The organism is Arthrobacter cavernae, assembly GCF_017368795.1.
Lineage (GTDB): Bacteria > Actinomycetota > Actinomycetes > Actinomycetales > Micrococcaceae > Arthrobacter > Arthrobacter cavernae.
This window is the reverse complement of sequence record NZ_JAFNLL010000025.1, coordinates 1-110,773: the sequence shown is the minus strand read 5'-3', so window position 1 is coordinate 110,773 and position 110,773 is coordinate 1. Positions and strand designations below refer to the sequence as shown.

General features: G+C 66.1%; 94 protein-coding genes and 1 tRNA gene. 69 read left to right on the top strand and 26 right to left on the bottom strand.

Features of this window, described 5'->3' with window-relative positions; all coding sequences use genetic code 11:
• Positions 1 to 316: 316 nt before the first annotated feature.
• The gene (locus J1902_RS19345; protein WP_242701899.1) at positions 317 to 2,089 is read right to left on the bottom strand and encodes a hypothetical protein; all 1,773 of its coding nucleotides are present in this window, start codon (positions 2,087 to 2,089) and stop codon (positions 317 to 319) included.
• Here J1902_RS19345 and J1902_RS19340 point away from each other — a divergent pair.
• The 8 genes from J1902_RS19340 to J1902_RS11310 all read left to right on the top strand — a co-directional run bounded on the left by J1902_RS19340 (position 2,084) and on the right by J1902_RS11310 (position 10,375).
• A complete protein-coding gene (locus J1902_RS19340; RefSeq protein WP_307794432.1) occupies positions 2,084 to 2,998 on the top strand; it encodes a hypothetical protein in 915 nt (304 codons plus the stop codon). The two genes, J1902_RS19345 and J1902_RS19340, sit on opposite strands and share 6 nt — an antisense overlap.
• Position 2,999: 1 nt before the next feature.
• Positions 3,000 to 3,986 carry an HAD-IIA family hydrolase gene (locus J1902_RS11340; RefSeq protein WP_207616364.1) on the top strand — a complete coding sequence of 329 codons (987 nt, stop codon included), beginning with the start codon at positions 3,000 to 3,002 and terminating at the stop codon, positions 3,984 to 3,986.
• A gap of 9 nt (positions 3,987 to 3,995) precedes the next feature.
• Positions 3,996 to 4,232 (top strand): protein-tyrosine phosphatase family protein, encoded by a 237-nt coding sequence (locus J1902_RS11335; protein ID WP_207616363.1) that lies wholly within the window; start codon positions 3,996 to 3,998, stop codon positions 4,230 to 4,232.
• Between the two features lie 2 nt (positions 4,233 to 4,234).
• A complete protein-coding gene (locus J1902_RS11330) occupies positions 4,235 to 5,047 on the top strand; it encodes a TlyA family RNA methyltransferase (RefSeq protein WP_207616362.1) in 813 nt (270 codons plus the stop codon).
• Between the two features lie 13 nt (positions 5,048 to 5,060).
• The gene (locus tag J1902_RS11325) at positions 5,061 to 6,083 is read left to right on the top strand and encodes an NAD kinase (RefSeq protein WP_207616361.1); all 1,023 of its coding nucleotides are present in this window, start codon (positions 5,061 to 5,063) and stop codon (positions 6,081 to 6,083) included.
• A 3-nt stretch (positions 6,084 to 6,086) separates the two neighbouring features.
• Complete coding sequence (gene recN / locus J1902_RS11320; protein WP_207616360.1) at positions 6,087 to 7,823, top strand: DNA repair protein RecN; 1,737 nt, start codon at positions 6,087 to 6,089, stop codon at positions 7,821 to 7,823.
• A gap of 116 nt (positions 7,824 to 7,939) precedes the next feature.
• Positions 7,940 to 9,685 (top strand): CTP synthase, encoded by a 1,746-nt coding sequence (pyrG, locus tag J1902_RS11315; protein ID WP_207616359.1) that lies wholly within the window; start codon positions 7,940 to 7,942, stop codon positions 9,683 to 9,685.
• 27 nt (positions 9,686 to 9,712) lie between these two features.
• Positions 9,713 to 10,375: an NUDIX domain-containing protein gene (locus tag J1902_RS11310; RefSeq protein WP_207616358.1), complete on the top strand. Its 663-nt coding sequence runs from the start codon at positions 9,713 to 9,715 to the stop codon at positions 10,373 to 10,375.
• Positions 10,376 to 10,414: 39 nt separating this feature from the next.
• Here J1902_RS11310 and J1902_RS11305 read toward each other — a convergent pair whose 3' ends face one another.
• A complete protein-coding gene (locus J1902_RS11305) occupies positions 10,415 to 11,158 on the bottom strand; it encodes a hypothetical protein (RefSeq protein ID WP_242701898.1) in 744 nt (247 codons plus the stop codon).
• Between the two features lie 90 nt (positions 11,159 to 11,248).
• Here J1902_RS11305 and J1902_RS11300 point away from each other — a divergent pair, with 90 nt between their 5' ends.
• The 4 genes from J1902_RS11300 to J1902_RS11285 all read left to right on the top strand — a co-directional run bounded on the left by J1902_RS11300 (position 11,249) and on the right by J1902_RS11285 (position 21,026).
• Entirely contained in the window at positions 11,249 to 11,764 is a 516-nt protein-coding gene (locus J1902_RS11300) for an 8-oxo-dGTP diphosphatase (protein WP_207616357.1), read from the top strand.
• 382 nt (positions 11,765 to 12,146) lie between these two features.
• Positions 12,147 to 18,953, top strand: coding sequence for a DUF11 domain-containing protein (locus tag J1902_RS11295; RefSeq protein WP_207616356.1), 6,807 nt, complete (start codon positions 12,147 to 12,149; stop codon positions 18,951 to 18,953).
• 199 nt (positions 18,954 to 19,152) lie between these two features.
• Positions 19,153 to 19,656, top strand: coding sequence for an RNA polymerase sigma factor (locus J1902_RS11290; RefSeq protein WP_207616355.1), 504 nt, complete (start codon positions 19,153 to 19,155; stop codon positions 19,654 to 19,656).
• Positions 19,657 to 19,658: 2 nt separating this feature from the next.
• Positions 19,659 to 21,026, top strand: a complete 1,368-nt coding sequence (locus J1902_RS11285) for a hypothetical protein (RefSeq protein WP_207616354.1) — start codon at positions 19,659 to 19,661, stop codon at positions 21,024 to 21,026.
• A 128-nt stretch (positions 21,027 to 21,154) separates the two neighbouring features.
• On the opposite strand, the gene J1902_RS11280 is transcribed toward J1902_RS11285, so the two are convergent.
• Genes J1902_RS11280 through J1902_RS11265 form a run of 4 tightly spaced genes read right to left on the bottom strand, consistent with a single transcriptional unit; the run spans position 21,155 to position 25,441 of the window.
• Positions 21,155 to 22,294, bottom strand: a complete 1,140-nt coding sequence (locus J1902_RS11280) for a bifunctional 2-methylcitrate synthase/citrate synthase (protein WP_207616353.1) — start codon at positions 22,292 to 22,294, stop codon at positions 21,155 to 21,157.
• A gap of 35 nt (positions 22,295 to 22,329) precedes the next feature.
• The gene (gene prpB / locus J1902_RS11275; protein ID WP_207616352.1) at positions 22,330 to 23,235 is read right to left on the bottom strand and encodes a methylisocitrate lyase; all 906 of its coding nucleotides are present in this window, start codon (positions 23,233 to 23,235) and stop codon (positions 22,330 to 22,332) included.
• Between the two features lie 32 nt (positions 23,236 to 23,267).
• Positions 23,268 to 24,788, bottom strand: a complete 1,521-nt coding sequence (locus tag J1902_RS11270; protein ID WP_207616351.1) for an MmgE/PrpD family protein — start codon at positions 24,786 to 24,788, stop codon at positions 23,268 to 23,270.
• Positions 24,789 to 24,799: 11 nt separating this feature from the next.
• Positions 24,800 to 25,441, bottom strand: a complete 642-nt coding sequence (locus J1902_RS11265) for a GntR family transcriptional regulator (RefSeq protein ID WP_207616350.1) — start codon at positions 25,439 to 25,441, stop codon at positions 24,800 to 24,802.
• Between the two features lie 172 nt (positions 25,442 to 25,613).
• Here J1902_RS11265 and J1902_RS11260 point away from each other — a divergent pair, with 172 nt between their 5' ends.
• Positions 25,614 to 27,509, top strand: coding sequence for an acetate--CoA ligase (locus J1902_RS11260; RefSeq protein WP_207616349.1), 1,896 nt, complete (start codon positions 25,614 to 25,616; stop codon positions 27,507 to 27,509).
• A gap of 2 nt (positions 27,510 to 27,511) precedes the next feature.
• Here the strand turns inward: J1902_RS11260 and J1902_RS11255 are convergent, their stop codons facing one another.
• Together J1902_RS11255 and J1902_RS11250 are read right to left on the bottom strand one after the other, a co-directional pair.
• On the bottom strand, positions 27,512 to 28,225 hold the full coding sequence (locus tag J1902_RS11255; RefSeq protein ID WP_207616348.1) for a response regulator: 714 nt from the start codon (positions 28,223 to 28,225) through the stop codon (positions 27,512 to 27,514).
• Complete coding sequence (locus J1902_RS11250) at positions 28,222 to 29,865, bottom strand: sensor histidine kinase (RefSeq protein WP_207616347.1); 1,644 nt, start codon at positions 29,863 to 29,865, stop codon at positions 28,222 to 28,224. The genes J1902_RS11255 and J1902_RS11250 overlap by 4 nt, the downstream gene beginning before the upstream one ends.
• Before the next feature lie 137 nt (positions 29,866 to 30,002).
• Between J1902_RS11250 and J1902_RS11245 the strand changes: the two genes are divergently transcribed.
• From J1902_RS11245 to J1902_RS11200, 10 genes are all read left to right on the top strand, one after another.
• A complete protein-coding gene (locus J1902_RS11245) occupies positions 30,003 to 31,358 on the top strand; it encodes a cation:dicarboxylate symporter family transporter (RefSeq protein WP_207616346.1) in 1,356 nt (451 codons plus the stop codon).
• 302 nt (positions 31,359 to 31,660) lie between these two features.
• Positions 31,661 to 32,560, top strand: coding sequence for a ParA family protein (locus J1902_RS11240; protein ID WP_207616369.1), 900 nt, complete (start codon positions 31,661 to 31,663; stop codon positions 32,558 to 32,560).
• Positions 32,561 to 32,568: 8 nt separating this feature from the next.
• Positions 32,569 to 33,420, top strand: coding sequence for a segregation and condensation protein A (locus tag J1902_RS11235; protein WP_207616345.1), 852 nt, complete (start codon positions 32,569 to 32,571; stop codon positions 33,418 to 33,420).
• The gene (scpB, locus tag J1902_RS11230) at positions 33,417 to 34,073 is read left to right on the top strand and encodes an SMC-Scp complex subunit ScpB (protein WP_207616344.1); all 657 of its coding nucleotides are present in this window, start codon (positions 33,417 to 33,419) and stop codon (positions 34,071 to 34,073) included. The genes J1902_RS11235 and scpB overlap by 4 nt, the downstream gene beginning before the upstream one ends.
• Positions 34,074 to 34,229: 156 nt before the next feature.
• Entirely contained in the window at positions 34,230 to 35,453 is a 1,224-nt protein-coding gene (locus J1902_RS11225; protein WP_207616343.1) for a pseudouridine synthase, read from the top strand.
• A 3-nt stretch (positions 35,454 to 35,456) separates the two neighbouring features.
• A complete protein-coding gene (locus J1902_RS11220) occupies positions 35,457 to 36,563 on the top strand; it encodes a prephenate dehydrogenase (RefSeq protein ID WP_207616342.1) in 1,107 nt (368 codons plus the stop codon).
• The gene (cmk, locus tag J1902_RS11215) at positions 36,563 to 37,276 is read left to right on the top strand and encodes a (d)CMP kinase (protein WP_207616341.1); all 714 of its coding nucleotides are present in this window, start codon (positions 36,563 to 36,565) and stop codon (positions 37,274 to 37,276) included. The genes J1902_RS11220 and cmk overlap by 1 nt, the downstream gene beginning before the upstream one ends.
• The gene (locus tag J1902_RS11210) at positions 37,269 to 38,015 is read left to right on the top strand and encodes a lysophospholipid acyltransferase family protein (RefSeq protein ID WP_372434475.1); all 747 of its coding nucleotides are present in this window, start codon (positions 37,269 to 37,271) and stop codon (positions 38,013 to 38,015) included. Before cmk ends, J1902_RS11210 begins: the two co-directional genes overlap by 8 nt.
• Complete coding sequence (der, locus tag J1902_RS11205; RefSeq protein WP_207616339.1) at positions 38,012 to 39,562, top strand: ribosome biogenesis GTPase Der; 1,551 nt, start codon at positions 38,012 to 38,014, stop codon at positions 39,560 to 39,562. The genes J1902_RS11210 and der overlap by 4 nt, the downstream gene beginning before the upstream one ends.
• Before the next feature lie 141 nt (positions 39,563 to 39,703).
• A tRNA-Pro gene (locus tag J1902_RS11200) sits at positions 39,704 to 39,780 on the top strand.
• A gap of 786 nt (positions 39,781 to 40,566) precedes the next feature.
• Here the strand turns inward: J1902_RS11200 and J1902_RS11195 are convergent.
• The gene (locus tag J1902_RS11195) at positions 40,567 to 41,013 is read right to left on the bottom strand and encodes a MarR family winged helix-turn-helix transcriptional regulator (RefSeq protein WP_207616338.1); all 447 of its coding nucleotides are present in this window, start codon (positions 41,011 to 41,013) and stop codon (positions 40,567 to 40,569) included.
• A 170-nt stretch (positions 41,014 to 41,183) separates the two neighbouring features.
• On the opposite strand from J1902_RS11195, the gene J1902_RS11190 reads away from it, so the two are divergent.
• Positions 41,184 to 42,392: an MFS transporter gene (locus J1902_RS11190; RefSeq protein WP_207616337.1), complete on the top strand. Its 1,209-nt coding sequence runs from the start codon at positions 41,184 to 41,186 to the stop codon at positions 42,390 to 42,392.
• A gap of 71 nt (positions 42,393 to 42,463) precedes the next feature.
• Here J1902_RS11190 and J1902_RS11185 read toward each other — a convergent pair whose 3' ends face one another.
• Together J1902_RS11185 and J1902_RS11180 are read right to left on the bottom strand one after the other, a co-directional pair.
• Positions 42,464 to 43,153, bottom strand: coding sequence for a hypothetical protein (locus tag J1902_RS11185; protein WP_242701896.1), 690 nt, complete (start codon positions 43,151 to 43,153; stop codon positions 42,464 to 42,466).
• The gene (locus tag J1902_RS11180) at positions 43,150 to 44,103 is read right to left on the bottom strand and encodes a DNA-formamidopyrimidine glycosylase family protein (RefSeq protein ID WP_207616336.1); all 954 of its coding nucleotides are present in this window, start codon (positions 44,101 to 44,103) and stop codon (positions 43,150 to 43,152) included. Before J1902_RS11180 ends, J1902_RS11185 begins: the two co-directional genes overlap by 4 nt.
• Positions 44,104 to 44,266: 163 nt before the next feature.
• Here J1902_RS11180 and gcvH point away from each other — a divergent pair, with 163 nt between their 5' ends.
• From gcvH to J1902_RS11155, 5 genes are all read left to right on the top strand, one after another.
• Positions 44,267 to 44,653 (top strand): glycine cleavage system protein GcvH, encoded by a 387-nt coding sequence (gene gcvH, locus J1902_RS11175; RefSeq protein ID WP_207616335.1) that lies wholly within the window; start codon positions 44,267 to 44,269, stop codon positions 44,651 to 44,653.
• 137 nt (positions 44,654 to 44,790) lie between these two features.
• Positions 44,791 to 45,267 carry an FHA domain-containing protein gene (locus J1902_RS11170; protein WP_207616334.1) on the top strand — a complete coding sequence of 159 codons (477 nt, stop codon included), beginning with the start codon at positions 44,791 to 44,793 and terminating at the stop codon, positions 45,265 to 45,267.
• A gap of 23 nt (positions 45,268 to 45,290) precedes the next feature.
• On the top strand, positions 45,291 to 46,007 hold the full coding sequence (gene ftsR / locus J1902_RS11165; RefSeq protein WP_207616333.1) for a transcriptional regulator FtsR: 717 nt from the start codon (positions 45,291 to 45,293) through the stop codon (positions 46,005 to 46,007).
• Complete coding sequence (locus J1902_RS11160) at positions 46,007 to 46,510, top strand: bifunctional nuclease family protein (protein WP_207616332.1); 504 nt, start codon at positions 46,007 to 46,009, stop codon at positions 46,508 to 46,510. Before ftsR ends, J1902_RS11160 begins: the two co-directional genes overlap by 1 nt.
• 240 nt (positions 46,511 to 46,750) lie before the next feature.
• Complete coding sequence (locus tag J1902_RS11155) at positions 46,751 to 47,344, top strand: MerR family transcriptional regulator (RefSeq protein WP_207616331.1); 594 nt, start codon at positions 46,751 to 46,753, stop codon at positions 47,342 to 47,344.
• 59 nt (positions 47,345 to 47,403) lie between these two features.
• On the opposite strand, the gene J1902_RS11150 is transcribed toward J1902_RS11155, so the two are convergent.
• On the bottom strand, positions 47,404 to 48,225 hold the full coding sequence (locus J1902_RS11150; protein WP_207616330.1) for a ParA family protein: 822 nt from the start codon (positions 48,223 to 48,225) through the stop codon (positions 47,404 to 47,406).
• A gap of 303 nt (positions 48,226 to 48,528) precedes the next feature.
• Here J1902_RS11150 and J1902_RS11145 point away from each other — a divergent pair, with 303 nt between their 5' ends.
• Positions 48,529 to 51,924: a pyruvate carboxylase gene (locus J1902_RS11145; RefSeq protein WP_207616329.1), complete on the top strand. Its 3,396-nt coding sequence runs from the start codon at positions 48,529 to 48,531 to the stop codon at positions 51,922 to 51,924.
• A 69-nt stretch (positions 51,925 to 51,993) separates the two neighbouring features.
• Here J1902_RS11145 and J1902_RS11140 read toward each other — a convergent pair whose 3' ends face one another.
• Positions 51,994 to 53,805: an AMP-dependent synthetase/ligase gene (locus tag J1902_RS11140; protein WP_207616328.1), complete on the bottom strand. Its 1,812-nt coding sequence runs from the start codon at positions 53,803 to 53,805 to the stop codon at positions 51,994 to 51,996.
• Between the two features lie 200 nt (positions 53,806 to 54,005).
• Between J1902_RS11140 and J1902_RS11135 the strand changes: the two genes are divergently transcribed.
• Positions 54,006 to 55,100, top strand: coding sequence for an ROK family glucokinase (locus J1902_RS11135; protein WP_207616327.1), 1,095 nt, complete (start codon positions 54,006 to 54,008; stop codon positions 55,098 to 55,100).
• Between the two features lie 30 nt (positions 55,101 to 55,130).
• Here the strand turns inward: J1902_RS11135 and J1902_RS11130 are convergent, their stop codons facing one another.
• Positions 55,131 to 55,631, bottom strand: coding sequence for a hypothetical protein (locus tag J1902_RS11130; RefSeq protein ID WP_207616326.1), 501 nt, complete (start codon positions 55,629 to 55,631; stop codon positions 55,131 to 55,133).
• Positions 55,618 to 56,421: an alpha/beta hydrolase gene (locus J1902_RS11125; RefSeq protein WP_207616325.1), complete on the bottom strand. Its 804-nt coding sequence runs from the start codon at positions 56,419 to 56,421 to the stop codon at positions 55,618 to 55,620. Before J1902_RS11125 ends, J1902_RS11130 begins: the two co-directional genes overlap by 14 nt.
• A gap of 133 nt (positions 56,422 to 56,554) precedes the next feature.
• Here J1902_RS11125 and J1902_RS11120 point away from each other — a divergent pair, with 133 nt between their 5' ends.
• Positions 56,555 to 57,313, top strand: a complete 759-nt coding sequence (locus J1902_RS11120; protein WP_207616324.1) for a lysophospholipid acyltransferase family protein — start codon at positions 56,555 to 56,557, stop codon at positions 57,311 to 57,313.
• Between the two features lie 66 nt (positions 57,314 to 57,379).
• Complete coding sequence (locus tag J1902_RS11115; RefSeq protein ID WP_207616323.1) at positions 57,380 to 58,786, top strand: class II 3-deoxy-7-phosphoheptulonate synthase; 1,407 nt, start codon at positions 57,380 to 57,382, stop codon at positions 58,784 to 58,786.
• An 84-nt stretch (positions 58,787 to 58,870) separates the two neighbouring features.
• Here J1902_RS11115 and pknB read toward each other — a convergent pair whose 3' ends face one another.
• Both pknB and J1902_RS11105 read right to left on the bottom strand, forming a co-directional pair.
• Positions 58,871 to 60,940 carry a Stk1 family PASTA domain-containing Ser/Thr kinase gene (gene pknB, locus J1902_RS11110; protein WP_207616322.1) on the bottom strand — a complete coding sequence of 690 codons (2,070 nt, stop codon included), beginning with the start codon at positions 60,938 to 60,940 and terminating at the stop codon, positions 58,871 to 58,873.
• Positions 60,941 to 61,018: 78 nt separating this feature from the next.
• Entirely contained in the window at positions 61,019 to 62,398 is a 1,380-nt protein-coding gene (locus J1902_RS11105; RefSeq protein WP_372434476.1) for a LysM peptidoglycan-binding domain-containing protein, read from the bottom strand.
• Between the two features lie 293 nt (positions 62,399 to 62,691).
• Here J1902_RS11105 and J1902_RS11100 point away from each other — a divergent pair, with 293 nt between their 5' ends.
• Positions 62,692 to 63,045, top strand: a complete 354-nt coding sequence (locus tag J1902_RS11100; RefSeq protein WP_207616320.1) for an Rv2175c family DNA-binding protein — start codon at positions 62,692 to 62,694, stop codon at positions 63,043 to 63,045.
• Between the two features lie 61 nt (positions 63,046 to 63,106).
• Here the strand turns inward: J1902_RS11100 and J1902_RS11095 are convergent, their stop codons facing one another.
• Positions 63,107 to 64,201 carry a polyprenyl synthetase family protein gene (locus tag J1902_RS11095; RefSeq protein ID WP_207616319.1) on the bottom strand — a complete coding sequence of 365 codons (1,095 nt, stop codon included), beginning with the start codon at positions 64,199 to 64,201 and terminating at the stop codon, positions 63,107 to 63,109.
• The gene (locus J1902_RS11090; protein WP_307794431.1) at positions 64,198 to 64,710 is read right to left on the bottom strand and encodes a hypothetical protein; all 513 of its coding nucleotides are present in this window, start codon (positions 64,708 to 64,710) and stop codon (positions 64,198 to 64,200) included. Before J1902_RS11090 ends, J1902_RS11095 begins: the two co-directional genes overlap by 4 nt.
• A 112-nt stretch (positions 64,711 to 64,822) precedes the next feature.
• Here J1902_RS11090 and dinB point away from each other — a divergent pair, with 112 nt between their 5' ends.
• The 24 genes from dinB to dnaE all read left to right on the top strand — a co-directional run bounded on the left by dinB (position 64,823) and on the right by dnaE (position 92,578).
• On the top strand, positions 64,823 to 66,094 hold the full coding sequence (gene dinB / locus J1902_RS11085) for a DNA polymerase IV (protein ID WP_372434472.1): 1,272 nt from the start codon (positions 64,823 to 64,825) through the stop codon (positions 66,092 to 66,094).
• Positions 66,095 to 66,323: 229 nt separating this feature from the next.
• Positions 66,324 to 66,692 carry an SCO2097 family morphological protein gene (locus tag J1902_RS11080; RefSeq protein ID WP_207616317.1) on the top strand — a complete coding sequence of 123 codons (369 nt, stop codon included), beginning with the start codon at positions 66,324 to 66,326 and terminating at the stop codon, positions 66,690 to 66,692.
• Between the two features lie 354 nt (positions 66,693 to 67,046).
• On the top strand, positions 67,047 to 67,478 hold the full coding sequence (mraZ, locus tag J1902_RS11075; protein ID WP_207616367.1) for a division/cell wall cluster transcriptional repressor MraZ: 432 nt from the start codon (positions 67,047 to 67,049) through the stop codon (positions 67,476 to 67,478).
• Between the two features lie 177 nt (positions 67,479 to 67,655).
• A complete protein-coding gene (rsmH, locus tag J1902_RS11070) occupies positions 67,656 to 68,654 on the top strand; it encodes a 16S rRNA (cytosine(1402)-N(4))-methyltransferase RsmH (protein ID WP_207616316.1) in 999 nt (332 codons plus the stop codon).
• A complete protein-coding gene (ftsL, locus tag J1902_RS11065) occupies positions 68,651 to 69,355 on the top strand; it encodes a cell division protein FtsL (protein WP_207616315.1) in 705 nt (234 codons plus the stop codon). The genes rsmH and ftsL overlap by 4 nt, the downstream gene beginning before the upstream one ends.
• Before the next feature lie 59 nt (positions 69,356 to 69,414).
• A complete protein-coding gene (locus J1902_RS11060; RefSeq protein WP_207616314.1) occupies positions 69,415 to 71,211 on the top strand; it encodes a peptidoglycan D,D-transpeptidase FtsI family protein in 1,797 nt (598 codons plus the stop codon).
• Positions 71,212 to 71,316: 105 nt separating this feature from the next.
• The gene (locus J1902_RS11055; RefSeq protein ID WP_242701892.1) at positions 71,317 to 72,963 is read left to right on the top strand and encodes a UDP-N-acetylmuramoyl-L-alanyl-D-glutamate--2,6-diaminopimelate ligase; all 1,647 of its coding nucleotides are present in this window, start codon (positions 71,317 to 71,319) and stop codon (positions 72,961 to 72,963) included.
• A 6-nt stretch (positions 72,964 to 72,969) separates the two neighbouring features.
• Positions 72,970 to 74,484: a UDP-N-acetylmuramoyl-tripeptide--D-alanyl-D-alanine ligase gene (locus J1902_RS11050; RefSeq protein WP_207616312.1), complete on the top strand. Its 1,515-nt coding sequence runs from the start codon at positions 72,970 to 72,972 to the stop codon at positions 74,482 to 74,484.
• The gene (mraY, locus tag J1902_RS11045) at positions 74,481 to 75,590 is read left to right on the top strand and encodes a phospho-N-acetylmuramoyl-pentapeptide-transferase (protein WP_207616311.1); all 1,110 of its coding nucleotides are present in this window, start codon (positions 74,481 to 74,483) and stop codon (positions 75,588 to 75,590) included. Before J1902_RS11050 ends, mraY begins: the two co-directional genes overlap by 4 nt.
• Positions 75,591 to 75,607: 17 nt before the next feature.
• Positions 75,608 to 77,155 carry a UDP-N-acetylmuramoyl-L-alanine--D-glutamate ligase gene (murD, locus tag J1902_RS11040; protein ID WP_242701891.1) on the top strand — a complete coding sequence of 516 codons (1,548 nt, stop codon included), beginning with the start codon at positions 75,608 to 75,610 and terminating at the stop codon, positions 77,153 to 77,155.
• A gap of 3 nt (positions 77,156 to 77,158) precedes the next feature.
• Positions 77,159 to 78,469, top strand: coding sequence for a putative lipid II flippase FtsW (gene ftsW, locus J1902_RS11035; RefSeq protein ID WP_207616309.1), 1,311 nt, complete (start codon positions 77,159 to 77,161; stop codon positions 78,467 to 78,469).
• A complete protein-coding gene (gene murG, locus J1902_RS11030; protein WP_207616308.1) occupies positions 78,466 to 79,632 on the top strand; it encodes an undecaprenyldiphospho-muramoylpentapeptide beta-N-acetylglucosaminyltransferase in 1,167 nt (388 codons plus the stop codon). The genes ftsW and murG overlap by 4 nt, the downstream gene beginning before the upstream one ends.
• Complete coding sequence (murC, locus tag J1902_RS11025; RefSeq protein ID WP_207616307.1) at positions 79,629 to 80,999, top strand: UDP-N-acetylmuramate--L-alanine ligase; 1,371 nt, start codon at positions 79,629 to 79,631, stop codon at positions 80,997 to 80,999. The genes murG and murC overlap by 4 nt, the downstream gene beginning before the upstream one ends.
• Positions 80,992 to 81,852, top strand: a complete 861-nt coding sequence (locus J1902_RS11020; protein WP_207616306.1) for a cell division protein FtsQ/DivIB — start codon at positions 80,992 to 80,994, stop codon at positions 81,850 to 81,852. Before murC ends, J1902_RS11020 begins: the two co-directional genes overlap by 8 nt.
• A gap of 215 nt (positions 81,853 to 82,067) precedes the next feature.
• Entirely contained in the window at positions 82,068 to 83,282 is a 1,215-nt protein-coding gene (gene ftsZ, locus J1902_RS11015) for a cell division protein FtsZ (protein WP_207616305.1), read from the top strand.
• Between the two features lie 36 nt (positions 83,283 to 83,318).
• Positions 83,319 to 84,014 (top strand): purine nucleoside phosphorylase YfiH/LACC1 family protein, encoded by a 696-nt coding sequence (locus J1902_RS11010; RefSeq protein WP_207616304.1) that lies wholly within the window; start codon positions 83,319 to 83,321, stop codon positions 84,012 to 84,014.
• Complete coding sequence (locus J1902_RS11005) at positions 84,007 to 84,759, top strand: YggS family pyridoxal phosphate-dependent enzyme (protein ID WP_207616303.1); 753 nt, start codon at positions 84,007 to 84,009, stop codon at positions 84,757 to 84,759. Before J1902_RS11010 ends, J1902_RS11005 begins: the two co-directional genes overlap by 8 nt.
• A gap of 86 nt (positions 84,760 to 84,845) precedes the next feature.
• Entirely contained in the window at positions 84,846 to 85,379 is a 534-nt protein-coding gene (locus tag J1902_RS11000) for a cell division protein SepF (protein ID WP_207616302.1), read from the top strand.
• A 105-nt stretch (positions 85,380 to 85,484) separates the two neighbouring features.
• A complete protein-coding gene (locus tag J1902_RS10995; protein WP_207616301.1) occupies positions 85,485 to 85,772 on the top strand; it encodes a YggT family protein in 288 nt (95 codons plus the stop codon).
• Between the two features lie 171 nt (positions 85,773 to 85,943).
• Positions 85,944 to 86,630, top strand: coding sequence for a DivIVA domain-containing protein (locus tag J1902_RS10990; RefSeq protein WP_207616300.1), 687 nt, complete (start codon positions 85,944 to 85,946; stop codon positions 86,628 to 86,630).
• A gap of 100 nt (positions 86,631 to 86,730) precedes the next feature.
• Positions 86,731 to 87,333, top strand: a complete 603-nt coding sequence (lspA, locus tag J1902_RS10985; RefSeq protein ID WP_207616299.1) for a signal peptidase II — start codon at positions 86,731 to 86,733, stop codon at positions 87,331 to 87,333.
• The gene (locus J1902_RS10980; RefSeq protein WP_207616298.1) at positions 87,326 to 88,252 is read left to right on the top strand and encodes an RluA family pseudouridine synthase; all 927 of its coding nucleotides are present in this window, start codon (positions 87,326 to 87,328) and stop codon (positions 88,250 to 88,252) included. Before lspA ends, J1902_RS10980 begins: the two co-directional genes overlap by 8 nt.
• 129 nt (positions 88,253 to 88,381) lie before the next feature.
• Positions 88,382 to 88,972 carry a hypothetical protein gene (locus J1902_RS10975; protein WP_207616297.1) on the top strand — a complete coding sequence of 197 codons (591 nt, stop codon included), beginning with the start codon at positions 88,382 to 88,384 and terminating at the stop codon, positions 88,970 to 88,972.
• A gap of 48 nt (positions 88,973 to 89,020) precedes the next feature.
• Positions 89,021 to 92,578, top strand: coding sequence for a DNA polymerase III subunit alpha (gene dnaE, locus J1902_RS10970; RefSeq protein ID WP_207616296.1), 3,558 nt, complete (start codon positions 89,021 to 89,023; stop codon positions 92,576 to 92,578).
• 54 nt (positions 92,579 to 92,632) lie between these two features.
• Here the strand turns inward: dnaE and J1902_RS10965 are convergent, their stop codons facing one another.
• Complete coding sequence (locus J1902_RS10965) at positions 92,633 to 93,091, bottom strand: flavin reductase family protein (protein ID WP_207616366.1); 459 nt, start codon at positions 93,089 to 93,091, stop codon at positions 92,633 to 92,635.
• A 156-nt stretch (positions 93,092 to 93,247) separates the two neighbouring features.
• Between J1902_RS10965 and J1902_RS10960 the strand changes: the two genes are divergently transcribed.
• The 3 genes from J1902_RS10960 (at position 93,248) to nrdR (ending at position 95,923) form a co-directional block, all read left to right on the top strand.
• Positions 93,248 to 93,799: a hypothetical protein gene (locus tag J1902_RS10960; protein WP_207616295.1), complete on the top strand. Its 552-nt coding sequence runs from the start codon at positions 93,248 to 93,250 to the stop codon at positions 93,797 to 93,799.
• 49 nt (positions 93,800 to 93,848) lie between these two features.
• Positions 93,849 to 95,225 carry a histidinol dehydrogenase gene (gene hisD, locus J1902_RS10955; RefSeq protein ID WP_207616294.1) on the top strand — a complete coding sequence of 459 codons (1,377 nt, stop codon included), beginning with the start codon at positions 93,849 to 93,851 and terminating at the stop codon, positions 95,223 to 95,225.
• A gap of 164 nt (positions 95,226 to 95,389) precedes the next feature.
• A complete protein-coding gene (gene nrdR, locus J1902_RS10950; protein WP_207616293.1) occupies positions 95,390 to 95,923 on the top strand; it encodes a transcriptional regulator NrdR in 534 nt (177 codons plus the stop codon).
• Positions 95,924 to 96,105: 182 nt separating this feature from the next.
• On the opposite strand, the gene ppgK is transcribed toward nrdR, so the two are convergent.
• Both ppgK and map read right to left on the bottom strand, forming a co-directional pair.
• Positions 96,106 to 96,909 carry a polyphosphate--glucose phosphotransferase gene (gene ppgK, locus J1902_RS10945; protein WP_278253624.1) on the bottom strand — a complete coding sequence of 268 codons (804 nt, stop codon included), beginning with the start codon at positions 96,907 to 96,909 and terminating at the stop codon, positions 96,106 to 96,108.
• Between the two features lie 72 nt (positions 96,910 to 96,981).
• On the bottom strand, positions 96,982 to 97,860 hold the full coding sequence (map, locus tag J1902_RS10940) for a type I methionyl aminopeptidase (RefSeq protein WP_207616291.1): 879 nt from the start codon (positions 97,858 to 97,860) through the stop codon (positions 96,982 to 96,984).
• Positions 97,861 to 97,969: 109 nt separating this feature from the next.
• On the opposite strand from map, the gene J1902_RS10935 reads away from it, so the two are divergent.
• Together J1902_RS10935 and J1902_RS10930 are read left to right on the top strand one after the other, a co-directional pair.
• A complete protein-coding gene (locus J1902_RS10935; protein WP_207616290.1) occupies positions 97,970 to 98,134 on the top strand; it encodes an SPOR domain-containing protein in 165 nt (54 codons plus the stop codon).
• Between the two features lie 98 nt (positions 98,135 to 98,232).
• Positions 98,233 to 98,808, top strand: coding sequence for a YceI family protein (locus J1902_RS10930; RefSeq protein ID WP_207616289.1), 576 nt, complete (start codon positions 98,233 to 98,235; stop codon positions 98,806 to 98,808).
• 46 nt (positions 98,809 to 98,854) lie between these two features.
• Here the strand turns inward: J1902_RS10930 and panB are convergent, their stop codons facing one another.
• The gene (panB, locus tag J1902_RS10925) at positions 98,855 to 99,760 is read right to left on the bottom strand and encodes a 3-methyl-2-oxobutanoate hydroxymethyltransferase (RefSeq protein WP_207616288.1); all 906 of its coding nucleotides are present in this window, start codon (positions 99,758 to 99,760) and stop codon (positions 98,855 to 98,857) included.
• Between the two features lie 194 nt (positions 99,761 to 99,954).
• On the opposite strand from panB, the gene J1902_RS10920 reads away from it, so the two are divergent.
• The 5 genes from J1902_RS10920 (at position 99,955) to J1902_RS10900 (ending at position 106,685) form a co-directional block, all read left to right on the top strand.
• Positions 99,955 to 101,295 carry a glutamine synthetase family protein gene (locus J1902_RS10920; RefSeq protein ID WP_207616287.1) on the top strand — a complete coding sequence of 447 codons (1,341 nt, stop codon included), beginning with the start codon at positions 99,955 to 99,957 and terminating at the stop codon, positions 101,293 to 101,295.
• 9 nt (positions 101,296 to 101,304) lie between these two features.
• A complete protein-coding gene (locus J1902_RS10915) occupies positions 101,305 to 104,316 on the top strand; it encodes a bifunctional [glutamine synthetase] adenylyltransferase/[glutamine synthetase]-adenylyl-L-tyrosine phosphorylase (RefSeq protein ID WP_207616286.1) in 3,012 nt (1,003 codons plus the stop codon).
• Between the two features lie 645 nt (positions 104,317 to 104,961).
• Positions 104,962 to 105,630, top strand: a complete 669-nt coding sequence (locus tag J1902_RS10910) for an S-layer homology domain-containing protein (protein ID WP_207616285.1) — start codon at positions 104,962 to 104,964, stop codon at positions 105,628 to 105,630.
• A gap of 282 nt (positions 105,631 to 105,912) precedes the next feature.
• Positions 105,913 to 106,119: a VOC family protein gene (locus tag J1902_RS10905; RefSeq protein WP_207616284.1), complete on the top strand. Its 207-nt coding sequence runs from the start codon at positions 105,913 to 105,915 to the stop codon at positions 106,117 to 106,119.
• Positions 106,120 to 106,154: 35 nt separating this feature from the next.
• Positions 106,155 to 106,685: a GNAT family N-acetyltransferase gene (locus J1902_RS10900; RefSeq protein ID WP_207616283.1), complete on the top strand. Its 531-nt coding sequence runs from the start codon at positions 106,155 to 106,157 to the stop codon at positions 106,683 to 106,685.
• 520 nt (positions 106,686 to 107,205) lie between these two features.
• On the opposite strand, the gene glnA is transcribed toward J1902_RS10900, so the two are convergent.
• Entirely contained in the window at positions 107,206 to 108,630 is a 1,425-nt protein-coding gene (gene glnA, locus J1902_RS10895; protein ID WP_207616282.1) for a type I glutamate--ammonia ligase, read from the bottom strand.
• 322 nt (positions 108,631 to 108,952) lie between these two features.
• Here glnA and J1902_RS10890 point away from each other — a divergent pair, with 322 nt between their 5' ends.
• Positions 108,953 to 109,390 carry an RDD family protein gene (locus J1902_RS10890; RefSeq protein ID WP_207616281.1) on the top strand — a complete coding sequence of 146 codons (438 nt, stop codon included), beginning with the start codon at positions 108,953 to 108,955 and terminating at the stop codon, positions 109,388 to 109,390.
• A 99-nt stretch (positions 109,391 to 109,489) separates the two neighbouring features.
• Here J1902_RS10890 and J1902_RS10885 read toward each other — a convergent pair whose 3' ends face one another.
• A complete protein-coding gene (locus tag J1902_RS10885) occupies positions 109,490 to 110,251 on the bottom strand; it encodes a DUF4191 domain-containing protein (protein ID WP_207616280.1) in 762 nt (253 codons plus the stop codon).
• 85 nt (positions 110,252 to 110,336) lie between these two features.
• A partial coding sequence (locus J1902_RS10880; RefSeq protein WP_504739364.1) for a lipoyl synthase occupies positions 110,337 to 110,773 on the bottom strand: 437 nt, incomplete at its 5' end.

Sequence of the window (110,773 nt, the reverse complement as noted above, 5' to 3'; positions counted from 1 at the left end):
TCGAGAGCCCCCAACCCCGGTTGGGGGCACTCCCATTTAACCCAAAAACAGGCATGCCAGGCACGGTCACGGAAGCTGGAATGGGCGCCGGCCTGCCACGCCGGCCACCCCGGCGTCGGGCGCTTGCGGTTCTTCAGGGGCATCCCGGCCGGGTCCGGGCCACCCAAGCGGCCCGCATCCAGGCTGTGAGACTTCCCACGGCGGGGGCGAAAGGGCACCTTGGCGTTCGGTGGTTGCAAGCGTGTCGCCTAGAATTGCATTAGACATACGAGCTGGTTCCTTTCGTGGTGCCCGGCGGCGTGACAACGAAATAAGGTTATGAGCGACTGCGCACGCGCCAGTGGTCGGCTCGCAACAGGAGGAATCCACCATGGCTGAGCACAACGGCGGCAATCGCAGCGGCGACCGCGGAAACTTCGGCGGCAACCGGGGAGACCGCGGCTCTTTCCGTCCTCACAACAACTCCGGCGGCGACCCCCGCGGCTTCCGCTCCAGGGACAACCGTGACGGCGACGCAGGCCGTTCCTTCGGTGGTGACCGCGATCGCAAGCCCTTCAGCGACCGTGCCCCGCGCAGCTTTGATGGTCCTGCCCGTGGTGGCGATCGCGACCGGAAGCCCTTCGGTGACCGTGACCGCAAGCCGTTCGGTGACCGTCCGGCGCGCGACGGTGACCGTCCGGCCCGTGGTGGCGATGAGCGTCGTTCCTTCGGTGGCGACCGCGACCGCAAGCCCTTTGGTGACCGCCCGGCCCGTGATGGTGAGCGTCGTCCCTTTACTGGCGACCGCCAGGACCGCAAGCCTTTCGGCGACCGTGACCGCAAGCCGTTCGGCGACCGCCCGGCCCGTGATGGTGAGCGTCGTCCCTGTACAGGCGACCGCCAGGACCGCACGCCTTTCGGCGACCGGGACCGCACGCCGTTCGGCGACCGCCCGGCCCGTGATGGTGAGCGTCGTCCCTGTACAGGCGACCGCCAGGACCGCACGCCTTTCGGCGACCGGGACCGCACGCCGTTCGGCGACCGCCCGGCCCGTGGTGGCGATGAGCGTCGTTCCTTTGGTGGCGACCGCCCTGAGCGCAAGCCTTTCAGTGACCGTCCTGCCCGTGGTGGCGATGAGCGCCGCTCCTTTGGTGGCGACCGTGACCGCCCGCCCTTCGGTGACCGCCCGGCCCGTGGTGGCGATGAGCGCCGCTCCTTTGGTGGCGACCGTGACCGCCCGCCCTTCGGTGACCGCCCGGCCCGTGGTGGCGATGAGCGCCGCTCCTTTGGTGGCGACCGTGACCGCCCGCCCTTCGGTGACCGCCCGGCCCGTGGTGGCGATGAGCGCCGCTCCTTCGGTGGCGACCGCGACCGCAAGCCGTTCGGCGACCGCCCGGCCCGTGGGGGCGATGAGCGTCGTTCCTTTGGTGGCGACCGCCCTGAGCGCAAGCCTGTCAGTGACCGTCCTGCCCGTGGTGGCGATGAGCGCCGCTCCTTTGGTGGCGACCGTGACCGCAAGCCCTTCGGTGACCGCCCGGCCCGTGGTGGCGATGAGCGCCGCTCCTGCGGTGGCGACCGCGACCGCAAGCCCTGCGGGGACCGCCCGGCCCGTGGTGGCGATGAGCGCCGCTCCTGCGGTGGCGACCGCGACCGCAAGCCCTGCGGGGACCGCCCGGCCCGTGGTGGCGATGAGCGCCGCTCCTGCGGTGGCGACCGCGACCGCAAGCCCTGCGGGGACCGCCCGGCCCGTGGTGGCGATGAGCGCCGCTCCTGCGGTGGCGACCGCGACCGCAAGCCCTGCGGGGACCGCCCGGCCCGTGGTGGCGATGAGCGCCGCTCCTGCGGTGGCGACCGCGACCGCAAGCCCTGCGGGGACCGCCCGGCCCGTGGTGGCGATGAGCGCCGCTCCTGCGGTGGCGACCGCGACCGCAAGCCCTGCGGGGACCGCCCGGCCCGTGGTGGCGATGAGCGTCGCAGCTCCTGGGAAGAGCGTCCCGCACGCGTCCCGAACGCCGCAGACCTGCGCAGCGCCAACCGCTCGGACCGTGACCGCTCTCCTGAGATCGACGAGGACGTAACAGGCACCGAGCTGGACCGCGCCACCGTGCACCAGATCAAGACCTTGGAAGCACAGAACGCCGGCTGGGTTGCCAAGCACCTGGTCATGGCTGGCCGTCTGATCGACATCGAGCCGGAGCTGTCCTTCCAGCACGCACTGGCAGCAAGCCGCCGCGGCGGGCGGCTCTCCTGCGTCCGTGAAGCCGTGGGCCTGACCGCCTACGCTGCCGGCCACTACGGCGAGGCACTGCGGGAGTTCCGCACGTACCGCCGCATCAGCGGTTCCAACGTCCACCTGCCGATCATGGCCGACTGCGAACGCGGTCTTGGCCGTCCGGACCGCGCCCTCGACGCCGTACGCTCGCCCGAAGCCCAGGATCTGGATGCCCCGGGCAAGGTGGAGCTGGCCATCGTTGCTTCCGGTGCCCGCACCGACCTCGGGCAGCTCGACGCTGCCGTGACCGAGCTTGAGATCGTGCAGCTGGACATCAACCGGGCCTTCTCCTACAGCCCGCGCCTGTTCCGTGCCTACGCCTCTGCACTGACGGCCGTTGGCCGCACGGAGGAAGCCGGCAAGTGGGACCGTCAGGCTGTCGTCGCCGAGAACGCCCTGGGCGTCGGCGAATTCGAGGAGCCGGACATCATGGACCTTGGCTGGGACGAGGAAGAAGAGCGGGCAGCACGCAAGCCGCGCTACGAACGCCCCGCAGGCGACGTGAACACCGAAGACGCTGGCTCCGAAGACGCCAACGAGGACCAGCCGGCCGTAGCCGCAGCAATCTCGGAGGCCTCCGCGGCGGACGTGGAACTGGCTGATACCGAACTCGATGACGCCGAGTCCGATTACTTCGAGTCCGACGATGCAGAGTCTGACCGCGACTCCGTGGAAGAAGACGAAGACGGCGACGCCGAAGAAGCGCCGTCAGAGGAAGCACACGAGGAAGACGGCAACGAGTCCTAGCATGACTGATTCCCTGATTTCTTCGTTCGACGCGGTTCTTTCCGATCTTGACGGTGTTGTGTACGCCGGCCCGCACGCCATTCCCGGTGCTGTGGAGTCGCTGCAGCGCCTCGGAACTGTGGGCGTGGGCTTGGGCTATGTGACCAACAATGCCTCCCGCACGCCGGCCCAGGTCGCGGCGCATTTGCGCGAGCTCGGGGCGCCGGCCGAAGATCATCAGGTAGTGAGCTCTTCGCAGGCGGCAGGCGAGCTTTTGGCCGGCCTGCTGCCTGCGGGCTCGCGCGTCATGATCACTGGCAGTGCCGCCCTGGCGCATGAAATTGAACTGGCCGGGCTGACCCCCGTGCACAGCCAGGCAGAGCACCCGGTGGCCGTGGTCCAGGGCTTCAACCCGGAGATCGGCTGGAAGGACCTGGCCGAGGCCGCGTACGCCATTGCGGCGGGCGCCCTGTGGGTCGCCACCAACACGGACATGTCCATCCCGCAGGCCCGCGGTATCGCCCCCGGGAATGGCACACTCGTGGCCGCGGTGGCCTCCGCCACCGGCCAGAAGCCGCTCGTTGCCGGGAAACCGGAGGCGCCGCTGTTCCATGTCGCCGCAAAGCGGCTCGAGGCCGATCGTCCCCTTGTCGTCGGAGACCGGCTCGATACCGACATTCTGGGCGGCAACCGTGCAGGCTATGCGACGGCGGCCGTGCTGACCGGCGTCGACACGCCCCGGACCATCCTGGCCGCCCGCACGGACGAGCGTCCTGCGTACCTGCTCGCAGACCTCACGGGGCTCTACGAGCCCTATCCGGAAATCGTCAACGACGCCGGACTGTTCCGCTGCGGTGCGGCCTCCGCCCGCGTGGCGGACGGTGCGGTCTCGGTCACCGGTTCCGAAACGGACCTGGATGCCTGGCGTGCGGCCTGCGCCGCATGGTGGACCGCCGTTCCAGAAGCAGCCGCGGCAACCACACCACGGCTGGAATGGCGTGAAAACTAGACTGGTGCCATGACCGAGCTGAACGACTCCCCGGAAACAGCGGAACGGACGCTCCCGCAATGGCCCGGCTCCGGCAACCCCACAGGCGATCCGGCCGTGGACGCTGTCCTCGAGCAACTGGATGGCATCCCTGCGGCGCCCGTCGCCGGACACAGCGGACTGTATTCCGGCATCCATCACGCCCTGCGTGAAGCCCTGGACGCGGAGCCGGCCGATGCCGGCACCCGCACTGACGGCGAAAGCTGAGCATGGCGCGACTCGATCAGGAACTCGTCGTCCGCGGACTGGCGAGGTCACGGACCCATGCCGCCAAACTCATTGCCGACGGCAAGGTCAGCTCCGGCGGCACCGTCCTCGTCAAGGCGGCCCAGCAGGTGGCCGCAGACGCCGTTCTCGACGTTGAATCCCACGCTGAGGACACCTACGTCAGCCGTGCCGGGCACAAACTTGCCGGCGCGCTGGAGGCGTTTCCCGCCGTCGACGTCGCGGGAAAGCGCTGCCTCGATGCCGGTGCCTCCACCGGGGGCTTTACGGACGTGCTGCTTCGGCAGGGCGCCGCACAGGTGGTGGCGGTGGACGTCGGGCATGACCAGTTGGTGCCGGTACTGCGGAACGATCCGCGCGTCATCGTGCACGAAGGCCTCAATGTCCGCTACATGACGCCGGAACAGATCGGCGGCCCTGCAGCAGTGACGGTCGCGGACCTGTCCTTCATTTCCCTGACCCTGGTACTGCACCCGCTCGCGGCCTGCACCGAGCCCGGCGGCGATCTGGTGCTCATGGTGAAGCCGCAGTTCGAGGTCGGCAAGGAACGCCTGAGCCGCACTGGAGTGGTTTCCTCCGACCATGAACGACGCCGCGCGGTCGCCCAGGTGGCGCGTGCCGCGGTGGATGCGGGGCTGGGGCTGCACGGACTGGCGGCGAGCCCGCTGCCGGGCCAGGACGGAAATGTCGAATACTTCCTGTGGATAAAACGCAGGATGTCCGCGGTCTTGCCTAAGATCGAAGAGCGGGACGAAGAAGTTGCTGCGCTAATGGAAACAATCTGGCCGAACAACTAGGAAGCGGAACCCGATGAGCAGGCGTGTATTGGTCCTTGCCCACACAGGGCGGGAGGAGTCGCTCCGCGCGGCCTGGGATGCCTGCACGCAGCTCCACGCCTCGGGCCTCATCCCCGTTCTGCAGAAATCGGAACTGGCCGACGTCGAGCGCTTCTTCGGTGCACTGGACAACCCGATCGGGATCCTGCACGAGGAAGTCTCGCTGGAAGACGTCGAACTCGTCATGGTGCTCGGCGGCGACGGCACCATTCTCCGGGCCGCCGAACTGGTCCGCGACGTCGATGTGCCCCTCCTGGGCGTCAACCTGGGCCATGTGGGCTTCCTCGCGGAAAGCGAGCGGGCAGACCTGGCGCAGACCGTGGAGTGGATCGCGAGCCGCGACTATTCCGTGGAAGAACGCATGACCATCGACGTCCAGGTCTGGGTCCGCGGGCAGAAGATCTGGCACACCTGGGCCCTCAACGAGGCCTCGATCGAAAAAGCCAACAGGGAGCGCATGCTCGAGGTGGTCACCGAAGTCGACGAACGCCCGCTGACCTCTTTCGGCTGCGACGGCGTGGTCCTGGCAACGCCCACCGGCTCCACCGCCTACGCATTTTCCTCCGGCGGCCCCGTGGTCTGGCCCGAGGTGGAGGCGCTCGTCATTGTTCCGATCAGCGCCCACGCGCTCTTCGCAAAACCCCTGGTGGTCTCGCCGCGGTCCAAGCTCGCCGTCGAAATCATGAACCGCACCGACGCCCAGGGGGTGCTCTGGTGCGACGGACGGCGGTCCGTGGACCTGCCGCCAGGCGCGCGCGTCGAGGTGACCCGTTCCACCACCCCGGTACGGCTCGCCCGAACCCACAAGACGCCCTTCTCTGCCAGGCTCGTGCGCAAGTTCGAGCTGCCCATCCACGGCTGGAGGGGCCCGGCACCCCACTCCGAGGACGTCAACACCGGACCAACGCCCATCATCCGGACCTTTACCCCGGCTCCCTTGCCCAGCCCCAGGGACGCCGGGCCCGGTGATCAGGCCGACCCCACGAAGGCGAAGTGAAGAATGCTGGAAGAACTCCGAATCCGTGACCTTGGTGTCATCGCCGATGCCACGCTTCCGCTGGGCCGCGGCCTCAGTGTCGTCACCGGTGAAACCGGCGCCGGCAAGACCATGGTGGTCACCGCCGTCGGGCTCCTCTTGGGCGCCAGATCGGATGCCGGCACGGTGCGCAGCGGCGCCAAATCGGCCTCTGCCGAGGCCGTGCTCAAGCTGGACCCGGGGCACGACGCCGTGGCCCGGGCCAGCGAGGCGGGCGGCGAAGCTGAAGAGTTCGACGGCGTAGCCGAGCTGGTTCTTGCCCGTACCGTCGGTGCCGATGGACGCAGCCGGGCCTTCGTTGGCGGGCGCTCCGCACCTGTGGGCGTGCTGGCCGAGATCGGTGAAAGCCTGGTGGTGATCCACGGTCAGTCGGACCAGATCCGGCTTAAGGGGGCCACCGCGCAACGCCACGCCCTGGACCGCTTCGCCGGAGCGCCGCTGGCCAAAGTACTGGGGGAGTACCAGGAGCTTTTCGCGCACTGGAAATCGATCCAGGCCGAGCTGGAAACCCTGCGCGGCGAGGCCAGGGAACGGCTGCGGGAGGCCGAGTCCCTTGAAGCCGCCCTCGCCGAAATCGACAAGGTGGACCCGCAGGCCCGCGAAGACGAGACGCTCAAGGCCGAGGCCGTCAAGCTCGCCAACGTGGAGGAGCTCCGCCTCGCAGCGGCCGCCGCCCATGAAGCCCTCATCGCCGAGGAATTCGGTGACACCGGAGACGCCACCACCCTCGTGGACGCCGCCAAGCGCGCCTTGGAACACGTTGCCGAGCATGACGAGGAACTGGGCGCCGCGGCGGCCCGCCTTGCCGAGGTGGGTTTCCTGCTCAACGACATCGCCTCCGATCTCTCCAGCTACCAGGCCTCCCTGGACACCGAGGGCCCGGAGCGGCTGTCCGAGATCGAGGAACGCAGGGCCGCCCTGGCAAAGCTGATCCGCAAGTACGCCCCGAGTATCGATGAAGTCCTGGAATGGGCCGAAGCCTCCCGTGCACGGCTGGACGAGCTGCAGGACGACTCGAGCAGGATCGAGGCCCTCGACGCGGAGGTGCTCTCCGCCGAGGCCACCCTGCGCAAACTGGCCGCGGGCATCAGCAAGGCGCGGCTCAAGGCCGCCAAGGATCTCTCAGCCCGTGTCAGTGCGGAACTGAAGGCCCTGGCCATGGCTGACGCCACCTTGGTGATCGACGTGGAGGCCGGCGGCCAGCTGGGCCCGCACGGCGTCGACGAGATCGCCTTCCTGCTGCAGCCGCATTCCGGCGCCCCGTCACGGCCGCTGGGCAAGGGTGCCTCGGGCGGCGAACTGTCCCGCGTCATGCTTGCCATTGAGGTGGTGCTCGCGGCGGTGGACCCCGTGCCGACGTTCGTCTTCGACGAGGTCGACGCCGGCGTGGGCGGCCGGGCCGCCGTGGAGATCGGACGCAGGCTCGCGATGCTGGCCCGGCACGTCCAGGTGCTGGTGGTCACCCACCTGCCCCAGGTGGCCGCCTTCGCGGACCAGCACATCCGCGTCACCAAGACTTCCGTTCGCGGCGCCGACGGCAAGCCCGCCACGGGGTTCACCTCGAGCGATGTGCAGTTGCTGGACGAAGCGGAGCGAGTCAAGGAGCTGGCCCGGATGCTGGCTGGCCAGGAGGACTCCGAATCGGCGCGCGCCCATGCCCAGGAGCTCCTGGACGACGCGAAGTTGCTGCCGCGGCCCTGAGGTGTTTCGGCTCACGTCGCCCTGTGTGCAGCTGCCTGCTCTTGCTCCGGGGGCGCCCCGTAAGCCACCATGGAACATTTGGGAAATCAAAAACAGACGCTTGGAAGGCGTAATTGATGATAAGCTCGAACTCCGTGGTGCAGCGATCAAATTCCCGTGTAAATTCCCGGTTCCCGGGCTCGTCCAAGACGACCAAACACATCTTCGTCACCGGTGGTGTGGCGTCCTCGCTCGGCAAGGGACTGACGGCTTCGAGCCTCGGCCACCTGCTGCGGGCACGCGGTTTGTCTGTAACAATGCAGAAGCTCGATCCCTATCTGAACGTGGATCCGGGAACGATGAACCCCTTCCAGCACGGCGAAGTCTTCGTGACTGACGACGGCGCCGAGACCGACCTCGACATCGGACACTACGAGCGCTTCCTCGACGAAAACCTCGAAGGTTCGGCCAACGTCACGACCGGCCAGATCTATTCGACGGTCATCGCCAAGGAACGCCGCGGCGAATACCTGGGCGACACTGTGCAGGTCATCCCGCACATCACCGATGAAATCAAGCGACGCATGCGCCTGCCTGCCGAAGGCAAGAACGCCCCGGACGTCATCATCACCGAAATCGGCGGGACCGTTGGCGACATCGAGTCCCAGCCCTTCCTCGAATCCGCACGCCAGGTCCGCCAGGACGTCGGCCGCGGCAATGTCTTCTTCCTGCACGTCTCCCTGGTGCCCTACATCGGCCCCTCGCAGGAACTGAAGACCAAGCCGACGCAGCACTCCGTTGCCGCGCTGCGCTCCATCGGCATCCAGCCCGAGGCGATCGTGATCCGCTCGGACCGTGAAGTCCCCGAGGCCATGCGCGAGAAGATCGGCCGCATGTGCGACGTCGACATCGACGCCGTGGTCAACGCCGCCGATGCCCCCAGCATCTACGACATCCCCAAGACGCTCCACGCCCAGGGCCTGGACTCGTACATCGTGCGTGCCCTCGACCTGCCGTTCAAGGACGTCGACTGGACCAAGTGGGACAAGCTTCTCGAGGCCGTCCACAACCCGAAGCACGAGGTCGAGGTTGCCCTGGTCGGCAAGTACATCGACCTGCCGGACGCGTACCTGTCCGTGACCGAGGCCCTGCGCGCCGGCGGTTTCGCCAACGAGGCTAAGGTCAAGATCCGCTGGGTCCCCTCCGACGAGTGCGAGACCCTCGCCGGGGCCACCAAGTCCCTGGCCGGCGTCGACGCCATCTGCGTGCCCGGCGGCTTCGGCATCCGTGGCCTTGAAGGCAAGCTCGGTGCGCTGAAGTTCGCCCGCGAAACCCAGCTGCCGGTCCTGGGCCTGTGCCTCGGCCTGCAGTGCATGGTCATCGAATACGCACGCAACGTGGTGGGCCTGGAAGGCGCATCGTCAAGCGAATTCGAGCCGGACTCCAAGTACCCCGTGATCGCCACCATGGAAGAGCAGCTGGACATCGTGGACGGCAAGGGCGACCTGGGCGGCACCATGCGCCTGGGCCTGTACGAGGCCAAGCTGCTTGAAGGCTCCGTGGTTGCTGAAACGTACGGTTCCACCAGCGTCAGCGAACGCCACCGGCATCGCTACGAGGTCAACAACAAGTACCGCGAGCAGATCGCGGCAGAGGGCCTGGTGTTCTCCGGAACATCTCCCGACGGCAAGCTTGTTGAGTACGTCGAACTGCCCCGCGAAGTCCACCCGTACTACGTGGCCACGCAGGCGCACCCCGAGCTCAGCTCCCGCCCCACGCGCCCCCACCCGCTGTTCGCTGGCCTCGTTAAGGCCGCGCTGGACCGCCGTGAAGCCGCCGGCACGGCTGCCAAGCCTGCTGCCCGCAAGGCAGCTGCCAAGTAACGGAAACACGAAACGAAGGACGGCGCGATGCCCGGCATTTCTGAAACCCCCAGCACGTCACGGCAGGTTTCGGACATGCCGAGCCCGCGCCGTCTTTTGTCTTCCAGCACGGTTTACGAGGGCCGGATCTGGGACGTCGTCAGCGACGCCTTCCAGCTCAGCGAGGACACGGGTACCCTGGTGCGCGACTACATCGACCACCCGGGGGCCGTGGCCGTCCTTCCCATGAACGATGACGGCGAGATCCTCCTGCTCAAGCAGTACCGGCATCCGGTGGGGATGGATCTTTGGGAGATTCCGGCGGGCCTGCTGGACATCGAGGGCGAGGACTTCGTGGTGGGGGCGGCCCGGGAACTGGCCGAAGAAGCGGACGTCACCGCCGCCACGTGGAACGTGCTGGCCGACTTCTTCAATTCCCCGGGTTCCTCCAGCGAGGCCATCCGGATCTACCTCGCCCGCGGCCTCGGTGAGGTTCCGGAAGCGGAACGGCACGTCCGTACCGACGAAGAAGCCGAAATCGAGCTGCGCTGGGTCCCGCTCAGCGACGCCGTGGCGGCGGTCCTGGAAGGGCGCCTGCACAACCCCTCGGCCGTCGTCGGGATCCTCGCGGCCGCCGCAGCGAAGGCCGACGGCTTCACGAACCTCCGCCCGGCCGACGCGCCGTGGCCGGCGCATCCAAGCCAGCGCTGAGCGGATCCCGCCTTGCAGCGCCAGTAACGTGCCAGCAGGTTAGCGAAGTACGTCGATGGTCAATTCAACACTGGCCAGGAGCAGGGCCAGAACAGAAGTGCCAAGCCCCGCCACGAGAAGCAGGCCAGGGTGCGCCAGTCCCACCACCAGCCGCCGCAGCCCGGGCCGCCCGCGCAGGAACTTCTTGGGCACCCTTGAGTTGGCCGGACTTTGGCTCCAGCCGCGCAGCCGGCGAAGGAACCACGCGCAGCGCACGATAAAGGCCAGCCACAGCACTGAGAAGACCAGCGGAACCGCGGCCAGCAAGAGGTTCAGGCCCAAGGACGTGACCTCTCGCTCGGAGTCGCCGGCCAGAACCTGCACGGTGCTGGAGATCGACGCACTTGCCACGACGGAAAAGCCCCAGACGAGGAACGCGGCGAGCAGGGCCAGGAAACGTACGAAGAAGTGGGCGAGGACCGATTCCTGCTGCGGTTTCAGATGACGCCTGGGTGTTGCCTTCAGCACCGCCAGCGTGGAAACCAGCGTCGGCAATGCTGCCATACCCACCAGCACGTACCACGTCCATCCTGCAAGATCCACGAATTCGTCAAGGACGATCAGGCCGGCCCAGAAGCCTGTCCACACCCAGCCCGCATACAGCGGGTGCCTGATCAGCCAGCGCGGCAGCCAAGCGTCCTTCGCCGGAACCGCCTCGGGTTGTGTTCCGCTGCCCTCTTCGCCTTGCATGCTGGCCTCCGGGAGGGCGTCGACGGCCGGCCCCTCGCCCGCTGGTACGTTCATGGCCCCACTGTAGCAAGGCGGCATCGCGTGCCTCAGGGCATGCGGTGCCGCATGGCCGGCGGTGATTCCTCGCCAAAGTAGGCTGGGCCCATGACAGCTGCGCACGTGACCCTTTGCTTCCTGCTCCGCGATGGTTCGGACGGGCAGGAAGTGCTGCTCGGAACCAAGAAAACCGGCTTCGGGACGGGCAAGGTGGTGGGCGTCGGGGGACACTTGGAAGCAGGGGAGACAGCCCTCGAAGCGGCGTGCCGCGAAGTGCGCGAGGAAGTCCATGTCACGGTGGTTCCGCAGGACCTTGTGTTCGCCGGAACAGTGGACTTCGAGTTCCCCCGCAGGCCCGAGTGGAACATGTTCACGACCGTCTTCCTGACCGGAAAATGGGAGGGCGAACCTTCCGAAAGCGATGAAATCACGCCGCGCTGGTACGGCCTGGAAACGCTGCCGGTTGAGCAGATGTGGGCCGACGCGGAGCACTGGGTGCCTGCCATGATATCCGGCCAGCGGCTTGCCGTCAGGGTGATCCTGGCCGACGACAACGAGAGTGTCGCCGAGGTCCATACTGCCGCCTGCGGGGATTCCGCGACATGCCTCCAGCCGGGGGCCTGACCCCCTTCGGCAGGACCGCCGGGGCGGCCCTGCGATTACCTATTGCCGCCCGCCGAACCGTGGCCAAGTAGTACCCGTCTTTTTTCGGCAGAGCTACTTGTTAATCGATTTTCTCCCACGAATCCCAGTCAATTGAGAGCTGGCAATCGTTAATTGCTGCCCAAGCGGGCTTGTATTCGCAATTCCGGGTGTATGGTCTGTGCTGTACGGACCAGGGAGCTGGGGAGCTGCCCGTTCAATGTTGTCAGGGGGACGCATTGAACTCTCGTGACAACTGATAGAGAGCGCCGCCTTATGGGCGCTCTATTGGGCAATCAGTTTCCCGGGAGATGTCATGAGACATGCAGTTCCCCGTCGGCGTACCCGCCGCGGTCCTATCACCTTGTTTACAGCCCTGGTCCTGGCCATCGCCGGACCCTATGGCCTGGCGGCTCCGGCCTTTGCCGCCCTGCCGGGCCACACGGCTGCGGGCGAATTTACGAAGTTTGAAATCGAAGGTCCAGGCGGTGCCAACCGCACGGGCGTCAACGACTGGGCGGGCATCGCCGCTTCCCCTTATGGGCCGTACACCACGGCCCAAGGCCGCCAGTCCACGGGCATAGTCGCGTACCGGGACATGCCTGACGCCTGTACAGGCACGGACCCGACCCAGGCCGTAGCCGGCACGAAGCTCGAAGACGACTGGGTCTTCATTCCTGGCGCGATCAGTCCGGAGAAAACGGACCTGTGCGGCTCGGAAGTCGCCTACGAGATCGTCAATGTCGGTGGTCAGTTGCACTACGTCCTGTACATGGACTGGAACCGCATTCCAGGAAAAAGCGGCACCATGACCACCTTTGTGTCCATCCTGGGCCCGATGGATCCGACCCCGGGAAACCCCTTCAACAAGGATGGCCGAGCAGACGATAAGTTGATCGAGTTCTTCCACGCAGAAGGTGGAGGGGGTTCCAACACGGTCAGGGTCGGCACCTGGAACGGCACCACCTGGCAATTCACGAATAACCTCACCTCCGGTGTGCAGACGGGTACTGATGATCCGGCAGCCGCCGTATTCGGAGAGCTCGCCATTGACCTGACCGCAACGGGTGTCCTTCCGGGAGACGTCTGCAGTTCCGTCACCTTGGGCGGCGTCATCACCGACCCCGGCGGAGGAAACCCGACACTCAAGGATCTGATTCTCCCGTCGAGCCCCTTGGTCATCAACACCTGTTCCAGCATCAGCATCACCAAGGAATCAAACCCTGCCGGCCTCACCGGAGCCGATGTCTTCGGTTACACCCTGGACGCGGCAGACCAGCAGCCGACCTTCGGCCCGGACCTCGCAGTCCAGGGCGCCGGCGCGACTACTCCGCAGCTGGACTCCTCCAAGATTGTTTCCGCCATCAAGGTCGGCGAATCCCACATCTGGAGCAACGTGACCGCCCAGCCGGACTACCGGCTCCGGGAAACCACGGTGCCGTCCGGCTGGTCTCTGCTGAACGTGAAATGTACGTGGTGGGATCCGTTTGCCGTGCCCTCGGGTGCACTGCGCTCACAGGAAGTCGTGACGGACAGCCTCAACAACGTCACGCAGCTGTTCCAGATTCCGCCGATCTCTGTGGACAACGGGGTCAAGACCTCTTGCGTCATTACCAACCAGACCTCGGGCGTGGTGATCAACAAGACGGGCGCCGGCGATACGAACACGGTGTTCAACTTTGATGTCACGGGCAAACCATCCATTCCATTGACCTTGGGCGACAGCTCGGGATTGCTGTCCTTCACTCCGGGCAGCCAGATCAATATCAGCGAATTGGTTCCTGCAGGTACGCCCAGCTGGGTACTGCAGAGCATCGTCTGTCTTGACGGCCAGCAGCAGCCGGTAGGAACCGTCGCAGGCTCCTCCGTGGGCTTGACCACCATTGGCGGACAGGTCATCACCTGTACGTTTACCAACAACCAGAACGGCCAGATCAAGGTCGTCAAGGACGGGCACGGCAAGACCGCCACGGATACGTTCGGCTTCGACAACAACTACGCGAATAACGCTGTTGCCCCCGATGGAACGGCCGAGTTCTCCCTGCAGATCGGGCAGTCCAACACCTCGCCCAACCTGGCGCCGGGGGCCTACACCATCGCCGAGCTCCTGACGGCGGCGAACACGCAGCACGATCCGGACTACGCCCTGGTCAACATTGCCTGCGTCATCACCACCACGGGGTCCGGCGGTTCCAGCGCCACCGCATATGTCCAGGGCAACCTTTCGACGACGGTCACGTTGGCTGCAGGTGACATTGTCACCTGCACGTTCACGAATGAACAGCAGGGCCGCCTGATCGTCAAGAAGGCAACCACCCTGCGCGACGGAACCTTCAGCTTCGATGCACGGGATGCCCAGAACACCCAGGTCATCAGCGGCAACATCACTACGGTGAACAACGTGACGCCGGGTGGATCAGAGCTCAGCAACGAGGTCAACGCCGGCACCTACTCGGTGACTGAATCAACGTCTGAGCTCTTCTGGACCAAGGTGTCCGCCACCTGTGTGGATGGAACTCAACCGCTGCCCGGAACGGCGTTCGATCCGGCCACGGGCAAGTTGACCAACATCAACATCCAGCCCGGCCATATCGTCACCTGCACGTTCAATAACGCGAAGCAGACGGCCAACGTCAAGGTTGCCAAGCAGCTTTCGCCGGCTGCCGACCCTGGCAAGTTCGACCTGAACATTAATGGCGCGCTGCAGAGCGGTCCCGACGGCGTGGGCAACGGATTCGTTTCCAACCCGGCCGTAGTGGTGGTGCTTGGTGAAAACGTCACGGTGTCCGAGGCTGCCCACGCAGGCACCAACGGCAGTTGGTACTCCTCGGTGTTGGTTTGTGACAACGGAATCGTTCCGGCGAACAACACCGGGGTCTCGGGGAACTTCACCGTGACTTCCCCGGATGTCACAGTCACCTGCACCTTCCAGAACACCAGGAAGTCGGCCCAGCTGACTCTGACCAAGGAATGGGTCAACGGGCGGACGGGAGACCAGGCGTCCTTGAGCGCTTCCGGAAGCAGCGGGCTTTCTCCCGTTGCGCAGGGAAGCTCCACGGCACCGGCCAGCACCACGCCGGCCGTGCTCACGGTATACGCGGGCGAGACGGTGAACCTTGGGGAGGTCCTGGCTCCGGCCAATGTGGGCTCCTACGCGGCGTCGCTGAGCTGCACGGACGCCAACGGCCTCAGCTACACGCCGCTGGCGCTGACAGGTAGTTACACGGTTCCTGCGAGCCCTGTGGCCGTGACGTGTACGTTCACCAACACGCGCACCAGCGCCCTGCTGACCCTTAAGAAGCACTGGACCAACGGTGCTCAAGGGGATACTGCCGATCTGGACATCACCGCCCAGCTCGGCCAGTCGCCTGCAGCCGGAGCCACCTCCGTCGCAGACGGATCGGCACAGTTCACGGACACCACGAACACCGTGACGGCGTCGGTGCTCTCCGGAGAAACCGTCTCCCTGGCTGAAGTCCTCGGCGCCGGAAACCTTGGTTCCTACACCTCCAGCCTGTCCTGCAGTGCTGCGGGTCTGGTCCCGGAGCCAACGCCAGGGCTGAGCGGCTCGTACACCATGCCCAAAACGGCCGCGCCGGTGAGCTGCACGTTCACCAACAACCGGAACAGCGTCCAGCTGACCCTCGAAAAGGAATGGATTGACGGAGCCGACGGCGACCAGGCAACCCTCGGGGCGACGTCGAGATTCCCGGGCCTCCCGGAAGTGTCTGTATCCACCGGCGCCCCGGGCAGCGAGGTGGATTCCCCGGTCAAGACCGTGACGGTTCTTTCCGGCGAAACCGTGGGACTGACCGAGTCCCTGGACGCAGCCAATGGGGCAGCCTACACAGCGTCTCTTGTCTGCACCGGCGCCTCGCTGACATACCAGGGCGGTGCCCTATCGGGCAGCATCGTGGTGCCGAAGGCGGCCACCGAGGACATCGTCTGCCGGTGGACCAATCAGGCAGGCCGCGGCACCATCGTGATCGTCAAGAACGTGGAAGGAGCCGACGGCACCTTCGACTTCAGCGGAAACTGGGCTGACCCGGCAACGGGCACTCCCGTCAACAACTTCCAGCTGACCACCGTGGGCGGCACCACCAGCCGCACCTGGACCGGAGTGGTTGTCCCCAAGGACGGCAGCCCCCTCACGGTCACGGAAATGGATCCGACCCCCGGGTACGACGGCACTAATCTGGTCTGCGCCGGCAACCTTGCCGGAGACACCAGCTCGGTCCAGGGCCTCGTGGGCACCATTGATCTCGATCCGGGCGAAACGGTGACGTGTACCTACACCAACACCCAGCGCTCCACGATCGTGATCGTCAAGGATGCCGTTCCGGACGACGACCAGGACTTCACGTTCAACGCCACCGGAAGCCCGCTGCCGCCGTCGTTCATTCTCGACGACGACGCGGACGCCACCCGCTCCAACACCTTCACCTCAGCACTGTTGCCGGCCAAGCAGCCGTACACGGTCAACGAAGTGACGGTACCGGGATGGACGCTCGATCTGGCCACCTCCGCCTGCAGCAACCAGGCAGCGGTAACGGCCAACGGCGTCTCCCTGACCCCGGCTCCGGGGCAGACCATCACGTGCACCTTCGTCAATCGTGCGGCCCCGGGCGCCATCCAGGTGACCAAGTCGGTTGAGGGCGTGGCGGATGACCACGCATGGTCCTTCGGCATCGCCATCTCCCCGGTGGAAGCCGGAGTGACCAGCCCGCAGGAAGCCTCGGGCACCGGAGACGGCAGCGACACCGTGACGTTCCAGCCGCTGGTCCTGAACAAGCAGTACACCATCACGGAGGAAGAACCGGCTGCCGGCTGGACCCAAGGCGAAACCACCTGCTCCACCGGCGCGGATGAGAACCCGCAACTGGCCGGCTTCCAGGTGACCATCACCCAGCCGGGCCAGCTGATCACCTGCAGCCTCGTCAACACCGCCGCACCCGGCGATGTCGAGGTCACCAAGACGGTCACGGGCGTCCTTCCGGACTTCGCCTGGTCCATCCCGTTCACCGTCTCGCCGGTTCCCGACGGCGAGACGGGCACCAAGAACGCGACGACGGCGGACCCGACTGTTGGGTGGGGAAGCCTGCTGACCGGTGAAAGCTACACCGTCACCGAACAGCTTCCCGCGGGCTGGACAGGTGGGGCCATCACCTGCACGGTCACGCACGCCGATGGGACCACGGAGGTCGTCGGGAACACCATCGTGGTGGAGGCCGGCGACAGCATCGCCTGTGCCGTCACCAACGCAGTCCTGCCCGGCGAGCTGACCATCGTCAAGACAGCGGTGGGCGGCAACGGTTCGTTCGACTTCACCATCACCGGTGCGGAGAACGGCGTCGAGACCCAGGAGACCATCGTCACCGCCGGCGGAACCGGAACAGCCACTGTGGCGCTGGTCCCCGGGGTCCACTACACCGTGACTGAGGTGAACCCGGGCTCCGGGTGGACGATAGATGACTTCACCTGCACGCTCAACGGACAGACAGTGACCATTCCGTTCACGGTAGGCCCGGACGCGCACATCACATGTGCCATCACCAACACCGCCAAGGGCAGGATCGTCATCGTCAAGAACGTCGACGGCGCCGACGGCACCTTCGGATTCAACGGCAGCTGGACGTCGGGAACCCCGGCCCTGGCTGACGGTGGCTTTGACGTCACCACCAACGAAGGCACCGGAAACCAGGCGTTCATGGACGTCCTGCCCGGCAGCTACACGGTATCCGAGGACAACGCGTTCCCGGCCTACCTGTCGAGGGTGCTCTCCTGCTCCGACTCTGTCGCGGGCGGAACTGCCAGCTCCATCGACGGACCCAGCAAGACCGGCAACATCAAGCTGGATCCGGGCGAGACGGTGACTTGCGTGTTCGAGAACACGCAGACCGCCACGGTCATCATTGACAAGAAGACCGTTCCTGCAGCGGACCCCGCACTGTTCGACTTCCTGTGGTTCCTGCCTAACAGCGAATTCGGCGAGAACTTCACGCTCACCGATACCCAGGAGCCGAAGGTGTTCGCCGGACTCAACCCGGTCCAGGACTGGGGCATCACGGAGCAGGCCAAGGATGGATGGCGCTTCCTGGACCTCGAATGCCTCAAGGGCGGGGTGACGTTCGGCGGTGCCACCATCGAAGGGATGGAGGCGATCCTGAACCCGGCACCGGGCGACGTGATCACCTGCACCTACACCAACGCCAAGCGCGGCCCGGTGGACATCAGGAAGACAGTCACCAGCGGACCGGTCAAGAACGCCGACTCGAGCTACACCGTGACGTACAACATCAGGGTCAGTTCGGCGTCGTTCGTCACCGAGCAGTACAACCTGGTGGACACGCTGAAGTTCGGCGCCGGCATCACCGTCACCGGGGCCAGTGCGGCCAGCACGGACGCTGCAGTCAACCCCGCATGGAACGGCACCACGGTCACCCAGCTGACGGCGGCACCGACCACGATCAACCCGGACGCGGTCCACACCTTCACGGTGACCACCACGTCCACGATCGCCCCGGCAACAGGATCGGATGCCAGGGATTGCACCCTCGGGGAGGGCGATGACGGCACAGGCTTCCTGAACAAGGTGGTACTGACCGTGGTTGACGGCACAGGCGGTGAAGCCGAAGCCTGCGTTCCCGCGCCGGACGAGGCGGACGTCGCCGTCGTCAAGACCGGTACCAAAAAGGTCCTGCTGCCCAACACGGGCGGCTCGGCAGCGATTTCCTACACCCTCAAGGTGACCAACAACGGTCCCACCGAGGCCAGGGACGTCGTGGTCACGGACACCATGCCGGCTGATGTCACGGCGGACACGCTGACTCCGTCCACCGGCAGCTGCACCAATTCTGCAACGTCGTTCACCTGCAAGCTCGGCGTAGTGGCCGCGGGACAGGAGATCACCATCGGGGTCCAGGCTTCGATCACCGACTACATGGGCAATGGCCCGTTCACCAACGTAGCGGTGGTCACCACCTCCACCCCTGAGACCGTGACCGGTAACAACAGGGCCACGCACGTGACCACGGTGGAACGTGCGGCGCTCGCCGTCACGGGCACCGGGGTCACCGCCTGGTTCTGGCCGGCGGCGGCCCTGCTGTTGATCGGGACGTTGCTGGTCGTCGCCGTGAAGCCCACGCGGCGGCGGGCCTTCCGGACCGCATAGTCCGGAAGTGCCTAACGGACCGCCTGCAGGTTTCCTGCAGGCGGTCTGTTGCGTCCGGGCCCCGGAGCGGATGACTGGTTGTCCAGGAACTGCTGGGCTGCAGACTGCAGGAAATTTTTTCCTGCAGCGATGTAATTTTCTCCCGTCGTGCGGACACTTAAGGGTCAAGGGGGAACTGTCCGCATGCAAGGGGAACACCATGTTGGCTACAAGGGAGCATCAGTTCATCGCGATGCACACCGAACACTTTGGCCGGGTATACAGGTACATCGCGTACCGGATCAGTGACGCCCAGCGGGCCGAGGAACTGGCTTCGGACGTTTTTCGCATCGCCTGGGAAAAGCAAAATCCGGACGTTCCAGGGATCGGCTGGCTCATAGCCACCGCACGGAACCTGGTGGGCAACGAGTACCGCGGACGCCAACGCGAGCGCTCACTCACCGAGCGCCTGGCCGACCAGGCCAGAGCGGCAGCACAGACGCACCGCAGTCCGGAGGCCGCCGCCGTCGCGGACGTCCTTTCGCGACTGAACGACAAGGACCGTGAGGTCCTCATGCTGAGCTACTGGGACGAGCTGACGACGGCGGAACTCGCCGCAAGTCTCGGTTGTTCCGTTTCTGCCGCGGGAGTGCGGCTGCACCGGGCGAGGAAAGCTTTTGCCAGCGCTGTCCCGTCTCATCTGATGTCCGAAAGGCAGGGTTAGCCATGGATCGCATTGAACAGCTCATGAGGGACGCAAAGCCGGTCGTGGCCGAGCCGCCGAGGCCGGCACTGACGGACCCGCAGGCTGTCTTCGGACGCGCCGGAACGGCACCTATGCTGTCTGAAGAGGTCAGGACGTTCTCGGATGACTATGCAGACGGGCCTCTGGATCCGCCCATTGACCTGCACCGGGCCAGCAAGCGTCGGTGGGGGCTGCGGGCCGCGGTTGTGGGGCTTGCGGCGGCTGCGGCAGCGGCCGCGGTTGTTGTGGCCGGCAACCTGGGGTCCCTGGTTCCGGCGCCTGCGCCGCCGGCCGTGAGCAGCACGGCAACGGGCCAGCCAACAGATGCAACGTCAACGCCAACGCCTTCGCCCGGTTTCCCGACGACGGGGTCAGCAGAATGCTCGTCAAGTAACATCTCCACCATCAATTCAGGCGCTCCTGGTGAGCTGCCGGCTCCACAATCCGACGTGATTGGATGTGCCGGTGGCTGGATGGGGTACAGCCGGCTGGAGCCAGGCTGGGACGGGGAATACTACTTCGCCAAGCTGCAGAACGGTCGTTTTGTCACCGATCTATCGGCCAAGTGGTCAAGGGTGATGTCTTGGAACTGCCGAGGAGTATCTTTCGATGTTGGAACGTGCGGCGTAGTCGTGACGAACCAGGAGATGGATGAGCGATTCGCCGCGGCGGGGATCCCCGTTGAACTCCGGCCGCAGCTGGTCGGTGACCAGCCGGCAACGCAGCCGGGGCCTACTGCGTCAGTGGCCGACGGCTGGAAGGTCTACGCCAGCGCCGACGGGAAATTGAGTTTCAGCCACCCGGAGAGCTGGCGCGTTGTTCCGGGCGAGCGAGGTCCTGGGGATAGCGGAGGACTCATCCTGGCTATCGAAGACGAGGGTAAGAAAATCGTGGCGCGGCTGGCCTACGGGACGGTTCAGAATCAGGGGCGGCCGGGACCTGGCGGCAGCGGCCCCGGTCTGGCGTATACGGTGTTGGACTACGTGGAAGTGCCACTTCCTTACCAGCCATTCGACGCCACTTCGCCTCTGGCGGTCTCGCCCCGTTTTGCTTACCGTGCACTTGAAAACGGTGATGGGAAAGTGCTCGCCTCATATGGGCTGACCAGCACGCTTGCAGGTTCCGAGGGGAGGGCTCCGTATCAGGTGATCAACGAAATCGACGGGCCGGGCTCTGGATTCGACCCCTACATGTTTGCCAGTGCCTTCGTTATCGGACAGGTAGATCCTCCTGAGATGACACGCGGGACGCTCACCTTCGGCACTATGGACGAAGCCATCGCCTACATGCAGACGGCGGAGTACAAGAACGCCAAGCGGATGATCACCTCGCTCCGGATCACGCCCTGACGACAACGAAACGGTCCGCGACGTTTTGGATTTGAACCCTCGGCTTTAGGACCGCCGGCCGGTTCGGCCTGCGACGGCGGGCCGGTCACCTCCAAGGTGACCGGCCCGCCGTCGTGCAGTCCAGAAAGCTACGGCAGGTGCCGCTCGTCCATGCCGTTGTATTCGCTCAACGGCCGGATCAAGGCGTTCGATGCCAGCTGCTCCATGATGTGCGCCGTCCAGCCGGTGATGCGGCTGGCGACGAACAACGGAGTGAACATGGGGGTGTCGAAGCCCATGAGGTGGTACGTGGGGCCGGCAGGGTAGTCAAGATTCGGCTTGATGCCCTTGGCCTCGTCCATGGCCTGTTCCAGCCCGTTGTACAGGCCCAACAGTTCCGGGCGGCCGTAGTGGGCAATCATCTTGTCCAGCGCGGCCTTCATGGTGGGGACGCGGGAGTCGCCGTGCTTGTAGACGCGGTGGCCGAAGCCCATGACCTTCTTCTTTTGCGCCAGAGCACCTTCCATCCAGGCCCTGGCCCGGGCCGCGGCTTCCTCGAGCGATTCCTCGCTGCGGATGCCGATTTCGTCGAAGGTATGCATGACGGCTTCGTTGGCACCGCCATGGAGCGGGCCCTTCAGCGCGCTGATGGCGGCGGTCACCGCGGAATGCAGATCGGACAGTGTGGAGGTGACCACGCGTGCCGTGAAGGTGGAGGCGTTGAAGGAGTGCTCTGCATAGAGGATCATCGAGACGTTGAACGCCTCCACGACTTCATCCACTGGCTCCTCGCCGAAGGTCATCCACAGGAAGTTCGCGGAGTAGCCGAGGTCATCCCGGGGCTCCACCACGTCCTGGCCGCGCCGGCGGCGCTGGTCGTAGGCCACGACGGACGGCATGGCCGCCCAGAGGTCTATGGCTTTCTTCATGTTTGCTTGGGGCGAGGCGTCTTCGGCCAGCTCGTGCCGGGCACCCAGTACAGAGGCTGCCGTGCGGCACACATCCATGGGGTGGGCGGTGGTCGGCAGGGTGTCGATGACCTGCTTCGCCACCGGGTCCAGTGGGCGTCCGGCGCGCTCGCGGGCGGTGAACTCAGCAAGCTGCTCCGCTGTGGGAAGTTCGCCGTTCCACAGGAGATAGGCCACTTCCTCGAAGCTGCACTTGGCGGCGAGCTCCTGCACGGGATAGCCGCGGTAGAGCAGCGAATTGGTGTCAGGGTTGACCTTGGAAACTGCGGTGTAGTCCACCACGACGCCGGCCAGGCCCTTCTTGATGTCAACAGCTTCCATGCTGTCCTCCTTCGTTCATTCGTGGATCCCAAGTCCTAGCGGACGCCAGGAATCTGGAAGTTGAAAACGCCGGTATCGAAATGGTTGTAGGCCTCGTAGTCCACCAGGTCGTAGAGCCGCGCACGGGTGAGCATGTTCTCCACCTGCGCCTCCTGCGACCCTGTGGCCTTGATCGATTCCAGCGTACGCTCTGCAGCCCCCATGGCAATGCGCAGCAGCGTGACCGGGTAAATCACCATGTTCACACCGACGCCTTGGAGCTGGTCAACGGTAAACAGGTCACTCTTGCCGAACTCTGTCATGTTGGCCAGGATCGGCACATCCACGGCATCACGGATGGCTTGGAACTCGCTGAGGTCCTTCATCGCTTCCGGGAAGATGGCGTCCGCACCGGCGTCCACCAAGGCCCGTGCGCGCTCCTGGGCGGCCTCGATCCCGTCCACGGCGCGGATGTCGGTCCGGGCCATGATGAGGAAGTTCGGATCCCGGCGGGCGTCCGCGGCGGCACGGATGCGCTTGGCGGCTGTGTCCACGTCGACGACGTTCTTGCCGTCCAGGTGCCCGCAGCGCTTCGGGTTGAACTGGTCCTCGATATGGCAGCCGGCCAGGCCGGCGTTCTCGAGTTCCTGGATGGTGCGGGCCACGTTCATGGGCTCGCCGAAGCCTGTGTCTGCGTCCACCAAGGAGGGCAGCTCGGTCATGCGTGCGATCTGCCCGGCGCGCGTGGCGACCTCGGTGAGGGTGGTCAGGCCGATGTCCGGCAGGCCAAGGTCATTGGCCAGCACTGCGCCGGAGATGTACACGCCGGCGAAGCCCTTTTCCTCGATCAGCCGTGCCGAGAGCGGGCTGAACGCGCCCGGGAACTGCTGGATGGTGCCGGAGGCGAGCATCTCGCGCAGGGCGAGGCGCTTCTGCTCCGGGGTTGTCTTGGAGTACAGCATGTGATTCTCCTGTCCAGGTTCGGTGGCGGAGCCTAGAAGAGGCCGGCCGGTGCGCTGCTGAGGTCGATGACGCCGGGGGCGGCGGTGATGTTCAGCTGGTCCAGCTCTCCCGGACCCAGATCTGCGAGGCCCTCGGCGGCGGCGAGGAAGCGCTCGATTTCGGCTTCGGCAACCAGGCCGGCGGCGAGGGTGCGGAACTTGTTGATGTACTGTTCGCGGGTGAACGGCCGGGCGCCGAGCGGGTGGGCGTCGGCCACGGCGATCTGGTCGGTGATGACTGTGCCGTCGTTCAGGGTGATCTCCACGGAACCGCCGAAGGCCTTCTCGGCGATGTCCAGCGAGTGGTACCGGCGGGTCCATTCGGCATCTTCCACGGTGCTGACCTTGTTCCACAGCTCCACGGTGTCGGCACGGCCGGCACGCTCCGGGGTGTAGGAGTCAACGTGGTGCCAGGAGCCGTCCTGCAGCGCCACGGTGAAGATGTACGGGATGGAGTGGTCCAGGGTTTCGCGGCTGGCCGCGGGGTCGTACTTCTGCGGGTCGTTGGCGCCGGAACCGATCACGTAGTGCGTGTGGTGGCTCGTCTTGATCAGGATCGACTGCACCTTGGATGGGTCCGTGGCCTCGGGGTGCTCGGCGTGCAGCTTGCGGGCGAGGTCGATCCAGGCCTGGGCCTGGTATTCGGCGGAGTGTTCCTTGGTGTAGGTGTCCAAGATGGCGCGCTTGGCTTCGCCGGCCTCGGGCAGCGGCACCTCATAGGAAGCGTCCGGGCCGTCCAGCATCCAGGCGATGACGCCGTCTTCGCCTTCGTAGATCGGCACGGGGGAGGTCTGGCCGCGCATGGAGCGGTCCACGGCTTCCACGGCCATCTTGCCGGCGAACGCGGGTGCGTGGGCCTTCCAGGTGGAAATCTCGCCCTTGCGGGACTGGCGCGTGGCCGTGGTGGTGTGCAGTGCCTGGCCGACGGACTGGAAGATCGTCTCGACGTCCAGGCCCAGGAGCGTGCCGATGCCGGCGGCGGCGGACGGGCCGAGGTGGGCCACGTGGTCGATCTTGTGCTTGTGCAGGCAGATGGCCTTGACCAGGTTGACCTGGATCTCGTAGCCGGTGGCGATGCCGCGGATCAGGTCCTTGCCGCTGGCGCCGACGTGCTGTGCGACGGCGAGGATCGGCGGGATGTTGTCGCCTGGGTGGGAGTAGTCGGCCGCCAGGAAGGTGTCGTGGTAGTCGAGTTCGCGCACTGCCACTCCATTGGCCCAGGCCGCCCACTCGGGGGAGACCCGGTCCGCGATGCCGAAGACGCCGGCGCCCTTGCCGTTGGTGCTTGGTGCATGGGTCAGCGCCTGGGCGCGGGCCGCGACAATGGGGCCACGGTTCAGCGAGGCAATGGCAACGGATGCGTTGTCGATGACCCGGTTGATGACCATGTCGGTGACCTCCGGGGCCACGTCGACGGGGTCGGCGGCGACCACGGCAATCTTGTGGGCCAACTGGTCCTCGCGGGCGAGGTTCTCTTCGCTCTTGTAGACACGGACGTGGTTGAGCTTAACCATGGTGCTCCTTCTTAGTGGGGTGAGTGGGTCGCTTTGACGTGGGAAAGGCTGCGGTGGAGGTGCAGGGTGGTGGCCGCTTCGGCGAGCTTGGCGTTGCCGGAAGCGATGGCCTCGGCAATCGCCGCATGCTCCAGGGCGGCCGCGTTCAGGCGCTGGGAGTCGTCGGCCGCGAGGCGGCGGACGCGGACCAGGTGGACGCGCAGGCTGCGCATCGCCTGGGCGAGGTAGGAGTTGGAGATGGCGGAGTCGATCGCTTCGTCGAGCCGCCCCACCAGGGCGTAGTACTCGTGCCTGGCCGGATCGCTTTCACTGATCAGCTCCGGCGCCCGCAGGAGGGCTGCGTGCAGCTGCTCGAACACTGTGCGCTCGCCGCGTTCGGCAGCGAGGGCGGCGGCCTTGCCCTCCAGTGTTTCGCGCAGTTCGAACATCTCGTCGATGTCGTCCAGGGAGATATCGGTGACGACGACGCCGCGGCCGCCCGCCGCCGTCGTGAGTCCCTCGGCGCTGAGCCGGCTGAGCGCCTCCCGGACAGGGGTGCGCGAGACGCCGAGGCGTTCGGATTGCTCCACTTCGGCAAGGACCGTGCCCGGCGCCAGGCGCCACTCGATGATGTCTTCGCGTAGCGTTGCATAGGCTTTGTCGCTGGCCCGCATGGTTCCTCCCCTCGATCTGTGGATGAGCACCAGTGTATACACAAATCGCCTTATGTTGCAGCAAAATTCGAAGAATCGGGGAGTTTTCTCCGCCTGTGTATACATAGATCTTGCCTGCGCCGCGATGCCCGCATAGCATGGGGCAACACAGTGACGTGGACGGGAGCCCAACATGGCCAGCGGAAATTACCGGGAAACATACTCGCGGAGCATCGAAGAGAAGGAAGCCTTCTGGCTTGAGGCGGCAGAGGGCGTGCAGTGGTCCGCGGTGCCGGACACCGCGCTGGATGAATCGGCCGCCCCGCTGTTCCGCTGGTTTCCTGACGGCGTGCTGAATACGAGCTACAACGCCCTGGACCGCCATGTTGAGGCCGGCCGCGGGGATCAGGACGCGCTCATCTATGACTCGGCGATGCTGGGAGTGAAGCGCAGGTACAGCTACACCGAACTGACCGGCCTGGTCGCACGTTTCGCCGGCGTTCTGCGTGCGCAAGGTGTCCGGAAGGGCGACAGGGTGGTCATTTACATGCCCATGATCCCCGAGGCCGTGATCGCGATGCTGGCGACGGCGCGGCTCGGAGCGGTGCATTCGGTGGTGTTCGGCGGCTTCGCCCCCAAGGAGCTTGCCGCCAGGATCAAGGATGCCGGCCCGTCGGCGGTTGTTACGGCGTCCGGCGGGATCGAGCCTTCCCGTCGTGTGGAATATCTGCCGGCCGTTGCCGAAGCCCTCGAACTCGCCGGCGCGCGCAATACGCCCGTCATCGTCAAGGCCCGGGAAGGCTTCGCGCATGTGGCAGCCGGGCATGGCGCGTGGGCGGACTGGGACGTTTCCATGGAAGCAGCCGTCCCGGCGGCAGCCGTGGACGTCGCGGCCACCGATCCCCTCTACATTCTGTACACCTCCGGTACCACCGGCACGCCCAAGGGCGTCGTGCGGGACAATGGCGGCCACGCTGTGGCGCTCAGCTGGACCATGGCGAACATCTACGACGTCGGTCCCGGTGACGTGATGTGGACGGCGTCCGACGTCGGCTGGGTGGTGGGCCACTCATACATTGTTTATGGCCCGCTGCTGGCCGGCGCCACCACAGTCCTCTATGAGGGCAAGCCGGTGGGAACTCCGGACGCGGGGGCCTTCTGGCGCGTGGTGCAGGACCACAAGGTCAATGTGTTGTTCACGGCGCCCACGGCCCTGCGCGCGATTCGCAAGGCCGATCCGCAGGCCGCAGAGCTGGCCCGCTACGACGTCTCCACCCTGCGAACCCTGTTTGCGGCCGGCGAACGGCTCGATGCGGACACCTACCGCTGGGCGGGCGAGGTCCTGGGGGTGCCCGTGGTGGACCACTGGTGGCAGACCGAAACCGGCTGGGCCATCTGTGCCAACCCGCGCGGGTTGGAGGATCTGCCTTTCAAGGCCGGTTCGCCTACCCTGCCCATGCCTGGCTTCGAGCTGAAGATTGTTGACGGATCCGGCGCGCCGGTGCAGCAAGGGGAGGAAGGCAACATTGTCCTGGGGCTCCCCTTGCCTCCCGGCACACTTGCCACCCTGTGGCAGGACGATGACCGCTATGTGTCCTCGTATCTGGCGGCCTTCGAGGGCAGCTACGCCACCGGCGACAGCGGCTACCAGGATGCCGATGGCTACGTCTTCGTCATGGGCAGGACCGACGACATCATCAACGTTGCCGGCCACCGGCTGTCCACCGGTGCGATTGAGCAGGTCATCGCGAGCCACCCGGCCGTGGCCGAATGTGCCGTGATCGGTGTGGCGGATCCCCTCAAGGGCCAGCACGCCAGCGGCTATGTGGTGCTCAAAGCCGGGGTCACGGCCGACGAAGGCGAGCTGCTCCGCGAGCTGATCGCCCTCGTCCGGAAGAACATCGGACCGGTGGCCGACTTCAAACACGCCACCGTGGTGGAGGCCCTCCCCAAGACCAGGTCCGGGAAGATCCTGCGCAAGACCATGCGGCAAATCGCCGATGGCGAGGACTATGTTGTGCCCTCCACCATTGAGGATCCGGACGTGATCGGGCAGTTGCTGGGCGTGTTGCGGCCAGAGAGTGTCTGAGCCTAGGCCCGGTTCCAGCCGTATTCGTTTTCCGGGCGGCCCGGGGTGCCGTAGCGTGGCGCCCGGGTGACAACGCCGGCGTCGGCGAGGTACTCGAGGTAGCGCCGCGCGGTCACGCGGGACATGCCCAGCGCTTCCATGACCTCGTTCGCGGAGACGGCCTGCTCCTGCCCCCGCATAAGCTCTTTGACCGAGTCCAGGGTGGACGCGGACAAGCCCTTGGGGAGCGGAAGGTCCGTGGGCGCGCGCAGGCTTGCGAATGCCTGGTCAACATCGCTTTGGGAGGCGCCGGCCTTGGAAATGCCCGACGCCGACGACGCCAGCTGTTCACGGAACGCCCGGTAGCTGCTGAGCTTGTCGGCGAACGTCGCGTAGGTGAACGGCTTGATCAGGTACTGGACCACGCCGATGGACACGGCGCTGCGCACAATGGTGAGTTCGCGGACCGCCGTGATGGCGATGATGTCGGCGAACAGCCCGGCGGCCCGCATCCGGCGGGCCACGTCGAGGCCATGGAGATCGGGCAGGTTCATGTCCAGCAGCACCAGGTCCACGGGGGTTCCGGCGGCGGTGAATTCGCCCATGATCCGCAGGGCCGACTGGCCGTCCGGGGCGGTTCCGGCAAGGACAAAGCCCGCCATCCGGCCCACGTACACGGCGTGGGCGGCGGCGGCGACCGGTTCGTCTTCGACCACCAGGACGCAGATGTCTGTCATGCGGATTCTTCCTCGGGGTCCGGCGCGGGCAGCACCACATGGAACTGGGCGCCGCCGGGGTTGGTGATGGTCATCGTGCCGCCGAGCCGCTGGACCGCCTGGCGGACCAGGGCGAGCCCCACGCCGCGGCCATGCCCGCCGCGGGGCGGGCCGGATGCCTTGGTGCTGAAGCCGTACTGGAGAACGTCATCAACCATACCGGGATCCAGTCCGGCGCCGGAGTCCCGGACGGCGAATTCCAGTGCGTCAAGGCCTGAGGTGACCACCAGCTCCACTTGGCGCGGGGCCTCCGCCGCCGCGGCGGCGTCGATCGCGTTGTCCAGCAGGTTCCCCAGGATGGTCACCAGGTCCTGGACGTCCAGGCCGTGCGCGCCGGTGCTGCCCGAGGTGCGGACCTGCAGTTCGACGCCCCGCTCATGGGCTTCGGCCGCCTTGCCCATGACGAGCGCGCTCATGATCGGCTCGTCCACGGAGGACAGCAGCTCATCCGTGAGCTGCTGGCTGAGTTCAAGGTCCTTGGTGGCAAAATCCAGTGCCTCCGGAGTCCGGCCCAATTCCATGAGCGAGACCAGGGTGTGCAGCCGGTTTGCGTGTTCGTGGGTCTGCGCCCGCAGGGCATCCGAGAGGGTTTTCATGGTCTGCAGTTCCGTGCCGAGCGATTCAATTTCGGTGCGGTCCCGGATGGTCGCCACCGAGCCGTACACCGCCGGCTTCTGGCGGCTTCGTACCGGAACAGGGCCCACGGCCGGTGCCTGGTTGACCACCAGGATGCGGGAGCCGGTCAGGTGGATCTCGTCGTGTGCCGTCCGCCCGGACTGGAAAAGTGCTTTCAGGCTGCCGTCGAGCGGCAGTTCCGAGAGCCGCGGGGCGGCGTCCGGCGCCCGGTCGACGTCGGCCGGCTCTAGTCCCAGCAGCTCTGCCGCCTGGTCGTTGTACATCACGGCCTTGCCCTGGGTGTTGATGAGGATGACACCCTCGCGGACGGAATGCAGCACGGATTCGTAGTAGGCGAAGAGCTGGGCGAGCTGCTCCGGCCCCCAGCCCCGGGTGACCGAGCGCAGGTACCGGCCCAGGGCCCAGGAGGCGAAGGAACCGGCCAGCAGCACGGCCAGGGCGATGGCCCCAACGGCCAGCAGCCGCTCGGAAACCGCGACGTCGACGGTGCGGACCGTGACGCCGGCAGCCACGAGTGCCTTCACGCTTCCGGCGGCGTCCTTGACCGGGACGATGGTCCGGACGGATGGCCCCAGGGTTCCGGCAGTGATTTCCGTGAAGGATTCGCCCTGGAGAGCCGGCTCAATCGTGCCGATGTAGGGTTTGCCGAGCTCTGCCGGGTTGGGGTGTGTCCAGCGCGTCCGGTCCGGGGCCATGATCGTGATGAAGTCCGTGTCCGCATCAGCCAGGAACGCCGTGGCATAGGGCTGGAGCATGGCCGAGGGGTCCGGTGTGGCGGCGGCCTGCAGCACCAGGGGGTTGGCGGCGACGGCGGCCGCGACGGCACGCATGCGGTGGCCGGCGTCGTCGTAGGCCCTGTCCCTGGCCTCGAGCACGGCGGCGGCGCCAAACGCGGCCGTCAGCAGCAGGACGAACAGCAGGTTCGCCACGAAAAGCCGCCGGGCGATGCTCCAGCTCTGAAACACAGTCACCTCCATGACCAATATGACCGCAACAGTGATGCATGTCACCGTCGGCCCAATGATGGATATCACACGGCCGGCGGAACGGACACAAGTGCAGGACCGCAGCGCCTTACACAGTATCCAAAAGGAGTAATCCCATGACCTCTCAACGAGGAGAGTCGGCACAGCCCGCCGCAGGCGGACGCAAGGGGCTCGATAAGTCGCACTACCTGTACATCGCGGTCATCGCCGCCGTCATCCTGGGCGCGCTGCTCGGCCTGCTGTTCCCTGAAGTCGGCAAGTCCCTGAAGCCGCTAGGTGACGGCTTCATCAAGCTCATCAAGATGATGATCGCCCCCGTGATCTTCTGCACCATCGTGCTCGGCATCGGCTCCATCGCGAAAGCAGCCACCGTGGGCAAGGTTGGCGGGCTCGCGCTTGGCTACTTCGTGGCCATGTCCACCTTTGCCCTGGGCATCGGCCTGGTGGTGGGCAACCTCATCCACCCGGGCGACGGCCTGAAGCTGGCGCCGTACGATCCCACCAAGAAGGCCGCCACGGACAGCACTGTCGACTTCCTCCTGGGTATCATCCCCGGCGACATTCCCGTCCTGCCCACGCTGCTCGCCGCGATCCTGGTCGGTTTCGCGCTGCAGAAGATGGGCAAGCAGGGAGCCCCCGTGCTGAAGGCCATCGGACATGGCCAGGCCCTCGTGTTCCGGATCCTCATCATGATCATGTGGCTGGCCCCGGTTGGCGCCTTCGGCGCGATCGCCGCCGTCGTGGGAGCCACCGGCGCGCAGGCCATCCTCAGCATGTTCACCCTCATGGTGGCGTTCTACATCACCTGCGCACTGTTCATCGTCGTCATCCTGGGCACGCTGCTGCGCGTGGTGGCCGGAGTCAACATCTTCAAGCTCATGAAGTACCTGGCCCGCGAATACCTGCTGATCTTCTCCACCTCGTCCTCCGAAGCCGCCCTTCCCCGCCTCATCGCCAAGATGGAGCACCTGGGCGTGTCCAAGCCGGTTGTCGGTGTTGCCGTCCCCACGGGCTACTCCTTCAACCTGGACGGCACCGCGATCTACCTGACCATGGCGTCCCTGTTCGTTGCCAACGCCATGGGCACCCCGCTGGACCTCGGCGCGCAGGTGTCGCTGCTGGTCTTCATGATCATCGCTTCCAAGGGTGCTGCCGGTGTCACCGGCGCCGGCCTGGCCACCCTCGCGGCAGGCCTTCAGGCACACAAACCCGAGCTCCTCGGCGGCGTGGGCATGATCGTGGGCATCGACCGCTTCATGTCCGAGGCCCGGGCCCTCACGAACTTCACCGGCAACGCGGTCGCCACCGTGCTCATCGGTACCTGGGTGAAGGAGATCGACAATGGCCAGGTGGGCCGGGTCCTCTCCGGCTCCGAGCCCTTCGACGAGCAGACCATGATCGCCCACGGCGCCGAGGCCGTGGATGCGGAAGAGGCAGCGGACGCGGAGCTGCGCGAGAAGATTCCTGCCTGACGATCAACTGACGCGATAAACATCAGCGGCGCAGGCCGCCGTCGGGATCCATTGCTCCGGATGCCACGGTTCCACCGGCAAGGCCGGCACCCCTGCGGGTGCCGGCCTTGCCGCGTCCGCAGGTGGCTTGGCGTGGACCAGCCACCACAACCTTCGACTTCAACTAGAGGGTAAGGCCAAAATGGCCGACATTGTCAAGTTCGTCAAACAGCGTGTCCGGGACTGTAGCCTAGGTGGGTAGTATCGCTGAAGCTGGCGCCAGCAGCAGGGACAAGATCGACGTCGAAAGTGTGGACAGATACGTGAGCAGCGAATGGGGTACGGCAACGCTGGAAGGCGCGGAGCTCGACCTGGAAGACGCCGTGATGGGGCCCACCGGCCGCCCACAGCGTGACTTCCCGGAGCCCGCGCCGCTGGCCTCGCACGGACCGGCACGGGTCATCGCCATGGTCAACCAAAAGGGCGGCGTCGGCAAGACCACGTCCACCATCAACCTCGCAGCGGCGCTCGCCGAATACGGCCGGCGCGTCCTGCTCGTGGACTTCGACCCCCAAGGTGCCCTCTCCGCCGGTCTCGGTGCCAACCCGCACGAGCTCGATCTCACTGTCTACAACGTCCTGATGGACCGCAAGGTGGACATCCGCGACGCCATCCAGCAGACCGGCGTCGACGGCGTCGATCTGCTGCCCGCAAACATCGACCTCTCAGCCGCTGAAGTCCAACTGGTCAACGAGGTTGCCCGCGAACAGGTCCTGGACCGCGCACTCAAGAGCGTCGAGGACCACTACGACGTCGTCCTCATCGACTGCCAGCCCTCGCTGGGCCTGCTGACCGTCAACGCCCTGACCGCCGCGCATGGCGTGATCATCCCCTTGATCTGCGAGTTCTTCGCCCTGCGCGCCGTGGCACTGCTGGTCGAGACCATTGAAAAGGTCCAGGACCGCCTCAACCCCCGCCTGCAGGTGGACGGCGTGCTCGCCACGATGTACGACGCCCGCACCCTGCACAGCCGGGAAGTGATCTCCCGCCTGGTCGAGGCCTTCGGGGACAAGGTCTTCGAGACCGTCATCAAGCGCTCCATCAAGTTTGCCGACGCCACCGTGGCCGCAGAACCCATCACCAGCTACGCCGGAAACCACATCGGCGCCGACGCCTACCGCCGCCTGGCCAAGGAACTGATCTCGCGCGGCGGCGCACCCTAGCGGACCGCGTGGCACAACCGCCCGCTCCGCCGGCGCCCGGCTTCGAAGTCAGGCTCGAGAATTTCACCGGTCCCTTCGACGTGCTCCTGGGCCTGATCTCCAAGCACCAGCTGGACATCACCGAAATCGCCCTGGCCACCGTCACGGACGAGTTCATCAAGTACATCCGCAAGCTGCAGGAGCTCGGCGAGGAATGGGCCCTGGACGAAGCCAGCGAGTTCCTCGTCATCGCCGCCACCCTCCTTGACCTGAAGGCCGCCAGGCTCCTGCCTGCGGGCGAAGTGGAGGACGCCGAGGACATTGCCCTGCTCGAGGCCCGGGACCTGCTGTTCGCCCGCCTGCTGCAATACAAGGCGTTCAAGCACGTTGCAGGCCTCATGAGCGACACCCTGGACCTGGAGGCGAAGAGCTTTTCGCGGCAGGTGGCCCTCGAAGCCCATTTCGCGGCGCTGCTTCCCGAACTCGTGTGGCGGCATACGCCGGAACAGTTTGCCGCGCTGGCCGCCAAGGCCCTCACGCCGAAGGACACCGCAGCCCCCCAGGTGGGCCTGGAGCATCTTCATGCCCCGGCCGTCAGCATCAAGGAACAGGCCGAGATTATCGGGCGCCGCCTGCGGCACGGCGTGCCGCTGTCCTTCCGCGCCCTCATCGCCGACGCCGGGGCCACCGCGGTGGTGGTGGCCCGCTTCCTGGCCCTGCTGGAAATGTTCCGCGACCGTGTGGTCGCTTTCGAGCAGGCGGCCCCGCTGGGCGATCTCACTGTGCGCTGGACGGGACATCACGAGGACTGGAGCAGCGAGAACCTCAGCGAGGAATACGGCCTCAGGGAGCAACATGGCAGGGAACAGGAGCAGCAGTGAGCGAAGCGACACAAACCCCGGACGGCCATGCCGGGCTGGAGGCCAGGCCCGGGGGAGTCCGTGCCGCCCTGGAGGCGGTGCTGATGGTTGTGGACCAGCCGGCGACGTCCGAGGAGCTCGCGGCAGTGCTGGACGTGACGGTCGCCGTCGTCGAGGAATTGCTGGCCGGACTGCAGCGGGAGTATGGCGGCTATACTGTTAAAGCCCCGGACGTGGACGCTGTCGGCTTTGCCGTCGCCAGTGCCGCACCCCGGGGTTTTGAATTGCGGAACGTGGCCGGCGGATGGCGGATCTATTCGCGAGCGGATTTTGCCGACGTCGTGGGCAGATTCGTCCTCGATGGCCAGACGAGCAGGCTGACCCAGGCGGCACTTGAAACGCTGGCGGTCATCGCCTACCGGCAACCGGTCTCCAGGGCCCGGGTGTCTGCGATCCGCGGCGTCAATGTTGATTCGGTCGTCCGGACCCTGACCCAGCGGGGTCTGGTCGAGGACGCCGGCAACGATCCCGAATCGGGTTCGGTCCTGTACCGGACCACCTCCTATTTCCTTGAACGGATGGGAATCGCTTCGGTGGCCGAACTGCCCGCGCTGTCGCCCCACCTTCCCGGGTTGGACGGCATCGAGGAGTTTTACGACGCCGGCCGGATGTAGGCAGCCACGCCGGCAACGCCTGCACCGCAGGACAACTTCATACAAGGCTCCGGATCCCTCGGGGCCACAGCAAAAAGAAGGGCAGATTTTGTCTGCCCGGCTGGCTAGTGTTGTTTACAGCAACGAATGCCGGCCATTACTACACAAGGACGGGTCATGACACAGGCGGGACGCCAGGGTTCACCACGTAACAGTTCGGGACGCAACGGTTCTGGACGCAATGAGGCACGCGGCGGCGCAGGCCGCACGGGCGCGGGCGGATTCTCCGGCCGCAGCAGTGCCGGCGGCGCAGCCAAGCGCGGCTTCAGCCAGGGCGGCGACCGCCCCTTCCAGGGCGAACGGCCCTTCAAAGCGGCCCGTCCGCGTGAAGCAGCCCCGTTTGACCCGGACAACCCCACCACGGCCGGCGATTACGACCGCGGCCGCGACACCAGGCCGGCCAAGCCGTTCCGCAAGCCCGGCTCCAATAAGCCCGGTTCCGGCAGGGCCCCCGGCACGCCCGGTGCGCCCAAGCGCAAGACCGGCAGCAACGCCAAGCAGTACGGCTCCCGCGCCTTCGGCAGCGAGCGTTTCGGCCAGAACCTTGGCCCCATCCGCAAGCCGTCCCGCGGCCCGCGCCAGGACGTGCCGCAGTCCGATCTGCACGACGTCGACGGCGTCCGCCTGCAGAAGGTCATGGCCCAGGCCGGCGTGGCTTCCCGCCGCGTCTGCGAGGAAATGATCCTCGAGGGCCGCGTCGAGGTGGACGGCCAGCTGACCACCGAACTCGGCGTGCGCGTGGACCCCGCAACGGCTGTCATCCACGTTGACGGAATCCGCATCCAGCTCGACGAAACCCTCGTCTACATGGTCTTCAACAAGCCCAAGGGCGTTGTTTCCACCATGGAAGACCCGGACGGCCGTCCGTGCATCAGCGACTTCCTGCGCAAGCAGGCCAAGGGCGAGCGGCTTTTCCATGTCGGACGCCTGGACGTCGCCACCGAGGGTCTGCTGCTGCTGACCAACGACGGCGAACTGGCCAACCGCCTGACGCACCCCTCCTACGAGGTGCCCAAGACGTACCTGGTCCAGGTCCGCGGGCCGTTCCCGCACGGCGTCGGCGCACAACTCAAGGCCGGCGTGGAGCTCGAAGACGGCATCGCCGCCGTGGACTCCTTTAAGCTGGTGGACTCCACCCCGGGCCACGTCCTGGCTGAGGTTGTGCTGCACTCCGGCAAGAACCGCATTGTGCGCCGCATGTTCGACGCCGTCGGCTTCCCAGTAGAGCGCCTTGTCCGCGTCAAGATTGGCCCCATCGGCCTGGGTGACCAGCGCCAGGGCAGCATCCGCAACCTCGGCAGGCAGGAAGTCGGCCACCTCCTGGCATCCGTGGGGCTCTAGGGCATGACGGCATTCCGCTCGCACGGTCGGGGACACCTTGATGGTCCGGTGGTCGTGTTCGGTACAGGGCTGCTCGGTGCCAGCATCGGCCTCGGCCTGCGTGGCCGGGCGGTTCCGGTCTACTTGTCGGACCCCTCGCCCACCAACCAGGCCGTGGCCGTGGACATCGGTGCAGGCCGTCCCTTGGCCGAGCTGCAGGAACAGCCCCAGCTGGTGGTTGTTGCTGCGCCGCCCGATGTGACGGCCGACGTCGTCGAGCGCGCGCTCCGGGACTACCCGGACGCCGTGGTGGTGGACATTGCCAGCGTCAAGGCGGGCATCCAGGCGCAGCTTCGGCAGCGGGGCGTGGACATGGCCCGCTACGTGGGAACACATCCCATGGCGGGCCGCGAAAAGTCCGGTCCCGTTGCCGCGCGCGGCGAGCTCTTCACCTCCATGCCGTGGGTCCTGTGCCCCGGCGAGGAAGCCAGCCCGGAGGCGCTCCGGGTGGCGCGCTCCCTCGCAGCTGACCTGGGTGCGATCGTTTCGCAGTTCACCCCCGATGAGCACGACGAAGCCGTGGCACTGGTCTCGCACCTGCCGCAGATCATGTCCTCGCTGCTGGCCAGCCGGCTGCAGGGCACTCCGCTGCATGCGCTGTCCCTTGCCGGCAACGGACTTCGGGATACCACCCGCATCGCCGCCAGCGATCCCACCCTGTGGGTGCAGATCCTCGGCGGCAACGCGGACAAGGTGGTCACCATCTTGCACGGCGTGCGGGAGGACCTGAACCGGCTCATCGGAACCTTGGAGGATCCCCTGGCACCCGGTGCCAGGCTGGACCTTGCCCAGCTGATCAGCGAAGGCAATGCCGGCCAGGCCCGGATCCCGGGCAAGCACGGCGGACCTCCTCAGGCATACTCGTGGCTGACCGTGCTGGTGGACGACCGTCCGGGCCAGATCGCCCGGCTCCTGACCGAGATCGGCGAGATCGGCGTGAACGTGGAAGACCTACGGCTGGACCACTCGTCCGGCCAGAACGTGGGCATGGTGGAGCTCTCCGTGCTGCCCAACAAGCACGACCTCCTTGTAGAAGCCTTGACTGACCGTGGATGGCGGGTACTCCAGTAATGACGCGTGAATTCTTCGGACCCGAGACGGTCGCCCGCCCCGGCAAGCCGCTGGTGATTGCCATCGACGGCCCCTCCGGATCGGGCAAGTCCAGTGTGAGCAAGGAAGTGGCCCGGCGGCTGAAACTGGCGTACTTGGACACGGGCGCCATGTACCGGGCGCTGACCTGGTACTGCCTCAACAACGGCATCGACCTCACGGACGGTGCTGCCGTCGAGCAGGCCTCCAAGACCATGCCCCTGGAAATCAGCACCAGCACCGGCACCGAGTATGTCGCGGTCAACGGCACGGACATCACCGAGGAGATCCGGGATCCACGGATATCCTCGTCCGTCAGTGCCGTGGCCACCACCCTTGGTGCCCGCACCGAACTGATCCGGCGCCAGCGCCGGCTCATCGAGCAGCACCACCACCGCATGGTGGTGGAAGGCCGCGACATCACCACCGTCGTCGCGCCGGGAGCGGAAGTCCGCATGCTGCTGACCGCCAGCGAGGAAGCACGGCTTCGCCGCCGCGGGATCCAGCTCGGCGGCACGCAGAGCAAGGCACAGCTTGCAGCCCAGGTCATCCAGCGTGACGCCAAGGACTCCACCGTGGTGAACTTCACCCAGGCGGCCGACGGCGTGGTGACCCTGGATTCCTCGGACCTGGACTTCGAGGAAACCGTGGACATCGCGCTCAATATTGTCGGCAAGGTCATCTATGGTGACTGAGCAGGCACTCCCGGCCTCGTGGACTAGGTTCTGGAGCCGGCCAGTCGGCTGGCTCATCGACCATGCGATCTACCGGACGTCCGTCACCGGCCGTGCGAACGTTCCAGCAGCGGGACCGGTGATTTTCGCGGGGAACCACATCAGCATGCTGGATGGCCCCGTCATGTTCGGGGCTTCCCCGCGGCCCATGCACATCCTCGTCAAGAAGGAGATGTTCACGGGCTTTCTGGGGCGGGTCTTGCGCGGCTCGGGCCAGATTCCGGTGGACCGTGCGGGAGACCGCGCGGCCCTGCACCTGGGCAAAAGACTGCTCGACGCCGGCCGTTGCGTCGGGATTCTCCCTGAGGGGACCCGGGGGAGCGGCACCGCTGAAAGCATCGGCAGCGGCGTTGCCTGGCTGGCCCTGAATTCCGGGGCCACTGTGATACCCGTGGCCATCCTCGGCACCAGGACCGGCAACGAGCACCGCGACCATATCCCCGGGCCGGGCCGCCGGCTCCACGTCAGCTTCGGCGAGCCACTCACCGTGCAGCGCCGGAACGGCGAGCCCGGGCGTGTTTCAATGGACAGGGCGGCTGCGGAAATCCGCGACGCATTGGCAAAGCACGTTCGGGATGCCATCCACACCACCGGGCAGGACCTTCCGCAGGACCCCGTGCCCCGGTCTACACACTCCGCAGCACCGTCAAAAAGCAGTAGCCGGGACGCCGGCAGACCACCACAAAGGAAAGTGCAATGAGCGATACGACTCAAAAATCCGGCAACCATGGAGCCGGCGACGACGAATACACGCCCACCGGCACCGACCAGGTGGCTGAAAACCTTGCCGCCCTGGACGACGACGAGGCCGAGCTCCGCGCCGCCACCCTGCTGGCCGGCCTGGATGACTACGAGCTGGACGAAGACGACGCAGCCCTGCTGCGCGGCGAATACGGCGACGAGGGCGAAGACGGCCCACTGAAGCTGGACCCGGTGCTGGCCATCATCGGCCGCCCCAACGTGGGCAAGTCCACGCTGGTGAACCGGATCCTCGGCCGCCGCGAGGCCGTCGTAGAGGACACCCCCGGCGTCACCCGTGACCGCGTCATGTACTCCGCCAACTGGAACGGCCGCAACTTCACGCTGGTCGATACCGGTGGCTGGGAGCACGATGCCAAGGGCATCCACGCCCGTGTGGCAGAGCAGGCCGAAATGGCCGTGGAGCTGGCCGACGCCGTGCTGTTCGTGGTCGACTCCGCCGTTGGAGCCACCGCCACGGACGAGGGCGTCATGAAGATGCTGCGCAAGTCCAAGAAGCCGGTCATCATGGTGGCCAACAAGGTGGACGACTTTGCCCAGGAAGCCGACTCCGCAACGCTCTGGGGCCTCGGCTTCGGCGAGCCGTACCCGGTCTCCGCACTGCACGGCCGCGGCGTGGCCGACCTCCTCGACCACGTCATGGACACGCTGCCCGAGTTCTCCACGGTGGAAGGCGTCGAGCGTTCCGGTGGTCCCCGCCGCATCGCCCTGATCGGCCGCCCGAACGTGGGCAAGTCCTCCCTGCTGAACAAGCTGGCCGGCACCGAGCGCGTGGTTGTCGACCCGCTCGCCGGCACCACGCGCGATCCCGTGGATGAATTCATCGAACTCGGCAACCGCACCTGGCGTTTCGTGGACACCGCCGGCATCCGCCGCCGCCAGCACATGGCACAGGGCGCGGACTTCTATGCCTCCCTGCGCACGCAGGCAGCGCTCGAAAAGGCCGAGGTCGCCGTCGTGCTCCTGGCCGTGGACGAAGTGCTCAGCGAGCAGGACGTCCGCATCCTGCAGCTGGCCATTGAATCCGGCCGTGCGCTGGTCCTCGCCTTCAACAAGTGGGACCTGCTGGACGACGAACGCCGCCGCTACCTGGAACGCGAAATCGAGCAGGACCTGGCCCACGTGGAGTGGGCGCCGCGCGTCAACATCTCCGCCAAGACCGGCTGGCACAAGGACCGCCTGGTGCCTGCGCTGGACATCGCGCTGGAGAGCTGGGACCGCCGTATCCCCACCGGCCGCCTGAACGCCTTCCTGGGCGAGCTCGTTGCGGCGCACCCGCACCCGGTCCGCGGCGGCAAGCAGCCCCGCATCCTCTTCGGCACCCAGGCCTCCAGCCGCCCGCCGAAGTTCGTGCTGTTCACCACCGGCTTCCTGGACCCCGGATACCGCCGCTTCATCACGCGCCGCCTGCGTGAGACGTTCGGCTTCGAGGGCACGCCCATCGAGGTCAACATGCGTGTGCGTGAAAAGCGCGGCAAGAAGCGCTAAATGAGACGCGCATCACAGTCGACTTTGGCTCTGATGGCGCAGGCAACCTCCAAGGTCGTGTAAGCTTTTGGAGGTGGTTCAGCCGGACTGCTTAGGTGAGAATCCACGGATGAAAACCTAGGCGGAGAACGGCGGAACTAACGGGCTGTAGCGCAGCTTGGTAGCGCACTTGACTGGGGGTCAAGGGGTCGCAGGTTCAAATCCTGTCAGCCCGACCAAATGAAAAACCCCGCCGTTCCCGAGAGGGAGCGGCGGGGTTTTTCGTGTCCCTGGAGAGGTGGGGGCTGGCCCGGCGTGCCCGGCCCAGCCTGACCTTCTTTGAGTGGCTACTCGATGTGAGTCGTGCGGCTGGAAGTCACTGGCGAAAGACGATGGCATGCTTGACCTCATGTCCGCAGCTCGAAATGCACGCCAGGGTGGTTGTGATTGCGCCCGATGCTTCTACTGTGACATGTACCTTGCCCGACGCCACGAACATGATCACTTCCCGGTTCCGCGCGCATTTGGGGGTGGAGCGGTTGTGCCTACGTGCATCAACTGCCACGACCTCAAGGACCGGATTGCCTTGGGGAATTGGCCAGTTGCTGGTGCGATCGCCGGCATTCAAGAACTCCTCAACGTTTTCGTCCCCTCCGGCGAAATGGAAGCACGTGCGGAGCAGCCGATTCCGAGAGGGTATCCGCACTGGATCTTTGAATACATGGCTTGGCGGGTCGTGCGGGAGAGGTGGTTGTCACTCTCCCCAATTGCGAGAGTGCTCTACGGGAAGCTGTCGGTCTTGGATCTTTCGTGGAGACGCGGTCCCACCTCTCGCCGAGACTGCGGCGACCGGACGTCCCCTGGGGGTCTCAGGCCGGTGGATGTCGGAGGGTCGCGTCCCGGCCTCGGCCGCAGTAGCCTTCCTGACCTTCTTTGAGTTCGGACCGTCGCCGACACGCCGCACGAACCGGCGTGTCGGCGAGCCGCCAGGCTCAAAGAAGGTCGGGGCGGTCGCCCTGCAGGGACTACACCCCCTGCAATGCCCCCAGCGCCTTGACCAGCGGCTCCAGCTCCGGAACCAGCTCCGCCGAGGCCAGCGCCGCGGCCAGGGTCTCGTCGTGCGCAGGTTTGGCCTCCAGTAGCAGCTTCTGGCCGGCGGATGTCAGCTCCGTGTATATGCCGCGGCGGTCGTCGGCACACAGGATGCGCGTCAGCAGGCCGCGGTCCTCCAAGCGGTTTACCAGGCGCGTGGTGGCGCTGCTGGACAGAGCGGTGGCGCGGGCCAGCTGCTGCATCCGCATATGCCAGCCGTCCTGCCGGCTCAGGGCGTCCAGGACCGTGTACTCCACGACGGAGAGCTCGACGGCGGACTGAAGCGCCTTTTCGAGCTCCGCCTCGATGCTCCCGTGCAGTGCCGCGAGCGTCCGCCAGCCCTGCGCGCGTACTTCTACGGCGTCGTCCTTGATGCCCATGCCTTCTGTGCTCCTGCCTGAATCTCGAAAATGGCGGCGCCGCAAAGTAGTTGCTTGCGCAAGTATCTGGCGCGTGCAACTATATACGAAGCGCCTGCAACTAATATTCTACGGTTCCCGGCGGCGCACATCCACTTCCCAAGGAACCGGCCCCATTTAAGGAGCACCACATGCCCGCAGGGTTGATTGCCCTGGCTCTCGGCGGATTCGGCATCGGCCTGACCGAATTCGTCATCATGGGCCTCTTGCCCGAGGTCGCCGCCGACTTCAACGTCAGCGAAGCCTCGGCCGGCTGGTTCATCTCCGGCTACGCACTCAGCGTCACTGTCGGGGCCCTGCTGGTTACCGCAGCGGTTACCAGGCTGCCGCGAAAGCCCGTGCTGATGGGCCTTCTGCTCCTGTTCATTGTGGGCAACCTGCTCTCGGCCATCGCCGACAGCTACCCGGCGATGCTGCTCGGCCGCATCATTGCCGCCCTCTGTCACGGCGCCTTCTTCGGCATCGGCTCCGTGGTGGCAGCGAGCCTCGTGCCGGCGCACAAGAAGGCCGGCGCCATTGCCATCATGTTCACAGGGCTCACCGCCGCCAACGTCCTGGGCGTTCCCTTCGGAACCCTCCTGGGGCAGAGTCATGGCTGGCGCTCCACGTTCTGGGCCATCACGGCCATCGGCGTGGTCGCCCTGCTCGGCATCGCTTTCCTGGTCCCGCGGAGCAGTGCGGAGCCCAGCAAGGGCCTGCGCAGCGAGCTCGGCGCCTTCACATCCGGCCAGGTCTGGCTGTCCATCCTGGTCACGATCCTGGGCTACGGCGGCATGTTCGGCGCCTTCACGTACATCGCCTTCACCCTGACCGAGGTCTCCGGCTTCGACTCAAGCGCGGTCCCGTGGCTCCTGGCGATCTTCGGCGCCGGATTGTTCGTCGGCAACGTCATCGGCGGCAAGGCGGCGGACAAGGCCCTGGACAGGACGCTGACCACCGCGCTGCTGGCCCTCGTGGCCGTGCTGGTGTTCTTCGGGCTCACGGCAGCCAACCCTGTTGCCACGGTCTTCTCCCTGGCCCTCATGGGCGGCATTGGATTCGCGGCCGTTCCGGGAATGCAGATGCGCGTCATGCATTTCGCGGCCTCTGCCCCGACGCTCGCTTCCGGTGCCAACATCGGCGCCTTCAACCTCGGCAACGCGCTCGGCGCCTGGCTGGGCGGCGTGACCATCACCCTCGGCCTCGGGTACACCTCGCCCATCTGGGCGGGGGCCGCGATCACCGTCGTGGGGTTGCTCGTCATGCTGGCCGCGGCAGCCGCCGCCCGACGCGCGGGAACTGTGGCCGGAGAGCCAACGGCCGACGTCGAACGCGAACCCCAGGCGGCCGGCGTCGCCTGAGCCTGGACAGCAAGGCAGCAAAAAAGCCCGCTGCGGGATCTCCCTGGCGGGCTTTTTGCCGTTCCCGGTATCTACTTCTTGTCGGGCTTGCCGTCCACGTCCGGCTTGCCGTCGAAGACATCGGTGACGCGCCGCTTTGCGTCGTCGAGGAACGCTGCAGGGCCCGACGTCGGGCGGCCACCTGCCGCGCGTTCGGCGTCGCGGGCTTCCTTCTCGGCCTGCTTGGCGGCCTTGAGCCGTTCGCTGTCGGCCTGCTTCAAGGCCTTGACCTTCTTGCCCCGGCTGCGCCACACCGTCCAGAGGATGACTACCATCACGAAGGCGACTGCGGCCGCAATCGCTGAAATGGCTGTCCAGGTGGTGAAGAAGCCTGCGTCCACGCTCAGCGTCCGCTGGCCGGCATGTGCTGATTCCGAGGAGCCGAAAACAATGCCGGCCGTCAGGAGGTTGGGTGTGGCGATGGCTACGGCCAGCAGCACGATGACGATTTTCCACGGCCATTTGATGGCCTTGTGCGTCGCCTGCCACGCAACCAGAAGCGGGAGGAAGGTGAACACGAAGCCGTAGAACATGCCCACGAGCACGCTGGCACCGAGATCGCGGCGGATCTGGCCGGCAATGACGTCGGACCACCAGCGGGGAAGTATGGCGGACAGGATGAAGTAGCTGGCTACGGCGATGAGCAAGGCAACAAGGACCAGAATGATCTTGGCTCCCCAGTTGCCTTTTTTCCTGGCAGGTGCCTGTGCTTGTTCAGTCATGCGTCCATCATGGCAGAGGCCCCGCGCGCACTGCCGCAACTTCGCCAGGATTGCCTAGCCGGCCTTCCCGCGGCGCCGCTTCTCGAGGATTTCCCCCCGGTCTGGCAGGTGGGGCAATACTGCAGCGAACCGCTGGCATACGCGACTTCCCGTACCGTGTCCCCGCAGTCAGGGCATGCTTGTCCCGTCCGTCCATGGACCCGCATGGAGGACTTCTTCAGGGCCTTGAGGTCTTCGGGTGGTTTGCCTGTTGCCTCCTGCACGGCGTCCGCCAGGAGAGACCTCATGGTGGTGAAGAGGCGCTCAATCGTCTCAGAGTCCAGGGTTGAAGCAGCCACAAACGGTGAAAGCTTTGCTGCGTGCAGGATCTCGTCGCTGTATGCATTTCCGATCCCTGCGAGGACTTTCTGATCCTTCAGGAGTGCTTTGAGCTGCTGCCTCGCGCTGAACAGCCTGCTGAACTCCTCCAGGCCAAAGCCGGGTGCCAGCGGTTCCGGTCCCAGTTCGGCCATGCCATGGATGTCCGCCGGATCACTGACGATGAAGACGGCCAGGCCCTTCCACGTCCCGGCGTCAGTGAGGTCGAAAGACACGTCCTGGCCGTTCCGCGCGAAATTCAGCCGCGCGGCAATGAAGCCGGGCTTGTCCACGGGACCCACGGCCTTCTCCATGAAGTGCAGCCAGCCCGCCTGCGCCAGGTTGAAGGCCAGGAACATGGCCGCGGGGTAGCTCGCCGCGGGCGGCGTGTCCGGGCCCGGAACCGTCTTGAGGAGGACGAACTTTCCCCGCCGGGACACCGAATCGACCATCCGCCCCGGCAGCTCCTCCGGCGGGGGATTCTTGGTCTTCAGCGAGAAGTAGTTCGGGAACTGCACTTGCGTGATCACGGCGCCCCTGAGCTTCCCGTCCAGAAATGTGGCCATTGCTGCGAGTTCGGGGAGTTCGGGCATGGTCAGCTTCCTTTGCGGACATGCCGGTGAGGGCCGGATCAGACACACTCCCATGATCCCAGACGCCTCTGGGGAGGGAAGGCGATTGTGCATATACTTTCAGCGGTGGCCGGAAGCCCGGTCCGCCGTCGAGGTCAGTAACAGTCCCGATGAAAGGCGACCGATGAGCAACATTCCTGCCGATCTTTCCTACACCGCCGAACATGAATGGGTCACCGCCCCCAATACCGAGGGCATTGTGCGGATCGGAATCACCGATTTTGCCCAGGACGCGCTGGGCGATGTTGTGTACGCCCAGATGCCGGAAGCCGGCACAACAGTGGCCGGAAACGACGTCGTCGGTGAAGTCGAGTCCACCAAGAGCGTCAGCGACATCTACGCGCCGGTATCCGGTGAAGTGGTGGCCCGCAACGAGGCGCTGGACACGGACCCGTCCCTGATCAACTCGGACCCTTACGGCGAAGGCTGGCTCCTTGAAGTCAAACTGGCCGAAGCAGACGCTGTGGAGTCGCTGCTCAGTGCATCTGAGTATGAACAACAGGTAGGCTAAAGTTATCTGGCCCGCCCGGCTGGTACTCCCCTGTTAAGGGGAGTCGGGAAGGCGGGCCAGCCAACCGATTTCCCGGCGGAACCGGGCGAAGGTGTGGCCGGCAGCGAGCAGCAGCCGGCGGATGAGGAGGAATTTCCATGGTTGGCGGCGAACAGAACCAAACCAATGGCGAGAACGGTGCGGACGAACAGCCAACGCCGGAGACCACTTCGATCAGCCTGACGCCCGTATGGGATGAACCCAACATCGCGCCCAAGCTGGCCCCCGAAGAGCGGGCGTCCGTGGAGGCGCTGCCGCCGGATTCTGCGCTGCTCATTGCGCACAGCGGACCGAACGCCGGTGCCCGCTTCCTGCTGGACTCGGACACCACCACGGCAGGCCGGCACCCCGATGCCGACATCTTCCTTGATGACGTGACGGTTTCCCGCAAGCACGTGGAGTTCCACCGCACGGAATCCGGCTTCGAGGTCGTGGACATGGGCAGCCTGAACGGCACCTACGTCAACCACGACCGCGTGGACAGCGTGCAGTTGAGGACCGGCAATGAAGTCCAGATCGGCAAGTTCCGGCTGACCTACTACCTGAGCCCTGCCCGCGCAGCTGGCCAAGTCTGATTCCGGGGAACCACTCTGTGGCAATGGCCCAGCCGGAGCGTCGAGGGCCCCAGGTCCTGAACATCGGGGAAGTTCTCGCTCAATTAAGCGACGACTTTCCCACCATGACGGCGTCCAAGATCCGTTTTCTGGAGGAGAAGGGGCTTATCAACCCCAAACGCACTCCGGCGGGATACCGTCAGTATACGGACAGCGATGTGGAGCGGTTGCGCTTCATCCTGGCCCTGCAGCGGGACCAGTACCTGCCGCTGAAAGTCATCAAGGACTATCTTGACGCGATCGACCGCGGAGAGCGGCCGGACAAGCTGCCGGAGGGGGTCACCGTGTCTCCACGGATCGTTTCCGACGCACTTGCTGCCGAGATCCACGGACATGCCCGTGCCCTGACCGAGGAGCAGCTGCGCACGGAGTCCGGTGCCAGCGTTCCACTGCTGCAGTCGCTGCTCAGTTTCGGGCTCATCAGCCACGCCAATGGAAAGTTCGACGAACATGCACTCCAGGTGGCCCGCGCCTGTGTCCAGCTCGAGGACCATGGCCTGGAGCCGCGCCACCTGCGCCCGTTCCAGGCGGCGGCCGAACGTGAGTTCAGCCTTGTTGAGCGGGCCGTTGCGCCGCTGACCTCCCGGAAGGACGCATCCTCGCAAGCCCGGGCTGCCGAAGCCGCGCGCGAAATCAGTGAGCTTTGCCTGAGCCTGCACCGGGCGCTGGTGCAGGACCGTATCTCCCGCATGGATACCTGATGATCGAAGTCGAAATTGTCGGCGTCCGGATCGAGCTGCCGTCCAACCAGCCGCTGGTTCTCCTGCGCGAGATCAACGGTGAACGGCATGTGCCCATCTGGATCGGGACGCCCGAGGCCAGCGCCATCGCCCTGGCGCAGCAGGGGGTGGTTCCGCCGCGGCCCATGACGCACGATCTCCTGATCGATGTTGTCGAATCCCTCGGACACTCGATCATCAGCGTCAACATCGTGGCCGTGGAGGACAACATCTTCTACGGTCAGCTGCAGTTCGACAACGGCACCGTGGTCAGTTCCCGGGCGTCGGACGCGCTGGCACTGGCGCTGCGTGCCAAATGCCGGATCTGGTGCGCCGATGCCGTCATGGAGGAAGCCGGGGTCCGCATCACCGAGCATGACGAAGGTGAGGAAGCCGAGCCGGGCCCTGCTGTTGACGAAGAAGGCGAACTGCGCAGGTTCCGCGAATTCCTGGACGACGTGGAGCCAGAGGATTTCGAGGGCTGACCCAGAATAAGGTTGAAGTTAAGGCTGAAGGTTTCGACACGACCCGAAATTGCTCCCGACGTCTTTGACCTTGGGCCTCCACAGGCCTAACGTCGAAGGTATCAAGTTCCCGTTGCATACACTGCCTGCGCAAGTCACACTGGAAAGTGGGCCTGCGCGGAAATGACACGGATGGGTTTCGGCCCCGTGTTGTGTGCTGGATGCACCTTCCCCAAGGGAACTTACTACAAGGAGGGTCACGTGAGTCCGAAAGGCGATGCAGGCGAGCTAAAGCAGGCCTCGACCGGCACTGCTGCGCACGCGGGCGGTGCCCAGGGTCTCCTGTTTACGGAGGACCTTCCCGTGCTGGACGAGGACGCGGGCTACCGCGGTCCCACGGCATGCAAGGCCGCAGGCATCACCTACCGCCAACTCGACTACTGGGCCCGCACCGGCCTCGTTGAACCAGCTGTCCGCGGGGCCGCAGGCTCCGGTTCCCAGCGCCTCTACGGTTTCCGCGACATCCTGGTCCTGAAGGTCGTTAAGCGGCTGCTGGACACCGGGGTTTCCCTCCAGCAGATCCGTACGGCTGTGGAGCACCTGCGCGAGCGCGGTGTGGAGGACCTGGCCCAGATCACTCTCATGAGCGACGGCGCCAGTGTCTATGAATGTACGTCTGCGGACGAAGTCATTGATCTTGTGCAGGGCGGACAGGGCGTGTTCGGCATCGCTGTCGGCCGCGTCTGGCGGGAGGTCGAGGGCAGCCTCGCCGCGCTGCCCAGCGAGCGCGTAACGGAGCAGTCCTTTCCCGATGACGAATTGAGCAAGCGCCGCGTCGCACGCCGCATCAGCTAGCGGCTTTCCTATTTGCTGCGCTGCTTGGGTTGCGTCGGCGGAGCTGCCGCCCCGGGGTTTCAGTGCTGGCGGCGGTCCCGCAGGCCGCTCTTCGCGGACAGCATGTTCTCCAGGAGCGTGTCGAAGAGTTTGGCGGCGTTCTTGGCCGAATCGCCGGGCCAGTGGTGCACGGCATGGGCCGCACCCTGGATCTGCTGCCAGTTGGCCTGTTCCGGGATGTGCGGGGCGAGCAGCAGCTCACCGAACATGGATTCCATTTCGCCCAGGCGGAAGGTGTGTTCGGCGGAACCGCTCCGGACACGGTTGGCAACAATCCCTGCCGGCGCCAGGTTCGGCGCGAACTCCTTCCGGAACAGCTGGATGGCCCGCATGGTGCGCTCCGTGCCTGCTACGGAAAACAGTCCGGGCTCGGCCACCAGCACCACGCGGTCGCTCGCGTTCCAGGCCATGCGTGTGAGGCCGTTGAGCGACGGCGGGCAGTCCACCAGGACGAGTTCGTACTGTTCGCCGGCGGCGAGGACGGCGGACAGGCGGCGGAGATCCCTCCGGCCAAGGTCCGGTCGGTCATAGATGCCGGTGTACGCGGATCCCACGGCAACGTCGAGGACGCGGGCGTGTGCGCCCCTGCCGTTGGCGTTGGAGACCCAGCCGCTGCTGGCCACGTTTTCGCTCAGCCTGGCCTTGCGGGGGTTCTTCAGCATTCGGCCGATGTCGAGTTGCTCGCCGGGCTGTACCCCGAGGGCCGTGGTGGCGTCTGCGTGGGGGTCGAGGTCGACGACGAGCGTGGGGATTCCGGCAGCCAGCGCCGCCGAGGCCAGTCCGGTGGTGACGGACGTCTTTCCCACTCCGCCCTTGAGGCTGCTGATGCTGACTACTTGCACTTGAGAACCCAAAACCTAACGCCGGTTGCCGTGTCGCGGTGTTTTTGCCCCGGGCAGAGCCGGTGCGGGGCATGCCGAAGCCCCCTCAACATCATATGTTGCGCGGGGGCCGATTCCCGCCTTTGCCTGTCTGCCCCCGCCGGGTCCCGGCCCGGCACTAGCATGGTGCTCGCCCGCGCGCACGCTTATACAGCCCACATGACGATTGCTTTGTGATGGTTGCCACAAAGATTTGTGTTTGCCGCTGGTGGCATTACACACTGTGACCACCGACCGATACACCCGCAATGATGCAGGAGAAGTATGTTTTCGAAGATTCTGGTGGCCAATCGCGGAGAAATCGCGATCAGGGCATTTCGCGCTGGTTATGAACTGGGCGCCAAGACCGTTGCCGTCTTTCCGCACGAGGACCGAAACTCGATCCACCGGCAGAAGGCCGATGAGGCCTATCTCATTGGCGAGGCCGGCCACCCGGTCCGCGCCTACCTGGACGTTGCAGAGGTTGTCCGTGTAGCCAAGGAATCCGGTGCCGACGCCATCTACCCGGGCTACGGCTTCCTCTCCGAAAATCCTGACCTGGCCCGCGCGGCCAAGGCCGAGGGCATCACCTTTGTCGGTCCGCCGGCCGAGGTCCTAGAGCTTGCAGGCAACAAGGTTGCCGCGCTCGAGGCCGCCCGCAAGGCCGGCGTGCCGGTCCTGAAGTCGAGCAAGCCCTCGAAGGACCTCGACGAACTCATTGCGGCCGCCGATGAAATCGGTTTCCCGATCTTCGCCAAGGCCGTTGCAGGCGGCGGTGGCCGCGGCATGCGCCGCGTCGAAACCCGCGAAGCGTTGCCGGACGCCCTGCAGGCGGCCATGCGCGAAGCAGACGCCGCCTTCGGCGATCCCACCATGTTCCTTGAGCAGGCCGTGCTCCGGCCGCGCCACATCGAGGTCCAGATCCTGGCCGACGCCGAAGGCAACGTCATGCACCTCTTCGAGCGCGACTGCTCGCTGCAGCGCCGCCACCAGAAGGTCGTGGAAATCGCTCCGGCCCCGAACCTGGACGAATCCATCCGCCAGGCCCTCTACCGCGACGCAGTGGCCTTCGCGAAGGCCCTGAACTACGTCAACGCCGGCACCGTCGAGTTCCTCGTGGACACCGAGGGCGAACGTGCGGGCCAGCACGTGTTCATCGAAATGAACCCGCGCATCCAGGTCGAGCACACCGTGACCGAAGAAATCACGGACGTTGACCTCGTCCAGGCGCAGCTGCGCATTGCCTCCGGCGAAACCCTGGCCGACCTCGGCCTGAGCCAGGAGACGGTCGCCATCAAAGGTGCCGCGCTCCAGTGCCGCATCACCACAGAAGACCCGGCCAACGGCTTCCGCCCCGACGTCGGAAAGATCACCGGCTACCGTTCCGCTGGCGGCGCCGGCGTAAGGCTCGACGGCGGCACTGTGTACTCGGGTGCCGAAATCAGCCCGCACTTCGACTCGATGCTGGTCAAGCTCACCTGCCGCGGCCGGGACTACCCGGCAGCCGTGGCCCGTGCGCGCCGTGGCCTCGCCGAATTCCGCATCCGCGGTGTTTCCACCAACATTCCGTTCCTGCAGGCCGTGCTGGCCGACCCGGACTTCATCGCAGGAAACGTCGCCACCGACTTCATTGACAAGCGCCCCGAGCTGCTCAAGTCCCACGTCTCCGCGGACCGTGGAACCAAGCTGCTCACCTGGCTCGCGGACGTCACTGTGAACAAGCCGAACGGCGAACTCAAGGTGCACTCCGACCCGGCAAGCAAGCTCCCCGCCGTCGAAGGTCCCGTTCCCACCAAGGGCTCCCGCCACAAGTTGCTGGAACTCGGTCCGGAGGGCTTCGCCAAGGCCCTGCGCGAGCAGCAGGCACTGGCCGTCACGGACACCACGTTCCGTGACGCCCACCAGTCGTTGCTGGCCACCAGGGTCCGTACCCGCGACCTCGTGGCCGCCGGCCCGGCCGTCACCTCGCTGCTGCCGGAGCTCCTCTCGGTCGAGGCCTGGGGCGGTGCCACGTACGACGTCTCCCTGCGCTTCCTCGGCGAAGACCCCTGGGACCGCCTGGCCGCGCTCCGCCAGGCAATGCCCAACGTCTGCCTGCAGATGCTCCTGCGCGGCCGCAACACCGTCGGCTACACGCCGTACCCGGAAGAAGTGACGGAGGCCTTCGTCACGGAGGCAGCGGCCACCGGCATCGACATCTTCCGCATCTTTGACGCCCTCAACGACGTCAACCAGATGGCCCCGGCCATCCGCGCCGTCCGGGCCACAGGCACCGCCGTCGCCGAAGTGGCACTGTGCTACACCGGCGACATGCTCAATCCGGACGAGACCCTGTACACGCTCGACTACTACCTCGAGCTTGCCCAGAGGATCGTCGACGCCGGTGCGCACATCCTGGCCATCAAAGACATGGCCGGCCTGCTCCGCCCTGCGGCCGCGGCGAAGCTGGTCGCGGCCCTTCGTGAGCGTTTCGATCTGCCGGTCCACCTGCACACCCACGACACAGCAGGTGGCCAGCTGGCCACGCTATTGGCCGCCGTGGATGCAGGAGTCGACGCCGTGGACGTCGCCTCGGCGTCGCTTGCCGGCACCACCAGCCAGCCCTCGGCGTCCGCGCTCGTCGCGGCGCTTGCCCACACGCCGCGCGATACGGGCCTCAGCCTGGCCAACGTCAGTGCCCTGGAGCCGTACTGGGAGGCCGTGCGCCGCGTGTACGCACCGTTCGAATCCGGCCTGCCGGGCCCGACAGGCCGCGTCTACCAGCACGAAATCCCCGGAGGCCAGCTCTCCAATCTGCGCCAGCAGGCCATTGCCCTGGGCCTCGGCGAGCAGTTTGAAGCCATCGAGGACATGTACACCGCAGCGGACCGCATCCTGGGCCGCCTGGTCAAGGTGACTCCGTCCTCCAAGGTGGTGGGCGACCTCGCGCTGCACCTCGTGGGCCTGAACGCGGATCCCGCCGACTTCAACGAGAACCCGCAGAACTACGACATCCCGGACTCCGTCATCGGCTTCCTCTCGGGCGAATTGGGTGACCCTCCCGGAGGCTGGCCCGAGCCGTTCCGCACCAAGGCCCTGCAGGGCCGTAGCATCAAGGTGCGCGACGTCGAGCTCAGCGCCGAGGACAGTGCCGCGCTTAAGTCCGATTCGAAGACGCGCCAGCACACGCTGAACCGTCTGCTCTTCGACGGCCCCACCAAGGACTACCTGAAGAGCGTGGACAACTACGGCAACATCTCCGTGCTGGACACCCGTGACTACCTGTACGGCCTGCAGCGCGGCGCCGAGCACGTGATCGAGCTGGAGAAGGGCGTCCGCCTGATCGCCCAGCTTGAGGCCGTGTCTGAGGCCGACGAGAAGGGCATGCGCACGGTCATGTGCACGCTCAACGGCCAGTCCCGCCCCGTGGTGGTCCGTGACCGCTCCGTGGTGAGCAACGTCAAGGCCGCCGAGAAGGCAGATCCCGCACAGCCCGGCCAGGTCGCCGCGCCGTTCGCGGGTGCCGTCACGGTCACGGTCAAGGCCGGCGACATCGTCAAGGCCGGCGATACGGTTGCCACGATCGAGGCCATGAAGATGGAAGCCTCCATCACGACGCCGGTTGCGGGCACTGTCTCGCGCCTCGCCGTATCGGCGGTCGAGCAGGTCCAGGGCGGCGATCTGTTGCTCATCGTCGAGTAGCCCCGAAGCTGCATAGACGAAGGAACCCCGTCCGGATATTCCGGACGGGGTTCCTTTTGCTTGTGCGGCTTAGGAAACGCGGGGTGCCGAGTACATGTCCTCGATGACGGACTCGAAGTCCTTCATCACCTGGGTGCGCTTGACCTTCATGGAGGGGGTCAGATGGCCCGAGGCTTCGGTGAAGTCGGCGGGAACGATCCTGAAGGATTTGATGGCTTCGGCCTGGGACACCGACTGGTTGGCACGGTTGACCAGATCCTGGACGGCTGTCTGGACCACGGCGTTGTCGGCTGCCTGCGCCAGCGTGGTGGACGCCGGCAGCCCATGGCGCTCCAGCCACCCCGGGAGTGCCTCCTCGTCCAGTGTGACCAGGGCGGCGATGAACGGCCGGTTGTCGCCCACCACGAGCACCTGCGACACCAGGGCGTCGGCGCGGATCTGGTCCTCCAGCAGGGCAGGAACCACGTTCTTGCCGCCGGCAGTGACGATGATTTCCTTCTTGCGTCCGGTGATCTTCAGGAAGCCTTCGTCATCCAGCTCGCCGATGTCTCCGGTCCGGAACCATCCATCCACAAAGGTTTCTGCGGTGAGGTCCTCGCGCTTGTAGTAGCCCTTCATGACGCAGTAGCCCTTGGCGAGGATCTCGCCGTCGTCCGCGATCTTGACCGAGTTGCCGGGCAGCGGGGCCCCCACAGTGCCGATCTTGATGAGGGACGGCCTGTTGACGGTGATCGGGGCGGTGGTTTCCGTGAGTCCGTAGCCTTCGAGGATCTGCAGGCCGATGCCCTGGAAGAAATGGCCGAGGCGTTCGCCCAGCGGCCCACCGCCGGATACGGCGTGGGCGACCTGTCCGCCCATGGCTGCCCGCAGCTTGCCGTAGACCAGTTTGTCGAACAACGTGTGCTTGAGCCGCAGCCCCAAGCCAAGGGAACCGGACTGGCGGGCCTTGGAGTATTCGATCGCGGTGTCCACGGCCCGGTGGAAGATGGCCCCCTTGCCGCCGTCCTCGGCCTTGGTGAGCGCCGAGTTGTAGACCTTCTCGAAGACCCGGGGGACGGCCAGGATGAACGTGGGCTGGAAGCTCTGGAGATCGGCCAGGAGGTGCTTGATGTCCGGCGTATGTGCCACCTGCACGCCGCCGGCAACGGCCAGCACGGAGATGAACCGGGCGAAGACGTGGGCCAGGGGAAGGAACATGATGGTCTTGGCGTTCTCGTTCACGACGTCGCCGAGGGCTGCCCTCGCGTTCTCCGAGAGTTCCACGAAGTTTCCGTGCGTGAGTTCGCAGCCCTTGGGCCGGCCCGTGGTGCCGGAGGTGTAGATGATGGTGGCGAGGTCGGCCAGGCCGGCCGTGCTGCGCCGGGCTTCGAGCTCTTCGTCGCTAACGCCCGCGCCTGCTTGGCGAAGGGTGTCCAGACCGCCGCCTTCGAGTTGCCAGACGTTGGTCATGGCGCTGATGTCCTCGGCAGCGACCGCCTGCCTGATGATGTCTTCGTGGTGGGCTGCCTCGCCGAACGCGGCAACCGCGCCGGAATCTCCGAGGTTCCAGGCGACCTGCGACGGGGAGGACGTCTCGTAGATGGGGACGGTGACAGCGCCGGCGAACCAGATGGCGAAGTCCACCAGTGACCATTCGTAGCGGGTCCGGGACATGATGCCCACGCGGTCACCGGGTCCCACTCCGCTGGCGATCAGGCCCTTCGCGATGGCCTGCACATCGGCGAGGAACTCTGTGGCGCGGATGTCCTGCCACTGCCCGTTGCCGTCGAGCTTGGAGAACAGGGCAGGGTTGGACGGCTTGGCGGCCTGGCGGATCACAAGGTCCGTCGTGTTGGTTTCTGGGGCGATGCTTACAAGGGGCGGAACACTGATTTCACGCACGATAGCTCCTTCGATATCAACAGACCACATTGGGGCTGCTCTTACTCTAGTACGCCGGTTTCCCGGGGTGTGTCCTATTTCACCTACTGGCGAGTAACTTTACGGTTTGGCCCCCGGCCCCGCCAATCGGCAGCTCACGGAGGCACGGCAAATCCGCCGGGTGGCCATGGCGAAGCGGCCTTGCAGAATAGGATGTCTGAATGCCCCTTCGCCCGCCCACTCAACAGCCCGGACCCCGCCCATCGGCCTGGTCCGGCTCCGCTGCGGTCCGCTGGCGGCCCGCGGCCCGCTGGGGTGCCGTGCCGTGGGCCAGCTGCAGGACGCATCTGGGCCGCAGGGGACTGGCCATCGGAATCGACATCGGAGGCACCAAGGTCGCCGCCGGAGTGGTGGATGCCGAGGGCCGGGTCCTCGCGGAGGCCCGCCGCTCCACCCCGGGAAGCGACCCCCGTGCCGTGGAGCAGGTCATCGTGGACCTCGTCCACGAACTCGGCGCCGGGCACCGCATCGCCTCGGTGGGCATCGGTGCGGCCGGGTGGATGGACCTCGACGGCGGCACGGTCCTGTTCAGCCCGCACCTTGCGTGGCGGAACGAGCCACTCAGGGCTAATCTGCAACAGCTCCTGCGCCGACCGGTTCTCTTGACGAACGACGCCGACGCCGCAGCCTGGGCGGAATGGCGCTTCGGTGCGGGGCAGGGGGAGAGCCGGCTGGTCTGCATCACCCTTGGCACCGGCATCGGCGGCGCCATGGTCATGGATGGCCGCGTGGAGCGCGGGCGCTTCGGCGTGGCGGGCGAGTTCGGCCACCAGATCATCATGCCCGGCGGCCACCCCTGCGAATGCGGCAACCGCGGGTGTTGGGAACAGTACGCTTCGGGGAATGCCCTGGGCCGCGAGGCGCGCGCCTTTGCCAGCTCGGGCACTGCGGAGGCGCAGGAGCTCTTGGCCGGCAGCGGGGGAAAGCCCGAAGGGATCACAGGCCTCACGGTGAGCGGATTTGCCCTGGCCGGCAATGCCGCTTCCAGGGAACTGCTGGCGGAACAGGGCCGGTGGCTCGGGCTGGGCCTGGCCAATCTGGCCGCAGCCCTGGACCCTGGCATGTTCGTCATCGGCGGCGGGATGTGCGACGCCGGGGAACTGCTCGTCGCTCCGGCCCGGGCCGCATTCGAAGAAAACCTCACCGGCCGCGGATTCCGCCCCGCCGCACGGATCGAACTGGCAGCCCTGGGCCCGCGGGCCGGAATGATCGGGGCCGCAGACTTGTCACGGGTCAGCGGCAGGACCCACGGCTAAGCCAGGGGCCGGCGCAGCCCGGCGGCCCGCTCAGATGCGGGCGCCGTCGTCGTCCTCGTTCTTTTCCTGGGGCAGCTTCATGATGAGGTAGACCACCGACGCAACGAAGGCCGCCACAATGCCGAGGATGGCAACGAGCGGCGCGGACCGCCAGAACATGGCCGTGAACACGAGCGCAAGTGGCCCGCCGATGGCACCCAGCCACGCCAGCATGGTCAGGGGCTCCGTTCCGGCCAGACTCGGCGGTTCCTCGGGCACGAAGCCCTCTTCGCCGTCCACCTCATGGTCACGCGGGCCGGGCGCCGGGGGCGCGTCCTCAGCTGCGGCCGGATTCGACAGGCCCAGGGGATCAAAGTCGCGGAAGGAAGCCCGGGCCGGTTCCTCGGAGACCGGCTCCGGCGGTGTCGCCTCGTGGATCTCACCGGGCCCCGCGGACGGGGTCGCCTCAAGGCGGGCCACCAGGTCAAGCCAGACGGCGTCGTCGTCGTTGTTGGCGCTTTGGTCCGCTGAGTTGGGGTCAGGCCTGTTCATGGGCTGCGTCCTTGCTGCCGGCATCCGAGGGCCCGGTACGGGCCGCCATGGTCTTCCGGATGAAGTCGACCGAGCCGCGGAAGATCTCCCCGGCATCGTTGTCGAGGGTGGCCACATGGTAGCTGTTACCCAGCAGGCTGAGTTCCAGCGGGGCCCGCAGGTGCCGGCGCAGCAACTCGATGCTGTGGTCCGAGACGACGTGGTCCACGGTGGAGCGGAACACCCGCACGGGCGCGCTGATCCGTGGCAGCAGGGTGACCGTGTCCTTAAACATCTTCTTCAGTTCGTGGGCTGCGGCCACCGGGGTACGCTCGTAGGCGCCCTCGTCCATGCCGGGCTTAAGGATGTCGTTGGCGATCGCCGGAGTGGACTTCTGGAAGTGCTTCAGGATGCCGACCACGGCCGAACGGGGATCATCGATGACCAGGCCCGGATTCACCACCACGGTGCCCGCCACCGGACGGGTTGCGGCCACGCGCAGGGCTAGGGTTCCGCCCATGGACAGCCCGGCGGCAAAGACAGCATCACAGCTGGCTTCGAGCTGCCGGTAGGCGTGGTCCACGGCCTCGTGCCACTCCTGCCAGCGATGCGTGGCCAGATTCTGCCAGCTGGTGCCATGTCCGGGCAACAGGGGCAGGCGGACCGCGAAGCCCTCGGCTGCCAGGTGTTCGGCCCAAGGGCGCATGCTGTGGGGGCTCCCCGTGAACCCATGGGACATCACGACGCCGATGCGGGGCCCGGAACCGGTGGATTCGCTCTCGAACGGTGATGGATCAGGAAGAGTTGTCATGATGACTCGAGGCTACTCCGTTGGCGGCCACCGTGTCGCTGTTCCCGGCAATTCCCCCAGGAGTAGGGTTGCACTTGGGTGCCGGCCGGCCCTTCCCTGGAGCCCTCCAGCCGCCGGACGTGAGAGGACAAAAGTGTTCTATTGGGTCATGAAGCGGATCTTCCTAGGTCCCATCCTTAGGCTGCTCTTCAGGCCCTGGGCCAAGGGTCTGGACAACGTCCCGGCCGAGGGCGCCGCAATTCTTGCCTCCAACCATTTGTCGTTCTCCGACTCCATCTTCCTGCCCCTCATGGTGCACCGGCCCGTCATCTTCCTGGCGAAGTCCGAGTACTTCACCGGAACGGGTCTCAAGGGAAGACTCACGGCCTCGTTCTTCCGCCTGAGCAAGCAACTGCCCATGGACCGCTCCGGAGGCGCGGCCTCGGAACTGTCCCTGCAGGCCGGCAAGGACGTGCTGGGCAGCGGCGGGCTGCTGGGCATCTACCCGGAGGGCACCCGCAGTCCCGACGCCCGGCTCTACCGCGGCAAGGTGGGCGTGGCCCGTCTCGCTCTGCAGACCCGTGTCCCCGTGGTTCCAGTGGCGATGATCGGCACCGAAAAGGTCCAGCCGATCGGCAAGAGGCTCCCCAGTATCCGGAGGATCGGCGTCATTTTCGGGCAGCCCCTGGACTTCAGCCGCTACTACGGGATGGAGGATGACCGGCTGATCCAGCGTGCCGTTACGGACGAAATCATGTACGAGCTCATGCGGCTGTCCGGGCAGGAATACGTAGACGACTACGCGGCCGTGGTGAAGCAGCAGCTGGCCGGAAAAGGACCGGAACCGTTGCCCGCTGCAGAGCCTCCCGAAGAACCCGAGCCCGACGGCGGAGCAGACACCGGGAAAGTGTGACGGTCCGCGGAGGGACGGTTACGCCGGAGGTGCCCCAACGGTGACACGGGCAACTACTCTTGTAGGGTGACTGAGCTAACCACGAACAACGCACCGTCCGTAACCGGGCCCCTGGCCAGCACCGCCCAAAGCGGAGCGGCAAACTATCCCGGACTCGACCACTGGCGGGAGCTGCCCATCTCGCAGCAGCCCACCTGGTCCGACAAGGGCGTCTACGACGCTTCCGTCAAGGAACTTTCCGTGTTGCCGCCGCTGGTCTTCGCCGGTGAAGTGGACGTGCTGCGCGAGCGCCTGGCTGCCGCGGCCCAGGGCAAGGCCTTCCTGCTCCAGGGCGGCGACTGCGCCGAGACCTTCGAGGGCGCTACCGCGGACAAGATCAGTGCCCGCGTCAAGACCATCCTCCAGATGGCTGTGGTCCTGACCTATGGGGCCGCCATGCCCGTCATCAAGATGGGCCGCATGGCCGGCCAGTTCGCCAAGCCGCGGTCCTCGAACGACGAAACCCGCGACGGCGTCACCCTGCCGGCGTACCGTGGCGACATCGTCAACGGCTACGACTTCTCCCCGGAGTCCCGCTCCCACGACGCCAGCCGCATGCTCAAGGCGTACCACACCTCGGCTTCCACGCTGAACCTGATCCGCGCATTCACGCAGGGCGGCTTCGCCGATCTGCGCCTGGTGCATCTCTGGAACAAGGGCTTCACCGAAAACCCGGCGCACGCCCGCTACGAGTCCCTGGCCCGGGACATTGACCGCGCCATCAAGTTCATGGACTCCTGCGGCGCCGACTTTGAAGCGCTCAAGCGTGTTGAATTCTTCGCCAGCCACGAGGCACTCCTGCTCGACTACGAGCGTGCCCTCACCCGCATCGACTCGCGCACGGGCCTGCCTTACGACACCTCGGGCCACTTCCTGTGGATCGGCGAACGAACCCGCGAACTCGACAACGCCCACGTGGACTTCCTCTCCCGCGTACGGAACCCGATCGGCGTCAAGCTCGGCCCGAACACCAGCGGCGACGACGCACTGCGCCTCATCGACAAGCTGGACCCGAACCGCGAACCCGGCCGCCTGACGTTCATCACCCGCATGGGCGCCGGGAACATCCGCGAGAAGCTGCCCGCGATTGTCGAGCGCGTCACGGCCTCCGGCGCCCAGGTCCTCTGGGTCACGGACCCGATGCACGGCAACACCGTCACCTCGCCCAACGGCTACAAGACCCGCAACTTCGACGACGTCATCGACGAAGTACGCGGCTTCTTCGAGGTGCACCGGGCCCTGGGCACGGTCCCTGGCGGCCTGCACGTCGAAATGACGGGCGACGACGTCGCCGAGTGCCTGGGCGGTGCCGACCCGATCGACCAGGATGCCTTCCTGGACCGCTACGAGTCCGTGTGCGACCCGCGCCTGAACCACATGCAGTCGCTTGAGATGGCGTTCCTCGTCGCAGGAGCACTGGCCAAGCACCAGTAGTCCCTGCTGCAATGCCAAAGAGGGGCGGTCCGGACATTCCGGACCGCCCTCTCTTGTTTAGCGTGCTGCGTTGGATCGTGGCTATCAGACGACTGTGAGCGTAACGACGGAGTCTTCCGGCACGTCGGTGTCCACAGGGCTCTGGTCCCGGACCGTGCCGAAGAAGCCGCCCAGGACGTTGTTGACGACCACTTCGAAGCCCAGTTTCTCCAGGGCTGCCCGCGCGGCCGCGGCCTGCTTGCCGACAAAGCTGGGGACCTTCACCATTTTGGGTCCCTTGGAGACGGTGAGTGTTACCGTCTCCCCGCGGATGAGCGTGCCGTTGGCCGGGGACTGGCCGACCACCGCCCCCTTGGGCACCTTCTTGTCATTGACCGTTTCCGGCGCGATCTGCGCCGTCAAGCCTGCATCCTGCAAGGCCTTCGCGGCGTCGTCCTGGTTCATTCCGCGCACGTCCGGTACCGGAATGGGCTGGGGGCCCTTGGAAAGCACCAGGGCCACCGCCGTGCTGTGCCGGGCTGGCGTGGTGCCGGCCGGTTCCTGCGAGAGAACCGTTCCCGCCGGTGCCTTTTCGTCGTGGGCCTGCGTGACGATGCCCAGGGTCATTCTTGCCTTGTTGAGCTCGTCCTTGGCCTGGTCCAGGGTCAGTCCGGCCAAGGACGGGAGCGGAAACAACTGTGCACCCTTGGACACGAACAGGGCGATCGGCTGGAACTTGCGCACCACCAGGCCCGAGGCAGGGTCGGTGCCGACCGCGAAACCCGCCTTCACGTCGTCGTCGAATACGTCCCGGGGCTCGGACTGGAAACCGGCGGTGCGCAGCAGTTGCTGGGCCTCGGCCACGGTCCTGTTCTTGACATCCGGGATGGTGCCGGGGGAACCGGGGCCCATTCCAAAGAACCACCCGGCAGAGGTGGCCAGCAGGGCCAGGACGATCACCACGATGGCCCAGATCAGGCCACGGCGCCGGGGGTTGCCCTCGCGCAGCGAGCGGACAGAGGTCGCCGCAGCCCGGGCCCGGTCCTTCTCTTCCTGGCGCTCAAGTCGCCTGAGTTCGCGCTTGCCGGGCCGGGGAACCTGCTGTGTGGCGGTGGAGCCGGCGGCGTGCACACCAGGGATGCCCGACGGCGGGATCACCGTGGTCGGGTTGCTCTGGCGGGAGATCACCTCGGTGGGGCGGCCGGTCACGGCCAGGGCCTCGGTGGGCTCGTTCCGGGGCGCGCCCGGTGTGACGATTGCGGTCTGTGCCTCTGCCTGCGCGCCGGGGTGGGCGGGAGCACGCATCAGCGGCGGCTGCAGGTCGAGTTGGGCGTCGCCCAGGGTGGTCCGGATATGCCGCAGTTCCGCGAGGAGCGCGGCGCCGTCAACGGGGCGCTGCTCGGCGTCGTTTGCCGTGCACCACTGGACGAGTTCGTCCAGGTCGACGGCGAGTCCGGGCGCGGCCCCCGATGGCGGCCCCACCACTGAGTTCACGTGCTGGTAGGCCACCTGGATGGGCACGTCGCCCTCATAGGGCCGGCGTCCGGTAAGCATTTCGTAGAGCATGATGCCCGCCGAATAAACGTCGCTCCGCGCATCGGCCGGTTTCCCCAGGACGAGCTCGGGCGCCACATAGGCGACGGTGCCGATCAGGGAGCCGGTGCTGGTGGTGGACGTGACGGCCCGGGCCAGGCCGAAGTCGCCCACCTTGATCCGGCCGTCGTCGGCGATCAGGACATTCTCAGGCTTGACGTCGCGGTGGATGAGTCCGGCCGCATGGGCCGCCGCAAGTCCCGCGATGACAGGGTCGATGAGTGCCAGCGCTAGCCGCGGCGTCAAGGCCCCTTGCTCGTTCAGGAGATCCCGGAGCGTGTGGCCCTTGACGTACTCCATGACCAGGTAGGCCGTGTGGCCGTCCTGCCCTTGGTCCAGGACCCCCACGACGTGCGGGTGGGACAGGCTGGCTGCGGCCTTGGCCTCCTGGCTCAGGCGCTGCAGGAAGGTGTGGTCGTTGGCCAAGTGCGGGTGCAGGACTTTGAAGGCCACGTCCCGCTCGAGGCGTTGGTCCGTGGCCAGGTAGACAGTGGACATGCCGCCCCTCGCCAGACGTGAGCGGACGAGGTAGCGCCCGTCCACCAGGGTCCCGAGAAGTTGGTCCTGCACTTGTTCCTGCACCCTACGATCCTAATGGAGGCACAGAACGGGCCCGAACCGTCCAGCGGTCCGGGCCCAGTCCGTGTCTGGCCTTCCGGCCTAGCCGAAGGTCTTCTGGAGAGCCTTCACCGAGGCAACATAACGCTTGGTGTCCTCGTACATGCCGTACTTGCTGACCGAGTACTGGCCCTGGTAGTAGCCGGCGATGGCATTGTCCAGGCTGCTGCTGGTGGCCACAAGGGCCCGGATGATCGCGACACCGGCGGTGGCGTTGTCATAGGGGTCCAGGAGGTTGAGCTTGCGGCCCACCAGATCGGACGCCCACTCGCCGGAGGACGGGATGACCTGCATGGTGCCGATGGCATTGGCGGGGGAGACTGCGCGCTGGTCGAAGCCCGATTCCTGCTGCGCGAAGGCCAGGGCCAGCGAAGGGTTGACGCCCATGCGCCGTGCAGTGTCCGCCACGATCCCCTTCATCTGCTCGCGGCTGGGAACCGGGGACGCGTTCAGCAGCGCTTTGTTCTGGTTTGCGGAGCTGACCACAGCCGCCGGGTACGTGAAGCCCAGGAATGAGCTCGGAACCAGCGGGGCCGTGCTGCCTGCCGGAGCGGTGCTGCTCGCTGGCTGCAGTGCGGTGGTGCCCGGAATGACCAGCTTCTGGCCCGGGTAGATGATGGTGGTCATCGACAGCTTGTTGGCCGTCAGGAGCGAGGACAGTGAAACGCCGTTCCGCCCGGCGATGGCACCCAGGGTGTCGCCGGGCTTGATCGTGTAGGAGCCGCCGCTGGCGGGCACTGCTGGGGCTGGCGCAGGGGCGGACGGAGCCGGAGCTGCGGGTGCAGGCGCGGGTACGGCCGGTTGTGGCGCTGCCGGGGCCGACGGCGCCGAGCCCGCGCCCACCTTGACTTTCTGGCCGGGGTAGATGATGGAGCGCATGTTCAGCCCGTTCCAGCTGAACACGTCGGAGAGGGACACCCCGTGGCGGGCCGCGATGGCGCTGAGAGTGTCCCCGGACTTGACGGTGTAGCTGGCTCCGCCCGATGCCTGCGGAGCGGCCGGTGCCGCGGGAGCAGGAGCGGGGGCGGCCGGGGCGGCCGGTGCCGCGGAACCGCCCAGCTTGATGGACTGGCCCGGGTAGATGATCGTGTTGGGGCCCAGGCCGTTCAGCTGCAGCACCGCCGTGGTGCTCAGGCCGAAGCGGCCGGCAATCGCGCTGATGGTGTCGCCGCGGACGATCGTGTAGCTGCTGGGAACTGCAGGTGCCATGGGGCGAAGCGAACTCGGAATGGCTGCCGGTACCGCGGATGCGGGAATGAGATTGGTGGTCTGCGCGGTTGCTTGCGCCTTCATGGCCGCGGTGAGTGTGGTCGGGATCTTGCGGGGCTGCGATGCAGCGTCCGCAGTGGCCGGCTGGGCGAGGGCCAAGGAGGACAAGACGACGGCGGGAAGTGCGGCGGTCGTGGCCGCAATTGCCGGCATGCTCATGGTCCTCTTTGGCGAGCGGGGGGGCGTCGTCATGGGATTTGTCCTCATCTCGGCAGCGGGTCCCGAAGGACAGCCGTTCCTGATATCAGTGGTGCCAATGTTACTGAAGTTAGCAATGGTGCAAGAGTGATCAAAATGAATCTCTCACATTTATGGAATCCGCACAAGAAATTCTGAGGTAACCAGCCAGGGGAATTATTCGCATAAAGCTGCCCCTTGCTGGCTCCGGGAAAGTCCGGTGCGGCGCCGGCTAGGCGCGGAGCGGGCCGCCGTGGCAACCTTGATGCGTGAGTAATGTAGAAAGCCTTGTTTCTGATTGGCTGCCGCTGCCCGATATCGCCGAGCTGCTGGAAGTTTCCATCACGAAAGTCCATGGACTGCTGGATGAGCGTGCGCTTGTGGCCATCAGGCGGGGAGAGCGGAACATCCGTTCTGTTCCAGCCCTGTTTATCCAGGACGGTCATGTGGTGGACAGCCTCAAGGGCACCATCGCCGTCCTGAGCGATGCCGGCTACACGGATGAGGAGCTTATTGTGTGGCTCTTCACCCCGGATGAGTCGCTCCGGGGCCGTCCGGTGGACGCCCTGCGGGAAGGTCGCAAGACCGAAATCCGACGCCGCGCCCAGTCCCTGGCCTGGTAGTCCAAGCCATCAAGCTATAGAGACTCTTGGCGGCGGCAGTGATCTGCCGCCGCCAAGAGGGTCAGGCAGCCCGGCTGATTGCTGCCTCGGCGAGTTGCCGCAAGGCAGTCAGGGGCAATTCGTCCAGCGGCAGCCGCTCAAGGGCCTCAAATGCCGTATCGCTGAGTCCGTCGATCAGCGACTCCGCAGCCTCAAGGGCCCCGCATTCGACGATGATGCGTCGGATTTCCGCTACCTCGGCCTCGCCCAGGTCCTGCCGGCCCAGCATGCGGTCAATGTATTCCGATTCCGGGGCAGGGGCCTTCTCGATCGCCAGATTGACCAGTACGGTCCGCTTTCCTTCGCGGAGGTCATCTCCGGCAGGTTTGCCGGTGGTGTCCGGGTCGCCGAAGACCCCGAGGACGTCGTCCCGCATCTGGAACGCCTCGCCCAGCGGCAGGGAGAACGCCGAATAATTCCGCAGAAGTTCCTCGTCCGCGCCGGCCAGGGCGCCGCCGAGGGCCAGCGGATGCTCCATCGAATACTTTGCCGACTTGTAGCGAATGATCGACTTTGCGCGCTGCACTGCGCCGGCGCGGTCCCGGACCGGGCCGGCCACTTCCTCGAGGATGTCCAGGTACTGTCCGGCCATGACCTCTGCCCGCATGAGGTTGAAGATGCGCCGGGCCTCGGTACCCGAGGCCGCGCGGCTGCCGATCTGCGTGAAGGACTCCTCGCTGAAGGAAAGGCAGAGGTCTCCCGTCAGAATTGCTGCGGCATGGCCGAACCGTTCGCTGTCCAGCGCCCAGCCTTCGCTCTCATGAAGCAGGCTGAACCGCCGGTGGACACTGGGTCCTCCGCGGCGCGTGTCGGAGCGGTCGATGATGTCGTCGTGGATGAGTGCTGCAGCCTGGAACAATTCAAGGGCACATCCGGCAGTCACGACGTCCGCATGGCCTGCACTGCCTCCAGCCCCCCGCCAGCCCCAGTAGCACATCAGTGCCCGGAGCCGCTTGCCGCCGGTGACCAGATTTGAGATGGAGCCCATGAGCGGAGCCACATCCGGAGAAATCCCGGCCATGATGGCCTCCTGGCCGGCCAGGAATCCGTAGAGCTGGCCGGCGACGCCGCCGATGAACAGCTCCTGCTCCTCGCGGAGTTGCTGGAACGGCGTCACTTGATGGATCCTCCGCTCACGTTGGCGCCGATGGTGAATGTCGCCATGCCGTCTATTTCCGTGATGGAAACGTTCACGGTTTCAATGTCGCCGCGAAGGAAGTCCTTGGTGGTGACATCACCCACCGCATCACCTGGAATGGCCTTGAATCCCTGGTCCTCGAAGGCCTTCGTGTAGAAGGCTGCGACTGCCGACGCGGTGCCCTGGACGCGTCCAACCAAGGCCGCCGACGCCGGGGACGAATTCTTGTCGTAGCTGCTTGACTGGACGGTTACACCCGGGATGAGGGGGATCAGCTGTTGCGGAAAGCCGGCCACGAGTTCGCCCACTGCGGCGGTGGCGCCGGCAACCGGCGCGCTGGGAGTCGCTGCCGGCTGTCCCGAGGGCTGCGAGGCCGACGGCGACGGGGCCGCCGTCGTGACGGACGCCGTCGACGGCGACGTGGCGGAGCCGCCCGGCGCGGCGGGCGAGCAGGCCGAGACGGCCACGGCAACGCCGACGGCGAGCACGGCCAGTCCTTGCGGACGAGGCCTTCCAAAGAGCTTCACAGGGATTTCCCTCCTGGGGTGACGCCGGATTGTGCCTCTAGTTTAGTCAGTGCCCCGGCATAGTATTGCCGGTGTGAGGCCGGAGACATCCGGCGGTGCCCCCAGCGCCGCCCCAGACCCCGCCCGCGGCCCCGATGAGGCGCTGCGGGAACTCCGGCGCGCCAGCATCATGCATGTGGACATGGACGCGTTCTTTGTCTCGGTCGAACTGCGCAGCCGTCCCGAACTCCGGGGCAAGCCCGTCATCGTCGGCTTCCCTGCGGAGCGTTCCGTGGTTCTGTCGGCCTCCTATGAGGCGAGGGCGTTGGGCGTCAAATCTGCCATGCCCATGGCTGTGGCCATGCGGATGAGTCCCACCGCAGTGGTGATCAACCCCAGGCACAAGCTGTACTATGAGGTTTCAGGCCAGGTGATGGATATTTTCGGATCCATCACCGATCTGGTGGAACCAATAAGCGTCGATGAAGCATTCCTAGGCGTTGGCGGCGCGATCCGCCGGCTGGGACCGCCGCTCGAAATCGGCAAACTGATACGGCGCCGCGTGGCGGCGGAATTGGGCATCACCGCCTCAGTAGGGATTGCGGCGAGCAAATTTGTGGCCAAGATCGCATCCACGCGTTGCAAGCCGGACGGTCTGCTGCTCATCGACGCCGGGCAGACGGTCCCGTATCTGCACAGCCTCCCCGTCAATGCGCTGTGGGGAGTCGGCGGCAAGACGGAAGAAGCCCTTGCCCGCCTCGGCATCCGCACCGTGGCCGATGTCGCTGCCACGCCTGTGGCCTCGTTGAAAAAGATGCTCGGAGCCAGCGGGGAGCATGTGTACCAGCTTGCGTGGGGGATAGACCCCCGCCCCGTGACGCAAACGCGCCTGGAGAAGAGCATCGGTTCCGAGGAAACCTTCGCCGTGGATACGGCCGATGCTGCGTTGCTGCACCGTGAGCTCCTGAGGCTGTCACACCGGACCGCTTCCAGGCTCCGCGCGGCCGGGATGCTGGCGCGGACCATTGCGTTGAAGCTCCGCTATGCGGATTTCTCCACCGTGACGCGCAGCCGGACGGTGCAGACTCCCGTCGACAGCGCACAGCTGATCTACCAGGTGGTGGTCCAGCTTCTTGATTCGCTGGGGAACCGGCCCATGACCGTGAGGCTGGTGGGCGTCCGGGCGGAGCAATTGGAGCCGGCTGATCAGACCTCACTCCAGCTGAGCCTGGACCGCCGGGACGACAACTGGCGTGCGGCGGAGCAGGCCCTGGACAGGGTTTCCGAGCGCTTCGGTTCGAAGACGCTGCTTCCCGCCAGCTTGCTGGAGCAGGGTAAAGGTCACAAACTGCCGGAGAATGACTGAATGGCATGGCCGCGGCCTGTCGTCGTCTTTCAGAACAGGCCGCGACAAACTATCCTAGATGTACAGAGATTTAAAACGTCTGGACAAACTGTCCCTTGGCTGTGGGTCGCTCGGATGTACCTGAAATTCCCCCAGGATTCTGGGAACAATACGGGAGGCCCATCCGTTTTGGGAACAGGCGCACAGGCCGCGAACGCGTCCAGATGCTGGCCGACTTAAGGAGGTCGTGATGCCCCTCTCGGAGCATGAACAGAAGCTGCTTGAGCAGCTCGAAAAGCAGCTTCACGAGGACGATCCGAAGTTTGCCAATTCAATGGGGTCTGACCCCATCCGTAGTTGGTCAACCCGGCACGTCATCATCGGAGTCTTGGGTGCCATCGTCGGCATTCTTCTGCTCCTTATCGGCGTGACGACGCAGCTCATCGCCTTGGGCGTCCTCGGATTCGTCGTCATGGGGGCCGGCGTCTACTTTGCAACAATGCGTGGCGCAGCCTTCGGCAAAGCCGGAGCGCGCAACCGCAAGACCGGCAAATCGAAGAGTTCATTCATGAGCAGCCTCGAAGAGCGCTGGGACGAACGCCGCCGCGACGACACCTGATCCAGGCGACTCCTGATAAATCAGGCGGCGCAGGCATCCCGAGAGATCAGGTGCCCGATGTTGCTGCCACCTGACCTGGCAGCCTTTGGGCGCCCCTCCACTTTGTACCCGGAGTGCCAGGCCATGTGTGAAATAGACCCGCCCTGCGGGTCTTTCGCGTTTAAGGGCCATTTGCCCTCCGCTTCTCCCCACAGCCATGGTTCCCTGCGTTCCCGGGGCGATCGAAACTCAAAGTGGTGGAGAAACACGCCCGCTTGCGTTGACGGGGGAGTGTTGTGGAGTAAAGTGGAGCGCGTAAGAGGGTAGTGGCAGTGCTGGGGCTGGAACGGTACCTGAAGGCAGGCGGGGGTGGCGATGTTTCTCGGAACCCATTCGCCGCGTCTTGATGAAAAAGGCCGGATTATCCTTCCTGCGAAGTTCCGCGAGGAACTTGCCGAGGGCCTGGTTCTCACGCGAGGCCAGGAGCGCTGCATCTACGTCTTCAGTCAGCGGGAATTCGAGCGTATTCACGAGTCCATGCGGGAGGCGCCAATTTCCTCCAAGCAGGCTCGCGACTACATCCGGGTGTTCCTCTCTGGAGCCTCTGACGAAGTACCTGACAAGCAGGGGCGCGTGACGATTCCGCTGGCGCTCCGGTCGTATGCAGGGCTCGGCAGGGAACTGGCGGTCATTGGCGCCGGAACCCGTGCAGAGATCTGGGACGCCCAGGCTTGGGAGGAGTACCTCGCCGAGAAGGAAGCCGCTTTCTCGGAGACCGATGACGACACCGTCCCTGGATTCATCTAGGGGCAATGGGGCGGCAGCCCCGCTTCTTGGACGGGACCTCCAGCCGCCCATCGGAACGTTTTCCTGGCTCACCTTCCCCGGAGCCAGGCGGACCGGAAGACAGGCGCGGATGGGGATCCGGTTTAAGAAGCAATCAGTGCAGGCCCGCAGCGAACGACTGAGGAATGAGGAGGCAGTGTGGAAGATCAGGACGCGGCAAAGCCCACATCGGAGCGGCACGTGCCCGTCCTGAAGGACCGCTGCATCAACCTGCTGGCGCCCGGTTTCGAAGCGGCACGCAGCCGCGGCGAAACGCCTGTGGTCATCGATGCGACGCTCGGCATGGGCGGCCACTCCGAAGCCATGCTGCAGCGCTACCCCGATCTGCACCTCATCGGCATCGACCGGGATGAGGAGGCCCTGGCTCTGGCAGGAGCGCGGCTGGAGCCCTTCTCGGACCGCATCGACCTGGTCCACGCCGTGTACGACGAGATCGCCGACGTCTTGGAGGACCTCGGTGTGCCGGAAGTCCACGGCATCCTCATGGACCTGGGTGTCTCCTCCTTGCAGCTGGATGAGCGGGAGCGCGGGTTCGCCTACTCCTACGACGCGCCACTGGACATGCGGATGGACACGAGCCAGGGGCAGACCGCCGCCGACGTTGTCAACAACTACAGCGAGGAAGAACTGGTCCGTATCATCCGCAAGTGGGGTGAAGAGAAGTTCGCCGGCCGCATCGCCAACCGCATTGTGGCCGCCCGCGCGGTCGAGCCCTTCGCCACCACGGGGGAGCTCGTGGAACAGATCCGCAGCGTGGTCCCTGCCGCGGCGGCCAAGAGCGGCGGACACCCGGCCAAGCGAACCTTCCAGGCACTCCGGATTGAGGTCAACGAGGAACTGGACGTTCTTGAACGGGCCGTTCCCGCCGCCGTCGCAGCTCTCGCGATGGGCGGCCGCATCGTAGTGATGTCCTATCACTCGCTGGAGGACAAGATCGTGAAGTCCGTCTTCCAGTCCGGTTCCAAATCCTCCGCCCCGTTGGGCTTCCCCGTGGAGCTGGAGGAACACAAACCGGAACTGAAGACCGTTACCAAGGGCACCGAAGTGCCCACGGCAGCGGAAATCGCCGAAAACTCCCGCGCGGCGTCTGCCCGCCTGCGGGCCGTGGAGCGCATCAAACCGAGGAGAGACGCATGAGCAGCGCAGCAGCGAAGACCCTGCCCTCTGTGGACGGCAACACCGCCCGGGCCCTGCCGGCACGCGGTATACGGCCGGAGACCAAAGGGCTCGACGCCGGACGGAAGTCCCGTACGCCGCTGTCCCTCGTGCGCAGCATGCCGGGCAAGCGCCGCGCCCCGTTCGTGGTGCTGTGCTTCACCGTCCTCGCCGCCGCACTCCTGACGGTCCTCGTGCTGAACATCTCCGTCTCCACGGCGCAGTACGAACTTGTGCAGCTCAAGGCCGATGCGGCCACGCTGGGCAAGCAGAACCAGGACCTCACACAGAAGAAGCAGAACTTCGAGGCTCCGCAGAATCTGGCTGCCAAGGCCGCCGAGCTGGGAATGGTGGCATCGACCGTCAAAGGCCAGATCGACCTGGACACCATGACAGTCACCGGAAAGGCGACTCCGGCAGTCAAGGGCGACAACCCCGGCGCGGTCCTTGCGGCCCCGGCCGTCGCGGGCCAACTCGACGTCGTGCCGCCGGCAAGCACCAAGGGTCCCTTGGAAAACCACCGGCCCCCGGCACCGGCCGCTCATGCGGCCACACCGGCCACACCGGCCACGCCGGCCGCTCATGCGGCCACGCCGGCCACGCCGGCAGTCCCGGCAGCCCCGGCCGCGGACCTTAACGGCGGCTCCGTACCTGTCCCGCAGCAGAAGACCCCCGGGCGGTAGCCAACGGTTCACCGACAGCCAACAGTTCACTGACGCAGGGCCAGCAGCAAGGAATCAACGTGGCGCACACCCCCGGCAAATCAACATCAGGCAAGGTGCCGGCGGCGAAGAAACGCCTGCGCATCGGATTGGGCATCATGTTGACCCTGCTGCTCGTGGTGGGCGGGAAGCTCTTCATGGTCCAGGGCCTGGACGTGGGAGGCATGGCCGAAGCCGCCTTCAACAAGCGTCTGACCGCCACCACCCTTCCGGCGGAGCGCGGCCGGATCATCGACGCCAACGGCACGGTGCTCGCCAACAGCGTCCTCCGCTACAACATCGTGGTGGACCAAGTTCAGAACGGCGAAAAGGACTCCTTCAGGCGCTACAACCGGGCTACCGAAGAAGTGGACACCATCTCGCGCGATCAGGGAATCGTCGAACTGGCCAGCGCGCTGGGCATGGAACCTCCGAAACTCAAGGAACTGCTGACCGGCGACAAGAAATACTTCATCGTGGCCAGGGATGTGAAGCCCGAGCTGGAAGCCAGGATCATCGAGCTCGGAATCCCGGGCGTCGGCTCCGAAGGCATCAGCAAGCGGGTCTACCCCAACGGCAGCGTGGCAGGCGGGGTGGTCGGTTTCCTGAAGGACGGCACCACCGGCCAGGCCGGCATCGAGCAGACCCAGGACGAACTCCTGCGCGGCACGGCAGGCAAGCGGGTCTTTGAGATCGGTGCCGACGGCCTCCGCATCCCCATCGCCACCGACGAGCTGACCCCTGCCGTGGACGGCACCGACGTCAAGCTCACCCTCAACTCGGACATCCAGTACTTCGCCCAGCAGGCCATCCAGAGCCAGGTCAACAAGCTGAGCGCCGAGTGGGGCGTCATCATCGTCATGGACATCAAGACCGGCAACCTGATCGCGCTGGCCGACACCAATGCCCCGGACCCCAACAACCCCGGCGGCGTCGAGGCAAAGGACCGCGGCGTCCGTGCCGTGACGGCAGCCTATGAGCCTGGGTCCGTGGAAAAGATGATGACGGCCGCGGCAGCCATCGAGGAGGGAAAGTCCAGCCCGCTGGACAAGTTCACCATTCCGCCGTCGCTGGTGATCGACGGGCAGCAGTTCACGGACTCCTTTGAACACGGCACGGAAGAACGCACCCTGGCCGGCATCCTGGGCTGGTCCATGAACACCGGCACCGTGATGGTGGGCAGTCGCCTGAGCAAGGAGCAGCGCTACGACTGGCTCCGGCGCTTCGGCATCGGCGAAGCCCCGGAGATCGGCCTTCCTTCCGAGGCCACGGGCATCCTTGCCACCCCCGACAAATGGGACGACCGCCAGCAGTACACGGTGCTGTTCGGCCAGGGCGTCTCGCAGTCAACACTGCAGACGGTGCGGGCCTACCAGAGCATCGCCAACGGCGGCGTCATGCTGCAGCCGCGGCTCATCGACAGCTACATCAAGCCCGACGGCACGGAGGAGAAAGTGCCGGCCAAGGAACCCCGCACCGTGGTGTCCAAGGAGACCGCGCAGCAGGTCCGGGACATCCTGGAAAGTGCCGTCACGGAGGGGCAGATCAAGGACGCCGCGATCGACGGCTACCGGGTGGGTGCCAAGACCGGCACCTCGGAGGCGCCGCGCGAGGACGGGCTGCCCGGTTTCGACGGTTACACGGCCTCCATGGTGGGCATGGCCCCGATGGATGATCCGCGCTTCATCGTTGAGGTCGTCCTGCAGCGGCCCAAGGGGAGCATCTACGGAATCACCAACGGACCGGTCTTCCGCTCGGTCATGAGCCAGGTGCTGAGGACGTACAACGTTGCCCCGTCAACAGGGACCCCGGTGCGGCTGCCCCAGTTCGTCAAGTAAGCTTTTTGGGCGTCCGTATCGGCCAAAAACACGATCCACCCCATGCCGGACCGGGCGCCATTGGCCTCCGGGCCGCCAGTTCCACGAGCACCAACGGAGAACGATTTGTCAGAGCAGAACCAGGCCGCTTCCACCCCTGCCCCCAGCGGCGGGCCGGCCGCGGGCACCACGGGGTTCCGCCCTGCCTTCGTGGCAGCCGTGCCGCTTGGAACCATCGCGGAAGAGCTCGGCGTTGCCCTGCCGGCAGGCTCCTGGAATGCCGGTGTCACCGGCATCTCGCTGAACTCGCGCACCGTTGAGCCGGGGGATCTGTACATGGCACTGCCCGGTGCCTCCCGGCACGGCGCGGACTTCGCCCGCCAGGCCGTCGATGCCGGTGCCGTGGCCGTGGTGACGGACGACGCCGGAGCCCGCCAGCTCGCGATGTCCGGCGACCTTGCCGTTCCCGTCTTGGTCGTCGGGACGCCGCGGACGGCAGTGGGGCCGCTCGCAGCCCTGATCTACCGCAGCCAGCCCGCCGACGGCGCGTTCCCCACGCTCCTGGGCGTCACGGGCACCAATGGGAAGACCACCACCACATACTTCATCAATTCCCTGCTGCGGGCCCTGGGCAAGACGCCCGGGCTCATCGGCACCATCGAGATCCTCGCCGGCGCGGAACCCATTCCCAGCCTGCTGACCACCCCCGAATCCACCGATGTCCACGCGCTCCTGGCCCTCATGCGCGAACGCGGCCTGGAAGCGGCCTCCATGGAGGTTTCCTCGCACGCGGTGTCCTTCCACCGCGTGGACGGTGTGGTCTTCGACGTCGTGGGCTTCACCAACCTGACCCAGGACCACCTGGACCTGCACGGCAGCATGGAGGAGTACTTCCGGACCAAAGCCGAGCTGTTCACGGCCGGCAGGGCCCGCCAGGCCGTGGTCACGGTGGACGACGCCTGGGGCCGGCAGTTGGCCGCGGAGGCCGGGATCCCGGTCACGACGCTTGCCACGAACGGCCCGGACGCCATCGCGGACTGGGCGGTCGCCGCGGTGGCCGCCCGCGGCCTCGGCGCCGACTTCGAACTCAGGAGCAGGGACGGGCGCGTCATCCGCCTTCACACCGGCCTGCCCGGCGACTTCAATGTGGCCAACGCCGCCTTGGCCGCCATCATGGTCCTGGCCACTGGGGTTGAAGCCGATACCCTGCAGGCAGCCCTGGACGAACACGACCCGTTCACCGTGGCCGTTCCCGGCCGCATGCAGCTGATCTCCAACGCACCGGCCTCGGTTGTTGACTTTGCCCACAACCCGGATGCCCTGGCGCGTGCCCTGGAGGCCGTCCGTTCCCCGGAACCCGGCTCCAAGGTCATCGTCGTCTTCGGTGCCACGGGGCAGCGCGATCAAGGCAAACGCCCCACGATGGGTGCCATCGCGGCCCGCCTGGCCGACGTCGTGATCGTCAGTGACGACGACCCCCACGACGAGGACGCCGCCGCCATCCGTGCCGACGTCCTGGCGGGCGCGTACGCCGCGCGCGACGCCGAGAAGCTGGGCTGCGAAATCCTTGAGGCCTACCCGAGGGACGCCGCCATCCGCCAGGCCGTGGACACGGCCACCGCCAGGGACACCATCCTGGTTGCGGGCCGTGGCCACGAAGTCTGGCAAGAAGTGAAGGGCGTCAACCTGGCCCTTGATGACCGTGTTGAACTCAGGGCCGCCTTGGCAGCCAAGGGATTCAGCGTTTCCACGGACCACCGGATAGAGTCCTGAACCGAGATGATTGCACTTACTGCGGCGGAAATCGCCGACATCACCCATGGCCGCCTGACGGGGGATTCGGACATTGCGCCGGTCTCCGTTGTTACCGATTCCCGGGAAGCAACCGCCGGCTCGCTGTACGTCGCGAAGCCCGGTGAGCACGCCGACGGCCACGACTACATCGGCGCTGCCTTCAGCCGCGGCGCGGTACTGACCCTAAGCGAACGCGAGGTCCTCGGCGAGGACGGACAGCCGTACCCCGCCGTCGTCGTTGACGACGCCGTTGCGGCCATGGGCGCACTGGCCGCCGAATCGGTCCGCCGCATCCGGGCCATCCGCGCACAGCGCGGCGAGGACTTCACCGTCATCGGCATCACCGGCTCGGCCGGCAAGACCACCACAAAGGACCTGCTCGCAGGGATCCTGTCCCGGGCCGGGTCCACCGTGGCGCCGCAGGGCTCCTACAACGGTGAAGTCGGCGTGCCCCTGACCGTCTTCGAAGCCACGGCCGACACCCGCTACCTCGTCATCGAAATGGGCGCAACGGGCGTGGGCCACATCAGCTACTTGGCGGGCATGGTGCGCCCGGAAATCGGCGTGGTCCTCGGAGTGGGCACCGCCCATGCCGGTGAGTTCGGCGGCGTGGACAACATCGCGAAGGCCAAGGGCGAGCTCCTGGAGGCACTGCCGGCGTCCGGAACGGCGATCATCAACCTTGACGATTCCCGCGTCGCCGCCATGCGGCCGCGCACCACGGCCAAGGTCCTGGGGTTCAGCGCCGACCCCTCCGCCGATGCCGATGCTGGTGCCGCGGTCCAGGCGACAGTCCAGGCCCGCAATGTGACGGTCAACGCCGGGGGCCACCCCTGCTTTGACCTCGTGCTGCCCGACGGCGGACCCGCCGTTCCGGTGGCGAGCCGGCTGATCGGTGCCCACCACGTCACCAACCTCCTCGCGGCGGCGGCCGCGGCATCCGCCGCCGGCATCCCGGCGTCGGACATCGCAGAGTCCCTCAGCGGGCAGGCAGCCGCCAGCCGCTGGCGGATGGAACGCACCGAACGGGCCGATGGCGTCACCATCATCAACGATGCGTACAACGCGAACCCGGAATCGATGCGCGCCGCCCTGCGCACCCTGGCCGACCTTGGCCAGGGCCGGCGCACCTGGGCCGTGCTCGGGGCCATGCTGGAACTCGGCGAGGACTCCATCCGCGAACACACCGCCGTGGGCACCCAGGTGGTGCGCCTGAACATTTCCCGGCTGGTAGTGGTGGGCCGTCCCGCCCGCTCCCTGTACATTTCCGCGATCCAGGAAGGATCGTGGGGCGATGAATGCAGTTTCACGGAGACCCTGGACGAGGCCTACGAGCTCCTGCAGGCCGAGCTCCAGCCCGGCGACCTGGTCCTTTTCAAATCGTCGAACGGAGTGGGGCTCCGGCATTTGGGCGATCGGATAGCATTACCCCCACAAGCCAAGGCGACAGGGGAACTCGCGGCCGAAGCTGCCGCAACTGAAGGGAAAGAGCTGCTGTGATTGCACTTCTGGTCGGCGCAGGCGTCGCTCTCCTTGTGTCGCTGATCGGCACACCGCTCTTCATCCGTTTCCTCGTTGCGAAAAGCTATGGCCAGTTCATCCGCGATGACGGGCCCACCTCGCACCACACCAAGCGTGGAACCCCCACCATGGGCGGCGCCGTGGTGGTGCTCGCCGTGCTGATCAGCTACGGGCTGACGCACCTGATCATGTGGATGATGAATCCGCGCTCCCCGGGCCCTTCCGCGTCCGGACTCCTCCTGCTTTTCCTGATGGTGGGCATGGGGTTCGTGGGCTTCCTCGATGACTTCATCAAGATCAGCAACAAACGCAGCCTAGGCCTGAACGCCAAATGGAAACTGATCCTCCAGGCCGCCGTCGGCATTGTTTTTGCGGTGCTGGTCCTCCAGTTCCCGGACGCGGACGACGTCACGCCAGCTTCCACCCAGATTTCCCTGGTCCGGGATATCCAATGGCTGGATCTCGCATTCGGCGGAACAGTGCTGGGCGCGATCCTGTTTGTTGTCTGGTCCAACCTGATCATCACCGCGGCCACCAACGGCGTGAACCTGACCGACGGCCTGGACGGCCTGGCCGCGGGGGCATCCATCATGGTCTTCGGCGCCTACACGCTCATAGGGATCTGGCAGAACAACCAGGCCTGCGGTTCGCCGCGGGAGGCGGGCAGCGGCTGCTACACGGTCCGCGACCCCCTGGACCTGGCCCTGCTGGCAGCCATCCTCAGTGCCGCCTTGGTGGGCTTCCTGTGGTGGAACACCTCTCCGGCAAAGATCTTCATGGGCGACACCGGCTCCTTGGCCATCGGCGGCGCTGTGGCCGCCTTCGCTATCCTGTCCCGCACGGAACTCCTGCTCGGCATCATCGGCGGGCTCTTCGTGCTCATCACGCTCTCGGTCATCATCCAGGTGGGCTACTTCAAGATGACCGGCGGTAAACGATTCTTCAAAATGGCGCCGCTGCAGCACCATTTCGAGCTCAAGGGCTGGGCCGAGATCACCGTGGTGGTCCGGTTCTGGATCCTCTGCGGGCTCTTTGTGGCCGCCGGCCTTGGTATTTTCTACGCTGAATGGGTGGTGCTGCTGTGAACGTAAACCCTGAATCCATGACGGCCAATGACCGGCTCGCGGACCTCACCAGCTGGGACGCAGACTGGAGCGGACTGCGCGTTGTGGTGACCGGCATCGGAGTCTCCGGCTTCGCGGCCGCCGACACCCTGATCGAACTCGGCGCCAAAGTGGTGGTGGTGGACGCCGCCACCACGGCCAAGGCCGCAGCGCAGGCGGACACCCTGAAGATCGTCGGGGCCGTGGATGTCCTGCTCGGCCAAGACGCCGTGGACTCCCTTCCCTTAGTGGAGGGCACGCTGCCCGAGCTCGTGGTGACCTCGCCGGGCTGGCGCCCGGACCAGGCCCTGCTGGCAGCCGCCAAGCGCAAGCACATCCCGGTGTGGGGCGACGTCGAGCTGGCATGGCGCCTGCGGGAACGCAAGGGACGCAAGACGGCGGACTGGCTCGCCATTACGGGCACCAACGGCAAGACCACCACCGTTGGCATGACCGAATCCATGCTCCAAGCCGCAGGACTCAAGGCCATTGCCGTCGGGAATGTGGGCACACCCATTCTGGACGCCCTCCGCGATCCCGTGGAATACGACGCCTTCGCAGTGGAACTCTCCAGCTTCCAGCTGCACTGGAGCCACTCGCTGTCCCCGGTGGCCAGCGTGTGCCTCAATGTCGCCGAGGACCACGTGGATTGGCACGGCTCTTACACCTCCTACCTGGCCGACAAAGCCAAGGTCTACGGGAACACGCAAAAGGCCGCCATTTTCAATGCCGAGCAGATCGAGACCGAGCGGATGGTGGAAGACGCCGACGTCGTCGAAGGCTGCCGTGCGATCGGTTTCACCACGCTGACCCCGGCGGTCAGCATGCTGGGCGTGGTCGAAGGACTCCTGGTCGACCGCGCGTTCATCGCCGAACGCAAGGACTCGGCCGCGGAACTCGCCTCGATGGCGGACCTTGGCCCGGTGGCACCGCGCCACATGGTGGCCAACGCACTCGCCGCGGCCGCACTGGTCCGCGCCTACGGTGTTGAACCGGCAGCCGTCCGGCAGGGCCTGCTCAACTACCTGCCCGGGGACCACCGGATCCAGCCCGTTGCCAAGCAAAACGGCGTGCTGTGGGTCAACGACTCCAAAGCGACCAACCCGCACGCAGCCTCGGCCGCACTGTCTGCCTTCCAGAACGTTGTGTGGATCGCGGGCGGACTGTCCAAGGGCGTCAACTACGACGAACTCGTCAAGGAGCACGCGCCCCGGCTCAAGGCCGTGGTGCTGATCGGCACCGATACCGCAGACCTCGAAGCCTCCCTGCAGCGACACGCACCGGATGTCCCGGTGATCGGCCAGCCCAAGGGCGACACTGAAAAGGTGCAGACCGCTGGAGCCGCCGCTTCGCCGATCTTCGGCGACACCGTGATGGCCCAGGCCGTTGCCTCTGCGGCGGAAGTGGCAGTTTCCGGTGACACCGTGCTCATGGCCCCCGCGGCTGCATCCATGGATCAGTTCTCTTCCTACGCTCACCGTGGCGACGCTTTCATCCAGGCAGTTCGCGAGCTCGTGGAAGGGCAGGCACAGGCCACCGAGGAGTAGCACATGGTCAGCACGCCCACCCGTACCCGCGACAAGGAACCCGCGGGAGGGAAGACCCGGCCCGTGGCGAAGGATGCCAAACGGCCCTCCGGGCTCCGCGGACACCTCCGCGGCTTCTGGGACCGGGTTGAGGGCAAGAGCAAGGCCCCCAACAGCTCCACGTACTACCTGATCCTCGGCTGCGCGCTGGCCCTGACGGCCATCGGCATCATGATGGTGCTCTCCGCTTCCAGCGTCGAAGCCATTTCCGAGGGCAAATCGCCATACGCCGACGCCATGAAGCAGGCCGTCTTCGGGGCGATCGGCGTGGTGGCGATGTACGTCATCTCCCGCACCGACGTCAGCTGGATGAAGAAGCTGTCCTGGTGGGCGCTGGGCGCCGTGATCGTGCTGCTCGTGCTCGTCCAGGCCATGGGGCGCAGCGTCAACGGCAACAAGAACTGGATCGACTTCGGCGGGGTCACGCTCCAACCCTCGGAGACCGCCAAGCTGGTCCTGTGCATCTGGATCGCTGCCGTGCTGGCCCGGAAGCAGAAACTGCTCCACCGCTGGTGGCACGTCATCATCCCCGTTATTCCGGGGGCCGTGCTGGTCATTGGCCTCGTCATGCTGGGCAACGACCTCGGCACCGTCATCGTCATTGCGGCCATCCTGGCGGCGGGGCTCTTCTTCGCCGGCGTTCCTGCGCGGATGCTGGCGATCGCGGGCATCATCGTTGTCATCGGTGCCACGGTGGCCACCGCCAGCAGCGCCAACCGCATCTGCCGCATCACGTCCTGGCTCGGCAATGCCTCCGAAACCTGCAAAACCGAATACGACTTCGATTTCCAGTCCACCAACGGCATGTACGGACTGGCCCAGGGCGGCTGGACTGGCCTGGGGCTTGGGCAGAGCCGGCAAAAGTACAACTGGCTCCCCGAGGCCCACAACGACTTCATCTTCGCCATCATCGGCGAGGAACTGGGACTCGTGGGCACCACCGTGGTGCTGGTGCTGTTCGCGATCCTGGGCGTGGCCATCTTCCGGGTGGTGGTACGCCAGAAGGATGCCTTCCAGCGGACCCTGGCCGGTGGAATCATGGTCTGGCTCCTTGGGCAGGCGTGCATGAACATGGCGGTGGTCATCCAACTGCTACCGGTCATCGGCGTGCCGTTGCCGTTCATCTCCTATGGCGGTTCCGCGCTGGTGATGTCGCTGTGCGGCGTGGGCGTAGTGTTGTCTTTGGCCCGGTCCCAGCTGGCTCCCAGCCACCGCCCCCGTCTGTTCCCGTGGCGTCCTTCGAAAACCGCACGAAAGCGTATTAGCCCTTCATGAATCGCGAGTCCTTGCCCCAGCCAACCGCAGGGCCCCAGCCAAGCACCGAGCCCCAGCCAGCCGCAAGGCCCCGGCCCCTGTCCGTGGTCCTTGCAGGCGGTGGAACAGCAGGCCACATCAGCCCGCTCCTGGCAATCGCCGACGCCGTGAAAGCAGCCCGCCCGGACGCGGCAATGCTCGCCGTGGGTACCCCGGCCGGCATGGAGACCCGTCTGGTGCCCGAGGCCGGCTACGAATTGGCGACGATCGACCGCGTGCCGTTCCCGAGGAAGCCGTCCCTGGACCTCCTGAAACTCCCGGCCAGGCTCGCGGGCGCCGTCCGGCAGGCCGGCCGCATCCTGGACGAGGCACACGCGGACGTGCTAGTGGGCGTCGGAGGCTATGTCTGTACGCCCATGTATCTGGCCGCGCGCCGCCGCAGGATCCCGATTGTCATCCACGAGGCCAACACGCGGCCCGGCCTGGCCAACCGCGTTGGCGCGCTCTTCAGCAAGCACGTCGCCGTGGCCTTTGCCGGCACCCGCCTGCGCCATGCCCGCCACGTGGGCATGCCGATGCGCAAAGCCATCTCCGGCCTGGACCGCGCAGCTGCCGCCCCCGCGGCGAAGGCAGCCCTCGGCCTCGATGCCGGCCGGCCCGCCCTGATCGTCACCGGCGGGTCCTCCGGCGCCCTGAGCATCAACCGCACCATCTCCGGCGCCCTCGACGCCCTGGCCGCTGCCGGCGTCCAGACACTGCACATCACCGGACGCGGCAAGGCAGTCCTGGACTTCGACGGCGGCCTACTGGCTGCCGAGGGCTACCGGCAGGTGGAATACGTGGACGGCATGGAAAACGTCTATGCCGGCGCCGATGTCCTGCTGGCCCGGGCCGGAGCCGCAACGGTCAGCGAAGTGGCAGCCGTCGGCGTGCCCGCAGTCTTCGTCCCCCTGCCGATCGGCAACGGCGAACAGGCCCTCAACGCGGCCGCCCTGGTGAAGGCCGGAGGAGCGCTCCTGGTCGAGGACAAGGCACTCAGCGCCGCCTGGCTCGCGGCCGAGCTGATCCCCCTGCTCGGGGACAGGTCCCGGCTCGACGACATGGCCCGGAAGTCCGAGGCACTCGGCATCAGAAACGCCGATCAGCGCATGGCTGATCTTGTCCTGGAAGCGGTATCCGCATGACACCCCAGCTTGAACTCGCGTCCCTTGGCCGCGTCCACTTCATCGGTATCGGCGGCGTCGGCATGTCCGCCGTGGCCCGGATCATGGTGGCACGAGGTGTTGCCGTGAGCGGCTCCGACGCCAAGGATCTCCCGGTCATGCAGGACCTTGCAGCGGCCGGTGCCAGGATCGCCGTCGGCTATGCCGCGGAGAACCTCGGCGATGCCCAGACGGTCGTTGCCGGATCCGCCATCAGGGCGGACAACCCCGAACTCGCTGCCGCCCGGGCTGCCGGCCTCCCGGTCCTGCACCGCTCCGAGGCCCTGGCGGCCACCATGGCCAACGACCGCGTGGTCACGGTGGCCGGAACGCACGGCAAGTCCACCACCACTTCCATGGTGGCCGTCCTCCTGAAGGAGGCCGGACTGGACCCGTCCTTCGCGATCGGCGCGAACGTACCGGCCCTCGGCGTGAACGCGGCCCACGGAGCCTCGGACATCTTCGTGGCGGAAGCGGATGAATCCGACGGTTCCTTCCTGAACTACCGGCCGCTGATCGCCGTCGTCACGAACGTCGAGGCCGACCACCTGGACCACTACGGCACGGCAGAGGCCGTGTACGCCTCCTTTGACAAGTTTGTGGGCCTCCTGCCCGGCAACGGTGCCCTGCTGGCCTGCGCCGACGACGACGGCGCCCGGGCCCTGGCCGGGCGCACCGCGGCGCGTGGCACCACGCGTGTGCTCACCTACGGCACCACCGACGACGCCGACATCCGGCTGCACGACGGCGGTCCCGGCGACGTCTGGGTGTCCGACGGCGCCGAACGCTACCGTTTGGACCTTCAGGTCCCGGGGCGGCACAACGCCCTCAACGCGGCCGCAGCCTTCGCCGTCGCCGTCGAACTCGGGGTGGATGCCGCCGCTGCTGCTGCCGCACTGGGCCACTTCACCGGCGCCTCGCGCCGTTTCGAGTTCAAGGGCGAGGGGCGCGGGATCCGGGTCTACGACGACTACGCCCACCACCCCACGGAAGTACGGGCTGCGTTGTCGGCAGCCCGTTCGGTGGCCGGCGGGAACAAAGTCCATGTCCTCTTCCAGCCGCACCTCTTCTCCCGGACGCGTGAGTTTGCCCGTGAATTTGCCGAGGCGTTGAACACGGCCGACACCGCGCTGGTCCTGGACATCTACCCGGCCCGCGAGGACCCGATCCCCGGCGTCACCAGCACCCTGATCACCGAGTATCTGACTGCCGGGAGCCTCGTGGCTGCAGGCGAGGACGCCGTGGCCGCAGTGCTGGCCGTGGCCGGCCCGGGCGACATTGTGCTGACAGTCGGAGCGGGGGACGTGACTGCCTACGGGCCGCGGATCGTCGAGTCGCTCGGTGGCTAGCCCCCGGAAGCCGGGCCTCCGGCCGGGAGCGACGTCCGGGCCGGGCACTCCGTCGGGACCGGGCGCCGTCATCAGCGCCGAGCGGGCCATCGAGCCCGAGGCGCCGCCGGCCAAGACTCCGCTTCCCAGCAGCAATGTGATCGAGTTCCCGGAGCCCAAAGGGCGCCGGAAACGCCGCATCCTCCTGTGGGTCGTAGCGGCCGTGGCCGCATTTGTGGTCGCCGTGGTTGCCGGCGCGGTCTACTCGCCGGTCCTGGCTGTCCAGACCATCACCGTGGACGGGACCAAGCTGCTGACTCCGGCTGCGGTGCAGAAGGCCCTCGCCGCCGTCGAGGGCAAACCGCTCCCGCAGCTCAGCGAGCAGGAAGTCGCGGAGCTCCTCAAGCCCCTCGTCCAGGTCCGCTCGGCCACCATCGAAGCCAGGCCGCCGTCGGAGCTGCTGGTGCACATTGTCGAACGGGTGCCCGTGGCATTGGCCAAGCAGGGGGAGTCCTACGTCATGGTCGATGTGGACGGCATCCACCTCGGCGCCACCAAGGACCCTGCCGAGGTTCCGCTTCCGCTGATCGATGCAGGCGCCGGCACTACCAACACCGAGCTGTTCAAGGTCATCACCGCCGTCCTGGACACCCTGCCGGCGGACGTGCTGGCAAGGCTCTCCGCGGCCTCGGCCAAGTCGGCTGACGCCGTGGAACTGCGCCTGAACGACGGCAAGACGGTAGTGTGGGGCAATGCCGAGGACAAGGAACTCAAGGCCAAGGCGCTGGAGGCTCTCCTGAAGATGCCGCCTGACCCCAAGGTTCCCATCAACGTCTACGACGTCAGCACACCGCGGCATCCATTCACCAAATAGAAGCAGCAGCAAGTAACAAGTGACCGGACACGGCCTTATTTCGCCCCATTCAGGCGACACGCGGAAGCGGTCATTGAATGTGCGAACCATAGGAAATACCGTCACCGGTAGAGTTACTTGACATAACAACAACCTTCAACTAGAGGGTTAAGGTCCAGGAATTCACGTTGGACTCGATCAGTTTCGCTATAGGACACAAGCAAGGGGCACGAAACGTGGCAGCACCGCAGAACTACTTGGCCGTCATCAAGGTCGTCGGCATCGGCGGCGGTGGCGTGAACGCAGTCAACCGGATGATCGAAGTCGGCCTTCGCGGCGTCGAATTCATCGCCATCAACACCGACGCGCAGGCGCTGCTCATGAGTGATGCGGACGTCAAGCTCGACGTCGGACGCGAACTCACCCGTGGTCTGGGCGCCGGCGCCAACCCCGAGGTCGGCAAGCAGGCCGCCGAGGACCACGCCGATGAGATCGAAGAAGTTCTCCGCGGTGCAGACATGGTCTTTGTCACCGCCGGTGAGGGTGGTGGCACCGGTACCGGTGGCGCACCCGTTGTCGCGCGCATCGCCCGCTCCCTAGGTGCGCTGACCATCGGTGTTGTCACCCGTCCGTTCACCTTCGAAGGCCGCCGCCGTGCGGGTTCCGCCGAGGCCGGCATCGACGCCCTGCGCGACGAAGTCGACACCCTGATCGTGATCCCCAACGACAGGCTCCTGTCCATCAGCGACCGCAACGTCTCCGTCCTGGACGCTTTCCGCTCCGCTGACCAGGTGCTCCTCTCCGGCGTCCAGGGCATCACGGACCTCATCACCACCCCGGGCCTGATCAACCTTGACTTCGCCGATGTCAAGTCGGTCATGCAGGGTGCCGGCTCCGCGCTCATGGGCATAGGTTCCGCCCGGGGCGAAGACCGCGCAGTGAAGGCTGCGGAACTGGCCATCGCGTCCCCGCTGCTGGAAGCATCCATCGACGGTGCCCATGGTGTCCTGCTCTCCATCCAGGGTGGCTCCGACCTTGGCCTGTTCGAGATCAACGAGGCCGCACGCCTTGTCCAGGAGGTAGCCCACCCGGAGGCCAACATCATCTTCGGTGCCGTCATTGACGACGCCCTGGGTGACGAGGCCCGTGTCACCGTCATCGCCGCCGGCTTCGACGACGTCAAGGCCACCTCGCCGTCCATGGACCAGTCGCGTCCCGCGGTTGCTCCTGCCGAACGCCCGCTCGTTCCGGTTGCTGCTCCGGCACACGCCGCCGCACCGCAGCACGTTCCTGCCGGCATCGGCGCCTCGGGCCTGAGCAACTGGGGCCAGCAGCGCCCCTCGGCCCTGCCCGCGGACTCGGGTTTCGACGTCGATCTTCCCGCCGTGGTGGAGCCGGACCTGTCCGGCAGCCGCACCGACGACCTCGACGTTCCGGACTTCCTGAAGTAGGAAGCCCTCCGCAAAGTTCAGGAGACCCAGTTACCGGTGTTTTGGTGGCGGAATGAAGTGCGGCCTGGTGTTTCGGTCGCCTTCACGGAGGCGGGCGCCGGTAATCTGGCCCTGCATGTGGGGGATGACCCCGTAAATGTGATGGCACGCCGGGCCGCGCTGGAAACAGCAGCGGGGCTCGGCGGCCGGCAATTCCAGTTCATGGATCAGGTCCACGGCAATTCCGTGGAATTCATTGGCACCCTGGGTGCAGGCCCCACTGCCGATGCGATGGTCTCCGACGGCCAGCCCCTCGCCGTCATGGTGGCCGACTGCGTTCCCGTGGTGTTGCTCGGCGCGGGTCCCGTCCAGGACAAGCCCATCCTGGCGGTGGCCCATGCCGGCCGCCCCGGCGTGGCCTCGCATGTGGTTCCGGCAACCGTCGCGGAAATGCGGCGCCACGGAGCCACGGGTATCCGCGCCTGGATCGGCCCGTCCGTGTGCGGCGCCTGCTACGAGGTCCCCGCGCACATGCGTGCGGCCGTCGCCGCGATTGAGCCGGCCACTTGGTCGGAGACGTCGTGGGGAACGCCCGGTCTCGACCTGCCGGCAGGCGTGCGGGCGCAATTGGCGGTCCTCGACGTCGAACTCGCGTATTCCGGCGAATGTACGCTGGAAAACGACTCCCTTTTCTCGTACCGGCGCGACGCGCAGACCGGTCGATTCGCAGGTTTGGTATGGACGCATGACTGATCACCCCCCCCACACGGCACAGGCCTCGGCCGACGATGCCCGGAGCGCAGTGCTCCAGGAACGGCTGGCCGCCGTCCGCCACCGCATCAGTGCGGCCACGAGCGCTGCGGGGCGCCTGGATGAGCCCCGGCTGATTGTCGTCACCAAGTTCCATCCCGCAGCGGATGTCCGCCGTCTCGCAGCCCTGGGGGTCGCCGACGTCGGCGAGAACCGCGACCAGGAAGCATCCGCCAAGGCAGCCGAACTGGGTGGCCTGGATGTCCGCTGGCATTTCATCGGCCAGCTCCAGAGCAACAAGGCCAAATCCGTGGTCAAGTACGCGCATTCGGTGCAGTCCGTCGACCGCCTCCAGCTTGCCGATGCCCTCGCCAAGGCAGTGGCGCGCGAACAGGACGCGACGGGACGGCCGGACCTGTACTGCTACATCCAGGTGAGTCTCGAGGACGACGGCGGCGAGCACCGCGGCGGTGCCGGCCCGGACGACGTCGGGCTGCTTGCGGACCGGATCGAAACTGCCGCGGGCCTGCACCTTGCCGGTGTCATGGCCGTTGCGCCCCTCGGCGCGCACCCTGACGCGGCCTTCGAGCGGCTTGCCGGGATTTCGGCGGCATTGCGAGCCAACCACCCGGCCGCCGTCGGGATCTCCGCCGGCATGAGCCAGGACCTTGAAGCGGCGATCAGATTCGGGGCGACACACCTGAGAATCGGCTCCGATATTCTCGGTTCGAGACCGGCCGTGCGGTAGCGTCAAAGTATTGGAACGACGGGCCGGGATTCCAACAACGTCAAGTCATGGCGGCCCGCCTACTGCAGACACGATAGGAGTCCACCATGGCTGGCGCTTTGCGCAAGACAATGATCTATCTTGGGCTGGCCGACGGCGAGGACCACTACGAGTCTGAGCCCCACGCAGCGCACAAGGACGAGGACCACTCCGAGGACCGTGAGCGTGAAGAACGCCGCGCTCCTGCCCCCGTCCGGGAAATTGTCCGTGAAGTACCCCATGTTGTCGCCGAAGAGGAATACCGCGCACCCGTGACACCCATCAAGCGTGCGGCATCAAGCCGCGAAGACGTCTCTGGCCTGAGGCAGATCACCACCGTCCACCCCCGCTCCTACAATGATGCCAAGATCATCGGCGAGAGCTTCCGGGATGGCATCCCCGTCATCATGAACGTGACCGACATGGGGGAGGCGGATGCCAAGCGGCTTGTCGACTTTTCCGCGGGCCTCGTGTTCGGCCTGCACGGCAGCATCGAGCGGGTGACGAACAAGGTGTTCCTGCTGTCGCCGTCGTACGTTGAGGTCATCGGGGACGACAAGAAGGCCAGCGAAACGCAGGCCAGCTTCTTCAACCAGAGCTGACAACAGAATATCCAGATGCCAGGCGGGTCGACCGGCCTGGCATCTGTGTTGCAATAATAGGGACCGAGCAACAATCCAAAACAAGTGGGAGATCTGAGCTAACTCGTGGGCATTGTTTTCGGCCTTATCCATATTGCGCTGCTGCTGTTTTTCATCACGCTGATCATCAGGCTTGTCTTTGAGTGGGTCCAGATGTTCGCCCGGCAATGGCGGCCGCGCGGCGCCGCCCTGGTCACCGCGCATGTCGTGTATTCGGTCACTGATCCGCCGCTCAAGCGGTTGCGGCGGATGGTGCCGCCCCTGCAGCTGGGCGGTGTCTCCCTTGACCTCGGCTTCCTGATCCTGTTCATCGTGGTCTACATCCTGATGAGCGTGACACTCGGCTTGACATAGATTTTCCCGCGAAGCGGGGCCCGGGAACGGCAGCGTTCCTGATGGTCCAGGCCCGTGAATTCTCCAATCCAACACGATGGTGTTGAATTGGAGGAACCAGACGATATTTAGGTACCGTAGTTTTGAACGGCCGGAAGGCCTACTGACTAACTAGACCAATGAGGTGACCAGATGGCTTTGACGCCAGAAGACGTTGTCAACAAGCGCTTTCAGCCGACCAAGTTCCGCGAAGGCTACGACCAGGATGAGGTGGACGACTTCCTCGACGAGATCGTCGTAGAACTCCGTCGCCTGAACCAGGAAAACGACGAGCTTCGCAAGAAGCTGGGCGAGAGCGGTACCGCCGTTCCCGCAGCTGCCGCCGCAGCTCCCGTGGTCGAAAAGGTTCCTGCCCCCGTCAAGGTGGACAAGGAAGCCGAGGCGAAGGCCGAGGCCGAAGCCAAGGCTGCCGCCGCCAAGGCAAAGGAAGCCGAGAAGGCTGCTGCCGCGGCTGCTCCGGCCCCCGCTGCGCCTGCTGTCACCGCCTCTGCCGAATCCGCTGCAGGCCTGCTGGCCATGGCCCAGCAGATGCACGACAAGCACGTCGCAGACGGTGCACAGCAGAAGGACAAGATCATCGCCGAGGCACAGATCGAGGCCTCCGGCCTGGTCAACGATGCCCAGGAGAAGTCCCGCAAGATCCTCGGCGCCCTGGAACAGCAGCGTTCCGTCCTGGAGCGCAAGGTTGAGCAGCTCCGCGGCTTCGAGCGTGACTACCGCTCGCGCCTCAAGGCCTACATCGAAGGCCAGCTGCGCGATCTTGACGCCCGTGGTTCCGTTGCGGCCCCCGAGGTCGGCGAAGCGACTGCTGACGTCTAAGCAAGTATTCTGAAGGCCGGTGGCTGAGGACTCCTCGGCCGCCGGCCTCTGCTGTTAACGCAGAGTCAGCAGCCCGCCACGGTTCCCGAATGAAAGCACTATGACCGACGAACACACGGACGGCACCACACCGCCGGCCCCCACAGTCCGCCACACCTGGCGCCCGGCCATGCTCTGGCTGTTTGCCGGTTTTGCCGTCTTCGCCTACGCCTTCGACCAGTTGACCAAGCTTTGGGTCACCAGCACCATGGTCGAGGGTGAGCGGATTCCCGTACTCCCGCCCCTGCTGCACTGGTATTTCATCCGCAACTCGGGAGCGGCCTTCTCGATCGGCGAGAACGTCACCTGGGTCTTCACGATCATCATGGCGGGCGTGTCCGTGGCCATCCTCTTCCAGCTCCGCCGCCTTGGTTCGGCCTGGTGGGCCCTTTCCCTGGGGCTGCTGCTCGGCGGCGCCCTGGGCAACCTGACGGACCGGTTGTTCCGGGAACCCTCCTTCGCCATGGGACACGTGGTGGATTTCATCCAGCTGCCCAACTTCGCGATTTTCAACATCGCCGATTCCGCCGTCGTTTCAGGCGTGGTGATCATCTGCCTGCTGACCCTGCGGGGGATCGGCCTGGACGGTTCGCGCCAGCAGCGGGAAGCCAAGGCAGGCGACCCCGCGGCTGCAGCAAGCAAAGAGGAGACCGCCGGTGAGTGAGTCCGTTGCAGTTCCTGAGGAGCTCGGCGGGACACGGGCCGACGCCGGCCTGGCCAAGCTCCTGGATATTTCCCGCTCTGCCGCCGCCCTGTTGATCTCGGAAGGCAACGTCAGCTGCGCGGGTGCCGCCCTTGGCAAGTCCGCCAAGCTGGTGGCCGGCACCATGCTGGACGTCACCATTCCCGAACGGCGGGATCCCCTTGAAATCGTGGAGGAAGTTGTGGAAGGCCTGAAGATCCTGCTGGACGACGAGGATTTCGTTGTCATTGACAAGCCCGTGGGCGTGGCGGCACACCCCTCGCCGGGCTGGGTCGGGCCCACCGTGGTGGGCGGCCTGGCCGGTGCCGGGTACCGGATCTCGACGTCCGGCGCCGCGGAACGCGCCGGGATCGTCCACCGGCTCGACGTCGGCACGTCCGGCGTGATGGTGGTCGCCAAGACCGAGCACGGCTACACCGTCCTCAAGCGCGCCTTCAAGGAGCGCACAGTGGACAAGGTCTATCACACCGTCGTCCAGGGTCTGCCCGATCCGCTGGAAGGCACCATCGACGCCCCCATCGGCCGCCATCCCGGCCACGACTGGCGCTTCGCCGTGATCGAGGACGGCCGCCCGTCCGTGACCCACTACGAGGTCCTGGAAGCCTTCGGCAAGGCAACCCTGGTGGAAGTGCATCTTGAGACGGGCCGCACCCATCAGATCCGGGTGCACTTCGCCGCACTGCGACACCCCTGCGCAGGCGACCTCACCTATGGTGCGGACCCCCGCCTGGCCGCCAATCTGGGGCTCACCAGGCAGTGGCTGCACGCGCGCCAACTTGGCTTCACCCACCCCCGTACCGGCGACTGGGTGGAAGTCACCAGCGACTACCCTGCAGACCTGCAGTACGCCCTGGACCTGCTCGCCAGCGGGGACGCCTGAGCGGAACGTCCGGTTCACCGTACACCGTTGACGCGGCCCGCGGCCGGGGCTAGCGTTTTGGAACCAGCACGCTGATAGATCAGCACACCAACACACCAGCACACCAGGCGGTCCGGCAGGAGGCACGCGGTGCACGGAGCCCAGGGCGGAACGCTCAACAGGCCGGCGGCGGCCGTCGTCGCCGGGGCCGTGCTCTGGGGTGTGGGGATCTCGCCGGCCCAGCGCGTGTACCTCAGGCAGGACCCCGCAGCCCGCCTGGCAATCCTCGATAAATCCGGCTGGCGCTGGGTTGCCGGGCAGCATCTGGCAGCGGTGGGAACCGCCGTCGTTCCCGCTGCTTTTGCCGGGCTTGCCGCCGGGCTGCCCCACGGAAAAGCGCGGAAGCTTGCGGGCCTTGCAGCCGCGTCGCTGCTCGCCGGGGCGCCCCTGTTCGTGTGGTGCCTGGCCGACAGGGCCAGTGATCTGGAGCGCTTCGCCCACCGCCGGGGCGCCACGTGGCCCTTCCTGGCCTACTCCTGGCTCCATGTGGCCGGCCTGTCGGCCCTGGCAGGGGCGCTGGCGTGCCTGCCGGCCCCGCGCGCGGCCGTGATCGCGGCAGCGGTGTCTGTGCCCGTTTTCGGCACCGTTCTGGCGATCAACAAGGACATCCCGCCCTTCGTGTTCTATGCCGTTGAGGCCGGAGTTGCGGCATCGCTGCTCCGGCGGCAAACCGGGCAGTAACCCGGACAGGCGAAAGCCGTTCCGGCCCCGCGACGGTAGACTGTCGTGGTGACTTCCAGCAATGCCTCGTTCGTCCACCTGCACACCCACACAGAGTATTCAATGCTCGACGGCGCGGCCAGGCTCGGTGAGCTGTTCGACGAGACCGAGCGCCTCGGGATGCCCGCACTCGCCACCACGGACCACGGCTATCTCTTCGGCGCCTTCGACTTCTGGAAGAAGGCCACGGACAAGGGGATCAAGCCGATCATCGGCATTGAAGCCTACGTGACTCCCGGGACGGCCCGGGGCGACAAGAGCCGTGTGCGCTGGGGTGACGAGAGCCAGCGCAAGGACGACGTCTCCGGTGGTGGCTCCTACACCCACATGACCCTGCTGAGCTACAACAACGCCGGCATGCGGAACCTGTTCAGGGCCTCGTCCATTGCCTCGCTGGACGCGGTTTTCGGCAAGTGGCCGCGCCTGGACCGGGAATTGCTGAACACGCACTCCGAAGGCCTGATCGCGACCACGGGCTGTCCTTCGGGTGAAGTCCAGACCCGTCTCCGGCTGGGCCAGTACAAGGAAGCCGTGGCAGCCGCCGCCGAGTTCCGGGACATTTTCGGCGCAGAGAACTACTTCTGCGAACTCATGGACCACGGGCTGGACATCGAACGGCGGGTCACCGGCGATCTGCTGCGCCTGGCGAAGGAACTGAAAATTCCGTTGGTGGCCACCAACGACCTCCACTACACGCACGAGCACGACGCGAAGGCACACGAGGCACTGCTGGCCATCCAGTCCGGCTCCACCCTCCTGGAGCCCACGTACGACAACGGCGGCTCCCGCTTCGCCTTCTCCGGCAGCGGCTACTACCTGAAGTCCCCCCAGGAGATGCGCGAGCTGTTCCGGGACCACCCGGAGGCCTGCGACAACACCCTGCTCATCGCCGAGCGCTGTGAAGTCTCCTTCAACACCGGCGCCAACTACATGCCCCGCTTCCCCTGCCCGCCTGGGGAGGACGAGACCTCCTGGCTCGTCAAGGAAGTGGCCACCGGCCTGGAATACCGCTACCCCAACGGCATTCCGGACAAGGTCCGCAAGCAGGCCGACTACGAGCTCGACGTCATCACCTCAATGGGCTTCCCCGGCTACTTCCTGGTGGTGGCCGACTTCATCAACTGGGCCAAGAACAACGGCATCCGGGTGGGTCCGGGCCGTGGCTCCGGCGCCGGTTCCATGGTGGCGTACGCCATGCGCATCACCGACCTGGATCCGCTGGAGCACGGCCTCATCTTCGAGCGCTTCCTGAACCCCGACCGCGTCTCCATGCCCGACTTCGACGTTGACTTCGATGATCGGCGCCGCTCCGAAGTGATCGACTATGTCACCCGGAAGTACGGCGACGAACGTGTTGCCATGATCGTCACCTACGGCACCATCAAGACCAAACAGGCGCTCAAGGACTCCTCCCGTGTGCTGGGCTACCCGTTCAGCATGGGTGAAACCCTCACCAAGGCGCTGCCGCCCGCGGTGATGGCCAAGGACATTCCGCTGGCGGACATCCAGAACCCCGAAGCCAAGCGCTACTCTGAGGCCGGCGATTTCCGCCAGCTCATCGCCACCGACCCGGAAGCGGCCAAGGTCTTCGAGACCGCGCTCGGCATCGAGGGCCTGAAGCGGCAGTGGGGCGTGCACGCGGCCGGCGTCATCATGTCCTCGGACCCCATCATCGATGTCATTCCCGTCATGCGCCGCATCCAGGACGGGCAGGTCATCACCCAGTTCGACTACCCCACCAGTGAGGGCCTCGGCCTGATCAAGATGGACTTCCTGGGGCTGCGGAACCTGACGATCATTTCCGACGCCCTGGAAAACATCAAGATGAACCGGGGCACCGAGCTCGACCTCGAGGGCTTGGCGCTGGACGACGCCGCCTCCTACGAACTCCTGGCCCGCGGCGACACCCTGGGCGTCTTCCAGCTCGACGGCGGGCCGATGCGGTCCCTGCTCAAGCTCATGAAGCCTGACAACTTCGAAGACATCTCCGCCGTGCTGGCCCTGTACCGGCCCGGCCCCATGGGCGCCAACGCGCACACCGACTACGCCCTCCGCAAGAACAAGATCCAGGACGTCATCCCCATCCACCCGGAGCTTGCGGAGCCCTTGGAAGACATCCTCGGCGGGACCTTCGGCCTGATCGTGTACCAGGAGCAGGTCATGGCCGTGGCGCAGAAGCTGGCCGGCTACTCCCTGGGCCAGGCAGACATCCTGCGCCGCGCCATGGGTAAGAAGAAGAAGTCCGAACTGGACAAGCAGTTCGCCGGCTTCTCGCAGGGCATGCAGGACAATGGCTACTCCATGGCCGCCGTCAAGACGCTGTGGGACATCCTGCTCCCGTTCTCCGACTACGCCTTCAACAAGGCGCATTCGGCCGCCTACGGCGTGATTTCCTACTGGACCGCGTACCTGAAGGCGCACTACGCGCCGGAGTACATGGCCGCCCTGCTCACTTCGGTGGGCGATGACAAGGACAAGTCGGCCATCTACCTCAACGAGTGCCGGCGCATGGGCATCACCGTCCTGCCGCCGGACGTCAACGAGTCGGCCCTCAACTTCACCCCTGTGGGTGAGGACATCCGCTTCGGCATGGGGGCCATCCGCAACGTTGGCGTCAACGTCGTCGAAGCCATGGTGGCCGCCCGCGCCAGCGAGGGCGCCTACACCTCGTTCAAGGACTTCCTCATGAAGGTCCCGGCCGTGGTCTGCAACAAGCGCACCATCGAGTCCCTCATCAAGGCCGGCGCGTTCGACTCCTTGGGCCATCACCGCCGCGCCCTGGCCATGATCCATGAAGAAGCGATTGACTCCGTCATCACGCTCAAGCGCAACGAGGCGATCGGCCAGTTCGATCTGTTCGCAGGCTTCGAGGACCAGGAACCCGAGGCGTCCCTGACCACGGAGATTCCGGACCTGCCCGAATGGGAGAAGAAGGACAAGCTGGCCTTCGAACGCGACATGCTGGGCCTCTACGTTTCCGACCACCCGCTGCAGGGCCTCGAGGGGCTGCTGACCCAACACTCGGACCAGTCCATCACCACGATCATCGGCGAAGAAGGACCCCACGACGGCGCGATCGTCACCATCGCCGGCATGATTACCTCGCTGAGCCGCAGGATCGCAAAAGCCAGCGGCAACGCCTATGCGCGCGCCGAAATCGAGGACCTGGGCGGCTCGATCGAAGTCATGTTCTTCGGCCAGGTCTACGGGCCCATCGCCTCGGTACTGGCGGAGGACCTGATCGTGGTGGTCAAGGGACGCCTGCAAAGGCGCGACGACGGTGCCGTCACCCTGAACTGCATGGAAATGTCCGTCCCAGACCTCAGCGAAGGGGTCAACGGGCCCCTGGTCATCACGCTTCCCACGCACAAGGCCACCGAGGCCGTGGTGACAGACCTGCGGGATGTGCTCCGCACGCACCGCGGCAACTCGGAAGTGCGGCTGCACCTGACGGGGGACACCAGGGTGGAGGTCATGGCCCTGCCGGTGCACCTGCGGGTCAACCCCACGCCATCCTTGTTCGGCGACCTGAAGGTCCTGCTCGGCCCGGCCTGCCTGGACAACTAGCGCAGGGTCGGGCCGGGTCAGCAGCCCGGGCCCACGGCCGCGGGCCGACTACGGCTAGATTTCGTAGTCGATCGGTGCCGGCTGGCTGTAGGCGCCGTCGTGGTACAGCAGGGGCGTTCCGTCGCCGCCGAGCTGTCCTTCGACCACCTCCACCACCACCACGGCATTGTTCTCGAAGGACAGCCGCATCTGTATCTTGCCGATCAGCCAGCCCGTGACGTCCTTGAGGATGGGGACATCGAACGGTCCCGGCTCCCAGTGGTCGCCCTCGAAGCGGTCCCGCGTCCGGGCGAAGCGGTTGGCGAGTTCCTGGTTGTCCAGGCCCAGCATGTGCACGCCGATGTAAGTGGAGTTGGCCACGGCAGGCCAGGAGCTGGCACTGCGCGCCATGTTGAAGGTGAAGCGTGGCGGCTCTGCCGACAGGGACGCCACCGAGGTAGCGGTGAAGCCGAAGGGCTTGCCGTCCAGATTGGCCGTAATGATGGCGACACCGGCGGCATGCCTCCGGAACATCTCCTTGAAGGTCCGTTCAAAGGCGGGATTTTCCGGTGCCACTGTGCTCAATCTCCTGTACGATGCGGTATTTCTGTTTCTCTACCCAGCGTATCCCTGGCCGGACAAGGCCGTTTGTTTGTTGAGCGGCGGTGAAGGTTTGTTAATGTGAATTGCATGACCCTGCCCGTATGGAACAGCCAGACCGACGCCGCGCCCGCCGGCGGCCTCCCTCGCCCGGGCCGTCGCCAACTCAGTTGGCTCGCCATCCCCGCCGCCTCCGGCGTCGTCCTTGGCCTCGCCTGGTGGCTGCTTGCCCCGGGCGGCCTGAACCTGGTGTCCGGAAACCCAGAGCTGGCCGCGACGGCCAACCCGGACTCCTGGCTGCCCCGCGATCTTGTCCTGGCGGCCTTGTTCCTCTTGGCCGGCTGCTTTATTGCAGTGCTCCTTGATGGCAAGAGCAGGAAACCGGAGGCGCTGCAGCGCATGATTCTCGCCATCGCGGGCGGGGCCGTGGGTGGCCTGATCGCCTGGCTGTCCGGACTGCTGGCCGCCCAGTGGTGGGGGCCCGCCGTCGATCCCGCCCTGGGCACGGACCCCGGCTTTTCCCTGCGTTCGCTCGCCGTGCTTTGCCTCTGGCCCGGCTCCACGGCACTCATCACGTTCCTGCTGACCTTGTGGAGCCTCATGACGAACAGGCCGGATTCCGGCGCCCCGGCCCGGCCGTAGCAAACCGCCGGTAAACCGCAGGGCGGTGCGCGCACCGTAAAATGGGCGGGTGACCACTTCTTCGGATAACTCTGCCATCACCACCGCCCAGCCGCTGGACTTCCGCAGCCTGGACCTCCGCGGCCGCCGCCTGACGCTGGCGGAACTGCGCGCCGCCGTCCCGCGGGCGCAGCATCACACGATGGCCGACGCCGAGAGCAAGGTCCTGGACATCATCACGGCAGTGCGCTCGCGCGGCTTCGCGGCACTCGGCGAACTGGCGCAGAAGTTCGACGGCGTCGAGCAGTCCCACACACGTGTTCCGGCTGCGGCACTCGCCGGAGCACTGGCGGAGCTTGACCCCGCTGTCCGCTCCGCCCTGGAGGAATCCATCAGCCGTGCCCGGCGCTTCGCCGAGGGGCAGCGCCCGGCAAATGTCGACGTCGAACTGGCGGACGGCGCCGTGGTGAGCCAGAACTGGATCCCGGTGGGCCGCGTCGGCCTGTACGTCCCCGGCGGCCTGGCCGTGTACCCGTCCTCCGTGATCATGAACGTGGTCCCTGCACTGGCCGCAGGCGTCGAGTCGATCGCCCTGGCCTCGCCGCCGCAGAAGGACTTCGGCGGCCTGCCCCACCCCACCATCCTTGCCGCCGCAGCGCTGCTGGGCATCGATGAGGTCTACGCCATCGGAGGCGCCCAGGCCATTGCTTCCTTCGCCTACGGTGTTCCCGGGGCCGACGGTGAGGAGCCCATCGAGCCCGTGGATGTTGTCACTGGCCCGGGAAACATTTTCGTGGCCACGGCCAAGCGGCTCGTCAAGGGTGTGGTGGGCATCGACTCCGAGGCCGGCACCACGGAGATCGCCATCCTGGCCGATGCCACGGCCCGCCCGGAACTCGTTGCCGCGGACCTCATCAGCCAGGCCGAGCACGACCCCAAAGCGGCCTCGGTCCTCGTGACCGATTCCGCTGAACTTGCCGACGCCGTCGCGGTCGAACTTGCGCGGCAGACCGCCACCACCAAACACAGCGACCGCGTGCGCGAAGCGCTGTCCGGGCCGCAGTCCGGCGTGATCCTGGTGGATGACCTCGAGCAGGGCATCGCTGTGTGCAACGCCTACGCGGCGGAGCACCTGGAGATCATGACGGCGGATGCGCCTGCCGTGGCCGCCCGGATCCGCAACGCGGGAGCCATTTTCGTGGGCGACTACAGCCCGGTCAGCCTCGGCGACTACTGCGCAGGTTCCAACCACGTCCTGCCGACCAGCGGCACCGCGGCCTTCTCCTCCGGCCTGAACGTCACCACGTTCCTGCGCGCGGTCCAGGTGATCAACTACAGCCGGGCGGCCCTCGAACAGGTCAGCAGCCACATCGTGAGCCTGTCCGGTGCGGAGGATCTGCCCGGCCATGGTGACGCCGTCAAGATCCGCTTCGCCAGCGAAGGCTGACTACTACATCTATGGGTAGCCGACACAACATGTAGTAATGACAAGCTTGTCATTACCGTAGTTTCGGACGTAAACTGGTGCCGGAAGCAAAACTTCCGGCACCAGTTGCGTTCCCGCCCCGTCGGGCGCCGCAGGGCTGCCGGATCCGATCAGGGAGGCCCAACGTGTATTGTCCGTTCTGCCGCAACCCTGACTCCCGCGTCGTGGACAGCCGCATGGCCGACGACGGATCCTCCATCCGCCGTCGCCGGCAGTGCCCGGAATGCGGACGCCGCTTCACCACCGTGGAAACCACCAGCCTGTCGGTCATCAAGCGCTCAGGTGTGGGCGAACCGTTCAGCAGGATCAAGGTCATCAATGGCGTGCGCAAAGCCTGTCAAGGGCGGCCCGTCACGGAGGACGACCTCGCCATGCTGGCCCAGGAAGTCGAAGAGGTCATCCGTTCCAACGGCGCGGCGGAAATCAACGCACACGAAGTGGGCCTGGCCATCCTTGGCCCGCTCCGGAAGCTTGATGAAGTGGCCTACCTTCGCTTCGCCAGTGTCTACCAGGCCTTCGAGTCCCTTGAGGACTTCGAGTCCGCCATTTCGCTCCTGCGCCACGAGGCCCAAGCTCAAGGCCAAGCCCAGGTCCAGGCCAAGGACGCCGCCGCCGGGCGGGAAGTCCAGGCACAAGGCTCCGGAAAGAGCCAGCTCTAGCTCCGGTGGCGGCTGCGGAGGGGAAGTCGCAGCCTCCACCGGTCCCCAACCACCGGCAGATGCCGGTGTGCATCCAAGGACCGTCGGGCCGTCCGCGCCAATGCCCCGGCCGTCCCGGTGACAATCGCCACCGGGACGCCGGAACGGCCGGCATGGAATCAGGGCCGGGGTGGTTCAAACCGCTACTTGGCCAGCTTGTGGTGCAGTGCGACTTCGAGTGCGGCACCCACGATGCCGGCGTCGTTCTTCAGCTCTGCCGTGACGATCTTGGTCCGCAGTTCCAGGTGCGGGAAGTATTCGTCCGAGCGCTTGGAGATCCCGCCGCCGATGATGAAGAGCTCGGGGGAGAAGAGGAACTCCACGTGCTGGAGGTACCGGTTCAGCAGCACCCCATACTCGTCCCAGCTCAGCTCATCCCGTTCCCGTGCGACGGCGGAAGCCTTGGTTTCGGCGTCGTGTCCGTCCACTTCGAGGTGGCCCAGCTCGGCGTTGGGAACGAGCTGGCCGTTGAAGATGAAGGCCGAGCCGATGCCCGTGCCGAGGGTGATGACCAAGACGGTACCGTCCACGCCTTCGCCGGCACCGTAGCGGGCCTCTGCCAGGCCGGCGGCATCGGCGTCGTTGATGACCTCAACGGGGCGGCCGAGACGCTCGGTGAGCACCGCGTCGATATCGGTTTCGAGCCAGGACTTGTCCACATTGGCGGCCGAGTGGACCACGCCGTGCTGGATGATGCCGGGGAAGGTGACGCCGATCGGGGATCCTTCGGCGGGGGCCTCCGGCCGGGCCGAGAGCTCCTCCACGATCTGGGCAACAACGTCGGCAATGGCCTCGGGGGTGGCAGGCTGCGGCGTGGGGATGCGGCAGCGGTCTCCGAGCAGCTTGCCCTTCTTGAGGTCGACGATGCCGCCCTTGATGCCGGTTCCGCCGATATCGATGCCGATCAGCGGGGCGTTGTTGTGGGTCTTCTCGTCCTTCTTGGTCAAGTCATTTCCGTTCATGGCAGGAGGGGTGGGCATGGCGCAGCCCCGGTGGCTGCAGACGACCTTCCGGAGGGCTTAGGGGAGGGTCAAGATTTCGGCGCCGGTCTCGGTGACCAGCAGCGTGTGTTCGAACTGTGCCGTGCGCTTGTGGTCGCGGGTGACGACGGTCCAGTCATCCGCCCACATGTCCCACTCGATGGTGCCGAGCGTGAGCATGGGCTCAATGGTGAACACCATGCCCGTTTCGATCACCGTGTTGTAGGCCGGGGCGGCGTCGTAGTGCGGGATGATGAGGCCGGTGTGGAAGGCCTCTCCCACACCATGGCCGGTGAAGTCCCGGACCACGCCGTAGCCGAAGCGCTTGGCGTAGGACTGGATGGCACGGCCGATCACATTGATTTCGCGGCCCGGGGCCACGGCCTTGATGGCGCGGTTGAGCGACTCCTGCGTACGCTCAACCAGCAGACGGGACTCCTCGTCCACGTCGCCCACCAGGAAGGTGTAGTTGGTGTCTCCGTGCACGCCGCCGATGAACGCGGTGATGTCGATGTTCAGGATGTCGCCGTCCTGGACAACCGTGGAGTCGGGGATGCCGTGGCAGATCACTTCGTTGAGGGAGGAGCACAGGGACTTGGGGAAGCCCCTGTAGCCCAGTGTGGAGGGGTAGGCCTGGTGGTCCAGGAGGAACTCGTGGCCGATCTTGTCCAGCTGGTCCGTGGTGACGCCCGGCTGGATGTGCTTGCCGACTTCCACAATGGCCTGGGCTGCGATCCTGCTGGCGATGCGGATGCGCTCGATGGTTTCCACGGATTTGATCTCGGAACCCGTGAACTTCGCCGGGGCCTTCTTGCCCACGTATTCGGGGCGGGGGATCGACGCCGGTACGGGCAGCCCGGGGCTGACGGCTCCTTGGGTGAGCGTGCCGATGGGTGCAGTCGAAGCGAGAGAAGGCATAGATTGATCATATAAGGCACCCACGAGACGCAAGTAACAAAAGCCCGGCATTTGCCGGTGAGCCTGCCTACGTTACGCGCAGGCGTGGCCCACGCACCGAGGAGGAAACGTGACGGAGTTCTGGTACAACGTCAAGACCCATGAGGTCGAAGAAGACGCCATGTCTGACTGGACGCAGCTGATCGGGCCGTACAAGACCCGCGAAGAAGCCGAGCACGCCCTGGAAAAAGTCAAGGCGCGCAACGAAGCCTGGGAGAAGGGCGAGGAAGACTAGTGTTGCGTTCCCGGAGTGCGGCTCGGGCAGGATGTTAGTGTTTAGGCAATTCCGGAACGTCCGTGGCGTACCGGATCCGTGCACAGGAGGATTTCACAATGACCGAACTCATGTCGGATTATTCCGGAGAGTGGCGCTTCGACCCCACTCATACGAGGATCGGCTTCTCCACCCGTCACGCCATGGTTACCAAGGTCCGCGGTGCATTCAATGACTTCGACGGCGCCATCAATGCGGATGCCGAACATCCGGATAAGTCCTCCGTTCGGCTGACTATCAAGGTGGCGAGCATTGATACGCGCAACGCAGACCGGGACCAGCACCTACGTACCAACGACTTCTTTGACGCGCCGAACTTCCCCGAGATCACCTTTATCAGCAACCGTGTTGACCAGGTGGATCAGGGCCACTTTATCGTCAACGGGGACGTCACCATCCGGGGCGTCACCAAGGAGATAGCGGTTCCGATGGACTTCATCGGCGTGGAGCGCGACCCCATGGGAAACCTGCGGGCGGGATTTGAAGGATCACGGCGCATCGACCGCCAGGACTTCGGTCTCAAATGGAACACGGCTCTGGACTCCGGCGGCGTGCTCGTGTCGGACAAGATCACCCTAGAATTTGAAGTCTCCGCCATCAAAGTCGAGGACAGTGCCGGCACACCGCAAGGGTGAGCCGGCCCCAGGAATCTCCGTCCGGCCCTAAGAATCCACCCAAGCTCTAGAAGGAGTGCTCGGGGCCGGGGAACTGGCCCGAGCGGACATCCTCGCCGTAGGCCGTGGCGGCCTCGCTGAGGATGCCGCGCAGGTCCGCGTACTGCTTCACGAACTTGGCCATCTTGCCGCCGCGCAGCCCGGCCATGTCCTGCCACACGAGTACCTGCCCCGTGGTGACGTTGCCGGCGCCGATGCCGACGGTCGGAATGCGCAGCGCGGCATCAACGGCCGCGGCGGTTTCGGCGGGCACCATTTCCATGAGGACGCAGAACGCGCCGGCGTCCTGGAGCGCCACGGCGTCGTCAACCAGTCGCTGTGCGTCGTCGCCGCGGCCTTGGACCCGGTAGCCGCCGAGCGAGTGTTCGCTCTGCGGGGTGAAGCCGATGTGGGCCATGACGGGGATGCCGGCCTGGACCATGGCGCGCACGGTGCTGGCGTAGAACGCGCCGCCTTCGATCTTGACGGCGTGGGCCAGGCCCTCCTTGAGGAATCGGACGCCGGTGGCCACGGCCTGTTCTGCTGAGACCTCGTAGCTGCCGAACGGCAGGTCCGCCACCACCAGGGCGCGGTGCGCGGAGCGCGCAACTGCCCGGCACAGAGGGAGGAGTTCGTCCACAGTGACCGGAAGGCTTGTTTCGTTGCCGAAGACATTGTTCGACGCCGAGTCGCCCACCAGCAGCACCTCGATGCCGGCCTGGTCGAAGATCTCGGCCGTGTACTGCTCGTAGGCCGTGAGCATGGCGAAATGTCCGCCGTCGTTCTTGGCCTGCTGCAGGTGGTGCGTCCGGATCCGGGCAAGGGGTTTCTTTGCGTCGCCGGCTGGCGGCGCGGCGGCGGCTGCCGGGCCGGTGCCATAGGGCGCCGTGGTCTCGCTGGGCGTGCTGGACTCGGGATGGTTGCTTGGGGCCATGGATAGAGCCTAAGCCGTGCCGGCGGCCCGGGCCACCGGGACAGCCCCGGAGCCCCGTTTGTAAACGCTGTGTTACGTGGTGTCCGCGCCGCCGCCATTCGGCGCCAATGCTTAGTAGAGTAAAAGCTGAGCTGCCGCGCGCCTCCGTATCCTGGAGCCGCGGCGTGGACGTTAGAACCGGAGAAAGAGGCCCCATGGACCGCCAGCAAGAGTTCGTTTTGCGGACGATCGAAGAGCGTGACGTGCGCTTCGTACGCTTGTGGTTTACCGACGTCGTGGGTTCGCTGAAGTCAGTGGCGCTGGCTCCGGCGGAAGTCGAGGGCGCCTTTGAGGAGGGCCTGGGCTTCGACGGTTCCGCCATTGAAGGACTGGCCCGTGTGTTCGAATCCGACATGCTGGCCCAGCCGGACCCCTCCACCTTCCAGATCCTGCCCTGGCGCGGCGAAACCGAGCAGACCTCCAGGATGTTCTGCGACGTGCTGACGCCGGACGGTGAGCCCTCGGCCGCCGATCCCCGCAACGTCCTCAAGCGCACCCTCGCGAAGGCCGCCGACATGGGCTTCACCTGCTACACGCACCCGGAGATCGAGTTCTACCTCCTGAAGTCCAAGGAGCTCGACGCCAGCGGCTACCCCGTTCCCGTGGATGAAGGCGGCTACTTCGACCACGTCCCCGGCGGCGTGGCCCAGGACTTCCGCCGCACCGCGGTGACGATGCTGGAGTCGGTGGGCATCTCGGTCGAGTTCAGTCACCACGAGGGCGGCCCCGGCCAGAACGAAATCGATCTGCGCTACGCCGATGCCCTGCAGACCGCGGACAACATCATGACGTTCCGCACCGTCATCAAGGAAGTGGCCCTGCAGCAGGGCACCTACGCCACGTTCATGCCGAAGCCGTTTACGGACCACCCGGGCTCGGGCATGCACACGCACTTCTCCCTGTTCGAAGGCGACACCAACGCCTTCTTCGAGGCCGGCGCCGAGTTCCAGCTCTCCAAGACGGCGCGGCAGTTCATCGCCGGCATCCTCAAGCACGCCCCCGAATTCACGGCAGTCACCAACCAGTTCGTGAATTCGTACAAGCGGCTCTGGGGCGGCGGCGAGGCACCAAGCTACCTGAGCTGGGGCCATAACAACCGCTCCGCCCTGGTCCGCGTGCCCCTGTACAAGCCGGGCAAGGGCCAGTCCGCCCGGATCGAATACCGCGGCATCGATTCGGCCACGAACCCCTACCTCGCCTACGCCGTGCTCCTGGGCGCCGGGCTCAAGGGCATCGAGGAAGGCTACGAGCTTCCCCCGGCGGCAGAGGACGACGTCTGGTCGCTGACCTCGGCGGAACGCCGGGCCATGGGCCACGCCCCGCTGCCGGCCAGCCTGCACGATGCCATCCGGGCCATGGAGGAATCCGAGCTTGTGGCACAGATCCTCGGCGAGCAGGTGTTCGAACACTTCCTGCGCAACAAGCGGGCCGAATGGCAGGACTACCGCCTCCAGGTGACCCCGTACGAGCTCAAGCGCAATCTCGGCATTCTCTAGGCGCTCCGCATGAGCCTTGCACGTCGGCTCATCTCGGCCGGTTTCAGTGATCTTGAGAAGGGCGAGAGGTTCCTTGGCGCGCCCGAGCTGGAGGGGATCGACCAGGACACCCTGTTCGCGGGCCTCTCGATTGCCGCGAACCCGGACACGGCCCTGCAGTCCCTGGTCCGGCTGATCGAGAAGCACCCGGCACTGAAGGACCTTGCCGCGGCCGATCCGGACACCAGCGAGCCGCTCTTCCGCCTGCTGGGAGCCTCCGAGGCCCTCGGCGAATTCCTGATCCGGCGCCCCGAGCACCTGGACGTGTTCAACGTCCGGGTCAGCCCGGAACCGGTGCCGACTGATGCCGAGGAGCTGCGTTCCCGGTTCCTGCGCAGCGTCCGGGCCGAGCCGGGTTCGCCCCGTCCGGTGGCCGGGCTGACTGGTGTGCCCGCCTACGCGGCCCTGCGCACCGCCTACCGCCGCGGACTGGCGGAACTGGCCATCAAGGACCTGTGCGCCGCGTCGCCACAGGACTACATGCCTGCCGTCGGGGCCGAACTCGCCGATCTCGCCGGCGCCGCGATCGAGGGCGCCCTCGCGGTGTCTCGCGCCGAAGCCGCCGGCCAGTTCGACGCCGCCGAGATCGCCGCCGTCGGGCTTGCCGTCATCGGGATGGGCAAGTGCGGTGCCCGCGAACTGAACTACATCTCCGACGTCGACGTCATCTACGTCATCGAGGCGTCCGGGCTGGAAGACGCCCGTGCGGCCACGATCGGGACGGCCCTTGCGGCCGGCATCTCCCGGGTGATTTCCTCCCCGGCCCCGGAACCCGGGCTGTGGGAAGTGGACGCCAATCTGCGGCCGGAAGGAAAGTCCGGCCCCCTGGTCCGCACCCTCGCCTCGCACCTGAGCTACTACGCGCGCTGGGCTGAAAGCTGGGAGTTCCAGGCGCTGCTCAAAGCCCGGACGATCGCCGGAGACAAGGAACTGGGTGCCCGCTACGAGGACGCCGTGCAGCCGCTCGTCTGGGCTTCCGCCGGCCGTGAGGGCTTTGTGGAATCCGTCCAGGCCATGCGCCGCCGCGTCACCGACAACATCCCCGCCGCCGAGGAACAGCGCCAGATCAAGCTGGGGCGCGGTGGGTTGCGGGATGTCGAATTCACTGTGCAGCTGCTCCAGCTGGTGCATGGCAAGTCGGACGAATCACTGCGCCGCCGGGACACCACCTCAGCCATCGCCGCCCTGTCCGCCGGTGGTTACATCGGACGGGCGGACGCCGCTGCCTTCGACAACGCCTACCGTTACCTGCGCCTGCTCGAACACCGGATCCAGCTTTTCCAGATGCGCCGCACGCACCTCATGCCGGCCAGCGCCGAGGCGCAGCGGTTCCTGGCGAAAGCGGTCCTGGGCCCGTTCAGCACCGAACGGCCGCACCCGGACCAGTTGATCGGGACCTGGCAGAAGACCAAGCGCTCGGTGCGGGAACTGCACGACCGCATCTTCTACCGTCCGCTCCTGAACACCGCAGCGGCGCTGAGCAGCGAAGACGCCCGGCTGACGCCCGAGGCGGCCCAGGGCCGCCTCGCCGCACTGGGCTACCTGGATCCGCCAGGTGCCATGCGGCACATCGAGGCCCTGACCGGCGGCGTCAGCAGGCGTGCGGCCCTCCAGCGGCAGCTGCTTCCTGTCCTGCTCAGCTGGCTCGCCGAGGGGGTGGACCCCGACGCCGGCCTGCTTGGCTTCCGGCGCGTCAGCGAGGCGCTGGGAACCACGCACTGGTACCTCGGCATGCTCCGGGATTCCCAGGCAGCCGCCGAGCGGCTCTGCCACGTCCTGGCCAACTCACGGCTGATGGCGGACCTGCTGGAGGTCTCGCCCGAATCGGTGGCCTGGCTGGGCAACGACAAGGAACTGTTGCCCATCTCCTTCGAGGCACAGTGGCAGGAAATTCAGTCCAAGATGTCCCGGCATGCCGAGCCGGAGAAGACCATGCGCCTGATCCGGCTCATCCGGCGCCGCGAGACACTGCGCATCGCCATCGCCGACAGCTCAGGTCTTCTGGACCAGGAGGAGGTGGGCCTCGCCCTGGCCGACACGGACCGCGCCGCCGTCCTGGGCGCCCTCCACGTGGCCGAGAACATCGTCTCGGCCACAGCACCGCTCAAGACCGAAGTCCTGGTGGTGGCCATGGGCCGGCAGGGTGGTCGCGAGATCGGCTACGGCTCCGATGCCGACGTCATGTACGTCCACCGCGCCTTGCCCGGGTTCCCGGAGGAAGAGGCCCAGGAGCAGGCAACGGCGATCGTCGGGCACATCTCGAGCCTGCTGACGCAGCCCCTTAAGCCGGCCATCATGGCCGAGCGCGTGCTGGTGGTGGATGCCGACCTCCGCCCCGAGGGCAAGAACGGTGCCATGGTCCGCTCGCTGGAGTCCTATGCGGAGTACTACCGGCGGTGGTCCTTGATCTGGGAAGCCCAGGCATTGCTGCGGGCCCGGCCGATGGCGGGCTCGGATGGACTGGCTGCCGACTTCCTCTCCCTGATCGATCCCATCCGCTACCCGGAGGCCTTGGCCGAACAGGACCTCCGGGAGATCCGCCGGATCAAAGCCCGCGTGGAGTCCGAACGGCTGCCCCGCGGGGCCGATCCGGCACGGCACGTCAAGCTGGGACGCGGCGGGCTCAGCGACGTCGAGTGGCTGGTGCAGCTGCTCCAGCTGCAGCATGCCGGCAGGCATCCGGAGCTGCGGACCAGCTCGACGCTCGAGGCGCTGGCCGCGGCGGAGTCCCTGGGCCTGTTGGGCAAGGGGGACGCAGGACTGCTGCGGAAGGCCTGGTGGCTGGCCAGCAGGATCCGCTCGGCCAATGTCGTCGTGACCGGGAGGGCCTCCGATGTGCTGCCCTCGTCCCGGCGAGATCTGGAAGCCGTGGCACGCTGGTGCGGCTACACGCCGGGCATTGCGGCCCAGTTCGAGGAAGACTACCTGCGCCTGAGCCGCCGCGCCCGTGCAGTGTTCGAGAAGCAGTTCTACGGCACCTGATGCCCGTCAGCCGGGGTACAGACCCACGGTAAATGCGGGTTACCCACGGTAAATAACGGGTAGCCTCCATAAGTACTTTGCCGGTCTCCTGGAGTCCGGCGGAACTGAAGTCGAAGGGCCAGTACCAGGCTATTCTGATCGGCTTGTTCAGGGGTTTCCAGAAGACTTCCACGAGCGTGGGTGTTCCGCGGTTGGCGTTGACACGCGGTATCGCCACCATGTTCGTCAGCGTCTTCCGCGGCACGCCGCTGCTGGTATGGCGGTCTTCTTCTACTTCGGCATCCCGCAGCTGATAGGCCAGCCCATCGACTTCTGGGTGGCTGGTGTGCTGACACTCAGCCTGAACTCCGGCGCGTATCACGGAGATCGTCCGGGACGGCATCCGGCAGGCCAAGGCGAAGAGTTCCGGCACGCGGCCATCCTCCACAGGTGCCCGGCTCAGGAAAGCAGAGAATCGCCGCTCGGGTCCCAAGGGTTTTCCCAAGCTTGCAACAAGGGTTTTCCCAAGCTTTGCAAAGCACAGTGAGCGGACGGGCAACCGCGGGCTGAAGTGGTTTCCCTCGACGACAAGGAGATTGTTCCATGGAGCAGACGGAATTTCGCAGGCCAGGATCAGACAGGGGACGGCACCTACTTCGAAAGGTGGTGACGGGGCTGGCAGCCGGGACCTTGCTGGCGACACTGGTGTCAGGTCCGGCCGGTGCGGCCCTTCCCCAGGCGGAGGGCCCCGGTCCAGGCGAGGGCCCCAACATTGAGCAAGAGGGCCAGCTCGAAGGGCCGTTCATCGACGTCTCCGCGGCCCACCAGTTCGCCACTGAGATCACCTGGATGAAGGACCGGGGTATCACGGAAGGTTTCACCGACGGCACCTTCCGTCCGCTGAGCTCGGTCAACCGCGCCGCCATGGCAGCGTTCCTGTTCCGTTTCTCGGGATCCCCCAATGTCGACTTGCCGGCCACGTCACCGTTCACCGATGTCCCGACGGACCACCAGTTCTTCGAGGAGATCGTATGGCTCAAGAACACCGGCATAACCATGGGAATCACGCCCACCACGTTTGGACCGCAGATGGCCGTGAACCGCAAGGACATGGCTGCCTTCATCTTCCGGCTCGAGGGTGAACCTGAGTTCACGCCGCCGGCCGTCTCGCCCTTCAGCGATATGACACCGGCGAGCCAGTTCTACAAGGAAGTCACCTGGCTGGCGTCCAACGGCATCACCACCGGTTTCCCGGACGGCACCTTCCACCCATTTGAAGATGTACACCGCGATGCCACGGCCGCGTTCCTCTTCCGCTTCGACCAGGCCTTCTGAGCCCCGGCTCCGTAGATTCATCACCGAGTTAGGCCGAAGTGACGGGGCTTTCCGCCCGGATTCGTTCAGTTTCCGGGCGGGAGGCCTCTTTTACGGAAAACGTGATGCCGTAGGTTAATCGTTTCTCTATCAGTTGCATGTCGACCGCAGAGTGCTTCCGGTTTCTGCCAACGCCCGAAGCTCACTGATGAGAATGCGCCTGCATGATTCTCAATGACGACGCCTCCGTCGGCACCGAGGTGATCATGTCGCTCCGCGGAAAGCAAGGAGGCCTGTGACGACATGCTCGCCAAGGCGCTGGCTTCCGGCGGTTCCGTGTCCAACGACGCCCAGGACGTGGGGTGGATGTACACGCAGAGCTTCCAGGACCGGGACGGCCGCCTCTGGGAGATCGCGTGGATGGACCCTGCCGGCATGCCCTCCTACAGCGGGCCGAGGCGAAGCAGCTCTGCGGCCGCCACCGCCCATGTGGCGGTCGCCTTGGCATAAATCCGGCGGGCCCCGCCGTTCGGTAGGCTCGGGGGATGCTTGACTCTGTATGGCTCATCCCGCTGAAAATGCTCGACGACGACGCCCGCGCCATCCAGCTCGGTGCGGTCGCCGGGATGGAGTTGGCCGCGGGGCAGATCGACTTTGTCGGCGACCCCTTCCGGATGATGCTCCTGGGCCTCGAGGAGGAGGCCCGGCTGCCGTATGTCATCGAAGCCCGAGGGACGGCCGTGGGCGTCCTGACCCTGCAGCCCGGGGCGGCGCGGCTTGCAGGCTGGCCGGACGACGATTCGGCCTGGCTGCTGCGCGGCTTCCTGATCGACAAGCGGCAGCAGGGGAGAGGCCTCGGGACACTGGCCGCGGCAGCCGCGGTGGAGGAAGCCCGGAAACTGACGCGGCGGCTGGGTGGCGGCCAGGCCGGCGTCGTGCTCTCCGTCAATGAACGGAACCCGGCCGGGCAGGCCGCCTACGTGAAGGCCGGGTTCACCGACCACGGGCAGTACCTCGGCGGGGATGCCGGGCCGCAGCGGATCATGTACGTGGCGTTCCGGGGTGACGCGCCCTGACTGGAGCGCTTCCTAAACAATTGCGGCCCGCTGGAAGATGCCGTGGGAGCCTATAAGTAGGCTGGTCCAAGCGGTACAATTGCGGCATTCCAGACCCCGCGATGGCTGGTAACGGGGGCGTAACCGACCGACAGGACTCGATATGAGCAAGGCGTTCACAGCCCACCAAGTAGCCCCGCTCGAACTCAACGGATTCGGGGACGTCCGCCACCCGCTGCACAGGGGGTCGTGATGCACCCGTACGTTGCCGACATTGTGTGGGCCGTGTTCCTGTCCTGCGGGCTTTTCGTGGCGTCCGTGAACCTTGTCCGCTCGTGGAAGACGTGGACGCGCGACCGCCCAAGCCGTTAGCAGGGGGCGTTCGGTCCCGCTGGCCTCCTTGAGTGTCGTTGCGTGGCTAAGGCTTCGAACACCTGGCCGAAACGCAGAGAAGGGGCCACAGGCGTGATGCCTGTGGCCCCTTCTCGTGTGGGGAATCCAGATTTCTCCGGACTAAACCCCGTTTAGCCGCGTGTTCTGACTAGCAGCTGTAGTAGAGCTCGAACTCGTACGGATTCGGGCGCAGCGCGAGCGGCTTGATTTCGTTCTCGTACTTGTATTCGATCCAGGTGTCGATCAGGTCCTGGGTGAAGACGCCGCCGGCCTGCAGGAACTCGTTGTCCTCGCGCAGTGCTTCGAGGGCTTCCTCGAGGGAACCCGGAGCCTTGGGGATGTCCTTGGCTTCCTCGGCGGGGAGCTCGTAGAGGTCCTTGTCGATCGGAGCCGGGGGTTCGATGCGGTTGCGGATGCCGTCAATGCCGGCCATCAGCTGGGCAGCAAATGCCAGGTACGGGTTCGAGGAGGGGTCCGGAGCGCGGAATTCGATGCGCTTGGCCTTCGGGTTGGAGCCCGTGATAGGGATGCGGATACCGGCGGAGCGGTTGCCCTGCGAGTAAACCATGTTGACCGGAGCTTCGAAGCCCTTGACCAGGCGGCGGTAGGAGTTGACGGTCGGGTTGGTGAAGGCCAGAACAGCCGAGGAGTGCTTCAGCAGGCCGCCGATGTACCAGCGGGCCATGTCTGAGAGGCCGGCGTAGCCCTTCTCGTCGTAGAACAGCGGCTCGCCGTTGCTCCACAGCGACTGGTGGCAGTGCATGCCCGAGCCGTTGTCACCGAAGACCGGCTTCGGCATGAAGGTGACGGACTTGCCCCACGCGTCAGCGGTGTTCTTGATGACGTACTTGAACTTCTGCAGGTCATCGGCAGCCGAGGTCAGCGTGGTGAACTTGTAGTTGATTTCTGCCTGGCCGGCGGAGCCAACTTCGTGGTGCGAGCGCTCAACTTCAAGGCCGGCCTTGTCCAGCTCGACGCACATGGCGTCGCGCAGGTCAGCCTGCTTGTCGGTCGGGGCAACCGGGAAGTAACCGCCCTTGACGGGGGTCTTGTAGCCGAGGTTGCCTCCTTCTTCCTTGCGGCCCGTGTTCCAGTGGGCTTCTTCGGAGTCGATCTTGTAGAAGCTGCCCTGCGGGGAGGACTGGTACTGGATGTTGTCGAAGACGAAGAACTCGGCCTCGGGAGCGAAGAACGCGGTGTCGGCGATGCCGGTGGAGGCGAGGTAGGCTTCAGCCTTCTCAGCCACGCCACGCGGGTCGCGGTGGTACGGGTCACCGGTGCGCGGGTTCACGATGGAGAAGTTCAGTGCGAGCGTCTTCTCGATGCGGAACGTGTCCACGAAGGCCGAGGTGACGTCCGGGATGAGCTGCATGTCGGACTCGGCGATGCCCTGGAAGCCGCGGATTGAGGAGCCATCGAACAGCTGACCGTGGACGAAGAAGTCGAGGTCTACGCTCTTGGCCGGCACATTGAAGTGCTGCTGGACGCCCGGCAGGTCGGTGAAGCGGATATCGACGAACTTGATGTCTTCGTCTTTGATGAACTGGAGGACTTCGTCCGCGGTCTTGAACATCTATGCTCCTTACGCATATCAAGTAACAGGCCAGGAGGCCGTCTGGTCCAGCGCAATGCGATAGGGGGAGACACAAAAATCTCCCCCTTGCCGCCGTGGCTAGCAACTTATACAACCTTAGGGACATGGGATTTCCCTGGAGTATCCGTATTGTTTCGGGCAGGTTACAGAAACATCTGCCGCGTTAACGCTAGCCGCACTCCATATTCACTGGCGATTGCCGTCCAACGGGTGAACAGCCCAGGCAGCGCAAGGCGGGCGGACACCCCCGAAGAAGCCCCCGCCGTCGGGCACTGAAAGCCGCAGCCGTTAGTCTTGAAGGGTGGTAGATCGCAAAGACATTGGCTCATGGCTCACCGGACCGGATACCTCCGGCATCTCCAAGTACCCGGGCGAGAGGCTCGGCCTTCCCGAGTCCGGCCCCGGTTCGATGGCGCGGGCAGGACGCCGCATCCTGGCGATCGCCATTGATTGGACCCTTGCCCTGGTCATCAGCAACTTCGCCTTCGGCGGCAACCAGTGGGCCACCCTGGCGGTGTTTGCCGCCGAGCAGATCCTCCTGATCGGCACCCTCGGCTACAGCATCGGGCACCGGATCGCCGGAATCCACGTGGTCCGGCTCGGCGGCGGCTCTGCGGGCCCGCTCGCGGCCCTGGTCCGCACCCTGCTCCTGTGCCTCGTGATCCCCGCGGTCATCTTTGATCCGGACCAGCGCGGCATCCATGACAAGGCCATGAACACCATCCTCATCCGGATGTAGCCTTCCCTCCGACAAAACTGCAGACACGAAAGCGCAGCTGCACACGAAAGCGCCCCGCCTCCTGGACACCAGGAGGCGGGGCGCTTTTACGTGGAACGATCAACGTCCGCGGGCGGCCTTGCGGTCCGGGCGGGCCTTGTACGGGTCGATGCCCTTGGGGATCGGCAGACGGTTGCCCAGCGAGTTGATGCGCTTGCTGACGGCGTTGACCTCGATCTTGGTGAGTTCCTTCTTGAGCTTGCCCATGTTCTTGGCAATCTGGTTGAGGGGCACCTGGCCTTCGCCGCGGCCGCTTTCAATGACGTGGATGGTGACGTTCGGGAGGATGCGTGCCAGGCGCTTGCGCTCGGCGTCGACCAGAGGCTTGATGCGGTGCGAGGGCCCTTCGGCGACAAGAACGACGCCGGGGCGGCCGATTGCCATGAACACGGCGTCCTGGGTGCGCGGGTTGACGGCAACCGGCTGGTCCTGGGTGATCCAGCCACGGCGCAGCGTGCCCAGAGCCGCGCCGGAGGCGCCCGGCTGGTTCTCGATCTGCGCGAAAGCGGCGCGCTCGGCCCGGCGCGAGAGGATGAAGACGGCGGCGAGCAGACCCAGCGGAATGCCGATGATCAGGCCGGTGACCCAGTTTTCCAGGAGGAAGCCGACCAGGAAGCTGACGGCGACGATGGCAAGGAAAGCGAGGAGCATCAGCCAGACGACCTGGGGGTCGTTGCGGCGGGTCATCTTGAAGACCTCGCCGATCTGCTTCAGCTGGCTCGGCTTCTTGGCCTTCGCTTCCTTGCGCTTGCGGTTGAACAGCCCACGCTTGGGAGCGTCGGCCGACGGGGTCGTCTTGCTGGAATCAGGGGAGTTCGCCATAGTGCCTTAATTCTACGTGATGTACGTCTAGGACCGGACTCCGGTCTTGCCGGGGTCCGGTCCTTATGACTTGATGATGCTGCTCCTAGCCGGCGTGGGCGGCGAGGATGGTGCGGGCTTCCTGGCGGGTGGTGCCGGAGTCCTGGATGCCCTCGGCGATGTGGGCCAGGTGGGCGGGGATCTGCCGGCCTTTTTTGCGCATGGCGGTGGCCCAGAGCCGGCCGGCGCGGTAGGAGGAGCGGACCAGGGGCCCGGACATGACGCCCAGGAAGCCGAGTTCCTCGGCCTCGGTGGCGAGGTCCACGAATTCCTGGGGCTTGACCCAGCGGTCCACGGGCAGGTGCCGCTCGCTCGGGCGCAGGTACTGGGTGATGGTGACCAGGTCGCAGCCCGCGGCGTGCAGGTCCGCGAGGGCCTCGGAGATCTCCTCGCGGGTTTCGCCCATGCCCAGGATGAGGTTGGACTTGGTGACCATCCCGTGGTCCCGGCCCTGGGTGATGACGTCCAGGGAGCGCTCGTAGC

What these genes read in the sequence shown, in the direction of transcription:
- J1902_RS10990 (WP_207616300.1), top strand. Translation starts at nt 85,944, where the DNA reads ATGGCTTTGACGCCAGAAGACGTTGTCAACAAGCGCTTTCAGCCGACC.
- cmk (WP_207616341.1), top strand. Translation starts at nt 36,563, where the DNA reads ATGACGCGTGAATTCTTCGGACCCGAGACGGTCGCCCGCCCCGGCAAG.
- J1902_RS11325 (WP_207616361.1), top strand. Translation starts at nt 5,061, where the DNA reads ATGAGCAGGCGTGTATTGGTCCTTGCCCACACAGGGCGGGAGGAGTCG.
- J1902_RS11255 (WP_207616348.1), bottom strand. Translation starts at nt 28,225, where the DNA reads ATGACAGACATCTGCGTCCTGGTGGTCGAAGACGAACCGGTCGCCGCC.
- J1902_RS11185 (WP_242701896.1), bottom strand. Translation starts at nt 43,153, where the DNA reads ATGACTGAACAAGCACAGGCACCTGCCAGGAAAAAAGGCAACTGGGGA.
- murC (WP_207616307.1), top strand. Translation starts at nt 79,629, where the DNA reads ATGACACCCCAGCTTGAACTCGCGTCCCTTGGCCGCGTCCACTTCATC.
- J1902_RS11005 (WP_207616303.1), top strand. Translation starts at nt 84,007, where the DNA reads ATGACTGATCACCCCCCCCACACGGCACAGGCCTCGGCCGACGATGCC.
- J1902_RS11330 (WP_207616362.1), top strand. Translation starts at nt 4,235, where the DNA reads ATGGCGCGACTCGATCAGGAACTCGTCGTCCGCGGACTGGCGAGGTCA.
- J1902_RS10900 (WP_207616283.1), top strand. Translation starts at nt 106,155, where the DNA reads ATGCTTGACTCTGTATGGCTCATCCCGCTGAAAATGCTCGACGACGAC.
- J1902_RS11335 (WP_207616363.1), top strand. Translation starts at nt 3,996, where the DNA reads ATGACCGAGCTGAACGACTCCCCGGAAACAGCGGAACGGACGCTCCCG.
- J1902_RS11160 (WP_207616332.1), top strand. Translation starts at nt 46,007, where the DNA reads ATGATCGAAGTCGAAATTGTCGGCGTCCGGATCGAGCTGCCGTCCAAC.
- J1902_RS10915 (WP_207616286.1), top strand. Translation starts at nt 101,305, where the DNA reads ATGAGCCTTGCACGTCGGCTCATCTCGGCCGGTTTCAGTGATCTTGAG.
- J1902_RS11225 (WP_207616343.1), top strand. Translation starts at nt 34,230, where the DNA reads ATGACACAGGCGGGACGCCAGGGTTCACCACGTAACAGTTCGGGACGC.
- J1902_RS11170 (WP_207616334.1), top strand. Translation starts at nt 44,791, where the DNA reads ATGGTTGGCGGCGAACAGAACCAAACCAATGGCGAGAACGGTGCGGAC.
- J1902_RS11220 (WP_207616342.1), top strand. Translation starts at nt 35,457, where the DNA reads ATGACGGCATTCCGCTCGCACGGTCGGGGACACCTTGATGGTCCGGTG.
- J1902_RS11080 (WP_207616317.1), top strand. Translation starts at nt 66,324, where the DNA reads ATGCCCCTCTCGGAGCATGAACAGAAGCTGCTTGAGCAGCTCGAAAAG.
- J1902_RS11125 (WP_207616325.1), bottom strand. Translation starts at nt 56,421, where the DNA reads ATGACAACTCTTCCTGATCCATCACCGTTCGAGAGCGAATCCACCGGT.
- J1902_RS11340 (WP_207616364.1), top strand. Translation starts at nt 3,000, where the DNA reads ATGACTGATTCCCTGATTTCTTCGTTCGACGCGGTTCTTTCCGATCTT.
- glnA (WP_207616282.1), bottom strand. Translation starts at nt 108,630, where the DNA reads ATGTTCAAGACCGCGGACGAAGTCCTCCAGTTCATCAAAGACGAAGAC.
- J1902_RS11000 (WP_207616302.1), top strand. Translation starts at nt 84,846, where the DNA reads ATGGCTGGCGCTTTGCGCAAGACAATGATCTATCTTGGGCTGGCCGAC.
- ftsW (WP_207616309.1), top strand. Translation starts at nt 77,159, where the DNA reads ATGGTCAGCACGCCCACCCGTACCCGCGACAAGGAACCCGCGGGAGGG.
- J1902_RS11145 (WP_207616329.1), top strand. Translation starts at nt 48,529, where the DNA reads ATGTTTTCGAAGATTCTGGTGGCCAATCGCGGAGAAATCGCGATCAGG.
- J1902_RS10960 (WP_207616295.1), top strand. Translation starts at nt 93,248, where the DNA reads ATGACCCTGCCCGTATGGAACAGCCAGACCGACGCCGCGCCCGCCGGC.
- J1902_RS11285 (WP_207616354.1), top strand. Translation starts at nt 19,659, where the DNA reads ATGGATCGCATTGAACAGCTCATGAGGGACGCAAAGCCGGTCGTGGCC.
- der (WP_207616339.1), top strand. Translation starts at nt 38,012, where the DNA reads ATGAGCGATACGACTCAAAAATCCGGCAACCATGGAGCCGGCGACGAC.
- J1902_RS11245 (WP_207616346.1), top strand. Translation starts at nt 30,003, where the DNA reads ATGACCTCTCAACGAGGAGAGTCGGCACAGCCCGCCGCAGGCGGACGC.
- J1902_RS11280 (WP_207616353.1), bottom strand. Translation starts at nt 22,294, where the DNA reads ATGGAAGCTGTTGACATCAAGAAGGGCCTGGCCGGCGTCGTGGTGGAC.
- map (WP_207616291.1), bottom strand. Translation starts at nt 97,860, where the DNA reads ATGCCTTCTCTCGCTTCGACTGCACCCATCGGCACGCTCACCCAAGGA.
- J1902_RS11130 (WP_207616326.1), bottom strand. Translation starts at nt 55,631, where the DNA reads ATGAACAGGCCTGACCCCAACTCAGCGGACCAAAGCGCCAACAACGAC.
- J1902_RS11300 (WP_207616357.1), top strand. Translation starts at nt 11,249, where the DNA reads ATGACAGCTGCGCACGTGACCCTTTGCTTCCTGCTCCGCGATGGTTCG.
- J1902_RS11135 (WP_207616327.1), top strand. Translation starts at nt 54,006, where the DNA reads ATGCCCCTTCGCCCGCCCACTCAACAGCCCGGACCCCGCCCATCGGCC.
- mraZ (WP_207616367.1), top strand. Translation starts at nt 67,047, where the DNA reads ATGTTTCTCGGAACCCATTCGCCGCGTCTTGATGAAAAAGGCCGGATT.
- J1902_RS10885 (WP_207616280.1), bottom strand. Translation starts at nt 110,251, where the DNA reads ATGGCGAACTCCCCTGATTCCAGCAAGACGACCCCGTCGGCCGACGCT.
- gcvH (WP_207616335.1), top strand. Translation starts at nt 44,267, where the DNA reads ATGAGCAACATTCCTGCCGATCTTTCCTACACCGCCGAACATGAATGG.
- prpB (WP_207616352.1), bottom strand. Translation starts at nt 23,235, where the DNA reads ATGCTGTACTCCAAGACAACCCCGGAGCAGAAGCGCCTCGCCCTGCGC.
- murG (WP_207616308.1), top strand. Translation starts at nt 78,466, where the DNA reads ATGAATCGCGAGTCCTTGCCCCAGCCAACCGCAGGGCCCCAGCCAAGC.
- J1902_RS11305 (WP_242701898.1), bottom strand. Translation starts at nt 11,158, where the DNA reads ATGAACGTACCAGCGGGCGAGGGGCCGGCCGTCGACGCCCTCCCGGAG.
- J1902_RS10920 (WP_207616287.1), top strand. Translation starts at nt 99,955, where the DNA reads ATGGACCGCCAGCAAGAGTTCGTTTTGCGGACGATCGAAGAGCGTGAC.
- J1902_RS11310 (WP_207616358.1), top strand. Translation starts at nt 9,713, where the DNA reads ATGCCCGGCATTTCTGAAACCCCCAGCACGTCACGGCAGGTTTCGGAC.
- J1902_RS11290 (WP_207616355.1), top strand. Translation starts at nt 19,153, where the DNA reads ATGTTGGCTACAAGGGAGCATCAGTTCATCGCGATGCACACCGAACAC.
- J1902_RS11190 (WP_207616337.1), top strand. Translation starts at nt 41,184, where the DNA reads ATGCCCGCAGGGTTGATTGCCCTGGCTCTCGGCGGATTCGGCATCGGC.
- pyrG (WP_207616359.1), top strand. Translation starts at nt 7,940, where the DNA reads ATGATAAGCTCGAACTCCGTGGTGCAGCGATCAAATTCCCGTGTAAAT.
- J1902_RS10905 (WP_207616284.1), top strand. Translation starts at nt 105,913, where the DNA reads ATGCTCGCCAAGGCGCTGGCTTCCGGCGGTTCCGTGTCCAACGACGCC.
- lspA (WP_207616299.1), top strand. Translation starts at nt 86,731, where the DNA reads ATGACCGACGAACACACGGACGGCACCACACCGCCGGCCCCCACAGTC.
- panB (WP_207616288.1), bottom strand. Translation starts at nt 99,760, where the DNA reads ATGGCCCCAAGCAACCATCCCGAGTCCAGCACGCCCAGCGAGACCACG.
- J1902_RS11195 (WP_207616338.1), bottom strand. Translation starts at nt 41,013, where the DNA reads ATGGGCATCAAGGACGACGCCGTAGAAGTACGCGCGCAGGGCTGGCGG.
- J1902_RS11265 (WP_207616350.1), bottom strand. Translation starts at nt 25,441, where the DNA reads ATGCGGGCCAGCGACAAAGCCTATGCAACGCTACGCGAAGACATCATC.
- ftsL (WP_207616315.1), top strand. Translation starts at nt 68,651, where the DNA reads ATGAGCAGCGCAGCAGCGAAGACCCTGCCCTCTGTGGACGGCAACACC.
- J1902_RS11050 (WP_207616312.1), top strand. Translation starts at nt 72,970, where the DNA reads ATGATTGCACTTACTGCGGCGGAAATCGCCGACATCACCCATGGCCGC.
- recN (WP_207616360.1), top strand. Translation starts at nt 6,087, where the DNA reads ATGCTGGAAGAACTCCGAATCCGTGACCTTGGTGTCATCGCCGATGCC.
- J1902_RS11105 (WP_372434476.1), bottom strand. Translation starts at nt 62,398, where the DNA reads ATGCCGGCAATTGCGGCCACGACCGCCGCACTTCCCGCCGTCGTCTTG.
- J1902_RS11270 (WP_207616351.1), bottom strand. Translation starts at nt 24,788, where the DNA reads ATGGTTAAGCTCAACCACGTCCGTGTCTACAAGAGCGAAGAGAACCTC.
- J1902_RS10930 (WP_207616289.1), top strand. Translation starts at nt 98,233, where the DNA reads ATGACCGAACTCATGTCGGATTATTCCGGAGAGTGGCGCTTCGACCCC.
- J1902_RS10965 (WP_207616366.1), bottom strand. Translation starts at nt 93,091, where the DNA reads ATGTTCCGGAGGCATGCCGCCGGTGTCGCCATCATTACGGCCAATCTG.
- murD (WP_242701891.1), top strand. Translation starts at nt 75,608, where the DNA reads ATGACGGCCAATGACCGGCTCGCGGACCTCACCAGCTGGGACGCAGAC.
- J1902_RS11180 (WP_207616336.1), bottom strand. Translation starts at nt 44,103, where the DNA reads ATGCCCGAACTCCCCGAACTCGCAGCAATGGCCACATTTCTGGACGGG.
- J1902_RS11260 (WP_207616349.1), top strand. Translation starts at nt 25,614, where the DNA reads ATGGCCAGCGGAAATTACCGGGAAACATACTCGCGGAGCATCGAAGAG.
- ftsR (WP_207616333.1), top strand. Translation starts at nt 45,291, where the DNA reads ATGGCCCAGCCGGAGCGTCGAGGGCCCCAGGTCCTGAACATCGGGGAA.